Genomic DNA, 115343 nt, shown 5'->3' with positions numbered 1-115343 from the left:
AGCCGCAAAGCGCTTTCACAAAATCCAGGGAGAACAGAATGCGTTCCGTTGTCATTAGCGCGATCGTTGCCGTTGTGGGCGGCATCGCTGGGGCAGCTCTGACCCAGAGTGATATGCTGCGGCCTGCAAAGCCGGCACTGTCGTCGTCGGTTGATCCGGATCTGGGCTGGACAGCGCCCGCGGTAAGCGGCTATGGCAAAATCCACTACGAAGCGGACGCCGCGTTTCAGCCCAGCGCCGCGCTCAGCAACAAAGTGGTTTTTAAGGTAAGCCGCGGCGCGGAAAACCGGGGCCAGGTTAACCCGGCGCTGGAGCAGGTTGCGCAAGTGGTGAATACCTACGTGGCGGCGGGCGTACCGGTGCAGCAGCTGAAATTTGTGGTGGCGGTAAACGGCGAGGCGACGTCGGCGATGCTGGATAACGCTCATTTTAAAGAGCGCTTTGGTATGGATAACCCCAACCTCCCGCTTATCTCGGAACTGAAAAAACAGGGCGTTCAAGTTACCGTATGCGACCAGGCGCTGGCCTGGCACCGCTATGATCCGCGCTGGATTGCCAAGCCTGTGATCCATACTCTTTCGGCGCTCACGACGGTTACCACCCTGCAAAACCAGGGCTACGCGCTGCTGAGCATGTAATTACCTCCAGGTTAACGGAACGGCTGGCTGGCACGCGCTCTGTCAGATGCGTGCTGGCTTAGTTCTCTTCTTAGCTAAAATGCTCTCTTTAACTCTATTCAGTTAAACGACCTTATTCCCGTTACGTAATGGCGGGTTTAAATAACCTGCGGCGTAAGCAGCTATGTTTTCCAGGCGCAATTATCCTGCTGCGAAATAAATGCGCGCCTCCCTGTTGACGATGAATTAAGCAAATAACGTAAGTAAAACCACGGCTCATCATTAACCGCTGTAATAATGGAAAAATTAATGCCGGGTTGCGCAGATAGAGCGCAGAAAGCCATTATCAGAATCAATGAACTGTGTTATCTAAACAGGGTTAAATTTAGAAAAAGGTAACATCTATGTTGTCGCACAACCTGGCCCACAGAGTTAAACATCTGCAATCATCTGCAATACGCGAGCTGCTGAAGCACAGCAAAATGGAAGGCGTTATATCCCTTGGCGGCGGTATCCCGAACCCTGATCTGTTCGATACCGAGGGGCTACAGATAGCGATGGACCGCCTGATGACAACAGATCGGCGCGACGCGTTTCAGTATGGACTCAGTGAAGGCGATCCGAAATTAAGAGAGGCGATCGCTCAGATTATGTCTGAACGCGGCATCGACTCGACACCGGATGACATCGTCGTGACATCTGGCTCTCAGCAGTCGCTGGATCTACTGGCGAGAGCGTTAATCAACCCCGGCGATACCATTGTCGTTGAGCGCCCAACCTATCTGGCCGCGCTTCAGGTCTTCCAGCTGGCGGAAGCCCGTCTGGCCTCTGTCGGCACCGATGGCGAAGGGATGATCGTTGACGAACTCGAAGAGCTGGTGAAACGGCAAAAGATCAAAGCCGTCTATATTGTGCCTACCTTTGGCAATCCCAGCGGCGTGACCCTTTCCGCCTCTCGCCGTCAGAAGCTGGTGGCGTTAGCGCAAGAGCACGATTTTATTATCTTCGAAGACGATCCCTACAGCGAAATTAACTTCACCAACGAAACGTTCAGGCCTCTCAAATCATTTGCGCAAGAGATAAAGGCAAGCGATCGCGTTATTTATACCTCGACCTTCTCAAAGATCCTGGCACCTGGCGCACGCGTAGGCTGGATTTCACTGCCCGACTGGCTGAAACAACAGGTGGTCATCCTTAAACAGGCGACAGACTTGCATACCAGCTCTTTGTCACAGTCCCTGACGCGTCACTATTTAGAAACCGGCAGATTAGCGTCGCAGATAGATTTAATCCGTACGGAATATAAAAAGAAATGCGATGCGCTTTGCGCGGCGCTTCAGTCTGAGATGGGCGAGCGTATTCGCTTCCATCGTCCGCTTGGTGGAATGTTTCTGTGGGCCACCTTTAACGATGAATTTAATACCACCGAATGGTTAAAATCGACCCTGCAAAACGGTGTGGTATACGTGCCTGGTGAATTCTTCTACTGTGATAATCCTGATAAATCAACGTTACGTTTATCGTATGTCACCGTTTCTGAAGATAATCTGCTAAAAGCAGCCCAGAGACTTAAAGCCTCGCTGCCCTAACCTAATGGTTAGCCGAAGCCCTAATTTTTAATAAGGGTTTCTCTCCCCGCCCGCTCTTTTCTGTATCCGCGCTGCTCTGTTAGATACACTGGGGGCACAGGCACCCTGCTTCGGTTAACCATGGCAACTGATACCCCGATTGAATTAAAGCATCTGCACACGCTGCTGGCCCTTAAGCGTACCGGCAGCCTGACGCGCGCCGCGATGGCGTTGCACGTTACGCAGTCCGCACTCTCACAGCAGATAAAATTTCTGGAAGATCACTACGGCATTACGCTGTTTTTAAGAAAAACATCGCCGGTTATCTTCACACCTGCCGGTAAACGCCTGCTGCAGCTGGCGGAAAACGTTGTCCCTGCCTTGCAGGCGGCCGATCGCGATCTTTATCAGTTTGCAGACGGCCAGCGCGGTGTGCTGCGCGTCACGCTGGAGTGCCACACCTGCTACGAATGGCTGATGCCGGTGATGGATGCGTTCCGAAAAAAATGGGATGACGTTGAAGTTGAGATAGTTTCAGGGTTTCAGTCCGATCCGGTGGGGCTGCTGCTGCAAGACCGGGCCGATGTCGCCATCGTGGACGAGGTTGAAGAGACTGATAATCTGGTTCACCACCATCTGTTTGAATATCAAATGCTCGGCGTTTTGCCGGTAAACCATCCCCTGGCCGCCCGGCCCTGGCTTGAGGCGGAAGACTTTGCTGATAAGACGTTGATCACCTATGCGGTGCCAGAGGAGCGTATTGATGTCATCAGAAAACTGCTTAAGCCGGCCGGCATTGCTGTTCGCCGTAAAACAACGGAGCTGACGATGGCCATCGTTCAGCAGGTTGCCAGCGAGCGCGGAATCGCAACTCTGCCTGTCTGGGCCGTGGCGAACTATGCGCAAAAAGGCTATGTAACAACCCTGCCGATCACCGAGTACGGGCTGTTTTCCGATATATGGCTGGCGGCGCTGCCTGAAAAGTCCGGTATCGACTATGTGAATGATTTTGTTGCCCTGGTAAGAGAACATCACGCAGCCATGCTTTCCCATTAGTCCGCTTCGTCTCTGGCTCGGTTGCAGGAAAGCCCTTCCCTCAGCCCAGGATACTGTCAATTGCGGGATAACCAGGATATAAATGAAACGCTGTTTTACTTTTATTTGATCCGTTCCAGATGACAGTTGCAAGGAGAGAGGATGTCAAAGAAAGCTGCACTCTTACTGGCGCCCGGCTTTGAAGAAGCCGAGGCCTTTATTACCCTCGATATACTTAGCCGCCTGGGGATTGAGGTGAAGACCATCGCCTGCCATCCCGAGCGTCAGGTGGTCAGCTATCACGGTGTAGTCACGCTTGCCGATCTGCTGCTTGAAGAAAAGCAGCTCCCGCTGTTCGATGCGGTGATTATTCCCGGCGGCCCGGAAGGTACCACCAGCCTTGCCGCGAATCCGGCAGTCAGCACGTTTATCCAGCGCCACGACGAGGCGGGCAAGCTCATCGCGCCCATCTGTTCCGCAGCAGCGCGCGTGCTGGCGGGCAACGGACTGTTGAAGGGACGTCGCTACACCTGCTCCGGCGAGCTCTGGATGCACTATGAGGATGGCGAGTATGTGATGGCGGACGTGGTTGAGGATGGCAACCTGCTCAGCGGCAGAGGGCTGGGCGTCGCCTTTGATTTTGCTTTTACCCTGGCCGTTCGTCTGACCGGCAAAGCGGGCGCTGCGGATTTCCAGGCGGAGCATATCTACTATGACCGCTGGCGCAGCGCGCGAATGACTGGCGGGTAAAAGCGGCATCCCTGCTCGCTTCTTCTGCGCGCCTTAGCGCGACGTTTACCCTGTGGCCTGTAGCGCCAGCCGGAGCGTTACAGGCTGGGGAACGTTACGCTGTTGCCCGGCGCTTCACGATGAAGATGGATAAAGTTCAGGTGACGCTCGTACTGATCGAGAATATTGATAATCACCTGCTCTTTGCTGTAGTCCATCAGATCGTTGCCCTGGCTCCCTTCCAGCAGGAAGGTTTCCAGCCGGTAATAGGTCGATTTACCGCTGCGCGCGCGGTAGGTAAAGCCCGGCACCGAATATTGCTGCGGCCACACCTGATAAACGAAATCCTGCTCTTCGCCCAGGTTTACGCGCAAATCGATATAGCCCAGCGCGTTATCTTCTGCTTCATGGCGATCGAGCGTGACGCGACCACCACGCAGCTCCAGCTCTTTCGCAACCTCCTGCATCGCGGGAAAGATCACGCTGTCCATCATCTGCTGGGTATAGCGCGAGCCAGGGTAGTTCATCAGACGCGACAGGCGCTTTTTCCAGCTCAGGCGATCGCTGCTGGCCGCCAGATAGGGCGCCGTATCGCGGCTGGCGCTGGCGCGGCGATAATCTTCCACCTTCAGCGATTTATAAAGACCGGCCATAACAAAGAAGATCACGAAGCTGAACGGCAGCCCCATAATCACCGTGGTGTTTTGCAGCGCGGAGATGCCGTTGGTCATCAGCATGCTCAGCGTCAGCACGCCAATGGCGACAGACCAGAAGATACGCAGCCAGTTCGGCGCATCGCTGTTGATATCCTTCAGCTTCGAGGTGAAGTTGCCGAGCACCAGCGAGCCTGAATCCGCCGACGTGACGTAAAACAGCATCCCGGTGATGGTCGCCACCGAAGCGCTCAGCTTAAAGGCGGGATACTGCTCCAGCAGCAGATAGAAGCCGCGTTCCGCATGCGCCATCACTTCCTGCGCAAATCCGGCGTTGCCGTGAATGATCTCATAGAGCGCGGCATTACCGAATACCGACAGCCACAGCAGCGTGAAGGTAAAAGGAATAATCAGCGTGCCCAGCACGAACTCGCGAATGGTGCGCCCGCGTGAAATGCGCGCCAGAAACAGGCCGACGAACGGCGACCAGGCGACCCACCACGCCCAGAAGAAGAGCGTCCAGCTGTTCATCCACTGCGTGGGGCGATCGAAAGCGAACGTATTAAGCGTCATGCCCATAAAACGGTTGATATAGTCGCCGACGTTGAGCACCAGCGCGTTAAGCAGGAAATCGGTTTTGCCGAAAAAGAGCACGAACAGGATCAGGCCGAGCGCCAGCGCCACGTTCAGTTCAGAGAGAATGCGAATGCCCTTATCGACGCCGGACGTGACCGAAATCGTAGCGATAACGACCGACAGCACGATCAACGCGGTCTGCGCCGCCAGCCCCTCGGGAATATTGAACAGAACGTTCAGGCCGTAATTGAGCTGTACGACGCCGATGCCGAGCGTAGTGGCGATGCCGAAAATCGTACCGACCACCGCTGCGATATCGACGGTATGTCCGATGGGGCCGTTAATACGTTTGCCGAAGATGGGATAGAGCGCCGAGCGGATGGTAAGCGGCAGGTTGTAGCGATAGCTGAAGTAGCCCAGCGCGATGCCCATTAGCGCATACATCGACCAGCCAGTCAGACCGTAGTGGAAAAGCGTCCAGATCATTGCCTGACGCGCGGCTTCAAGCGTTTGCCCCGCCCCTTCCGGGGGCTGCATATACTGCGTCACCGGTTCAGCCACCGAGAAAAACATCAGGTCGATACCGATGCCCGCGGCAAACAGCATGGCGGACCAGCTCAGCAGGCTAAACTCCGGCTTTGACTGTTCCGGGCCGAGCTTAATTGCGCCAAAGCGCGAACAGGCCATAAACAACACGAATACGATGTAAAGCGTAGCGGCCAGCATGTAATACCAGCCGAACGTAGACGATACCCAGTTCACTGCCGCCTGGATCCATGCGCCGGCCTGTTCGCTGTAGAGTATCGTCACCAGTGAAAATGTCAGAATCAGCCCGGCCGAAAAATAGAACACTACGGGATTGATTCTGTCCTTTTCACTTGCAGGTGGATTAGTCATCAGTTACCTCTGGTTTATAATAAATTCAACAGGTTATATTGTCCTCCGCGTGTCAACGCGTCTCCTTTATTTTTCTCCTCCTGACAATTAAGCGTAGCGGTAAAGCCTGAAGCGATACGTTGCGCTTTGCAACAATCAAGGCACAGTATCCTAACAACTTTCTTTTTTATATTGAACGTTCAATCAATAAAAGTTCTAATAGTGCACTTGTGTTAGGGCGGAGCGCTTGTCATGCCAAAGGTGGGAATGCAGCCGATACGACGTCGGCAACTGATTGATGCAACCCTGGAGACGATTAATGAAGTCGGAATTAACGACGCCACTATCGCGCAGATTGCGCGGCGTGCAGGCGTATCGACCGGCATCATCAGTCACTACTTCAAAGACAAAAACGGCCTGCTGGAAGCCACCATGCGTGACGTCACGCGCCAGCTGCGCGACGCGGTGGCGAGCAGGCTGAAGCCGCTGGCTGGCGCCAGCACCGAAGCGCGCCTCTGCGCCATCGTCGAGGGCAACTTCGATGAAAGCCAGCTGCATAAGGCGGCGATGAAGGCCTGGCTCGATTTCTGGTCGAGCAGCATGCATCAACCCCAGCTTAACCGGCTGGAGCGCGTCAGCAGCAGCCGACTCTTCTCATCGCTGGCCGCGGAGTTTCGCCGCGAGCTGCCGCGCGAGGCGGCGCGGACTGCCGCTTATGGCCTGGCGGCCCTGATAGACGGCCTCTGGCTGCGCGCGGCGCTGGGCGGCAAGCCGTTCGATTTACAGCTTGCGCTTTCGCTCACTACCCAGTTCATTCGTCAGCAGTTAGCTGGCAACACTCATTCCTGATAAGGAGGAACCATGTCCCGATTCGCAGAGCAGCACCTCTATATTGATGGCGCTTATGTCCCCGCAGCGGCTGGCGACACCTTTGACACGATCAACCCCGCCAACGGCGAAGTGCTGGCGAAGGTTCATGAAGCAGGCCGCGCTGACGTTGATCGCGCCGTTGCAGCCGCGCGTAAAGGCCAGAAAGTCTGGGCGGCGATGACCGCCATGCAGCGCTCGCGCATTCTCCGCCGCGCGGTGGATATTCTGCGCGCGCGCAACGACGAGCTGGCCGCGCTGGAAACCCTGGATACCGGCAAGCCGCTGAGCGAAACCGCCAGCGTCGATATCGTCACCGGCGCAGACGTGCTGGAGTACTACGCGGGCCTGATCCCGTCGCTGGAGGGGCAGCAGATCCCGCTGCGCGACACCTCTTTCGTTTATACGCGCCGCGAGCCGCTCGGTGTGGTCGCGGGCATCGGCGCGTGGAACTACCCGATTCAGATTGCGCTGTGGAAATCCGCGCCAGCGCTGGCAGCGGGCAACGCGATGATCTTTAAGCCGAGCGAAGTAACGCCGCTTACCGCCTTGAAGCTGGCGGAGATCTACAGCGAAGCTGGCGTGCCCGACGGCGTTTTCAACGTCCTGCCGGGCAGCGGCGCGGTCACCGGCCAGCTGCTGACTGAGCATCCCGGCATCGATAAAGTCTCTTTTACCGGCGGCGTCGCTAGCGGTAAAAAAGTGATGGCCAACGCGGCAGGATCGACCCTGAAAGAGGTCACCATGGAGCTGGGCGGGAAGTCGCCGCTGATTATTTTCGACGATGCCGATCTCGATCTGGCCGCCGATATCGCCATGATGGCCAATTTTTACAGCTCCGGCCAGGTCTGCACCAACGGCACGCGCGTCTTTGTACCGGCCAGCCTTCAGGCGGCGTTTGAAGAGAAAATCCTGGCGCGCGTCGCGCGCATCCGCGCTGGCGATCTGAACGATCCAGAGACTAACTTTGGCCCGCTGGTGAGCTTCAGCCATCGCGATAACGTTATGCGCTACATCGAGAGCGGCGTTGCGGAAGGCGCGCGCCTGCTGTGCGGCGGCAAACGCATGCAGGGCGCGGACTTCGACAACGGTGCCTGGGTCGAGCCCACCGTCTTTACCGACTGCCGCGATGAGATGACTATCGTGCGCGAAGAGATCTTCGGGCCGGTGATGTCGATTCTGACTTACCAGAGCGAAGAGGAAGTGGTGCGCCGCGCCAACGCGACGGAGTATGGCCTGGCGGCTGGCCTGGTCACTCAGGATCTCAACCGCGCGCACCGCGTTATCCACCAGATTGAAGCGGGTATCTGCTGGATCAATACCTGGGGCGAATCGGCCGCAGAGATGCCGGTTGGCGGCTACAAGCACTCCGGCGTTGGCCGGGAAAACGGGCTGATGACCCTGCAGAACTACACCCAGGTGAAGTCTGTGCAGGTCGAGCTGAGCCGTTTTCAGTCTGTATTTTGATTAATGATTAAACCTGAGGAGCGACTAATGGAATTTGATTACATCATTATCGGAGCCGGATCCGCAGGAAATGTTTTGGCTACCCGACTGACCGAAGAGAGCGATGTCACTGTTCTGCTGCTGGAAGCGGGTGGCCCTGATTACCGTATGGATTTTCGCACGCAGATGCCTGCGGCGCTCGCCTACCCTTTACAGGGAAAACGTTACAACTGGGCTTACGAGACCGAGCCGGAACCCTATATGAACAACCGCCGCATGGAGTGCGGCCGCGGCAAAGGACTGGGTGGCTCATCGCTGATCAACGGCATGTGCTATATCCGCGCCAATGCGATGGATCTCGACGGCTGGGCGGAGGCGCCGGGCCTGGAGTCCTGGCGTTATCTCAACTGCCTGCCCTACTACCGCAAAGCGGAAACGCGCGATATCGGGCCGAATGACTATCATGGCGGCGATGGCCCCGTCTGCGTGGCGACGCCGAAGGCTGGCAACAATCCGCTGTTCGCCGCTATGGTTGAAGCGGGCGTCCAGGCGGGCTATCCGCGCACCGAAGACCTTAACGGCTACCAGCAAGAGGGCTTCGGCCCGATGGATCGCACCGTCACGCCGCAGGGCCGCCGCTCCAGCACCGCGCGCGGCTATCTCGACCAGGCGAAAAACCGGCCGAACCTGAAAATCATTACCCATGCCACCACCGATCGCATTCTGTTCGACGGCAAGCGCGCCGTCGGCGTGCAGTATCTGCTGGGCGCGAGCAACACGTCGCATCAGGCGCATGCGCGGCGTGAGGTGCTGCTCTGCGCTGGTGCTATCGCATCCCCGCAAATCCTGCAGCGTTCCGGCGTTGGCGCTGCCGACCTGCTGAACTCCTTTGACATTCCCGTGGTGCACGACCTGCCCGGCGTGGGCGAAAATCTTCAGGATCACCTGGAGATGTATCTGCAGTACGAGTGTAAAGAGCCGGTTTCGCTCTACCCCGCGCTGAAGTGGTGGAACCAGCCGAAGATCGGCGCAGAGTGGATGTTTAACGGCACCGGCATCGGCGCCAGCAACCACTTTGAGGCGGGCGGCTTTATCCGCAGCCGCGAAGAGTTCGCCTGGCCGAATATTCAGTATCACTTCCTGCCGGTCGCCATTAACTACAACGGCTCGAACGCGGTTAACGCCCACGGTTTCCAGTGTCACGTCGGCTCGATGCGCTCGCCGAGCCGCGGCCATGTGCGTATTAAATCGCGCGATCCGCGTCGTCATCCGGCCATTCTGTTCAACTACATGTCCAGCGAGCAGGACTGGCACGAATTCCGCGATGCGATCCGCATTACGCGCGAGATTATCAATCAGCCTGCGCTGGATAGATTCCGCGGCCGCGAGATCAGCCCCGGCGTGGCGTGCGAAACCGACGAGCAGCTGGATGAGTTTGTGCGTAACCATGCGGAAACTGCCTACCATCCGTGTGGCACCTGCAAAATGGGCAGCGACGAAATGGCGGTAGTGGATGCGGAAGGACGCGTGCATGGCATGGAAGGACTGCGCGTTGTCGATGCGTCGATTATGCCGCTGATCATCACCGGCAACCTGAATGCGACGACCATTATGATCGGCGAGAAAATCGCGGATAATATTCGCGGTCGCCAGCCGCTTCCCGCCTCGACGGCAAGCTACTTTGTCGCTGGCGAGACGCCGGTGCGTGGCGAACCGCTGCGTCAGTAGTCCGCTTTAGCCCGCTACGGCGGGCTTTTGCATTTACATCATCTGCGGCTCGCGGATCGCATTACCTCTGGCGAAGCGCCCCAGGCGATAGGGCGTAATATCCGTAAAGAGCTGATGGTTAGTCATTAGCTGCGCGCACAGCAGGCCCGCGCCAGGGCCGATGCCAAAACCGTGTCCGCTAAAGCCTGACGCGATAAACAGACCGGGCACGCTCTGCATTTCGTCGATAACCGGCACCAGATCCGGCGTGGTATCAATCCAGCCGCCCCAGGCGTGATCGATTTTTATTCCCTCCAGCGCAGGAAAAGCCTTAACCAGCGTGCGCAGCGCTTCGTCCAGAATGTGCCGATCGGGTTTGGGATCGAGTACGCGGATCTTCTCGAACGGCGATACCGCGTCGTTCGACCAGGAGCCTGCTGCCTCCGGCCCGTTAAAAAAGGAGCCGTTGAGACGAAGCTTGAGCTTTTTGGCGATCTTGCTGCGGTACATCGGATAGAACTTTGTCGCGTAGCGGATATTTTGCGGCGCGAGATCGAGCTGGCCGCGGCCGGGAATAGCCACGGTATAGCTGCCGTCCAGCCGACGACGGATACAGAGCTCCGGCATGCTCAGACAGCCCTGAATCACCTCCGGCGCCGCCGTGGTTTTAAACGCGGTGCCGAGGATATTGGCGCTGGGCAGCTCTATGCCATACTGCTTGCAGAAGCGAGAACTCCACGCGCCGCCGCAGCAGATCACCTGGCTGGCGCGCACGCGGCCGCGCTCGGTCCAGACCCCGGAAATGCGCCCGGCGCTGATATCCAGCCCGCGCACCGCGCAGCGCTGATGAACAGAGGCGCCTAGCTTTTGCGCGCCGACAGCGATAGCGGGCGCGGCCAGCGAAGGCTCGGCGCGCCCGTCGGTCGGCGACCAGATGCCGCCTGCCCAGCGCGCCCGATCGCCCAGCCGTTCACGCACCTCTCCCGGCGAAAGCAGCTGGCTGACGAAACCGATCTGCTTCGCCTGCTTGCCCCACTTTTCCCAGCGCGCGACATCCGCTTCGTTCTGCGTGCCGTAAAGAATGCCGCTGCGGCGAAAGCCGAGATCCAGCCCGATTTCGCCGCCCAGCTCCTCCCAGCGTTGCAGACTGCGCATCGCCAGCGGCAGTTCGTAAAGGTCGCGGTTCTGTTGTCTTACCCAGCCCCAGTTGCGTCCGGACTGCTCCCCGCCGATCGCGCCCTTTTCAAACAGCGCCACGGAAACGCCCTGCTTCGCCAGTTCATAAGCGACGGAGGTGCCGATAATGCCGCCGCCGATAACGATAGCGTCAACCTGCTCAGGAAAGGTTGGGCTGTCCGTAACGGCATTTATTTTTATGCGCATAGAAGAACCTTTATATTCAGGGCGTTCAGAGATGCTGCTCAGGCGGAATATGCATAATCCACAACACTCTGGCGTCGCTGTCCGTATGGTTGAAAATGTTATGCGGCAGGTGGCTTTTAAACTGAAAGCTGTCGCCGGTCAGCAGGCGCGCGGTGTCGCCATTGATTTCCAGCGTCAGTTCTCCTTCCAGCACAATGCCCGCCTTCTCGCCTTGCCCAATAAGTATCTCGTCGGAGCGAACGCCCGCAGGGATATGGATCACCATAAACTGCATATCGTGATCGCCCGACGGCGACAGCATCTCTTTGGCAATGCCGCGTTTGCCGACGTTAAAGTGCGGCCGTTCCGTGCAGCGGCGGACGTAATGCTCCGCGCCGCGCAGCGATACGTCGCTCTCTTCCAGAAAGGCCGTCAGCGGCACTTTCAGCACCTGTCGAAGCTGCTCCAGCACCCGAACGGTGGGATTCGTCAGGTTGCGTTCAATCTGACTGATCGCGCCAGCGGAAACGTTCGCCAGCAGCGCCAGTTCGGTAATGGTCAGATTGCGCGCCTTGCGCAGGGTTTTCAGCCGCGACCCGATATCCGTTTCGGCGGCACCAGGTTCCGCCTGATGTTGCGTTGCATTCTTCATCTGATGATCTTCCTTTGCCGTCACGCCTGGCTACCGCCCTGCGCTTAATTAAGGCATGCCCCACTTCTGTTTGATGGTCTGAAGCGAGCCGTCCTGCTTCATTGCGGTTAAGGCGCTGTCAATTTCCGCCAGCAGCTTATCGTTTCCTTTTTTCACACCGAACGCCATGGGAGAGACATGCTCAGGCTTATAACCCTCCACGACGTGCATCCCTTTTAGTCCGCCCGCTTTCGCCTGCGCTTTCAGAATGGGATAGTCGTTCATGCCCGCCGCGATGCGGCCCAGTGAGAGATCGCGCGTCATATCTGCCGGGCTATCATAAACCTTCACCTCTTTGGCGATACTGCTCTGCATCAGGCTCTGCGTATAGTCTGTACCCGCCATGGTGCCTACGACTTCGCCTTTCAGATCCTGCATCGAAGCATATTGTTTGCTGTTGTCGTCACGCACCACCAGCCCTGCGCCGAAAGCGGTAACCGGCTGTGAAAAGCCGATGCGTTTTGCCCGCTCAGGCGTGGGCGTCATACCGGCCACGATCATATCGATCTTTCCCGCGATAACTGACTGGATCAGCGTGGGGAACGGTACGGCGGTAAAATTCATCTCCAGATGCTGGCGCCTGGCCACCTCCGCCGCGACATCGGGCATAAAGCCTTCAATTTTGCCGTTCTGCGTATTCAGAAAAGTGGTCGGCGCGCTGGAGGGGGGCGAACCCGCCGTCAGCGTGGCCGCCTGAGCGCTCACGCTGACTACGGCAGCCAGACTCATCGTCATAAAAAGATTCAGCAGGCTTTTTTTAGGGGCAACAGACATAACTCACTCCTGTATCAATATGAAAAGGGCGAACGTCTTTTTCACTATAATGAAATTTATGTTGCCGCTGTCAACGTTTTATTTTGTGAAAATGCCATATCTCACATATTGCGGCTAAAGCCGTTGCTTTAACCCTTTTGCCCATCTATAGCTGTTCCTTATAGGGGTAATAAGTAATAGCTATCTCCTTTGCCCGGGTATTTATTGACAGCGGTTTGCCAACAGCGATATTCATTATAATGAAATAGCGCTACCCCGACACGCATTGTGCGGAACGATCAGGAGCTAAAGATGGACTGGAGCAGCCTCCACACCTACCTGCCCTTTTTATTGAAAGGTGCCGAAATGACGATCGCCATCACAATATTGTCGCTGGTGATCAGTACGCCGCTGGGCCTGATATTTGCGGCCGCAAAGATGTGTCCATGGAAAATTATTTCCTGGCCGGTTGCGACGATAATTAATATTACGCGTGGCCTGCCGATGATAGTGGTGCTGTTTTATATCTACTTTGTCTTTCCTGATATCGGAATAACCCTGACCTCATTTCAGGCCAGCGTCACTGGCATCGCCTTTTGCTTTTCGACCTATATCGCTGAGATATTTCGCGCCGGTATTGAGTCTGTCGATCGCGGGCAGCTGGAAGCCGCGCGCTCAATGGGCATGAGCTTTGCTAAAGCGATGCGCCGCGTGATTTTGCCGCAGGCGTTTCACGTTGCGCTGCCGCCCTACAGCAACACGCTGGTGATGATGCTGAAAGACTCCGCGCTCGCTTCCACTATCGCCGTCACGGAAATGACCCGCCAGGGGCAGCTGATCGCCGCTTCTACTTTCGACAACACCACCGTTTATACGCTAGTGGCGGTGCTCTATCTGCTGCTGTGTATGCCGCTGATGGCCCTGACCAAACGGCTGGAAAAACGTCAGATGAAAGGAGCCTGAGATGATTGAAATCGACGAGGTACATAAAAAGTTCGGCCGCGTAGAAGTGCTGAAAGGCGTGAGCTTTACCGTTAACGCCGGCGAGGTGGTTTGCCTTATTGGCCCCTCCGGCTCCGGCAAGTCAACCATTCTGCGCTGCATCAACGGGCTGGAAACCTATGAAGGCGGCGAGATCCGCGTGCTGGGACAGCGCGTCGACAGTCGGCATAAAAGCATTAACGATCTGCGCCGTCAGATCGGCATGGTATTTCAGCGCTTTAACCTTTTCCCGCACCGCAGCGTGCTGGAAAACGTGATGGAAGGCCCGATTCATGTGAACGGCGAATCGCGCTCGCAGGCGGAAAAGCGCGCCAAATCTCTGCTGGCGCTGGTGGGGCTGGCGGACAAGATCAATGCCTGGCCTGCCCAGCTTTCCGGCGGGCAGCAGCAGCGCGTGGCGATTGCGCGCACGCTGGCGCTGCAGCCAAAAGCGATTCTTTTTGATGAGCCTACTTCAGCGCTCGATCCTGAACTGGTCGGCGAGGTGCTACAGGTCATGCGCACCCTGGCGCAGGAAGGTATGACGATGATCGTCGTCACGCACGAAATGCAGTTCGCGCGTGAGGTTGCCGATCGCGTCTGTTTTCTGCATAGCGGGCAGATTGTGGAGCAAGGGCCCGCGCAGCAAATTCTGCTGCAGCCCCAGGAAATGCGTACCCAGGAGTTCCTGCGGCGCGTGCTGGGCGACAGCGAGAGCCACTTTTGTCGCCACTGCCGCGAGGCGGTTTAGCGCCGCCAGGCTCTGTGATTCGGTGGCGCTAAATGGTACAGGCTAACGCCGATCCAGCGCGGCGGCGGCGCGTAAACGCAGGGCCTTTATTCTCAGAAAGTTATACAGGTTTTCTCAGGTGATTGATTGCTCAGGTTGCCGCTTTGCTTTTTTCTTTTTCCTTCAATTACTTGTGAGAAAACCGCTCGCGGTTATACTTCGATCAGCAGTGATTGCTCACTGAAAATAACAACCTCCAGTTTCATTTCTCTGCGTGCGGGATAACGCTTTTACTGCGGCCAGGCCTGGCCAGCCGCGACGGCTTTATTTTCCAGACACGGAATTCACAACAGCAACGTTGATCTCATTAGCTGTTCCATCCTGATTGCCATGCCGGGGATCACCCTGCCTGCGCGACGGTATGGACTCTTTTTATCCTGAATTTTAAACAGGAGGATACGATGTTGCCTTTTTCTAGCTTCTGGCAGGCCGGGTACGAAGGCGCCGACCATATTAATACGGCAGGCCAGCGACTGGTCATGGATGCTCTGACCGACCATCAAACGCAATTCCGCAGCGACTATGCCGCTTTACAGCAGTTTGGCATTTATACCGTACGCGAGAGTATAGGCTGGCGTCAGGCGGAAGAGGATCCTGAACAGACTTATGCACTCGTACGGGCCAAAATGCAGGCGGCGCATGAGCTGGGCATACAGATCAACTGGACGTTTTGCCACTACGGCTGGCCGGATGACCTTGATCTCTTTTCTGACGATTTTATTCCGCGTTTTGCAGGTTTTTGCCAGCGCTTCGCCGCCTTCCTGGCACCCTGGTATACCTCTGCGCCGGTCTATTCGCCGATGAATGAGATCTCTTTTCTCAGCTGGGGTCTCTCGGTCGGGCTGTTCGGCCATCATCGCGATGCGGATCCAGACGCCATTAAGCGCCAGCTGGTGCGGGCGACGTTAGCGGGCTGCGATGCGATCTGGCTGGCCGATCCGCGGGCGCGCTTTCTTCATTGCGATCCCATTATCTATCTGGTTCCCGATGAAGAGAGCGAAGCCTGTTATCAGCGCACCGCCGATCTTAACGCCTCACAATTTCAGGCCTGGGATATGTTAGTCGGCAAGCGTGAGCCGGAACTGGGAGGCGCGCCTCGCTATCTCGATATCGTCGGCGCTAACTACTATCACGCTAACCAGTGGGAAACAAACTCCAATCAGCGGCTGGCGTGGCATCTGGGCGATAGCCGAAGAATGCCGCTGCATAAGATGCTGACAAATTTAGCGCAGCGCTATCAGCGCCCGGTATTGCTGGCGGAGACCAGCCATGTCGGCAGCGGGCGTCCCGCCTGGATGACATATATTGCCGCGCAGATCGCTCAGGCGCAGCTTGCTGGCTGCGATATCCTTGGCGTCTGCATCTACCCCATTATTGAAAGTCCTCTCTGGGAAGACCCCAGTCACTGGCCGCGCAGCGGACTCTGGGACGTCGCCCCTGATTTTACGCGTCTGTTACACCAGCCTACCGCCGCAGCATTGCGGCAATCACAACGTTCGCTACACCGGTTTCATGCCCTTTTGTCACCGGACAGCGCGCCACAGGAGTTCCATATGAAACAGTCCGTTTTGGTGGTATTTAGTCATCTTCGCTGGGGTTTCGTCTTTCAACGTCCACAGCATTTACTGTCGCGCCTTGCACAGCACCACCGCGTGCTGTTTATCGAGGAGCCGGTTTACCGACCTGGCGAGGCGGGCCTGCAGCTCAGCTCTCCTGCGCCTAACGTCACCGTGATTGAACCGCATACCGACGTCAACGCGCCAGGCTTTCACGACAGCCAAATCGCCGTATTGCAGCCTCTGCTCGCCACGCTTTTAGATGAAGATGAACAGCCGCTGGTGTGGTTTTACACGCCGATGGCGCTGCCGCTGCTGGCCTGTTTCAATCCCAGCGCCATTATCTATGACTGCATGGATGAGCTTTCTGCCTTCCAGATGGCACCGCGCCAGCTGCAGCAGCGCGAGTCCGCGCTGCTGAGCCGCGCCGACGTGGTCTTTACCGGCGGCACCAGTCTCTATGAAGCGAAAAAGCATCGCCACCAGAACGTTTACTGTTTCCCCAGCAGCGTTGACGCTGCGCATTTCGAGCAGGCGCTCGATCGCAGCAACGGCCATCCGCTACAGGATAATCTGCCCAGACCGCGACTCGGCTACTACGGCGTGATTGATGAGCGTATGGATGTCGCGCTGATTGGCGCGCTCGCCGATGCCCATCCTGAATGGCAAATCGCGATGGTTGGCCCGGTGGTGAAGATCGATCCTGCCAGCCTGCCGCAGCGTCCTAATCTGCACTGGTTCGGTCAGCAACCTTATGAAGCGCTGCCCCATTTCCTGGCCGGATGGGACGTCTGCCTGATGCCTTTTGCGCTGAATGCCTCTACCCGCTTTATCAGCCCGACCAAAGTGCTGGAATATATGGCTGCGCAGCTGCCGATTGTGAGTACGGCGGTGCCGGATGTGGTGCGCCATTATAGTGATGTGGTCAGCATTGCCGATACCACTCAGGGTTTTATTCAGGCGTGCGAAAAGGCCTTACAGCTGAGCGAGCAACAGCGTCGCGAGCAGGCTGCGCAGATGGCGGCGATTATCGCCGATACGTCGTGGGATCATACGGCTGAGCAGATGCAGATGCAGATCGCGGCGTTGCGCGACAGATTTGTCCAGCCCGCCGCCACCGCTAAGGTGCCTGAGGTTGCTGATGGTGTACGTGCGGTAACGCTGCGTCCGGTGGAGTGCCTGATCCTTGGTGCTGGGCCGACCGGTCTGAGCGCCGGTTATCACTATGGCGAAGGCGCGGTCGTGCTGGAGAAAAATGAAAAGCCTGGCGGCTGGTGCCGTTCGATTGAGGATAAAGGTTTTACCTTCGATTACGCCGGGCACATTATGTTCTCTAACGATCCTTATGTGCTTCAGCTCTATGACAAACTGCTTGGCGACAACCTGCACTGGCAGACGCGCGAAGCCTGGGTTTACAGCCACGATGTGTTTACGCGCTATCCCTTCCAGTCAGCGCTACATGGCTTGCCAGCAGAGGTGATCGGCGAGTGCGTGCTGGGCGCGATTGAAGCGCGTTACGGTGTCACGGGAACCCAGGAGGCGGCGCCGCTGAGCGCGGTGCGCCAGGCGGCCAATACGGAGTGTCGCGACTGCTGTGCCGATGGCGTGCTCGGCGCTGAAGCAACAGAACCTGCTGGCGCAGATGAAACGGGAGAAGATTTTGAGAACTTTATCTTCCGTACCTGGGGAAGAGGCATCGCTCACCATTTTGCCGTTCCCTACAACCGCAAACTTTGGAAAACGCCGCTCGCCGATATGGAGACCTCCTGGCTTGGCGGCCGCGTTCCGTTACCCGATCTTCAGCAGATCATCTCCGGCGCGCTGGCGCCGCTCGATAAGCCAGTCGGCCCCAATGCCCGTTTTGGCTATCCTAAACGCGGCGGTTTTCAGGCGCTGATGAATGGTTTCCTGCCGCATCTCTCCTGTGCGCTCGAGACGCACTCAGAGATTGCTGAAATCCAGCCGCAAACCCGCAGCGTGATCCTGAAAGATGGCCGCCATTACCATTACGATCAGATGATCAGCACCCTGCCGCTGCCTGAGCTGGTACGTCTGATAGGCAATCGCGCGCCGGAAGCGGTACAGAAAGCCGCCTCGCTGCTGCGCCACGTTTCAGTACGCTGCGTCAATCTGGGCGTTGGCCGCGCAAATCTGAGCGATAAACACTGGATCTACTACCCTGGCGATACCCTGTTTCACCGTATTTTCCTGCAGGGCAACGCCAGTCCAGAGTGCAATCCGCCAGGCGGTTTCGGCCTGACGTGCGAAATTACCTATCGCGCCGATCAGCCTCTGCCTTATGAGGGCGACGCGCTGATTCAGCGCTGCATCGACGACTGTATTCGCGTCGGCATCATTCGCGAAGATGATGTGATTGTCACTGCCAATGAGGTCGATATGCCTTACGCCTATGTGGTGTACGATCATCATCGCAAAGCGAACGTGGCGCTGATCCGTAACTGGCTGGCGGCGCAGGGTATCCACCTTTCTGGTCGCTACAGCGAGTGGGAATATTACAACTCTGACCACGCTTTCCTCGCGGGCAAGCGCGCCGCCGAGACGGTGAAATCGCTACTGACGAACCGGAAAACCACGGCGTAATATCAGGCGGACGCCAGACTTGTTTGTCTGGCGTCCCTTTGTCTCCGCATTCACCCCTGTTTTAACTTCCTGACTTTATATAATAGACATTATATAAAGCTAAATAGCGGGCAGTGGTTATTTTGCGTACGATGAAATGGCAACGCTACGCTAATTCTGCAGCACTCTCCCCCTGCTTTTTCTCCAGAATTCACGTAGCGCGATCGATTTATCTTTTGATTAATTATCGCTCTACAGAGGTTAATTAATGATCATTTAGCCTTCTTTCCTACTGTCGCACCCTGCACTCAGCCACAAATGTAAACTTTCGCGCTCCGCCTTTATGCTATTTTTTTGCATTAAGCTAATGCTCTGCCAGTAGTCGATTACACTTTCTGATTCGGGGCAGTTATTACATGGAAATGAGGTATTCATGAGTCAACTCTTTAGCGCAACGCACATTGGTAAGCTGGCACTGGAAAACCGCATTGTTATCGCGCCCATGTGTCAGTACTCCGCGAGTGAAGGTAAAGCTACCGCATGGCATCGCATTCATCTTGGGCAGCTGGCGCTTTCTGGCGCGGGCCTGCTGATTATTGAGGCCACCGCAGTTGAGGCGATTGGCCGCATCACGCCGGGCGACCTTGGCCTGTGGGACGACGACACAGAGGCGGCTTTACGTAGCGTTCTTGAAGATGTCCGCGCCTATTCGCCGGTCCCGGTTGGTATCCAGCTGGGCCACGCCGGCCGCAAGGCTTCGTGCGCCGCGCCATGGCAAGGCGGTCATCAGCTTGCGCTTGATCAGGGCGGCTGGGAAACCGTAGCGCCTTCTGCGGAAGCCTTTCATGATGGCGAACGCCCGCCGGTGTCGCTGAATCGCGACGACCTGGCGCGCATTAAACAGAAGTTTGTCGAGAGCGCTAAGCGCGCTGAAAAGCTGGGTATTGAGCTTATCGAGCTGCACGCCGCACATGGCTACTTGCTGCATCAGTTCCTGTCGCCGCTGAGCAACCATCGTGAAGATCACTATGGCGGCTCGCTGGAAAACCGTATGCGTTTCCCGCTGGAAGTTTTCCGCGCGGTGCGTGAAGCGGTCTCTGATTCCATTGCGGTCGGCGTGCGCATCTCCGCTACTGACTGGGTAGAAGGCGGCTGGGATAATAATCAGTCGATTGAATTTAGTAAGCAGATTGAGGCAGCAGGCGGCGACTACGTTCACGTCTCAAGCGGCGGCCTGGCACCTCAGCAGTCAATTACGGTTGGCCCGGGTTATCAGCTGCCGTTTGCGCACGATATCCGTAAAGAGGTCAACATCCCGGTCATCGCCGTCGGCCTGATTACCGAACCGAAACAGGCAGAAGCGGTGTTACAGGAAGGCACCGCCGATCTGGTAGCGCTGGCGCGCGCGGTACTTTACGACCCGCGCTGGCCGTGGCATGCGGCTGCCGAGCTGGGTGACCAGGCGAGCGCGCCGCCGCAATATCTGCGTTCAGAGCCGCATGGCTTAAAAGGTACGTTAAAAGCGAACCGCTAAGCACGCAGCCGGCCCTGTTTTCAGGGCCGGTTTATTGCTGTTTTTCTCTGACGCCCCAGGTCAAGAACAGAAACTCTTAAGGTTTCACTAAGCTGTAAAGTGTAAAACTCTACTCAGTTACTGAGGAGAGTGAAATGAAATCTGTTTTATCTTTTAATCGCGACGAATACCTTGCGCTGCTGATTACTTTTTTAAGCGTAATAAGTTTTTTAGCTATCTGGTTCAGAAGCTAATCTTTTTCGTGACGTTGTCACGCGAATCCCGCAATTAGCTATATTTTTCTGGCAGGCTCTGCCATACGCATTATCCATTAAGCGATACGACGTTTGATGAACCTGTATGAATTGCCGGTTAAAGCCGCTTGCTGCCTGCCCAAGCCCGAACATCCTTTTCTGTTTTTTCTCTAATAACTTCTTCCACCAGTTTTATCGCTTCCCTTAATCAATATTACCTCTGGCGATAAAATCAAATAACGCCTATTGCCTGCAGGAAAGCAGAGGCAATAGCGTAGCCGCGAGTAACCCTCAGCGAGGACAAAGCCTGACATATTCAGATCGGGTGCGCTGGCAGCCAATCTCCCGGCTAAATTGAAATAGTCCGTTTTAATTGGCTATTCATGTAAAAAGGAAGTAAAAGCCGCGTCCCGCCCGATCGTTCAAAATAAGAATTCATGTTAATGAATTAAGTAATTAAATAAGCCTTCCCCGCGTCAGAATAAGATTTAATGCGGTTTTTATTGAGCAATATCACACTTATCGCTCCCGCTTGCGCTGGACTCGATTATCCCTGGCTGTTAATTTCGTAGGGTTTCGGGGTTGTTACTGACAACAGGCAAAACCTGAGAGGCTTGTGACAGCAACGCTGTAATAAGTTCTCTCAGGTTTTTTTTGCGCTTTATTAAATCTTGAACCATTGAAGGTATAAATATGAAATATCAGGCGCTGGCGCAGGACATACTCAGGCATGTCGGCGGCAAAGAGAATATTAACAGTCTGATTCACTGCGCCACCCGACTGCGCTTTAAACTGAATGACAGCAGTAAGGCGGACGCTGAAAAATTAAAAGCCAATCCAGGCGTAATTATGGTAGTCGAAAGCGGCGGACAGTTTCAGGTAGTGGTTGGCAGTCATGTTCACGATGTCTACGTAGCGCTCTGCCAGGAGGCGGGCCTGAATGAGGAAAAACAGACAGCGCCGTCGCCGGGCAAGGAAAAGCAGACGCTGCTGGCAGCCTTTATTGATGTGGTTTCCGGGATATTCACCCCCTTTCTCGGCGTCATGGCGGCCTGCGGTATTCTGAAAGGCTTGCTCGCCCTCTGCCAGGCGGCAGGATGGCTGACCAACAGCAGCGGCACCTGGCAAATATTATTCGCTACGGCCGACGCGCTGTTTTTCTTTTTACCGCTGGTGCTCGGCTATACCGCCGGTAAAAAGTTCGGCGGCAATCCCTTTGTCACCCTGCTTATTGGCGGCGCGCTGGTTCACCCTAATATCCAGGCCGCTTTCCAGGCCGCAGAAACAGGAGAAACCACTTCCTTCCTTGGGGTACCGATTGTTTTTATTAACTACGCCTCTTCAGTTATTCCGATCATCTGCTCCGCCTGGTTTTGCTGCTGGCTGGAGCGTCAGTGCAACAAGATCATGCCCGCGTCGGTGAAAAGCTTCTTTACGCCGTTAATCTGCCTTGTCGTTACCGTTCCCCTGACCTTTCTGGCTATCGGGCCGCTGGCGACCGCGCTGAGCGAACTGCTGGCTGACGGCTTCCAGCTTGTCTATCACTCCGCACCCTGGCTCGCAGGCGGCATTCTCGGCGCGGTGTGGCAGGTCTGCGTCATATTCGGCGTGCACTGGGGGCTGGTCCCGCTAATGATGAACAATATGGCGGTGATGGGCCAGGATCCCATGATGGTGATCCTGCTGCCTGCTGTTTTCGGACAGGTCGGCGCAGCCCTGGGCGTCTTCCTTAAAACCCGCGATGCGCGCCTGAAAACGCTGGCGGGTTCCAGCGCTATTTCAGGCGTGTTCGGCATTACCGAGCCTGCTGTTTATGGCGTTACGCTGCCTAACCGTCGCCCCTTTATTTTCGGCTGCATCGGCGGCGCGCTTGGCGGCGTTATCGTCGCGTTGAGCCATAGCCAGGTTTATTCATTCGGACTGGCGAGTATTTTTACCCTTGCGCAGATCATCCCCTCAACCGGAATTGATAACTCTGTCTGGGGCGCCATCGCCGGTACCGCTCTTTCCCTGATTTTAGCCTGCCTGCTGACCGTCATAGCGGGCTTACCACAGCCACAGCGCGCCGACTAAGCGCTGCGACAAAAGGAGACGTCAATGAAGACTCAGTTCCCGGATGATTTTTTATGGGGAGGCGCGCTGGCAGCCAATCAGGTTGAAGGCGCCTGGATGGAAGATGGCAAAGGGTTGTCAACTTCCGACATGTTGCCTGAGGGTATTTTCGGCCAGGTTGTAGAACGCAAGCCTGGCGACTTTTCTATTAAAGATGTCGCTATCGACTTTTATCATCGCTATCCCCACGACATCTCGCTGTTTCGCGAAATGGGCTTTACCTGCCTGCGCGTCTCTATCGCCTGGACGCGCATCTTCCCGCAGGGCGATGAGCTGGAGCCGAACGAGGCGGGACTGGCCTGGTACGATAAGCTGTTTGACGAACTGGCGCGTCACGGCATCCAGCCTCTCGTGACACTGTCACACTATGAAATGCCGTGGGGGCTGGTGCAGAACTATGGCGGCTGGGGTAATCGTAAGCTTATCGCCTTTTTTGAGCGCTATGCGCGTACCGTTTTTACGCGCTATCGCAGCAAGGTGAAACTGTGGCTGACCTTCAATGAAATCAATATGTCGCTGCATGCGCCGTTAACAGGCGTGGGCCTACAAGGCGACTGCACGAAGGGAGAAATTTATCAGGCTATTCATCATCAGCTGGTTGCCAGCGGTCTGGCGGTTAAGGCGTGTCACGAGCTTATTCCAGATGCGCGCATCGGCAATATGCTGCTTGGCGGCTTAATTTATCCGCTGACCTGTAAACCTGAAGATGTGTTCGCTGCCCTGCAGGAGAATCGACGCTGGCAGTTTTTCGGCGACGTGCAGTGCCGCGGCCGCTATCCCGACTATATAAAGCGCGACTTTCACGAACAGGGCATTGAGCTGCAGACCGAGCCGGCGGACTTTGACGCGCTGCGCCATACGGTCGATTTCATCTCATTCAGCTATTACATGTCTGGATGCGCGACGGCCGACGTGAGTCAGGCAGAGAAGCTGCGCGGCAATATCCTTGATATGGTGCCTAATCCGCATCTTGAGAGTTCGGAATGGGGCTGGCAGATCGATCCGGTCGGATTGCGCACGCTGCTCAATATGCTGTGGGACCGCTATCAGAAACCGCTGTTTATTGTGGAGAACGGACTGGGCGCGCAGGATAAGCCCGACGCCGATGGCCAGATTAACGACGACTATCGTATTCGCTATATCAACGATCACCTGGTGCAGGTCTGGGAAGCGATTAATGATGGCGTAGAGGTGATGGGTTATACCTACTGGGGCCCTATCGATCTGATTAGCGCTTCAAAGGCGGAGGTTTCTAAGCGATACGGATTTATCTATGTGGATCTCAATCAGGATGGCTCAGGCACGCTGAAGCGCAGCCGTAAAAAAAGTTTCTACTGGTATCGCGACGTCATTAACAGCCGCGGCGCGACGTTAAAACGCTAACCAGAAAAAAGCCCTGCATTTGCAGGGCTTTCGCGTTTAGCTTTTACGACAGGAAGTGAGAATATCATCTTCCGCTTTATAGACTTTTGTCGCTGTGCCGGTCAGCCCCAGCATGGTGGAGAAGAGATTATCCTGCGAGAAATTATCCTCTGCCGCCAGCTTATCGAGGCAGCCCTTATTCACCCCATAGCGCTGCTGGTAGTCCGGCGACAGCCAGATCAGCATGGGGACATGCTTCTGTACCTCCGGCGCGATGGCGTAAGGCATACCGTGTAAATAGGTGCCGTTCTCGCCCAGCGATTCGCCATGGTCGGAAAGATAAACCAGACTGGTGGTGAATTTGTCCTGATGCGACTGCAACAGCTTGATCGCCTTATCGACAATATAATCGACATACAGCAGGGTATTATCGTAAGTATTCACCAGCTGCTGTTGCGAACAGTCCTGAATCTGGTTTGTGTCGCAGGTTGGCGTAAAGCGGCGGAACTGCGGCGGATAACGATTGTAGTAAGTGGGGCCGTGGCTGCCGATAGTATGCAGAACAATAACGCCATTGCCCTGTAGCTGATCGATATAATCCTCCAGCCCGTGAAACAGCACGTCGTCGTAACATTCGCCTTTAATACACATCCCCGCCAGGTTCAGGCTGGAGACATCCTGATGCGGCACGCGATCGCAGGCGCCCTTACAGCCGCCGTCGTTATCGTTCCACAGCACTTTGATACCGGCACGCTGGATCACATCCAGCAAACCTTCCTGATGACCAGCCAGCGCGTCATCGTAATGCGCGCGCGGCATACCGGAAAACATGCAGGGAACCGAGACCGCCGTTGCCGTACCGCAGGATGCGGTATGCGGGAAGTAGGTTATGTCATCTTTCTTCAACAGCGGGTTGGTTTCACGCTGGTAGCCTGACAGGGAGAAATCCGCCGCCCGCGACGTTTCGCCGACGATTAAAATAGTCAGGTTCTTTTTGCCGTTTTGCATCGCTGGTGACAGGTGCGCATCTTCGCCGATTTTAACCAGCGGCAGATTGAGATCCCGGTTGTGCTTATACCAGGAGATCGTCGCGACAACGGAGTTTGACGGGCTGAGCGATTTCACCAGCTCTTTCTGATTGCGGAACAGCGAGGCGTAATCCTTATAGAACAATGACGCCACCAGCAGGATAAAAATAACCGACGCCGCCACGCTAATCAGGCGATAAACCGCGCTTTTCCAGAAAGGCTTAGTGGGACGCACGCGAACCCAGAAAACCACGCCCGCCATTACTACGCCGGAGAGCAGAAGCGTAATCACCAGCTGCGGCGTCATCAGGGCGAAGCTTTCCGACGGGGTGGTGTCGAGAATATTAACCAGCATTGACCGGTCAATAATCACCCCATAATTCCAGATGAAATATTGCGCGGCTGCGGAGACCAGAATAAATAGCACAAGGAGCGGCCGGTCGAGCCACAAAAAAGAGGCGATGGTCACCACAATATTAATGACCGAAATCGCCACCAGCGGCATAGAAAGAAATACCAGCCAGTTGCGTACGCTATCAAGCGGCAAAGCAGCGATAACCTGGTGATAAAAGGCCAGGTTAAGAAATACGGCGATATAAAACGAAAAGAGCAACAGAAAAGAGAGCCGATTTAGCGTCGGTCTTTTATTGAGCGGGTAAAACATGCTTGCAGTCCATCTGTTAACAGGAGAGTACAGCATGCCCTGTTAACTTTAGGGAAACCTTAAGCCGCCTTAATCAGAGCACGCGCTATCATTTTACCGGCCGCAAAGCGCGTTAAGATTGGCAGCCGCTTTGCTCAACGCCTCAGGAGAAGAGATGACCACGCTGCGTTTACTGCTTTCGGAATCAAACGATCCCTGGTTTAACCTCGCCGTAGAGGAGTGCATTTACCGGCAGATGCCCGCCACGCAGAAGGTATTATTTCTCTGGCGTAATGCTGAAACCGTTGTTATCGGCCGGGCGCAAAATCCCTGGAAAGAGTGCAACACGCGACGCATGGCGCAGGACGGCATTAAGCTGGCGCGGCGCAGCAGCGGTGGCGGCGCGGTGTTTCACGATTTAGGCAACGCCTGTTTTACCTTTATGGCGGGCAAGCCGGAGTACGACAAAAGCGTCTCGACCGGCATTATTCTACGTGCGCTGAGCACGCTGGGAATCGAAGCGGAGGCCTCGGGACGTAACGATATCGTCGTGACGCGCGGCGGCGAGGTGCGGAAAATCTCCGGTTCCGCCTATCATGAAACGCCCGACCGCGGCTTTCACCACGGCACTTTTTTGATCGATGCCGATTTATCGCGGCTGGCGAATTATCTCAACCCGGACATCAAAAAGCTGCAAACCAAAGGCATTACCTCGGTGCGCTCGCGCGTGGCGAACCTGACCGAACTTTCGCCGGAGATTAATTACGCCGCCATTTGTGACGCTGTCACCGAAGCTTTCTTCGACTATTATCAGGCACGCTGTCAGCCAGAGCGCATATCGCCGGATGCGCTGCCCGATCTGCCTGGCTTTGCCGAACAGTTTGCGCGGCAGAGCAGCTGGGAGTGGAACTTTGGCCAGTCGCCCGACTTTACTCACCTGCTTGATACGCGTTTTGCCTGGGGCGGCGTAGAGATCCACTTTGATGTCGAACGCGGCGTAATAAGCCGCTGCCAGATCTTTACAGACAGCCTTAACCCGACACCGCTGGAAGCGCTGGAGACCCAGCTTCAGGGTGTCGCCTATCGCCCGGATGCGCTGGCCGCCGCGGTCGCGCAACTGCAAACAGCATTTCCCGCTCAGTATGACGAGCTGGCGCAGCTGGAAAAGTGGTTAGCCGCCAGCGTCAGCTAGCGTGCATAAGGGCCTGGCGTCACCGACTCCCGCAGCGACAGGCTGGCGGCAAAAGCTTCCGCCTCCTGCCACGAGCCGCCATCCAGCATGGCTAACAGTCGGGCAATCGCCTCCTGAATCATGTCGGTAACGGGGATACGGACGCTGGAAAGCGCAGGAACGATATAGGGTGCGAGGGGAATATCATCAAAGCCCAGCACCGACACCTGCCCCGGCACCGCAATATTCGCCGTCGTCAGATGCCTGATGGCGCCGATCGCCATCTCATCGTTGCTGGCGACCAGCGCGCTAAAGGCGCAGCCGCTGGCGATTAGGGCGGCTGTCGCCTGCGCGCCGCTTTGCGCATGCCATTTCCCTTCTGCGATCAGCGCCTCGCGCAGCGGTATGCCGCTCTCGTTCAGCGCCGCTTTATACCCGGCCAGGCGCTCTGCCCCGGTTGGGGAATCGAGCGAGCCGGTAATAAAGCCGATATCGCGATGGCCCAGCTCGATTAGCGCTTTTACCGCCATCGCGCTGATCTGCTTTTGGTCGGCATAAATACAGTAGCTGTGATGCTGTCGTAAGCGACGGTTTACTACCAGCACCGGCTGTTTGCGCTGCGCGATAATCTCGTCCATCTCATCGACGGTAAGAAAACGCGGATAGATAATAATGCCGTCGCAGCGGAGATCGAGCAGAAAGTCGATCGCCGCGCGCTCCTGCGCCGCGCTGTGTTTGCCGTCGGCCAGGATCAGCTGACGGCCCTGCTGCTCCAGCATGCGGGCGGAATGGGACATCAGCTCGGAGAAGTAGTTGCCGCTGTAGAGCGTATTCGTCACCACCAGGCCAATGGTCTGGGTCGATTTTACCGACAGATTGCGCGCCAGCAAGTTAGGCCGGAAATCGGTTTCGGCCACCGCCTGCATCACCTTTTCCCGCGTCTCATGGCTGACATAGCCGTTGCCCGACAGCACCCTGGAAACCGTCGCCTTAGAGACGCCCGCCCTTTTCGCGACCTCAAGTATGGTGGCCATAAATTTTCCCTTCTCCCTCAATCAGCTGTGCAGTCTACTCAACCTCAGACGCGCCTTGATAAGCATAAACCTGGAAAGTGACGCCAGTCACGGTTTGAAAAATAACCGCCTTCGCCATCTTGTTATCAATTTTGCAACTGTTCATGATTTTGTGAAACCGGTTTCCTATGGCACATCATAGCGCCCTCTGTCCCTACAACAGCAGGCCGCCGGTCAATCACTCTACCCATAACAACAGAGACGCAAAACCATGCCTAATCCCTACGCAGAAGTCTCTCGCGCCATCGTGCAGTCGCTGGGCGGAATGCAGAATATTGAGTCCGTCACCCACTGCATGACCCGTTTACGTTTTGTTATAAAAGATCGCGCGCGGGTCAACAGCGCCGCGCTCAAAGCGCTGCCCGGCGTGATGGGCGTGGTCGATAACGATACGCAGTGTCAGGTCATTATCGGCAACAACGTCGGCAAAGCCTATCAGGCTATCCTGGCGCTCGGCACGCCTGAAGCCTCTGGCGGCGCGGCGGTGAAACGCAAAATTACCCTGAGAAGCATCGGCGCGGGCATTCTCGACGCGCTGGTCGGCACCATGTCGCCGCTGATTCCGGCGATTATCGGCGGATCGATGGTGAAGCTGCTGGCGATGGTGCTGGAGATGAGCGGCGTTCTGCCGAAAGGCTCCTCTACGCTGACTATCCTGACGGTCATTGGCGACGGCGCGTTTTTCTTCCTGCCGGTCATGGTCGCCGCGTCGGCCTCTATCAAGTTTAAAACCAATATGTCGCTGGCGATCGCGATCGCGGGGGTACTGCTGCATCCTGGCTTTATCGATCTGATGGCGAAAGCGGCGCAGGGTCAGGCGGTTGACTTCGCCTCGATTCCCGTCACGCCGGTGAAATACACCTACACGGTGATCCCGGCGCTGGTAATGACCTGGATACTTTCCCATATTGAGCGAATCGTCGATCGCATTACGCCAGCGGTAACGAAAAACTTCCTGAAACCGATGCTGATTGTGCTGATCGCCGCGCCGATTGCCATCCTGCTGATTGGCCCGCTGGGCATCTGGATCGGCAGCGGCATTTCGGCCGTGGTCTATACCGTACACGGCTATCTTGGCTGGCTTTCGGTGGCGATTATGGGCGCCATCTGGCCGCTGCTGGTAATGACCGGCATGCACCGCGTTTTTACGCCGACCATTATTCAGACCATCGCCGAAAGCGGCAAAGAGGGTATGGTGATGCCGTCGGAAATCGGCGCCAACCTGTCGCTGGGCGGCTCCTCGCTGGCGGTCGCCTTTAAAACCAAAAACCGCGAGCTGCGCCAGACCGCCCTCGCCGCCGCCGCCTCCGCTATCGTCGCCGGCATCTCCGAACCGGCGCTTTACGGCGTGGCGGTACGCCTGAAGCGTCCGCTGGTCGCCTGCCTGATTAGCGGCTTTATCTGCGGCGCGGTGGCGGGCGTCGGCGGGCTGGCCAGCCACTCGATGGCGTCGCCGGGACTCTTTACCAGCGTGCAGTTCTTCGATCCCGCTAACCCCATGAGTATCGTCTGGGTGGTGGCGGTGATGGCGCTCTCCGTAGTGCTCTCATTTATTCTGACTCTGATTTTAGGCTTTGAAGATATCCCGGAAAGCGCGCCCGAGGCCAGCGCCTCGCCCGCAAAGGCGGAATCGATCGAGCCGGTTAAGGCAGCAGTTCATCATTGAGGTAATTTATGTCGGAACTGACATTTCCAGCAGGTTTTTTATGGGGTGGCGCATTAGCCGCGAATCAGTCTGAAGGCGGCTATCTGGAAGGGGGTAAGGGCCTGACTACGGTAGATATGATCCCACACGGCGCCGCGCGCATGCCGGTAAAGCTGGGGTTAGAGAAGCGCTTTAGCCTGCGCGACGATGAATACTATCCCAGTCATGAGGCAATCGACTTTTATCATCGCTATAAAGAAGATATCGCCCTGATGGCGGAGATGGGGTTCGGTGTTTTCCGTACCTCTATCGCCTGGAGCCGCCTCTATCCGCGCGGCGATGAACCAGAGCCGAATCAGGAAGGTATCGCCTTTTATCGCAGCCTGTTCGAAGAGTGTAAAAAACATGGCATCGAGCCGCTGGTCACGCTTTGCCATTTTGATGTGCCGATGCACCTTGTGGTGGAGTACGGCTCGTGGCGCAACCGCAAAATGGTTGATTTCTTTGCTCGCTATGCGCGCACCTGCTTCGAAGCATTCGACGGTCTGGTTAAATACTGGCTGACCTTTAATGAGATAAACATCCTGCTCCACAGCCCCTTCTCCGGCGCCGGCCTGGTGTTTGAAGAGGGAGAGAATCAGGATCAGGTGAAGTATCAGGCCGCGCATCATGAGCTGGTCGCCAGCGCCCTCGCGACCCGCATCGCTCACGAGGTCAACCCGGCTAACCAGGTTGGCTGTATGCTGGCGGGCGGCAATTTTTACCCCTGGTCCTGCAAACCGGAAGATGTCTGGGCAGCGCTGGAAAAGGATCGCGAGAATCTTTTCTTTATTGATGTGCAGGCGAGAGGCGCCTACCCGACGTATGCCGCCCGCCTGTTCCGGGAAAAAGGCGTCACCCTTGAGATGGCGAGCGAAGACGCCGACATCCTGAAAAACAGCGTCGATTTTGTCTCGTTCAGCTATTACGCGTCACGCTGCGCCTCGGCGGAGATGAACGAGCGCAACAGCAGCGCCGCCAACGTGGTGAAGTCTCTGACCAACCCGCATATAAAACGCAGCGACTGGGGCTGGGGCATCGATCCGCTGGGGCTGCGCATCACCATGAATATGATGTATGACCGCTATCAAAAGCCGCTGTTTCTGGTGGAGAACGGGCTGGGCGCGCAGGACAAGGTGGAAGCAGACGGCAGCATTAACGACGACTACCGCATCAGCTATCTGCGCGAGCACATCCGGGCGATGGCGCAGGCGATCGACGACGGCGTGCCGGTGATGGGTTACACCACCTGGGGCTGCATCGATCTGGTTGCCGCCTCAACCGGTGAAATGAGCAAACGCTACGGCTTTGTCTATGTCGATAAAGATGATTTGGGGCGCGGCACCCTGGCGCGCACGCGCAAAAAATCGTTCTGGTGGTATAAAAAAGTGATCGCCAGCAACGGGCGCGATCTTCTCTAACGCAGTGCCGGAGAGGCAGCAAAATTCACGCGCGGCAGTTCATTTTTTCCCGCTTATGCCACACTTAACGGACCTGCATTCTGTTAAGGATATCTGATGAATTTTCGCTGCCTCTTTCTGGGCCTGAGTCTGGCGGTATGGAGTCATTCTCTGCTGGCTATCCCGCTTCCTCAGCGCCCACCCGACACCCTGCCGCCGGATCAATACACCAGCCAGGTCAATGATAACAGCACCATAACCTGGCGGTTATGGGCGCCGGCCGCCAAAGCGGTCGAGGTGGTGACCGGCCCTACGCCCGATCGTTACGTCTCGCATCCTCTGACCAAAGACGATCGCGGCATCTGGTCTTTTACCAGCGAAGCCATGCAGCCTGGCTTATATGAATATTTTTTTAACGTGGACGGCTTTCGCAGCATCGACACGGGCAACGCGCTGGCGAAACCACAGCGTCAGGTGAATACCAGCCTGATTCTGGTGCCCGGCAGCCTGCTGGATGAGCGCAACGTGCTGCATGGCGAGATCCATACCCTGACCTGGCACTCGCCATCGCTGAACCGCGAACGCCGTATCTCCGTCTGGGTGCCGCCCGGCACGCGCGCCGACTCTCCTCCGCTGCCGGTGCTCTATTACTACCACGGTTTTGGCGATACCGGACTCTCGGTGCTGACCCAGGGACGCGTGCCGCAAATTATGGATAACCTGCTCGCCGAGGGGAAAATCGTGCCGATGCTGGTCGTGATGCCGGATACCGAAACCGACGCCGCGGGGGCGATACCTGAAAGCTTCGCCCCCGCCACCCGTCGCGAAACCTTCTATCCGCGCAATGCACAGGCGGCGGACAAAGAGCTGATTGAGGAGATTATGCCGCTCGTCGCCGACCGATATCCGGTGCGGAAAGAGGCTGAAAGTCAGGCGCTGGCGGGGCTGTCGCAGGGCGGCTATCAGGCGCTGGTCAGCGGCATGCGGCATCTCGATAAGTTCGCCTGGCTGGGGATTTTCAGCGGCGTGACCACCGAATCCGTACCCGATTTTCGCGTCGCGGCGCAGCTGAAAAAGCCTGCCGCTATCAACCGTCAGCTAAAACTGCTGACGCTGGTTAGCGGCGAAGAGGACATCATTACCGGGCGCGATATGACCGGCCTCAAGGCGCAGCTGGACCAGCGCGGCATCCACAGCGACTGGCATACTTACCCCGCGCTGGGTCATGAGATGGATGTCTGGCGTCCGGCCTATATTGAGTTCGTACAGAAGCTGTTCCGCCCGGAGAACTAAGGCAGCGTTTTGATCAGGGTCAGCTGGTTCTCACCTTCGCCCTCGCGGTAGCTGACCCGATCAACACCTGAGAAGATAAGCTGCATACCGCGGCCGCCTTCGCTCAGGCTCTCCAGAGTCAACGGCGCGTCGGGATCGATTACCGGCGGCTGACGCTTCTCCTCCGGCACAGGCACGCCGCTGTCATAGAGCGTTACCGTCACCTCACGGCCGTCGTGACTAAAACAGACCCGGTAGTGCGCCGTCGCATCGTCATGGTAGCCATGACGAATAATATTGCTTGCCGCCTCGCATAGCGCCAGATCGAGCGGATAGATCCAGACTTCGGTCACCGGCAGCCCGGCGACGAACTGACGCAGCGCGATGCCGAGCGTCGTCAGACTATTAATAGTGGCAGGCAGCCGTAGCTCTTTCTGCTGGGTGTGTTCGGACATCGTTCATCCTCCGTTTAGCGCGGCGAGCGCCTCGCTTCGGTCGGCGCAGAGAGTGAATACCCGATCCATGCGGGTCAGCGAAAACATCGCTTTAATATTGCTGTTGAGCGCGCAGAGCACTAGCTGCCCTTTTCCACTCAGCAGTTTCAACAGCGAAATCAGCGCGCCCAGACAGCTACTGTCGATAAAGTCCACGCGTGAAAAGTCGAGAATCAGCGCGGTCTCGCCCTGCTGGATCACCGCCGCTACCGCCTCTTTAAAACGCAGCGCAACCGACGCGTCGAGTCGGCGCACCACCGGCGTGAATACAAAGGCGTTGTCGATCTTTTCAGTTTCAAATTTCATTTCGCTTCTCCCGTTAAGCCTTGCTGCCGCTCAATCACCAGCAAGGAGATATCATCCGCCGCGGAGGCGGCTTCGTCCGATGCCAGACCGCGCCACTGATTAAGTGACTGTTCCACCGCCGCCAGCAGATCCTCCAGCGAGTGGTTGTGAAGCGAAGCCAGCAATTTTCCCAGACGCGCTGCGCCAAACATCTGCTGCTCTGCATTTTCGCACTCGCTGATGCCATCGCTGTAGAGGCAGAGCCGCTCGCCCGGCGCAAGATGAAAGGCGCTCTCGTCCCAGTCAAGGTGCTCAAGCAGCCCGACCGGCGGCCCGCCCTCACCGACCTCACGCACCGCCCCCTCGCCGCTGACGATAAAAGGGGTTGGATGCCCCGCCTGACAGAGCCGCCCTTCGCCGCTGCGGCGATCGATCACCCCGTAAACCATGGTGAAATAGCTGGTGACCTCAGGGTGCTGGGCGCAAAAACGCGCATTGAGAATGCGCACCACCTGCGACGGCGGCGTAATGGCCGCGCCGTCGAACAAAAAGGGATCGACCGTACGGCCATGCAGAAACTGGCGCGCTACCGCCACCGACATCATCGCCGCCGTCACGCCATGTCCCGCCACATCAACGCAGTAAAACCCTACGGTATGGTCATTAAGGGGAAAGAGATGGAACAGATCGCCGGAAACCCATGCGGAGGGCATAAACAGCCAGTCGGCGAAGTAGTCGCCCTGGCGCAGATGATGCGGCGGCAGAATGCTGTGCTGGAGTCTTGCAGCCGCCTGCAAATCCTGTTCGATCTGCGTCAGCGCCTCGCTGAGGCGGCGATTTTTGCTCGCCAGCGTCGCTTCCAGCCGCAGGATACGCTCGCCCGCGTGCAGCCGCGCCTGTAGCTCAACCTGATTAACCGGCTTGCGCAAAAAGTCATCCGCGCCGGCGGCGAAACCGACGCGCAGATCCTCCACGCTGTCGCGTACGGTAAGAACGATAATGTAGATATAGCGATCCTGTAGCTGCTGGCGGATCTGACGGCAAAGCGTCAGGCCATCCATGACCGGCATCTCCCAGTCGCTAATCACCAGGCTCACCGTTTCCTGCGCCAGCAGCGCCAGCGCCTGCTCGCCATTCTCCGCTTCGAAAACCTGATAGCCCCACTGCTGCAGCAGTCCAGCCAGCAGCCTGCGGTAGAGCAGCGCATCATCGACGATTAATACGGATTGAGGCTGAAGCGCGTCCATAGAAAACCTCAGAAAGGAAGGAACCAGATAAGCGAGATTGTGCCCTCACGAAATTTGGCATTGGCGCTGCTCCGACCGGGAAAGCGCGTGCCGCTGTAGTTGCTGTACTGGATAGAGAAAGATCCCGGTTTATAGGTTGCATAGCCAAAGCTGTAGCTGTAGTCGCCGTTCCAGGGCTGCTGCTGTTCATGATGCGGAAACCAGAAGGCGGTGGCGCGGATAAAAAAGTGCTGCTTAAAGGTGTAACCGCAGCCGCCCAGCCCGACCTCTTTGTTCGAGCGCAGGTCGTTATCCGCCAGCGAGTAGTAGCGCGGCACCCAACTGACGCCAACCTGACAGGTCAGCGCGTCCCCTTTGTTGATGAGCAGATGCTTTTCCAGATCCTTGGGCAGCGAAAATTTATAGGCGAAGGTGAAAGCACCCTGCTCAAAATAGGTATGGCGCGCATTACCTGAGGTAAACAGGCGGTTGTCGCCATAGTTGCCGTAAACCAGGCTGAAGGTATTTGGATGCCAGTCGTCGTAGCCGAAGCTGTAGCGGAAATCGGTAGCGTATTTATCGAAATCGGTAACAGGCGCACGCAGCGTGACGTTAGCGAACCAGTAACTATAGGGCGAATATTGCAGACTGAGGTTAAGCAGCTGATTTATTTTCTTTTTCCGCTGCGCGCTTTCCGAACCGTTAGGGATCGACAGCCACTGATCTTTTAATCCGCTGGAAAAACTCAGCGCGCCGGAAAGCTTATTTTTATTGCCGGCAAAAAGGCGGCCCCAGCGGCTGGAGACGGCCGCCGCCGGTACCGACTCATCGTGCATTGCGGCCGCTCCGCTGTCGGACGAGGCGGCGCAGGCAGGCATCGCCGCGCTGGCGACGAAGGCGATCATCAGCAATCCTGCTCCTCTGGCCGGAAGCCCAGGGTGAATCATGCAGCGCTCCTCGCTTAATTAGGGATAAAACGACCGCCAATCTCTTTTTTTGCCATCCACCACAGCAGCCCAAGCGCCGCCATATGAATAAGCGTGTTGCGTATCCACGCCTGATGCCAGAGGTCGAAATGGACGAACTGGCTGACCGCCATCACGACAAAGACGTGCAAAATAAAGGTGTAAAGCGAGTGCTGCCCTAGCGGAATAAGAAACCAGCCGAAGGCGCGTTCAATGGGCCGCCAGCAGAAGGTCAGCACCAGATAAACCAGCAGCATCAGGCTGAAGTCATTCAGCACGCGGCAGGGTCCGAGCGCGTTTTTGCTGGCAAGATGGTAATAAAACCAGTTGAAATCGGCGGGCGGAATAACGTGCAGCAGCAGAAACGAAGGCATAAAGGGATTGGTATGGTTCTGCGCGATGAACATCATGACGAGCGCGTAGATCACCATCAGGCCCATCACAATATAGCCGCCCGGCGTGCGCGCCAGTGACATCAGCTCATCCTTGTACCAGCCGCAGCACATTCCCAGCACATAAATGAACTGCCAGGCGAGCAGCGGGAAGGCGAACTCGAACTCCGCGACGGTCAGCCGCGTCGGCCACAGGTGATAGCTGACGTAACCCGCAAGAGAGGCCAGCAGCAACCATCCCACGCGACGGCTTTGCAGCAGCGCCAGAAAAAGCGGGCTGGCCAGCAGCAGGCAGATATAAAGTCCGAGGATCTGCGTCTGATGCGGTCCGATTTGCAGGTAGAGGATGATATTGAACCAGGTCTCTTTAATCTGCGGCGTAGTGGGAAACAGCGACCAGACGGTGCCGGAATAGCGATCGACGAAATGGGTTACTTCAAAGGTGTTGATAAAAGGGAGGCGCGACAGCAGCAGCATAATGAAAATGATGGTCAGATTGACCAGATAGATTTTCCCGGCCCGCCGCCACAGGTTCCAGCTTACGGTTAACAGCACCTCTTTTTGCAGTCGCTGACGGTTGAGCATGCCGAGCATAAAGCCCGACAGAATAACGAAGCCTTCGGCGCCAGTGGTCAGCCCAAACCTCTCCCAGGTAAAGATATTAATCAGCGACAGCAGTTCGGTATGCGCCACCACCATCATTACCAGCGCAATGCCGCGCAACATATCCACACGCAGATCGCGCTTGCCGGGTACGGCATAGCGCCACGCGCGCCAGTCGACGCTTACCGTTTTAGGCTCAAACGCCACATCCGCCATAAATCATTACCGTAAGTGATGTAAGTATGTTTTTTAGTTAAATGAAACAGATCGGTGCTCTGTAAGGAGAAGTTTAGCGCTGTTGCCGTTTAAGTCACGCTGAAATGAAAAAATTCTTAACTTCCTTGTAAATAGCTGTAATTTAATACTATATAAATTGACAGAGGCTGTCTGACGGTAAAGCTGTTAATCTTCCAGCAGAAGCGGCAGAGTATAAGCATAAAAATAATTTAATTATTGTCATTTGCTAAGTTAATGAATTGATTATTACATCCAGGTGAAAAGATAACCAACAGACGCTTCCGCTATCGAAACGAGACGCCATGGATTATTACTTTTCACGCTTTGAACATCGCCGTCCGCCCGCCCCGCTTCAAACGCCGCTCTGGGTGATGAGGCTCTGGCAGGTGCTGGCCGTTGCTGGCCTGATACTAGGCGCAAACTACATCCGCTGGCGCTGGATGGAGTCGCTTAATATGGACGCGCTCTGGTATGCCGTTCCGCTGGCGCTGGCGGAGACGCTCGCCTGGATCGGCACGCTGCTCTTCACCATTAATATCTGGCAGGTAAAGGATCCGCCGTGTCCGGCGCCGCCCGAGGAGATCAATCAGTGCCTGCTTGAGCAGGACCGCACCGATCCGCGGCCGCCTAAGGTGGATCTCTTTATCGCTACCTACTCTGAAGATCCTGAGCTGGTGCGTCTCTCTATCCGCGATGCGCTTAAGCTGACCTACCCCACGCCGCTCGATCTCGCTATTCATGTGCTGGATGACGGCCGTCGACCAGAGATGCGCGCGGTCTGCGAGCAGGAAGGAGTGAATTACATTACCCGCGAAAACAATATCGGCTTTAAGGCGGGCAACATTCGCAACGGTATGGAACAGACCGACGGCGACTTCCTGGTGATTTGTGATGCGGATACCCGCGTTTTTCCCAGTCTTCTGGCCAATACGCTGGGCTACTTCCGCGATCCGGATGTCGCCTGGGTACAGACGCCGCAGTGGTTTTACGATCTGCCTGAAGGGGAGCGCCTCTCCGCCTGGCTGCGCCGCCGCGCCGGGCTGCCGGGCTACCTCTTCGGCCGTGTAACAGAAGGCCTGTTTGGCCGGCTGACTATCGGCAACGACCCCTTTTTTAACGATCCGCGCATGTTTTACGACGTTATCCTGCGCCGCCGCAACTGGGCGAACGCGGCGTTCTGCTGCGGCGCGGCTTCGGTTCACCGCCGCGAAGCGGTGATGCAGGCGGCGCTGCGCAGCTACGTTTTTAGCGTCGAAGAGGAGATATCGCGCCATACGCGCGATATCCGCGATGAGGAGATGCGCGCCACCCTGAGCCAGGCGATGCGCCCCCATGTTATTGCCGATACGGAGCTGACGCCTTACAAGTTCCACGTCTCGGAAGATATCTACACCTCTATCGTGCTACACGGCGACAGCGGACGCCGCTGGCGTTCCGTTATGCATCCCGGCATCGAGTCCAAAATGCTTTCGCCGCAGGATCTGCTGACCTGGATGATTCAGCGTTTTAAATATGCCGCGGGTTCGCTGGACATTCTGTTCCATGACAAGATATTCAGCCGCCGCCGCTTTAAGCTCAGCGTCGGCCAGACCCTGATGTACGGCACCACCTTCTGGTCTTATCTTGCCTGTATCTGGAACACCGTTTTCCTGATCTCGCCGCTTGTTTATCTTTTTACCGGCATTCCCCCCGTCTCCGCCTATTCGACCCCTTTTTACCTGCACTTTCTGCCCTTTTTTATCGTGTCGGAGCTGGCGTTTATGTTCGGTACCTGGGGCATTTCTGCCTGGGACGGGCGATCGTCCTATCTCGCCTTTTTCTCCGTTAACCTGCGCGCCCTGGGTACGGTGCTGCGCGGCGAGAAAATTAAGTTTCACGTCACGCCAAAAGAGCGTCAGTCAGGCCGGTTTCTCTATCTGGTGAAGCCGCAGCTGGCGATCGTGGCGCTGACGCTGATCGGCTTGATCTGGGGCGGCATTCAGGTGGCGCGCGGCAACGTCGACGACCCCTCTGGTTATGTCATCAATATCTTCTGGGGGGCGGTCAATATCGCCGCCATGATGCCCATGATTATGGCGGCGATGTGGACGCCGCCTGCCACGCAGGAGGCGGAAGCGGAATGAGCCTGAAATCGGGCATTTACAGCGCGCGCAGCTATCTCACTATTCTGATCGGCTTTTTGATCGGCTTCGCCATTGTCTTGTGGGTCGAGCGACAGATGCCGACGCGCGTCGAGACCACAGACGGCATCGTACTCAGCAAGTCGTTCCCGCCCCTGCCGCAGCAGCGCGAACTGACCTTTGATGAGGCGGTCTGGGCGCGCATCGCCTGGCAATATTTTATTAATAACACCCAGGCGAACGGGCTGGTCAATGCCGAAGCGGACAAACCCTGGCTCAGCCTGTGGAGTACCGGCAGCTACCTGCTGGCGGCTATTGCGGCGAAACAGCTCGCCATTATCCCCGACGCGGAGTTTGACGACCGTATCGCCTCGGCGCTCGACGCGCTGGGCCAGCTGCCGCTGAAGCCAGACGGCCTGCCCGCCGCCTTCTACGAAGCCGATTCGCTAAAGGCGCTGCCTTCGCCGGATGAAAACGCGGGATCGGCCATTGATATGGGACGCCTGCTGATGCCGCTACAGATCCTGCTGTGGCGCTATCCGCAGCACGCGGCCGCCGTCAATCAATTGCTGTCGCGCTGGCAGCTCGCCGGTCTGCTGCAAGGCAGCGGGCCGCAGGGCGCGAGTTTGCCGGTTAACCGCTGGGTGATCCGTACAGACGATCCGCGCGGTAGCTACGGCTACCGTCTCTATGCGGGCAGCGTGCTGCGGCTGATCAACGCCGCAGCCGGTCTGGCGGTCAGCCAGCCGCCGGATGGGCTGAAGCTGGTCGAAATTGACGGTCACGCGGTGCCCGATGAGGGGCTGCGCACGCCCTGGGGCAAGCAGCCTTCCCTGGTCAGTATACCCTATCTGCTGACCGGGCTGGAGCAGGGCTTCGACGCCCGCAGCGGCGAAATCACCTGGCGCATTATGCAAATCGTGCAGAACCGCACCGGCACCCCTTCCGACGCGGGCGTGATCAACAGCGACTACGCCGAGCAGGCGCCCGATTTCGTCGGCGCGCTGCCGGGTAGCCAGCCGCTGCCTATCCAGAATATCAATGCCAGCAGCAGCGAATCGCTCGCCAGCCGCGCCCTGACCTCGACCCGCTCCGCCTTTGCCTGGTATGCGCTGTTCCGCAACCGCTGGAGCGAGGCGCTGCGCAAAGAGATGCTGCCGATGATTGAACCCGGCAAGGGCTGGAAAGCGGGGTTCAACGCCGACGGCTCGGTCAACGCCGCTATTGATGCAGATACCAATGCGATGGTGCTGGAAAGCCTCTCCTATATCGCCCATGGCCAGCTGCTTTGCCTGGCCTGTCTCGCCGCCCCTTTACCCGCTAAGCAGCCGCAGCAACAAGGAGTAACATCGAAATGAGATTTTTATGGCTTCGTCGGTCCGGCTTCGCTGCCCTGCTGGCTGCGCTGATGCTTCTGTCGCCCGCCATAAAGGCAGCCATCAGCCTGCCTGCCTCAGACTACAAGGTGCGTCATGGCGAGCTGACCGAGCGCGAAATGGCGGTGGCGAAAACCGCCTGGTCCTATTTCGTGGCGAACTATCAGCCCACCACCGGACTGGTGAACGCGGTTAATAAATATCCTTCCACCACCATGTGGGACAGCGCCTCCTACCTGGCGGCGCTGACGGCGGCGCGCGAGCTTGGCATTATCGATAAGGCGGAATTCGACCGCCGTCTGCTGCAATTTCTGGCGACCCTGAACAAGCTGGTGCTGTTCCAGAACCAGGTGCCTAACAAGGCCTATAACACCATTACCGGCCAGAAAGTGGACTACCTGAACAAACCAGGGGAAATCGGCTTTTCCGCTATCGATATCGGCCGCATGCTGCTCTGGCTGAAAATTATCAAGGAGCGCTACCCGGAACATGGCAACAGTATCGACAACGTAGTGTTGGGCTGGGATTTTACGCACGTTGTGGATGACTGCGGCACGCTGTACGGCGCCTATCTCGACGGCAATAAACAGCCGCAGTACGTTCAGGAAGGGCGTCTTGGCTATGAAGAGTACGCGGCGGCAGGCTATCAGCTATGGGGATTCTCCACCTGTCAGGCGAGCCGCCCTGAGCCTTATGCGCTGGCCGATATCTACTGCGTGCTGGTGCCTTACGACACGCGCGATCCGCGCATGACCAGCCAGCATAACTATGTGGTGACGGAGTCCTACCTGCTACACGGCCTGGAAATGGGCTGGGACAACGCCGACGACCGCGATAACGACGCCACCGGCTTCAGCCATCCGTGGATGAAGAATTTCGCCGACCGCGTTTATCAGGCGCAGGAAAACCGCTACATGATCACCGGCGTGCTGACGGCGCGATCGGAGCATCAGCTCGATAAATCCCCTTACTTCGTTTACGACACGGTTTACAGCGACGGCTACAACTGGAACACCATTACCGACAAGGGACAGTATGTGCCTAACGTGGCGGCGGTATCGCTTAAGGCCGCGCTTGGCATGTGGGTGTTGTGGAACTCGCCCTATACCGACCGCCTGTTTGACGCCATCGAAAACGCCGACGAGAAAGATAAAGGCTATTACGAAGGGCTGTATGAAAATGGCGACGGGCCGATCAAAGAGTTCACCGCCAACAATAACGGCATCATGCTGGAAGCGCTGCTGTTCAAAAAAGAGGGCAAGCTGCTGCGCTTCAACAGTAACGATCCGCGTAAAGCCAGCTATGCGCCTTCAATGTGGGAGAAGCGGCTGGTCGATATTTTTGAGCCGAACAATACGCCGCGCAACCGCCCGTTCCTTAACGTAACGCCAGGCATTAAAAACTGGTGTGAGCAGAGCGGCACAGCCGTACGCACCGCCCCGTCGTGCCGGGCCTGTAAGTGCGCGCGCTGCGACAGCCAGGCGCCCGTTAAGTTACCGCCGGTGGCGACGACATGCCTAAAACAGTAATCCGCATAAGTTTCGCGCTGCTGCTGGCGATAGCGTTGGTTATCGGTCTGCTGGCCTGGAATCAGGCGGCAGCCTGGCGCTGGCTGGTGAACGGCGGCTGGCATACTACCGCGCGGCTCGGCACGCTGAACGATCAGGAGCGACGCTGGGCGACCATCGCCTGGCGCTATTTTGAGAATAACCTCCAGCCGCAAACCGGGCTGGTCAACGGCAGCGATAAACGGCCGGTGGTCAGCCTCTGGCAGATGGGTGATACCCTGATCGCGCTCACCGCGGCGCGCCAGCTCGACTTGATCGACGATGAAACTTTCGATCGTCGGCTGACGCAGATCCTCGGCACCCTGAACCGTTTGCCGCTCACGTCGGCCAACGTGCCTAACTTACTCTACAGCGCCACCAGCGTTGCCATGGTGGGCTACGCCAACACGCCGCAGGTTATTGGCTGGTCAGCGAAAGATATGGCGCGACTGATGATGGCGCTACGCATCGTGGCGGCGTTTCATCCTCAGTACAGCGAATACCTGGAGCGCGTGATTTTGCGCTGGGACTTTTGTCATGTCGTGGATGATAAAGGGCAGCTCTATGCCGGACAGATGCGCGATAAAAAACTGACGCCGCAGGCTGAAGGTCGTCTGGGCGACAGCGAATACAGCGCGGCAGGATTCGGTCTCTGGGGATTCGCCAATGACCAGTCGCTCCGCCCGCCTGCGCAGCATGTCATTATCGACGGGCTGGCGCTCGATATTGATGCGCGCGACCCGCGCACCACCTGGACGCCGGCGACAATCACCACCACGCCTTATGTGCTGAGCGGAATGGAGTACGCCTGGACGCTGCCCGGCGCCGATCGTGATATCGTCACGCTTCAGCGCCAGCGCGCCAGCAACGTCTATCACGTGCAGGAGATGCGCTGGCAGCAAAAAAACATCCTGACCGCCCGCAGCGATTTCAATATTTCCGCTCCGCCCTGGCACGTTAACGACACTATTTTCGCCAACGGCTACGCCTGGAACACGCTGGCTGACGACGGCAAATGGGTGCCGCGCCTGGCGCAGGTCTCGACCCGCGCGGTGTTCGGACTCTGGGCGCTGTGGCAGACCCCCTTTACCGACGCGCTGATGGCCATGACGCAGCGGCAAAACGATCCGCAGCGCGGCTGGTTTGAAGGACGCGTCGAGGCGACGGGCGACTACAACCGCGCCATTACGCTCTCCACCAACGCCATGGTGCTGGAGGCGCTGCTGTTTAAGGCGAATATGGGCGCGCTGCTGCGCGACAGCGAGCTGAGCGATCAGAGCTATTTCCGTCGCCAGCTGGGAGACCCTTTCACCGCGCCGAAACGCTGTTTTCCTCTTAACAACGCTGCTCTGAGCGGCAACCCGAATTAAGGAGGCGTGATGCCTGAAAGCCAGCTTCCTAAAGCGCTCGACTCGCTGCGCGCGGCGGTGCTGATGTATGACGACCAGGAGCGTCTGATCGCCTTTAACCATCAGGTGGTGCGCTTCTATCCCGGCATAGAGCAGCGCATTCGCCTTGGCATGACACTGTCGCAGCTGGCGGAGGAGTTCATCACCTCGGCCTATATGACGGAAAATCAGCAGGGCCGCCAGGCGATGATCGATAACCTGATCGGCCGCTGCCGTCTCGATAACCACAGCGAAATGCGCCGCATCGGCAACCGTCAGGTCTTTGTGCAGCACAACCGCACGCCGGAAGGCGGCATCGTCAGCCTGCATATTGATATGTCGGGATTCGAGCTAATTAACGAGTCCCGCCGTCAGCTGCACGCCGACTTTGTGCTGGCGGCGGAATCCACCCAGATAGGCATCTGGGACTGGCAGCAGGAAAACGATCTGCTGCAGGTCAACGACGCGCTGCTCAATATGCTGGGCTATCCGCGCGAGACCTGGCACTACAGCGCCAGCTTCCTGGATACGCTGCTGCACCCCGACGATCGCGAGCCGCTGCAGCAGCTCTTCTCCAGCGCCAGCAACCAGCAGCTGCCAGTATTTGAAAGCGAAATTCGTTTGTTACACCGTAACGGAAACTACCGCTGGATGCTGCTGTCGGGCCAGGTGGCGAGCGTCACCGTCAAAGGCGAAACCGCGCGCGTTATCGGTACGCTACAGGACATCACCAAACGCAAAGAGGCGGAGCAGCTTTCGCTTCAGGCGCTCGCCGCCGCGCGTGCCGCCAACGAGGCGAAGAGTATTTTCCTCGCCAATATGAGCCATGAGATACGCACGCCGATGAACGGCATCCTCGGCATGACGCAGCTCTGTCTTGATACCCAGCTGACGCCTGAGCAGCGCGAATATATGACGCTGGTCTACCACTCGGCGCACACGCTGCTGCGGGTTATCAACGATATTCTTGATTACTCTAAAATCGAGGCGGGGAAAATCGAGCTGGATGAGGAAGAGTTTCAGCTGCGGGCGTTTCTGCATGGGCTGATGCGGCCGCTGATGCCTGCCGCTTCGGAAAAAAATGTCGAGCTGCTGGTCAATGTCGCGCCGGATGTGCCCGATACGCTGACGGCGGACAGCGTGCGGCTGCGCCAGGTTCTGACGAATCTCGCCAGCAATGCGCTGAAATTCACCCCTTCCGGCGAAGTGGAGCTTTCCGTACGGCGCGACGCGCAGACCCACCGCCTGCGCTTTCAGGTGCGGGATACCGGCATCGGCATCCCTGCCGACAAGCAGAAGCTGATTTTTGAGTCATTCAGCCAGGCGGACACCTCGACAACGCGCAAATATGGGGGTACCGGCCTGGGGCTGACCATCTCCGCGCGGCTGGTGGAGATACTGGGCGGCGAGCTTACCGTAGAGAGCGAGCCGGGCAAAGGCAGCGTCTTTAGCTTTACCCTGCCTGCGCCACCGCAGCCCGTCAGCGAGGCGCTGAAAACCTCGCCGCGTTTCGGCAGCGTGCCGGTGCTGGTAGTGGACGATAACGCCACCAACCGCCTGATTATGAGCGATATGCTGCGCAATATGGGCTTATTGCCCAGCCTGGCGGCCAGCGCCGCTGACGCGCTGGCCATGCTGCAAACGCACGCCGGTTTTCCGCTGATCCTGCTTGACGCGCAGATGCCGGATAAAGATGGCATGACGCTGGCGCAGGAGATCAAATCCACGCCTGCGCTGGCCGACTGTCAGATCATTATGCTCAGCTCCATGAGCCGCTTTATGGATGCCGATCAGCTTGCCCGCATCGGCGTGAACTACTTCCTTGGCAAACCGGTCGACCAGCGCGAGCTGTACGACGTTCTGATACAGGCGCTTGCGCTGCAGCCCGCCAGCGACGCCGCGCCCGCCCCACGCACGCGCGATTTCGCCGCCAGCGCGGAGCGGCCTCTGCGCATTCTGCTGGCCGAAGATAACCTGGTGAATCAGAAGCTGGCCGCGCACTTTCTTACGCGGCTGGGCCATCAGTTCGCCATTGTCAGCAACGGCCTTGAGGCGCTTGAGCAGCTCGATAAGGGGAAATGGGATCTGATCCTGATGGATCTGCAAATGCCCGAACTGGATGGCGAGCAGGCGACGCGCCTGATCCGCGAGCGCGAAGCGGGCCGTCCTGACCGTCCGCCTCAGCGCATTATAGCCATGACCGCGCACGCTATGAAGGGCGACAAGGAGTTCTGCCTGCAACACGGCTTCGACGGCTACCTGGCGAAGCCGGTGAGTCTGGAGACGCTTAACGACGAGATACTGCGCGTCATTACCCTGCATCCGCCCACGCAGCCCACCGCACCCGCTTCGCCGCCCGATCGCCAGACGCTGGCGACGCGGCTCGGTCTGGATGACGCGCTGCTGAGCGAGCTGCTGGCCCTGTTTGCCGACGGGCTGCCGGAGATGATAACGCAGTTGAAAAGCGCCCTGAGCGAACAGGATATGACGCGCATTCGCCGCCTGGCGCACAAGCTGCGCGGCGAAGCCTCTACGTTCGGCTTCGACGCCTTCACCCGATTTTTACAGTCGCTGGAAGATTCGGCTCGCGAGGAAACGCAGCTGGAGAGCGCTGCCTTAATCACCCAGCTGGAGCAGCAGTCTGATCTGCTCTCCACCCAACTTCGCCAACTACAGGAGAAGTCCTGATGCGTTACGCCCTGTCGCTGAGCGTACTCTTTTGCGCGCCGCTGTTCGCGGCGCAACTTCCACCGCCTGACAGCTGGTCGCTGGCGGGAGAGTGGCGCGCCCACGACGCAAACGACGCCGATTTTGTTGGCTGGCGCGGCAGCGACCAGACGTGGCGCAAGCTGCGCGTGCCGGCTAACTGGTACAGCGCAGGCTGGGATCACCAGGGCGCGCTCTGGTATCGCACCGAGTTTTCATTGCCAAAGCAGGCAGACGATCGGCTGGCGACGCTGGAGTTTGACGGCGTTGACTACCTTGCCGACGTCTGGCTTAACGGGCAGAAGCTGGCGCAGCATGAAGGCTATTTCCAGCGTTTCGCGGTAGACATTACCGGTAATCTGACGCGCTATAACCGGCTGGCGGTTCGGGTTGACAGCCCGTTTGAAGATCCGCAGAAGAACTGGCCGCTGCGTAAAAATCTGATGAAAGGCATCCTTAACCAGCACGACTCCCGACCCGGAGGCGCCTGGTCGCCGCAGGGCCAGGACGCCAACTCCGGCGGCATCTGGTCGCCGGTCAGATTACGCCTGAGCCGCAGCGTAGCGATCGATAACGTTATTCTCCGGCCGGACTGGTCGCAGGGACTGACGCAGCCGCGCCTGCACGTTGAGTTCGTCTACCGCGCCCCGGCATCCAAAGCGGCCACGCTGGATCTGACCGCCCGGCCCGATAATTTCAGCGGGAACGCCTACCATCTGCAACAGAGCGTGACGCTTCAGCCGAGCGGCAACGAGCCGCAGCGCATCGCCGTCACCCTGCCGATGCCGAAGGCGCAGCTCTGGTGGCCGAAAGGTTACGGCAAGCCCGCGCTCTATCAGGTGCAGGTCAAGCTGCGCGACGAACAGGGCATCCTCGACCAGCGCAGCAGCCGTACAGGTTTACGCCAGATTGTCGAGCAGGCGCAAAATCAGGGCTGGCTGATTAACGGTCAGCGCCTGTTTATCCGCGGCACCAACTACATTGGCTCCCCCTGGCTCAGCACCATGAATAAGGCGCGCTACGGGCGCGATTTCGATCTGGTCGAGCGCATGAACGCCAACGCTATCCGCGTGCATGGTCATGTGGCAGGCCGCGCCCTCTATCAGGCGGCGGATGAGCGCGGGCTTCTGATCTGGCAGGATGTGCCGCTGCAGTGGGGCTATAACGACACGCCCGCCTTCGCCGATAACGCCGCCAGACAAACCCAGGAGATGGTTGAGCAGTTCGGCAATTCCCCCGCCATCGTGGTCTGGGGCGGTCAAAACGAGCCGCCGTTTAATTCGCCGTGGATGGGCAAACGCTTTCCCGACTGGAATAAAGATCTTAACCGCAACCTGATGCAGCGCGTGGCCGATACGCTGGCGAAAGATAACAGCCGTATCGTGCATCCTTTCTCCGCCGTTGAGGAGCACTACTGGGCTGGCTGGTACTTTGGCACCATGGCGAACCTGCTGGAGCCAGCGAAAACCGCCACCATTACCGAGTTCGGCGCGCAGGCGCTGCCGGAGCTTGCCACGCTGCGCACCTTTATCCCGCGCAGCGAGCTTTGGCCTGCCACCACCCAGCCGGGCGATCCTAAATGGACGCGCTGGAAGTACCATAATTTCCAGCCCATCCAGACCTTTCAGAATGCGAAAATCTCACGCGGCGAGAATATTCAGACCTTTATCGCCAATACCCAGCGCTATCAGGCGCAGCTGGTCGCCATCGCGGCGGAAAGCTATCGACGCCAGCGTTTTCAGCCGGTTACCGCCCTCTTTCAGTTTATGTTCGTTGAAACCTGGCCTTCCGCCAACTGGGGCGTGGTGGACTATTTGCGCCATCCCAAAACAGGCTATTACGCGCTGAAGCGCGCCTATCAGCCGCTGCTGCCCTCGATAGAGCCAAAGAGTCTGAACTGGAAGGTCGGACAGCCGGGACAGTTTAACCTGTGGACGATTAATGACCTGCCGGTAGCGCACAACGGTACCCGTCTGGAGTGGCGCATAGAACAAGGCGATAAGGTTCTGGCGCAGGGTAAACAGCAGGTGGACATCGCGGCCGACAGCGGTAAAAAAGTGGTGGAGCTTCCCGTGACACCGTCACAACCTGGGACGCTGCGCGTGTCGGTGAAAATCGTCAATGGCGAGAACCGTTTACTGGCGCGAAACCAGATGGAGTTTGAGGTCGCGCCATAGGCTCTGGGAGTCAGTCCGCTAATTGCGTAAGCCAGTTTATTAAGGCTTCGCTGCCCGGCTGGCTGCGCGAACGCTGCGGCCAGGCCAGAAAATAGGGTTTGCTGAGCGGCAGGCTTAGCGCATCAACTGTTACCAGGTCGCCACGCGCCAGTTCAGCGGCGATCAGCCGCCTCTGTCCCAGCAGTAACCCCGCGCCAGCTACGGCGGCGTCTATGGCCAGCGAGGTGAGATTAAAACGTAATGCCGGTTGCGGCGCCGCAACCGGCATTTCCTTAGCGAGAAACCAGCTACGCCAGTCAGGCAGAAAACGCCCTTCATTGCCCCAGTCAAGATGAATCAGCGGTGCCTGACTGAGCGCGCTTCCATGCGGATAACGCTGTAGCAGAGCCGGGCTGGCTACCGGCACGACCTCATCCAGAAACAGGCGTTGCTTATCCAGCTGCGGATAACGCTCCTCACCGAAACAGATGACGAAATCCGCCGGCGTGGCGTTAAAATCCACCTGCGCATGGGTACCGTACAGCGATAAATCGATATCCGGACAGCGTTCACGCCACTGCATGATATTGGGCAACAGCCACTTTGAAGCCAGCGCAGGCAGCGCGTAGAGCGTCAGCTTCGGCATTACGGCCGCGTGTCGCAGGTTCTGCTGCCCGAGATGCAGAATGTCAAAGGCTTCGGTCACATAGCGCAGATACTCTTTGCCTGTCTCGGTTAACCTTACTCCGCTCTGGGTACGCACAAACAGCGCGCTGCCGAGCTGCTCCTCCAGCTGACGGATTTGCTGGCTTACCGCCGCAGGCGTCAGCGCCAGCTGGGCGGCGGCCTTAGCCAGACTGCCCAGCTCCGCCGCGACCTTGAACGCCTGAATAACGCTGATTTTAGGTAAACGCGGTGACTGAGCAGGCATTAATCTTTCCTTAACAGGCCGTTAAATTTATATCGTTATGCAGCAACATATCAGCAAGTTACAGTTTTCAACTACCTTAAATGATGAGAACTGCCGCTATGTCTGCTCTGATCCGTTTCGATTTACATCCGCTTGCCGATGCCGACTGGCGGCGCGAGTGCCGCGAACAGCTCAACCAACACGGCGCGCTGGTGCTGCGTCAGTTTTTACAACCCGCCGCGCTAAGGAGCATCATTGCCGAAGGCGAAGCGCAGCGCCATCAGGCTTATCACACCGTTAGCAAGCACAACGTCTATTTAATGAAGGCTGATGAAGCCTACAGCGCCGATCATCCGCGCAATCGTGATGTGAGCAGCACCAAAGGCTGCATTACCGACGATCTTATCGCCGCCGATTCGCCGCTGCGCCAGCTCTATAATGATGCGCTGTTTAAAGGGTTTCTGTGCGATGTGCTGGGCGAAACCGCGCTCTATCCCTATGCCGATCCCCTCTCCTCTATAAACCTGCACTATGCGCCGGATGGGCAGGAACTGGGCTGGCATTTTGATAACTCCTCTTTTGCCATCACCCTGCTGGTGCAGAAGCCGCGCGCTGGCGGCGTATTCCAGTATGTGAAGGATCTGCGCAACGCCGATGCCGGGGAGATGAATTTTGACGGCGTCGCGGCCGTACTGGATCAGCAGCGGCCGGTTGACGCGCTGGAAATTGAGGCCGGGGATTTAGTGCTGTTTCGCGGGCGCAATTCATTGCACCGCGTTACGCCTACCGAAGGCGATATCACGCGGATGCTGGCCGTACTGGCTTATAATACGCAGCCGGGAATTGCGCTGTCAGAGACCGCGCGCATGACCTTTTATGGACGGTTGTGATCCAGGCTTAATAAACCCTCCCATCCCCGCCGGAAAATCTGCTGGGTGCGAAACGCCACCAGATCGCGCCAGTCGCGGTCTGCGGGCCAGAAGCCTTCCACCAGGCATTGTTTGATAGCGCGCCCCGCCTCGCTGGCCGGATCGCCCTGCAAATGCAGCCAGTGATCTTCGCGCACCCGCCGATGCATCTCCTCACCAGGAAAGGTGCCGCACTCCACCACCAGCGGCAAGATATGCGTATCGGGCAGCGCGTTAAGCAGAAACTGCGAGAGATAGCCCGTAGCGGTGGCGGTCACGCCGGTTTCACTCTCCCGTCCGGTACCGGTGAACAACAGCGTCAGCCATTCGCCATAGATCCTTTTTCCCCACTGATGGGCGTCGACAGGCTGTTCGGCAATAGAAAGCAGCATGGGATGCCCCCAGGCTCCGGCTCCGGTATGCAAATCAAAGCTGAGAAGGGTCGTCGCATGTGAGAGATGATGCTCAATGATGCTTTGCAGTGTGCGATAAGACCAGCTGGGCTGCTGGCCGCCATAGAATAAGCCGTCGGCAAACTGATATTGCCCCGCTTCCACAACGCGTTTAACTGCTGGCCAACCTGCACTGTTGAGGGTTTCCTGTAGCAGCTGGTCAGCTTTAGCCCGCTCGCCGTGGTAGATCCCATGCCACTCAGCGTAATCCGCGTTGGCGGGCGCAGCCTGAGTGAAATCGATAAAGTTACGGTTAAGATCGATGTTGTCTTCATTAACGCGCCGCAGATGGGCCGCACCCCAGGGGTTAAGCAGGTGCAGCAGCACTATCGCGGTATCATCGGGTAAAGCGGTGAGGCTGAACTCGTTGAGCCAGTTAATCTGACTGTCAGATCCGTAATAGCCTTCCACGCCGTGTGTACCGGAGATAATCAGCATCACTTTAGAGGCGTGGAGATTGCCCAGTACGGCGACATCGGTGTAAAGCGCTTCGCCCTGCGGGCCTGGCAGCGGATGTTTATATGAAGTCAGGGTGCCGTTTTGACGAGCAACGGCAGCGACAAAGCGGGCGCGTTGAGAAGTGTAATGCGGCAGTTCGGGCATGGATTCTCCTGCGGCTGGCTGCGTCCGCTATCCTTACCGCTGCCCTTCCAGCAGCGGCTACGGGCAAAAATGCGTAAGTCATTAAGGATAGACCTTAAATTTAAAATACTTCTTCGCCAGCCGATCGTAGGTTCCGTTAGCGTGCAGCGCCGCCAGCGCATCATTAATTAGCTTCAGGTTGGCCGCGTCACCCTTACGCAGACCAATGCCCACGCCGTTGCCCAGCAGCGCTTTATCGACCAGCGTTGCCTTGATAACGTAATTTTTGCCTTCTGGCGTATTCAGGAATCCTTGCGCCGCGGACACCGCGTTCGCCAGCGAGCCGTCAAGGCGGCCAGCCACCAGATCCGGGTAAATCTCCATCTGGTTTTGATAGGAAACGATATTGACCCCCTGCGGCGCCCACTTCGCTTTCGCATAGCTTTCCTGAATGGTGCCCTGCGCCACCCCGATATTTTTGCCGCGCAGCGTGCTGATATTCTCCGTCAGGGTGCTGCTCTTCGGCGTCAGCAACGCGCTCGGCGTGTTGTAGAGCATATCGCTGAAATCCACCTGCTCACGGCGTTTTTCCGTCATCGACATTGCCGAGAGAATGGCATCAAACTTCTTCGCCTGTAACGCCGGGATACTGCTATCGAAGCCTGTCTGCACCCACTGGCACTTTATCTTTGCCTGCGCGCAAATGGCATTGCCCAGATCAATATCAAATCCCTGAAGCGAGCCATCGCTGGCTTTGGATTCAAACGGCGGAAAGGTGGGATCAACGCCAAAACGCAGCGTTTGCTCAGCAGCAGAGAGTTGGCTAAAGGCACTGAGCGAAAGCAATAAAGCGAAGGGCAAACTTCTTTTCATTATTATCTCCAGCAGGCGGGACGTTAAATAACGGCATGCAGAACTAATAACATGGCGGAGGGATCTCCACCACAAAAACCAGAAGCTGACTGAGAGGAAATGCTTATATTTGTTAGTACGTTAGCAAAGGTTTATACGCTATTAAGCCTGGCTTAACGCTTGCGACCGTCCATTCGCTGGTGTCGTCGGCCCGGCAGTAAAAGGCGTTGCCGCTGCGCAATTAAGTGCCTTTCTCCCCTGGCGCTGATGGTCAGAACTTCAGCGTTGCGTTAGCCGGGGAACAGCCTTTTTCCTGATAACGCATCTTGATGTTTACTCAACATGAATTTTGTTCAAGTTCAGTGAATTTAAATCACTTTTACTCAATCCATGACTCAGGCATAAAAGATGCAGAGTTGTTAACTAATAGTAATATGAAGAGTCGTGGATGAGAAAACAAGCAAAGAAAATCGGGTTATCCTGAGACGCAAACGTTAAAAGAAAATTTCACAACATAAATTAGGATACCAGATTACGATGACTCACAATTTTAGCTTCACTATTAAAAGCCTTCGTTTCGACGAGAATTATAATCCTTCTGAAAATACGCGCATTACGACCAACTTTGCTAATTTAGCCAGAGGGGCGAAACGTCAGGAGAACCTGCGTAATGCGTTGGTGATGATAGACAACCGTTTCAATTCGCTGGCGCACTGGGATAATCCTAAAGCGGATCGCTACTCCGTCGAGCTGGATATCATTTCCGTGGAGATGATTATTAATGCTAACGGCGACAACGCCTCTTTTCCGGTGATCGAAATCCTGAAGCCCAATGTCGTTGACCGCAAAACCGGCGCGCGCACTGAAGGCATTGTGGGCAATAACTTTTCTTCTTACGTACGTGACTACGATTTTAGCGTATTGTTATCTGAGCATAATAAAAACAGAGCGGAATTTACTATCCCGGACGATTTTGGCGATTTACACGGCAAGATCTTCAGAAGTTTCGTTGCATCAGAGGCTTATAAAGCGCAGTTTAAAAAGGCGCCTGTAATATGCCTGAGCGTCTCCAGTAAAAATATCTATCACAGAACAAATAATCAGCATCCGGTGCTGGGCGTAGAGTATCAGCAGGATAACCCCTCTCTGACCGACCGCTATTTTGCAAAGATGGGCCTGCAGGTTCGCTATTTTATGCCGCACAATAGCGTTGCGCCGTTAGCGTTTTACTTTAGCGGTGACTTGCTGAGCGACTACTCTGCTCTTGAACTTATCAGCACCATCAGCACGATGGAGACTTTCCAGAAGATTTATCGCCCTGAAATATATAATGCGAACTCGGCCGCAGGAAAATGCTATCAGCCAGACCTGAACCACCAGGATTATTCACTAACCCGAATTGTTTATGATCGAGAAGAGCGTAGCCAGTTAGCTGTTGAGCAGGGGAAATTTACCGAGCAAAACTTTATTAAACCCTATCAGGCTATTCTTGAGCAGTGGGCTGCTAATTTCGTTCTTTGATTAAAATACATACAAGGTCACCTTTAATGAAAAAGTTATTACCTGTTTCAACTGCTGGCAGCTTACCTAAACCTTCCTGGCTCGCTCAGCCTGAGACGCTCTGGTCACCCTGGAAATTACAGGGCGATGAATTAGCTGACGGCAAAAGAGATGCCCTGCGTTTATCTCTGGCGGATCAACTCCAGGCAGGCGTTGATATTGTCAGCGATGGCGAACAAACGCGTCAGCATTTTGTCACGACCTTTATTGAGCATCTGAGCGGCGTCGATTTTGAGAAGCGCGAGATTGTTAAAATTCGCGATCGCTATGACGCCAGCGTCCCGACCGTCGTTGGCGAAGTGAGCCGCCAGAAGCCTGTCTTTGTTGATGATGCTAAATTCTTACGCCAGCAAACCAGTCAGCCGATTAAATGGGCGTTGCCTGGCCCAATGACGATGATCGACACGCTTTATGACAGCCACTATAAAAGCCGTGAAAAACTCGCATGGGAGTTCGCCAAAATTCTCAATCAGGAAGCCAAAGAACTTGAGGCGGCTGGCGTAGATATTATCCAGTTCGATGAGCCTGCGTTTAATGTCTTCTTTGATGAGGTGAATGACTGGGGTATCGCTACCCTCGAAAGAGCGATTGAAGGGCTGAAATGCGAAACTGCTGTCCATATTTGTTACGGTTACGGCATCAAAGCCAATACAGACTGGAAAAAGACGCTGGGTTCAGAATGGCGACAGTACGAAGAAATTTTCCCGAAACTGCAAAAATCCAGTATCGATATCGTTTCGCTGGAGTGCCAGAACTCTCGCGTCCCTATGGATCTTATTGAGCTGATCCGCGGCAAAAAAGTGATGGTCGGTGCCATTGATGTGGCAACCAATACCATCGAGACGCCAGAAGAAGTCGCCAACACCCTACGCAAGGCCCTGCAGTTTGTCGATGCCGATAAGCTCTATCCCTGCACTAACTGCGGCATGATCCCCCTACCGCGCCGCGTGGCGAATGGGAAGCTGCAAGCGTTAAGCGCAGGCGCAGAGATTGTCAGAAAAGAGATTTTGGCCAAATAACACAGAGAATTTGATAGATACTCAGTCCGGTTAGCGCGCAAATTACCCTGGCCGGGCTGAGCAGTAAGGCTTATCGCAATCATCGCGACCGCTGGCTTGCCAGCCACTTCCCCTCCCGTTCATCCGTTATTGCCTTCTGTCGGCTTTCAGCAACTGACAAACATTTATTAATCCGTTACTTCACTGAGCCGGACGCAGCGGAAGGGTTTCATACCATTGCATAGAAAAAAAATCCGGAAACGGCATCGCTTCCGGATTCCTGTACCGCTCAAGGCTAGTGTAACCGAGCCTTTACCGCTCGGCATAACGCCTTAAAAGCGCCGCTCTACATCAAAAGCTCTGCCACTCCGCTTCGTTAATCACCGCTACGCGCTGCGGCGCAGGGGTCCGACGCGACGGCTGAACCGCTGGCGTGCGCGGCGCGGCGACCTCCGCATCGTTGCCGACGCGGAACTTGCCAACCAGCTCAGTCAGCGCGCTGGCCTGCTCCTGCAACGACTGCGAAGCTGCCGAGGCCTCTTCGACCAGCGCGGCGTTCTGCTGGGTCACGTCGTCCATCTGGTTCACCGCCTGGTGCACCTGCGCGATGCCCTGGCTCTGCTCGACCGCAGCGGCGGCGATCTCGCCGACCAAATCACTGACCTGACGAATCGCGTCTTTCATCACGTCCATATTGCGGCCGACGTCGCTTGCCTGCGCCGCGCCCGCTTCCGTCAGCTGATGAGAGGCTTCAATCAGCGCTTTAATCTCATGAGCGGCGGCGGTTGAACGCTGCGACAGGTTTCTCACCTCACCCGCCACCACGGCGAAACCTTTACCGTGTTCCCCTGCGCGCGCCGCTTCTACCGCCGCGTTCAGCGCCAGAATATTGGTCTGGAACGCGATGCCTTCAATCATGGAAACGATCTCGTTTACCTTGCGCGAGCTGCCGCGGATGTTATCCATCGTCGCCAGCATCGTGGTCAGCGACTCGCCGCTCTTCTCAGAGAGGCTGCTGGCATTGGCCGCCAGCTGACTCGCCTGACGCGTATTATCCGCGGTCTGGCGCACAGTTTCGCTCAGTTCAGTCATGCTGGCCGCCGTCTGCTCCAGCGATGCCGCCTGCTGCTCGGTGCGCGAAGAGAGATCTTCATTGCCTGCAGAGATCTGCACCGAGGCGCTGCTGACCGACTGCGACGCCTGGTTGACCGAGACCAGCGCCGAGGAGACGCGCTGCATCAAATGGTTAAAGGCGCGCGCCATATTGCCAATTTCGTCGCGACGGCTCTCATCGGCGTTCAGCGTCAGGTCAAGGTTTTCGCTGGCGCTCGCCATCACCTTGCCCATTGCCGACAGGCTGCGGCGAATGCGCAAAATAGTGAAGGCCGAAAAGAGGCCGAACAGCACCACAGTGGCGATAACGCCGCCGATGGTCGCCCACAATACGGTTTTAAACAGGCTGCGGTTGGTATCGCGCAGCTGGTTACTGATGTCGATATTCAGCGTCAGCTGTTTCTGATAATCGGCAATCATCTCGCGGATAGCCGCGCCGACGCCATCGCTTCCCTCAATCAGCCCTACGCTTACCGCATTCTGATGCGCATGCGAGGCAGCGAGAAATGCAGGCAGACGATCGTTAATGGTACGAAGATGTTCATAGGCGAGATTAGTCAGCCGTTTATCTTCGTCGTTGGAAATGTCGTTCGTCATGTAGTAATCGATCTGCGATTTGAGCTGCGCCAGCTGTGCGCTAATCGTCTTTTCCACATCGGCAAACTTCCCATCGTCAGTCTGGATCTGATGCTTGTAGAGCGTCAGCGCAAGCTGGTTGCCCTCATCGATCATTTTCCCGACATCTTTAATTGAGGGAATAGCATTGGCCTGGACATATTCAAAGCGATCCTGAAAGCCGGACAGCAGAGAGATAGCCAGTATGGCCTGTAAAATAATCGCGCCAAACAGCAGCGAGAATGCCAACAGCAGGCGTTGGGTGATGTTCATCCTGGTCTCCATAAGGTAAGCGCCCCTGACCTTATGCGTTCAGGCAGGGTTTAGCTTCCTTATCATCGGCACCAGTCCGGCTTTAATTAATTAAATTACCCCGCCTCGCCCTGCGCCTCTGTAAGCATTTCGTAAGGATTTTCACAAAATAATTTAAGTTTTAAGTAAGCCTGTCGATAACGGATGTAAGCGACTATTACCAAAAGGAAGTGATATGGCAGGCGTCTCTACATTAGGCATTGGCTCAGGACTCAAGCTAAGCGATATACTGGACAAGCTTACTAGCGCGGAAAAACAAGTACTTGCCCCAGTTTCAAAGCAGCAATCCGCGGCTACCGCCAGGCTTTCCGCCTACGGCACGCTGAAAACCGCCGTACAGGCTTTTCAGACGGCTAACAGCAAACTACAGGAAGCGGGTCTTTACACTCAAACCACCACATCAAGCAGCTCGACCGCCTTTAGCGCCGACTCAAACGGCAGCGCGGTCGCCGGTAAGTACAGCATCAGCGTGACGCAGCTGGCGCAGGCGCAAACCCTGACCAGCGCGGCGAAAGGCGATATTAAATCGTCGGTGGGCAGCGATGCGGCAAGCCGCACGCTGAAGATCCTGTCGGAGGACGGGAAAGAGACAAGCATCACCCTGACGCAAGATCAAACCTCCCTGACTGCGCTGCGCGACACTATCAACAAGGCGAACGCCGGCGTCAGCGCCAGCATTATTCGCGTATCGGACGCCAGCTACCGCCTGTCAATTACCTCTACCCAGACCGGTACCGGCCATGCGGTGAAGGCGATTAGCGTTGAAGGCGACAATACGCTACAGGACTTTATCGGTTTTGGCCCGGCGGCGAGCGCCAGCGGCATGCAGCAGAATGTGGCGGCGCAAAACGCCAGCCTGACCATCAATAACGTCCATATTGAAAGCAGCAGCAACGTTATCAGCGACGCCGTTGAGGGACTGACCCTGAAGCTGCACGACATCACCAGCGGCAATCAGACCCTGAGCGTCGTCAGCGACACCTCAAAAGCCAAAACCGCCATCAGCGACTGGGTCACTGCTTACAACAGTTTGCAGGATACGATGTCGACCCTGACCAAATATACTCCGGTCGATGCAGGCAAAGATCAGGATACGAAAAACGGCGCGCTGCTGGGCGACGGCACGTTACGTCTTATTCAGACGCAGTTGAAAGGCATTCTCGCCAACGGTTCGGGTTCGGCGACCTATAAAACCCTGTCGCAGACAGGCATTACTTCTGACCCTACTACCGGCAAGCTTAAACTGGATGCCGACAAGCTGGGCAACATGCTGTCGGTGAAGCCGGAGGCGATGCGCGATATTTTCACCGGGGACGGTAAGAAAAGCGGTATCGCTACCGGTCTGGCAAACAGCATGACCGCCATTCTCAACAGCAAGGGGGCGTTGCAGAGCGCGACCGACAGCATCAGTAAGAAGCTGAATCAGCTGACCGATCAGTACAATCAGGCCAGCAAGAAAATCGACGCGACCATTGCGCGTTATAAAACGCAGTTCACCAATCTGGATAAGATGATGAGCGTGATGAACAATACCAGCTCCTATCTTACTCAACAGTTCGAAAACCTGTCTAAAAGCGATAAGTAACTTATGCTTGCGTCCGGCCCGCGCAGCGGCCGGACTCCTCTGTTGTCACAATTCATTCACGCCAGCGCTATAGTCCAGCGCCTGTGCTGCCGATAAGAGAGAGATGTAACTGGATACATTTTTTTCGACTTTCTCTGGCGTGGCGACAACTTATGACTTTTTATGCTCTTCACCCATCCTCTGACGGACGCGCTCGCGGTCTGGTCAGAACACCGATGATAATAATGCTGATTCTGCTCGGCCTCTCTTTTTTCGCCGCGCTGACCGCCCTGTTTTGGGTAGCGGACGACCTGAACGATAAAGCGGATTATCGTAGCGGTCTGCTGCTTGAGAAAGCATTCGCCAGTCGCGAAATGAGTATGCGCTTTCACCTGAGCGATAACGCTGACTGGGGCGAAGCCTATAACAACCTGCACCGTACCCTTAATCTCGACTGGGCCTGGCGCAACCAGAACCTGGGCAGTTCGCTGTTTCAGACTTTCGGCTATGAGGGGGTATTTGTGATTGCGCCCGATGACCAGACCCGTTACAGCGTGATCAACGGCGCGCTGCATCAAGAAGATTTTCAGGCGTGGCTGGGGCAGGATCCACTTAACGACCTGAAGCAGCGGCTACAGCAGAGCGACGGAAAGGCGATCGCCTGCCTGGTGCGCTCGCGCGGCCAGGTTGCGCTGCTCGGCGCTTCCTTGATCACCACCGGAGGCGATCGTAGCGTTGCGGAAGTCGCGGGGCCGCCTTCGGTGATGATTTTTGTCGATCGCCTGACGCCTGAAAAGTTGCAGAGCCTGGGCGCGGAGTATGGCATTGAAAAGCTCAGCTATGCCGACGCGTTTGCCAGCGCGGCAGCTGAGACTAACCGCTACCGCATCCCGGCGCTGGGCGGCGCAGTCACGCTAAAGTGGCAAAGCGATAACCCCGGCGGCGCGCTGCTCACCTGGCTGCTGCCGCTGCTGGTGCTGCTGATGTGCGCCACCTTTTTTACCGCCGCTATGCTCATGCGCAACGCGCTACGCAAGGCGCGCAACAGCGACGTCAGCACCTTTCTGCTGGAACAGAGCCAGCAGGCGCTTGCCGCCAGCGAACAGCGCTTTCGCGACGTGGCGGAGAGCACCACCGACTGGATCTGGGAAGCGGATGCGCAGCTGCGCTTTACCTGGATATCCGGACGCTTTCCCGCCGTAACCGGCTACCACAGCGAGGACTGGCTGCACCAGCCGCTGCACGCCTTTTTGCTTGACGATGAGGATCTGCTGCAACGGCTGACGCAGCGGGAGCAGCCCGGCGAGCCGCTGACGCTCCTACGCTGTCGTTACCGCTCCGCGCAGCAGCATATACGCTTCTGCAATCTGACGCTGCGGCCCGTAACGCTGGCACAGGGTAAAGAGGGCTATCGCGGCACCGCTACCGACGTCACGCTGGAGGTGGAGGCGGAAGCGCGCGTCCGCTACCTTTCGCAGTTTGATGAGCTAACCGGCTTGCCCAACCGCGCGCAGATGAACGCCTGCCTGGCGGGCAAACTCAACGGCGTGCTGCATAGCGACCGACCGCTGGCAGTGATTATGATCGACCTGGACAAATTTAAGCCGGTCAACGATCTCTACGGCCATGCCGCAGGCGACAGCGTGCTGCATGAGGTCTCCGCGCGCTTTAACGCCTGCCTGAAAGATGCAGGCATGACCGCCCGCCTTGGCGGCGATGAGTTTGTTATGCTGGTCTCTGACATTCATACCCGCGAAGAGATTAGCGAGCTTTGCAGCCACATCATTACCCAAATCAATCAGCCCTTCGCCATTCACGACGGCGAAGTCTTTATCGGTGCCAGTCTGGGCATCGCGCTGGCGCCGCAGGATGGCACCAACCCCGGCGATCTGCTGCGCTATGCGGATATCGCGCTCTATAAAGCGAAAAACACCGGACGCAATAACTGGGTCTTTTATCAGCGCGATATGGGAGAGAAGATTGTGCAGCGGCGCGAGATGGAGCGTGAGCTGCGCGAAGCGATCCACAGCGATCAGCTCCGGCTCGCCTGGCAGCCGCGCTACGATGTGCGCACCGCCCGCGTCAATGCCGTCGAGGCGCTGGTGCGCTGGCACCATAAGCAACACGGCGTGCTGATGCCCGATCAGTTTATTCCGCTGGCGGAGGAGACCGGCCTGATCAGCGCGCTGAGCGACTGGGTGCTGCTGCGGGCCTGCGAGGATACGCACCGCGAGCTGCCGGGACTGGCGGTATCGGTTAACCTCTCCGCAGTGGAATTCAGCGATAAAGGTTTGCCGAGGCGCATCCGCGCCGCGCTGGATGCGACGGGACTGCCGAGCAGCCGCCTGGAGATCGAGGTGACGGAGAGCGCCATGCTACAGGATCCGGAAACCACTCTGGAGATTATGCAGGCGATCAAGGCGCTGGGCGTGAAGTTTCTGATTGACGATTTCGGCACCGGCTATGCCTCGCTAAACTATCTGCGCACCTTCCCGTTTGACGGCATCAAGATTGATAAATCCTTTATCTTTCCGCTTAACGACTCCTCGCAGGCGCGAGAGATTGTCCAGAACATGGTGGGATTAGGCAAAGCCTACTCGCTGAGCATCACCGCAGAGGGCGTCGAAACCGCCTGCCAGATGGAACAGCTTAAGGAGATGGAGTGCGACGGCCTTCAGGGCTATTACATCGGGAAACCTCAGCCGCTGGCGCAGATTGCTGAAAGCTACTGCGCCGCGCCGACGGCTCCCTAGCAGTTATGCGCAGCGCCTCGCCTGGTTGCGTCCGCTGTGTTTCGCCAGATAGAGCGCCTCGTCCGCCTGCTCGATCAGCGCCTGCGGCTCCGGGCGATCTTTTTCCGGCAGAAAAGTGGCGCATCCTGCGCTCAGGGTGACATGGGCGGCGATGGAAGAGGAGTCATGCGGAATATTGCGCGCGCTGACCGCCTTTACCGCCGCGCTGGCGATATTCAGCGCATCCTGCCCCGTCGCGCCCGGCAGGATAATGGCAAACTCTTCGCCGCCATATCTTGCTACCTTGTCGGTGCTGCGCAGCGGCAGCGCTTTCAGGGCGCTGGCAACCGCCTTCAGGCAGGCATCGCCAGCGACATGGCCATAGGTGTCGTTGTAGCGCTTGAAATAGTCGATATCCATCAGGATCAGCGATACCTGCTGATTCTTTTCCGCCGCGTCGAGCAGGCTTTGCTGTAAGAACAGATCAAACTGGCGACGATTCGCCAGCCCGGTCAGGCCGTCGGCGTGCGCCAGATTTTCCAGCGACAGATTAGCCGCCGTCAGCTCATCGCGCAGGCGAGTCAGCTCCTGCTGATAGCGCAGGCTACGTCTCGCCTGGCCCAGAATATAGGCGCCGAGCAGCATTATCCCCGCCAGCAGCGCCAGATCGAACATCACATATTCAACCTGTCCTTTAAGCCACTTTTTCAGCAAATCGTGTTTATCGTAGCCTGCTGCCACCACCAGCCCATAGCGCTCGGAGCGGGCAAAACCGAAAATACGCGCCTTGCCGTCCAGCGCCGCCCGCCACTGGCCGCTTCCCTTATCCGAGCTGGCGAGCATCGCCTGAAAAAGATGGCTGGATGAGAGGTTTTTGCCGATAAAGCTGTCGGGCATCGGCCTCGCATAGAGCACCGTACTGTCCGCCAGCATCAGCACCAGCACATCCTGCGGGCCCAGCTCATAATAGCTGTAGTAGTGGCGAAAATAGTCGACCCGAATGGTGGCGAGTAGAACACCATTGAACCCGCCTGAAACATCGTTAACGCGCAGCGAAACCGGAATCACCAGCTCGCCGGTACTGCGGCTGCGAATTACCGGGCCAATATGCACGCTGTCGCGCGGATTAGTGCGGTGAAAGGCGAAATATTCGCGATCGGCGTTATTAATCCCCTTAGGGATTTGCCGCGCGGAGGTAGCGAGCCATTTGCCATCGGCGCTGTAATAAAAGAGACCGTGTAGCTGCGGCAGTCGGCTCGCCAGCTCCTGCATGGTATGACTGAGCGCAGCGTTGTCAACGCCGGTCGCCATCTCGCTCATCAGCTGATGCTGAACCTGACGCAAGGAGAGCTCCGTCTGTAATATGGTGTCATCCGCCTGACGCGCCTGGGATACAGAAAGGTTTACCGCCATCTGTTCAGCCTGAATAACGGTATCACGCCAGGCTTCACGCATTGTCCAGAGGTTAAGCCCCATTACCGCCAGCGTGAGCACCAGACCCGCCAGCGCGATGCTTCTGGGCAGCGAGCGATTTAACGATGTCGCCCGGTCGCTTCTCCTTTTAAGTTTCATGTCCCGCCTCTTTGAAATACGTCTGATAAGTTAAGCATACAGAAGCCGTAACGCGCAGTAAGCAGAGCGGGCTTCCGCGGGTTGGCGGTCAGGGCGCGGCGTATTGCTTCCGTAAGGTGAAAATCAGCGGCTTAAATAAAATATTCACATTTCACTCCATTAGCGGCTAAGTCGCTAATTCCAAAGGACACCACTGTCTCAAAAAGCCAAACGGTAAGTAAAACAATATTTTATGCTGTATTAATTTCGCGGCGAGAGGTTCAGACTGGATATTCATCCACTGTACGAAGCGGTGGCTATTCGCTCTCCGTTCAAGGACAGCATATGACCTATTCATCTGAAACTATCTGCGCAATATCGGGAGCCGCTCTTCTTAATCTGAAGCGCTGGTATCGTAGCGGATTCATCAATAAATACGCATCCGGTAACGAATGGTCTGAGGCGCAGCTTCAGGACGTGCTGGATATGACGCGACTTACCAGTCAGGGCGCCACCATCCGCGAGATCAGGGCCGCGAAGCAAAGCGAGCGCCCGCTGCGTACCGGCGGCTGGGCGGCGCGACGTGGCGATATGCTCTGGCAGCTGGAATATGGCAGCGAGCAGTCGCTGAACGTGTTACTGCGCAAGCTCTCCAGTAACTTTACCGGCGACGATTTCGTTTTACAGCTTCTGCTGCCGCTTAATCAGTGGCTGCGCGACGACACGCGCGCTGGCGCAGGCCGACGCAGAGAGCGCTTTCACCATCTAATTGTCGCCCATGCGCGTAGCGCAATACGTAACGCCATGCGCGCGTCCTCCGTCCCGCTGCTGCTGGAAAACGTGAGCGAACAAAATAAGACGGAGATCTGGCTGGAGGCGATCAGGCTGAGCAGCCAGGGCTTCTGCGTCGAAGTCCGTCCCTTTAGCGCCGTCCATCAGCCCGCCTCTTCTCACCAGCATCACCTTTTATGGTGCGGCGCCGGCCTGACGGAGGTGATGTATCAGCACTATATGACGCATCTGGACAAAGGCCATCCGGTCTTGCTCTGCGGCCCCGATCGCCGCGTTCACCATCTCTATCCGCAAGTGCCCGCGGTCGCCTGAGCGGCCGCCTTCCCTCTTTTACCCGCCGTTATCTTCAGACGCTGAATCAGGCTGTACCGATTACACTTACTGAGTCCCTTTCACCAGGAGGTTATTATGTCTCAGGTTTCCCTTCGCTATCGTCTTGGCGATGATGAGGTCGGCCGCGTGGGCTACGGCGCGATGCAGTTAGCGGGGCCAGGCGTTTTTGGCCCGCCCAAAGACGAGGCGCGTGCGATACAGGTGCTGCGCGATGCCATCGCGGCGGGCGTGCGTCACATCGACACCAGCGATTTTTACGGCCCGCATCTGACCAATCAGCTGATCAAAAAGGCGCTGCACCCCTATCCTGAAGATCTGATTATCGTCACCAAAGTTGGCGCACGACGCGATGACAAAGGGGGCTGGCTGCCCGCGTTTTCACCTGACGAACTGGTTAGCGCGGTGGAAGACAATCTGCGCAATCTCGATCTCGGCGTGCTTGAAGTGGTGAACCTGCGCAGCATGATCAACCCGCAGAAACCGGCAGAAGGCTCGCTGACGCCGCAGCTTAACGCGCTGATTGAATTAAAAGAGCAAGGAGTGATTCGGCATATCGGGCTGAGCAACGTCACCGCGCGTCAGGTGGAAGAGGCGCAGCAGCTGACTGAGATCGCCTGCGTGCAGAATCTCTATAATCTTGCTAATCGCGAGGATGATGCCCTTATCGACAGGCTCGCCGCGCAGGGCATTCCCTATGTGCCCTTCTTTCCGCTCGGCGGCTTCACGCCGTTGCAGTCCACTCAGCTTACCCAGGTGGCGCAGCAGCTTAACGCCACGCCGATGCAGGTGGCGCTTGCCTGGCTGCTGCAACGTTCGCCCAATATTCTGCTGATCCCCGGCACCTCGTCGCCTGAGCATTTGCGGGAGAATCTGGCGGCGGCGCAGCTGACGCTGCCCGACGATGCGCTGGAAATACTGAATGGTATAGGTAAAAAATAGGCCGCTTGCGCGGCCTTTTTATTGTTACCGGAGCGCGCCTGAGGTTTCGGCAGGCTCCTCACACAGCTCCAGCTCGACCGGAATGCTCTTATAAGCGGGAATACCGCTTTCGGTATCATGGCTGTCGAGCGGCACCATAACGTTGGCTTCCGGGTAGTAAGCCGCAACCGAGCCGGGGGCCATGTCATATACCACCACGGTAAGGTTATCGAGCCGACGCTCTGTGCGGTTGCCGTCAGGATCGAGCGCCACCATATTCACTTTATCACCGACGCGGAACTGACGTTTTTCCGCTTCGTCCGCCGCCATAAACAGCACATCGCGACGACCGGTCACGCCGCGATAGCGGTCGTTAAGGCCATAGAGGGTCGTGTTGTACTGATCGTGGCTGCGCAGCGTCGTCAGCACCAGATCGTGGCACTTCAGCGAGCGCGGATCTTCATTGATCCCCTGCATCACCTTAAACTGCGCCTTGCCGCTCGGCGTCAGCCATTTACGCTGCGAGGCCGCCACCGGCAGGCGGAAGCCACCCGGCGTCATCACGCGGTTGTTGAAGTCATCGAATCCAGGGATAACCGCCTCAATAGCGTCGCGGATAAAGCTGTAGTCGCCAATCATCTTATCCCAGTCAACGCGCGAATTGCGCAGCGTGGCTTTCGCCAGCGAGGCGACCAGCGCCGGTTCCGATTTCAGATAGGGCGAGGCGGGTTTCAGCGTGCCGCGCGAGGCGTGCACCATCGACATAGAATCCTCTACCGTCACGCTCTGCTCGCCTGACGCCTGGCGGTCGATTTCGGTGCGGCCCAGCACCGGGAACAAATAGTTATGCTTGCCGAGCAGCAGATGCGAACGATTAAGCTTGGTCGCCATATGCACCACCAGGTCGAGCTTGCGCATCGCCTCGAACGTCACCTGCGGATCGGAGATCGCCTCCGCCAGGTTGCCGCCCAGGCAGAGCAGCGCTTTGGCTTTGCCGTCGCGCATCGCCTGGATGGCGGCGACCGCGCCGTGTCCATGTTTCTGCGGCGGCTTGAATCCAAATACTTTTTCAATATTGTCCAGCATCCACTGCGGCGGGATTTCGGTGATGCCGACGGTACGATCTCCCTGAACGTTGGAGTGACCGCGTAACGGACAGATACCTGCGCCGCGCTTGCCGATATTGCCGCGCATCAGCAGCAGGTTGGCGATCTGCTGAACGTTCTGCGTGCCGTACTGGTGCTGGGTAATGCCCATGCCGTAACAGATGATGGTGTTTTCCGCCTCGGCGTAGAGATGCGCGATATTTTGGATCTCTTCAAGCTCCATGCCGGAGACTTTCAGGATATGCGACCAGTCGGTTGCCTCAAGATCCGCCTTCAGCGCCTCAAAGCCTTCGGTATGTTCGCTGATAAAGCTCTCATCCAGCACGCCCGGCTCGCCTGCCGCCAGCGCTTTTTCATGCATCGACAGCAGGCACTTCATAACGCCCTTCAGCATCGCGGCGTCGCCACCGACACGAACTTTGTAATAGGTGGACGCCAGCTGCGTCGATCCCATCGACAACATTTCGATCGGGCTTTGCGGCGAGGTAAAACGTTCAAGGCCGCGCTCGCGCAGCGGATTGATCGCTACAATCGTTTTGCCGCGTTTCGAGACGTCGCGCAGCGTCGCCAGCATGCGCGGGTGGTTGGTGCCTGGATTATGGCCAATACAGAGCACTAAATCACAGTGGTTGAAATCTTCCAGCTCGACGGTGCCTTTGCCCACGCCGATTGATTGCGGCAGCCCGACGCTGGTCGGTTCATGGCACATATTTGAGCAGTCGGGGAAGTTATTGGTGCCATATTCGCGAGCGAACAGCTGCCAGAGGAAGGCGGCTTCGTTGGATGCGCGACCTGAGGTATAAAATTCTACGCTGTCGGGATCTTCATAGCTTCGCAGCAGCGCGCCGATCTCGTTAAAGGCGGTTTCCCATTCGATGGGCTGGTAGGTATCGCTGGCTGGGTCATATTTCATCGGGTGCGTCAGTCGCCCCTCGCCTTCCAGCTCAAAGGCGTTGCGATGCCACAGCTCGCTAACGGTATGGGCGGCGAAAAATTCCGGCGTGGTGCGCTTGCTGGTCGCTTCCCAGGAGACCGCTTTGGCGCCGTTTTCGCAAAATTCAAATGAGGAGCGGTGCTGTGGGTCGGGCCAGGCGCAGCCCGGACAGTCGAATCCTTCCGGCTGGTTAACTTTAAAGAGCGCTATCACATCCTGCTTAACCGACATCTGACCGCGAATCGCATCCGCTACCGCTTTCAGCGCGCCCCAGCCACCTGCCGAACCGCCATAAGGCGCAATACCAATATTTCTGTTTTGATGTTTCATATGACGTTGCTCTCCAGTGCTAAACCTTTTTAGCGTAGGCGAGCAGGCTGCGACTGCGGCGGTGGCAAAGCTAAAGATGTTAAATTTTTTCTTTCAGGATGTTACCGCGTTTCGTATAACAGGGTCGCCACAGGCCAGGTAGCCGATACGATAGACGTCGCCCGGCACTACCGGCATCTCGCTGGCGAAATCGACCTGAAGCAATGACTGGCCCGAAATATCCCAGCCCACCAGCGCCGCATCCAGATCCAATGCGCTCAGGTCGCTATAGGGGGCCACCGGCACAGGCCGGAGCGCGGCAAAGCGCGCATCGCGCAGCGTTTCGATCGGTGGCGTTTTCACTCCCAGCTAGGTACGGATAGCTGGCCAGCCAAAATCCTGTGCCAGCCTGGCGAAACCGGCGCTTTGTAAAAACTGCGTTATTCCGGCGGTATCGCGCCAGAGATAGAGCGGCGCGTAACGGTTCTCCTTTGCGCCGAAGTCGCGCCGCGCATAGAGAAAAGCTTTAAATGCCAGATCGGGGAAGCCATCAAGCTTCGCGCCGTTTTCAGCGATGCGCCGCTCAATAATGTCCATGTCGTAGTCTGCCGGCAGCGTGAAACGTTATTGAATCAGAATCATAGCGCCTCCTGGGAAAGCATTTTGCCGTTGCTGAAACTCCAGTCGCTCGCGGTGTTGAACTGGATAATTACCATGATGTCGTCCGGAGCGATTTGCAGCTGCTGCGCCAGCCGCTGCGCCAGCGTCCGGCAGAAGTCGGCCTTCTGCGCCGCCGAACGCGGTCTGCCTGCCAGCAGCGTAAATAAGATGAAATCGTCACTGCGCGTGCCGCTCAGATAATGTCTGTCATAAATACGCTGCGCCGCGGGCAGCTTTTCCACAATCTGAAAGCGATCTTGCGCAGGAACATCGAAAGTCTCCACCAGGGTGTTATGCAGAATGTCTGAAATCAGCGCGATGCGGGATGCGCTGACGTCCTCATGAAGCGTGATACGAGTCAGCGGCATGGGCTTTCCTCCTCTGGCTGATCATCCTTTGACAAATGGTGCAGTGCGGTCACGGCGGCAGGCCAGCCGGCATAGAAAGCCAGATGGGTAAAGGCTTCACTCATTTCGCTACGGCTTACCCCGTTTTCTGCGGCGAAGCGGATATGCCAGGGAAGCTGCTTCTCCCGCCCCAGCGCAGCCAGACATGCCAGCGTTATCAGGCTGCGCTCGCGCGGCGTCAGAATGCCTCGCTGCCAGATATCGCCGAACAGCAGGTCTTGCGTGATTTCAGCCAGTTTGGGCGACGCCTGCGTAAGGGTCTCTCTATCAATGGTTTTATTCATTGCCGCTCCTTATTTATTGTTCAGTGTCAGTGTCGCCTTCTGCTACTATCCTGAAAATCGAATTATTCAAGACGGTTAATCCCGATTTTCAGGACGCTATGAACAAAATCCCGCTCTCTCTGGATATGGATGCGCTGCGCAGCTTCGTGGCGGGCATCGAATACGGCAGTTTCGCGTTGGCCGCCGAGCGGCTTTGTCGTTCTACCTCTGCCGTCAGCGCGCAGCTAAAAAAGCTGGAAATGCAGTGCGGCGCCGGGCTGGTGGTGAAGCAAGGCCGCAAGCTCGCGCTCACGCCCAGCGGCGAGATTTTGCTGAGCTATGCGCGCCGCCTGCTGGCGCTGAATGACGAAGCGCAACGCGCCGTTCGCGGTGAAATGCTGCAGGGTGAGCTGCGTATCGCTATGCAGGAGGATTTTGGAGAATCCTTAATGCCAGGGCTGTTAAGTCAGCTGACTCAGCAGCATCCGGGACTCAGCATCACCGCGCGCATTGACCGCAACCGCGCGCTGCGCCAGGCAGCGACGGAGAAACAGGTGGATATCGCGCTGCTGTGGCAACCTGAAGAGGCGCTCGATGAAAGTGAATTTTTAGGAGAGTGTCCGCTGGTATGGATCGCCTCGCCGCAGACAGAGGTAAAGGTGTTACTGGAGAGTGGCGAACCATTACCGCTGGTGATGTTTGATGCGCCCTGCCAGATGCGCACCCGCGCCATCGCCGCGCTGGATCGCGCCGGCATCGCGTGGCGCGTCGTCTTTACCAGCCCGAGCCTCAGCGGTATCTGGGCGGCCGTTCAGGCCGGTTTAGGCATTACGCTGCGATCGCCCATCGGCCTGCCGCCCAATCTGCGAATCGTCGAGGCGACTCTGCCTGCGGCGGGTCGTATCGGTATTACCCTGTGGCAAAACCGCAGCCTGAATCCTGAGGCGCAACGCGTGCTGCACGATTCCGTTTCCGCTGCGCTGGTTCCTTCACTGCTGCGTTAAAGTTTCCTCCTGCAAACAATTTGGTTTAAATATGTTTCCCGCACGTAAGGTTAAGCCTTTTATATAACTTAACCTTTGCGCAGCAGTTTAATTTACGTAGTGATAATTTTCAGCGGCTCTTTTGTTTATAACATCAACAAAAAAGGCATTTAATTGCCTGTTTCTTCTTCGGTTACGCTTTTTTACCGTCGTTGAAAAGCCGCTGGCCACTACGCCGTCACATCGCTTTAACACAGGCGTCATAAGGCTCGCGCATGCTTTCCCTGTCGGCAGCGCCCCCTTAAAGGATCGTTTTTAAATAAGCGAAAACAAATCTAAACAAAATAAAAGATTGAGCCCGAATCGCAAAAGCTCTATATTGGCCGCGCCTAAAATCAGGTAACCCGTTTTTTTACATTTATTCAACTGCGGCACACGCGATTGCCTCGGTTGTAGGAGAGATATGATGACGGATAAAGTCCGTATTGATTCTTTAGATGCCACTTCAAACGCAAACAATGAAACCTATTTGGCCCGTCAGGCTGAGTTCGAATCAAACGTCAGAAGTTATCCCCGCAAGTTACCGTTAGCGATTACCCAGGCTAAAGGCGTATGGATTACCGACGCCGACAATAAAGAGTACCTCGACTGCCTGGCAGGCGCGGGTACGCTGGCGCTGGGTCATAATCATCCTGACGTATTGCAGAGCATCCAAAATGTCATTACCAGCGGCTTGCCGTTACATACTCTCGATCTGACAACGCCGTTAAAAGATGCGTTCTCTGAATACCTGCTGTCTCTGCTGCCAGGTCAGGGTAAAGAGTACAAGCTGCAGTTTACCGGTCCGTCCGGCGCAGACGCCGTTGAAGCGGCGATCAAGCTGGCGAAAAAAGCGACCGGCCGTTCCGGCGTGATCGCTTTCTCTGGTGGCTACCACGGTATGACTCACGGCGCGCTCTCGGTAACGGGTAACCTGTCGCCGAAAGAAGCGGTAAACGGCATGATGCCGGAAGTACAGTTTATGCCTTATCCGCACCTCTACCGCTGCCCGCTGGGCATTGGCGGCGAAGCGGGCGTGAAAGCGCTGACCTACTACTTCGAAAACCTGATCAACGACGTGGAAAGCGGCGTGCGCAAACCTGCGGCGGTGATCCTGGAAGCCGTTCAGGGCGAAGGCGGCGTGAACCCGGCACCGGCCGAGTGGCTGCAGCGCATCCGTAAAGTGACCGAAGAACACGGCATTCTGCTGATCATCGATGAAGTGCAGGCGGGCTTTGCGCGTACCGGCAAGTTCTTCGCTTTCGAACATGCAGGCATTCAGCCCGATATCATCGTGATGTCTAAAGCCGTCGGCGGCGGCCTGCCGCTGGCCGTACTCGGCATTAAAAAGCAGTTCGACGCCTGGGCGCCGGGCCACCATACCGGTACGTTCCGCGGCAACCAGCTGGCGATGGCGACCGGCCTGACCACGCTGAAGATCCTTAAAGAGCAGAACATCGCTGATAAAGTGGCGCAGCAAGGCGAGTGGCTGAAAGGCAAACTGGCCGAAATGCAGAAGCGTTTCCCGGTTATCGGTCACGTACGCGGTCTGGGTCTGATGATCGGTATCGAAATCGTTAAGCCGAACGAAGCTAAAGATCAGCTGGGCTGCTATCCGGCGGACGGCGACCTCTCTGCGCTGCTGCAGAAGAAGTGCTTCGAATCTGGCCTGATCCTTGAGCGCGGTGGTCGTCACGGCTGCGTGCTGCGTCTGCTGCCTTCCCTGCTGATTACCAATCAGGAGCTGGAAGTGTTCCTCGACAAGTTCGAGCAGGCGCTGCTGGCCGCTGGCGTTAAGCCGGTTTAAGTGGAGCGGGATTAAAATGTCAGAATTAAATCCGATCCTCGCGGGTTCGGCGCAGAGCATCGAAGCCTATCAGCAGGTGATTGAGCAGAGCAGCAAAGCGGTTGTCGAGTGGCTGAAGCAGCCTGAGATGTATCAGGGTAAAACCGTCGCTGAACTGCGCGAGCGTATCGCGCTGGACTTCAACCCGACCGGCCTGGGCAACCAGGCCGCCATCGAGCGCGCGGTCGAGTTCTTCCTGAAAGACAGCCTGGCGGTACATCATCCGCAGTGCGTGGCGCACCTGCACTGCCCGAGCCTGGTGGTTAGCCAGGCGGCGGAAGTGCTGATTAACGCCACCAACCAGAGCATGGACTCCTGGGATCAGAGCCCGTCGGCCACCATCATCGAGATGAAGCTGATCGAGTGGCTGCGCGCCCAGGTTGGCTATGAAGCGGGCGATGCGGGCGTGTTTACCAGCGGCGGCACCCAGAGCAACCTGATGGGCCTGATGCTGGCGCGCGACGCCTTTTTCGCGCGTCAGGGCCACTCAGTGCAGCAGGATGGCCTGGTTGGCGACCTGCGTAAGCTGAAGGTGTTCTGTTCCGAAAACGCCCACTTCTCTGTGCAGAAGAATATGGCGCTGCTCGGCCTGGGTTACCAGTGCGTCACCCAGGTGAAAACCGACGAATACGCCCGTATGGACGTCACCGATCTGGCGGAAAAAATCGCCCAGGCGAAAGCCAACGGCGAGCAGATCCTGGCGATTGTCGCTACCGCAGGCACCACTGATGCCGGCGCGATCGATCCGCTGCGCGACATCGCCGCGCTGGCGGCCCAGAACAATATCTGGGTACACGTCGATGCGGCATGGGGCGGCGCGCTGCTGCTGTCGGAAAAATACCGCGACTATCTGGACGGCCTTGAGCTGGTGGACTCCGTTACGCTCGACTTCCACAAGCAGTATTTCCAGACTATCAGCTGCGGTGCGTTCCTGCTGAAAGATGCGGCGAACTATGAGCTGATGCGCTATCAGGCGGCCTACCTCAACTCTGAGTTCGACGAAGAGGCGGGCGTGCCGAATCTGGTTTCCAAATCTCTGCAGACCACGCGCCGTTTCGACGCGCTGAAACTGTGGATGGGTCTGGAAGCGCTGGGACAGAAGCAGTACGCGGCGATTATCGATCACGGCGTTACGCTGGCGCAGCAGGTCGCGAAATATATCAGCGCGCATCCGCTGCTGGAGCTGGTAATGAAGCCGCAGCTGGCGAGCGTGCTATTCCGCTTCCACCCGGAAACGGGCTGCCGCGATCTCGCCGAAACCGCACTGCTTAACCAGCGTATCGGCGACGCGCTGCTGGAATCGGGCCGCGCCAACGTAGGCGTGACCGAGCACAACGGCGTAACCTGCCTGAAGCTGACGCTGCTTAACCCGACCGTGACGCTGGAGGATATTAAAGTCCTGCTGGCGCTGGTGGAAAAAACCGCGAAGCCGCTGGTGGGCTAACCCCCCAGAGGCTGAAAGCGAAAGCCGGTAACGCTCGTTACCGGCTTTTTTATTGCCTCGGGATTATTGCTTACCGAACAGCTCCGGCGCCCACAGGCTGGGATCAACCTCTTTAAACTGCGCGCGGATAAAGTGCTCTTTCAGATGATAAGGCACAGTGCAGTCAAAGATAGTTTTGCTGGTAGTACCTTTTGCCGTCAGGCGCGGGTCGTAGAACGGCTGCTGCGACGGATCGAGAACATGGCCCGCGACGCCCGGCACAAACAGGGTATCGAGATCGCCGACATAGCGCGTTTGCATCGCCCAGAGCACGTCATCGGTGTCGAAGAGATCGACATCCTCATCCACCAGAATCACGTTTTTCAACTCCCGGTAGACCGCCAGCGCAATCAGCGCCGCCTGCCGCGTCATGCCGTCGTCCCCTGCGTTGCGTTTTTGCACCTGTAGCACCGCCAGGAACTTACCGCCGCCTGCGCTGTGCGCATAAACGTTTTTCACCAGTCCCGGCAGCGCGTCTTCGCATTCAATATGAATGCTCGCCTCGGTCGGGATCCCCGCCAGGCTGACGTGCTCTTCGCCCGGCCCTACCAGGGTTTGCAGGATGGGATTGCGCCGCGTGGTGATCGCCTTCACTTTGATAACCGGCAGCGCGGGATTAGCTTCACCGGTATAGCCAGGGAACTCCGGCATCGCCTTGCCGGTCTGGCTGTTTTGATCCTCTTTGACGCGCACGCCCGGCAGGATCTCCCCTTCTATCACCACCTCAGCGCGCGCAATCGCCCGCTGGTTAACGCTCAGGCACTCTACCAGCTCCACCGGCTTGCCGCGCAGACCGCCCGCTACGCACAGTTCGTTGAATCCGAACGGCGTGGTTGGCGCTTCAAACTCCGCGCCGATGTAGATAGCCGGGTCCAGCCCCATATTGATCGACACCGGCAGCGGTTTGCCTGCCGCTTCCGCTTTCTGACGGAAAGCGTCGATATGACGTCCCGGCGCGAAGAAGATAGAAAGCTCATCTTTGCTCTGTACGCAGAGACGATGAATGGTGACGTCTGCGTTATCGCGATCGTCAGGATCGCTGCCGAGCACCAGCCCCAGGCAGAAATAGGGGCCGGCATCTTCACTGGTGTTAGTCGGCGCGGGCAGGATCTTGCGCAGATCGAAACCCTCATCCTCGGCGCGATAAACCACCTCCTGACAGGGCGCCTGGGCCTTATCGACCATCACCGGCGGCGTCACGTTCTTGCGCGCTTCTGCCATCTGTATGCCCAGTTCGCGCACCGGCGCGCCCAGCAGCGCGCTGACGCGCTCGCGGCTCGCCATCAATCCCACCAGCACACGCGCGTCGGGAAAGCCTTTGATCTTATTGAAGGTCATCGCCGGGCCGATGCGCGTCGGGCGCATCACGGTGCCGCCTGCGCCGATATAGCGATAAACGCCCGCCAGTTCAGCGTTGGGGTCAACCTCGCGATCGGTTTCAATATAGTGGCCCGGCAGGGTTTTAAGCAGTTCAATAGCGGAACGCAGATCGTTAACCGGCGGCACTTTCCAGCCCTGCGGATGTGATTCACCGGGTTTGACCAGGCGCCAGGTGGTGGGTTTTTTCTGTGGCATAGCAGCTTCTCCTTAAGCGGTTTCCAGATACGTTTTTAGCTGAAACAGCACTTCTCCCCAGTAGGTGTTGCAAAACGGCAGGTGGGGATCGTCCGTGGCCCATTCGCCATGCGTAAGCGCAACCAGCGTGCGGCCATCTTCTAGATCGGAGAGCTGAAAAGAGAGGGTCTTTCCGGCGTGGCTGTCGGTTTCAATCAGCGAGGTCTGAACAATGTGTTTGTCTTGCTCAAGCGTCTCAGTACGCCAGCTAAAGTGGGTTTCTGGTTTTGGGCGCAGCGTCAGGATTTCACCTTCAGCAATTTTCCCTTTAATTTCGCCCGCATGCCAGGCGGCCATCTGTTCGATATCGGTCAGTGCAGCGTATACCGCCGGGCGCGGTGCGGCGATCTTAATCGCGTGATGAAGCGTGATCATAATAACCTCGCAGGAAGAGGCCCTGACGGGCCGGTAAGCAGGATGCGCAACTGATGAAAGTATAGGCAGGTCATCAGTTGCGTCCGTCAGAGTTACGTATTGATATGTAACAAAAATCCTGATGTATGCTTACCGGTTATTCGCCAGGAAGGTTCAGCGTCTTACAGCGAAAGCGGTTCTTCTTACTTTTATCAGGGTCAGCGCCATAGAGGAGAGCGCCAGCAGAATAAGCGTCGCGCCCAGCGCAGCCATGGCGTGAAAGCCCGCCAGTCGAAACAGCCACAGCCCGATGATGCCGCCGCCCAGAAATGAAAAAATGGTTGTCAGGTGCGTTTTTAACTGCTTCTTTTGCGCGTGCGCGTTTTTCGACGGATCGCGCCGCAGCATAGCGCTCAGCACCGACGCCAGCGAGATGCCCGCATCGGTCAGGGTGCCGGTAATGTGGGTGGCGCGCACGCGGCCGTTAGATAACTGCGTCGAAGTGGAATTGTGCACGCCCATCAGAAAACCCAGCAGCACCAGCACTTCACGGTTATTGCCGGAGGAGTAGAAAAAGATTTCGAACAGCGACAGACAGAGCAGCGCCACCCCTTCCACCGCCAGCACCTGGCAGAATATGGTGCGCAGATTGTGTTTAAGACCGGCGATAACCGCCAGCCGCGCCGTTACCGCACCCGCGACAAAGGCAAGCAGCAGGCAGCCGAGAAAAGTGAGATCGCGCAGATCGCTGTTATTCACTTCGCTGGAGAGCTGAGAGGTATTGCCCGACATATGAGAGGGAAAAAAACCAAATGCGCCTAACGCCATGGCATTCAGCACACCAGCCGCCGTCGCCAGCCAGACAGCAAGATAACGGTCTTCAGTATGCGATCGCTCTCGCTTCATTTTTATCAACATGCACGCTTCACCTTTTATTAATGCCTGAGATTAAGCGTAGGGAGGGAAGCGATCCTTGTCACAGTGTGAAACTAAAAGGAGTTAATAAAAATGTTAATTAAATTAAAAAAAGCGGCGTTATCTCAGTTACTGTAAAGACGCGACAGCGTTAAGAAAATGTCAATCAGCGGCGGGAGCAATAGTGCGCCAGCCGCAGAAATGGCTGGCGCTGAAGGTAACGCTTAGCGGCGGGCTCTTACCACCTGATACCGGCGCGTGAAGTATTCCACCGGCGCGCTCCAGACGTGAACCAGACGCGTGAAGGGAAACACCAGGAAGATCGTCATACCAAGGATCAGGTGCACGCGGTAAATCCACTCTACCCCATCCAGCCAGTGCGAGGCGTTGCCCTGGAAGGTCACAATCGCCTGCGCCCAGCCGACCAGCTTCATCATGCCCACGCCGTCGAGGTGCTGCATAGAGAAGAGGATCGAGGTCAGGCCCAGCGTACACTGCACCACCAGAATACCGATGATGACGATATCGGCGCGTGTTGAGGTGGCGCGGATGCGCGGGTTAAGCAGACGACGCTTCAGCAGCAGGAAGCCGCCCACCAGCGTCATAATGCCGAAAACGCCGCCCGCGCCCATGGCGATTTTCTGCTTGGTGGCGATGGCAAGGAACGGCTCATACATCCAGTGCGGCGTCAGCAGGCCAAACAGGTGGCCGAAGAAGATGCCGAGAATGCCGATATGAAACACGTTCGAGGCGAAGCGCATACCCTTTTTATCCAGCATCTGGCTGGATGAGGCGCGCCAGGTGTACTGACCGTAGTCATAACGCAGCCAGCTTCCGACAAGGAAGATGGTGCCGCACAGATAAGGGTAAATATCAAAGAACAACACGTTTAAATAGTGCATCAGGCTGTTCCTCCACCGGAGAGATCGAGATATTGCGGCGCGGTTTCGTCGCGAAAACGCCGCTGATGTTGCTGTTGCGCCGAGCCGTCGCAGGCGTTGTTATCCATAAACTTCACCTGCTCCTCTTCCCAGACCGCATCCATCGCGGCGGGCGTATCGTCACGCGTCTCGCTGGCGACCTGAGCCGCCACGCTTTCGCTGCTCAGCGGGCTGTTCGCCACCCTCAGCAGCGTATCGAATAAGGCGCTGAAGTCGCTGCCGCGCTCTTTCAGGCGCCCGCCGATCAGCGCCAGGATCGGCGCAACATCCAGCAGTCCCTGCTGCGCCTCAGCCTCCGGCTGCAGGCTGAGATACTCCAGATAGAGCGGCAGGTAATCCGGCAGTTCGCGGCAGTCCAGCTCCAGTCCGGCGCGCTCATACTGCGCCATCAGATCGACCATCGCCTGACCGCGATCGCGCGACTCCGCATGCACATGCTCAAACAGCAGCAGCGAGGTCGCGCGGCCGCGTTCGAACAGCGCGCACCATTCCTCCTGCATATCGAGCGGCGGCGTGGCGAAGTAGCGGTCAATAAAGGGCAGCAGCGCCGGATCCTGCGCGCTGACCGGTTCGCGAACGTCGTCCTGATGCTGCCAGAGCGCCTCGTCGGGATACTCCAGCAGCAGGGCGACAATTTTAATCAGCGCCATTATTCGCCTCCCGCTTTATCGCCGATATTGATCGCGTCAATACGGCGGCTGTTGAACAGGTTAAATTTGGTGTCGCTGCCGTGGCAGCCGTCGCCAAAGGTAAAGCCGCAGCCGTTGCGCTCCGGGAAGGCTTCGCGCGCCAGTTCGCGATGGCTGGTGGGGATCACGAAGCGGTCTTCGTAGTTAGCGATCGCCAGGTAGCGATACATCTCCTCTACCTGCGCCTCGCTCAGTCCCACCTCTGCAATGGCGCGCGTGTCGGTCACCCCTTCCACGCTCTGCGCGCGTTTGTAGTGACGCATCGCCATCATGCGCTTCAGGGCGCGCAGCACCGGCGCGGTATCGCCAGCAGTCAGCAGGTTGGCGAGATACTGCACCGGAATACGCAGGCTTTCGACGTCCGGCAGCACGCTGCTCTGCGATACCAGTCCGCCCGCATCCACCACTGACTGGATCGGCGACAACGGCGGCACATACCAGACCATCGGCAGCGTGCGATATTCAGGGTGCAGCGGCAGCGCCAGTTTCCAGTCCATCGCCAGCTTCCACACCGGGGATGCCTGCGCGGCATCAATAACGTTTTGCGGGATGCCCTGCTTCAGCGCCTCTTCGATCACCTGCGGATCGTTGGGATCGAGGAAGACGTCGCACTGACGTTCGTAAAGATCGGTTGCATGCTCGGTGCTGGCAGCTTCGGCGATCTTGTCGGCGTCATACAGCAGCACGCCGAGATAGCGAATGCGGCCAACGCAGGTTTCCGAGCAGACGGTCGGCATACCCGACTCAATGCGCGGATAGCAGAAGATGCATTTTTCCGACTTGCCGCTCTTCCAGTTGAAGTAGATCTTTTTATAGGGGCAGCCGCTGACGCACAGACGCCAGCCGCGGCATTTGTCCTGGTCGATCAGTACAATGCCGTCCTCTTCGCGCTTGTAGATCGCGCCGCTGGGACAGGTTGCCGCGCAGGCGGGATTCAGGCAGTGTTCGCACAGGCGCGGCAGATACATCATGAAGGTGTTTTCGAACTGTCCGTACATCTCCTTCTGCATCGCATCGAAGTTTTTATCCGCCGAACGCTTGCTGAACTCGCCGCCGAGGATCTCTTCCCAGTTCGGGCCGCCGTGGATTTTGTCCATGCGCTGCCCGCTAATCAGCGAGCGCGGGCGCGCTGTCGGCTGGCTTTTGCCCGCTTTGGCGGTGTGCAGATGCTGGTAGTCGAAGGTAAACGGCTCGTAGTAATCATCAATGCCCGGCACCACCGGGTTGGCGAAGATTTTCATCAGTACCGAGGAGCGGTTGCCGAGGCGCGGCTCCAGACGGCCCTTAATGTTGCGGATCCAGCCGCCGCGCCATTTTTCCTGATCTTCCCAGGCGTGGGGATAGCCGACGCCGGGTTTCGTTTCCACGTTATTGAACCAGGCGTATTCCATCCCTTCGCGGCTGGTCCAGACGTTTTTACAGGTGACGGAACAGGTATGACAGCCGATGCACTTATCGAGATTCAACACCATGCCGACCTGAGAGCGGATTTTCATTTTGTCGCCTCCTGTACCTGATCGCGGCCTTCGTCATCCAGCCAGTTCACCTTGTTCATCTTGCGCACCATAATAAATTCGTCGCGGTTGGAGCCGACGGTGCCGTAATAGTTGAAGCCGTAAGCCAGCTGGGCGTAGCCGCCGATCATATGGGTCGGTTTCGGGCAGACGCGCGTCACGGAGTTATGAATGCCGCCGCGCTGGCCAGTTACTTCCGAACCCGGAATATTCATCAGGCGCTCCTGGGCGTGATACATCATGGTCATGCCGGCCGGGACGCGCTGGCTGACCACTGCACGCGCCGTCAGCGCGCCGTTGGCGTTGAACACCTCGATCCAGTCGTTGTCCTCAATGCCCAGCTCTTTCGCATCCGTTTCACTCATCCAGACAATGGGGCCGCCGCGTGACAGGGTCAGCATCAGCAGGTTTTCGCTGTAGGTGGAGTGAATGCCCCATTTCTGGTGCGGCGTCAGGAAGTTAAGCGCCTTCTCCGGGAAACCGTTAGAGGGGATATGACCCAGGTTCTGCACGCTGCGCGTATCGACCGGCGGACGGTAGGCGCAGAACGCTTCGCCGAAGGCGCGCATCCACGGATGATCCTGATAAAGCTGCTGGCGGCCAGAGAGCGTGCGCCATGGGATCAGCTCATGCACGTTGGTGTAGCCGGCGTTGTAAGAGACATGCTCATCTTCCAGGCCAGACCAGGTTGGGCTGGAGATGATTTTGCGCGGCTGCGCCTGAATATCGCGGAAGCGGATCTTCTCTTCCTCTTTCGGCTGCGCCAGGTGGGTATGGTCGCGGCCGGTAAACTCGCCCAGCGCCTGCCAGGCTTTAACCGCAACCTGGCCGTTGGTTTCCGGCGCCAGGGTTAAAATCACCTCGGCGGCGTCGATGGCGCTGTTGATAATCGGCTGGCCTTTGGCGACGCCGTCCGCTTTGGTGTAGTTGAGGCGGCGTAGCAGATCGACTTCCTTATCGGTGTTCCAGCTGATGCCTTTGCCGCCGTTGCCCAGTTTTTCCAGCAGCGGCCCGACAGAGGTAAAGCGTTCGTAGACGGCGGGATAGTCGCGCTGCACGCTGATAATCTGCGGCGCGGTCTGGCCCGGGATCAAATCGCATTCGCCTTTTTTCCAGTCGCGCACCTCGCCTGCCGCCAGCTCGCCGGGGGAGTCGTGCTGCAGCGGCTGCAACACGACGTCGGTCTCTTCGCCGAGATGGCCGACGCAAAGTTCAGAGAAGGTTTTCGCGATGCCTTTATAGATTTCCCAGTCGCTTTTTGACTCCCAGGCAGGATCGACCGCCGCGGAAAGAGGATGAATAAACGGATGCATATCCGAGGTATTCATATCGTCTTTCTCGTACCAGGTGGCGGTAGGCAGCACGATATCGGAGAAGAGACAGGTGCTGGACATGCGGAAATCGAGGGTGACTAACAGATCGAGCTTGCCTTCCAGCGCGGCGCTGCGCCACTCCAGCTCTTCCGGGCGATCGTCTTCATCACTCAGCGGTTCGCCCTGAATGCCGCTCTCGGTGCCGAGCAGATAGCGCAGCATATATTCGTGGCCTTTACCCGAGGAGCCGAGCAGGTTAGAGCGCCAGATAAACATATTGCGCGGATGGTTGTTGCCGTTGTCGGGATCTTCGCACGCCATACGCAGCCTGCCGGACTTCAACGCCTCGACGGTCCACGCCTGCTCAGACTGCCCGGCGCGTTTCGCCTCTTCGGCGATACGCAGCGGGTTGATGCCAAGCTGCGGTGAGGATGGCAGCCAGCCCATACGTTCGGCGCGCACGTTGAAGTCAATCAGCTGGCCGCTGAACTGGCTGGCGTCGGCGAGCGGCGACAGCAGTTCGCTGACCTGCAGCTTCTCGAAGCGCCACTGGCTGGCGTGGTTATAGAAGAACGAGGTGCTGTTCATCTGGCGCGGCGGACGGTTCCAGTCAAGCGCGAACGCCAGCGGCGTCCAGCCGGTTTGCGGGCGCAGTTTCTCCTGGCCAACATAATGCGCCCAGCCGCCGCCGGTCTGACCGACGCAGCCGCAGAACACCAGCATGTTGATCAGCCCACGGTAGTTCATGTCCATGTGATACCAGTGGTTCATGCCCGCACCGACGATAATCATCGAGCGTCCGTGGGTTTTGTGCGCCGTTTCGCCGAACTCGCGCGCGATTTTCTCAATCTGGCTGCGCGGCACGCCGCAAATCTGCTCCGCCCAGGCGGGCGAATAGGCGCGCACGTCGCTGTAGTCGCGCGCGCAGTTAACGTCGTCAAGGCCGCGATCCAGGCCGTAATGAGCCAGCGTCAAATCATACACGGAGGCGACCGGCAGCTGGCGTCCATCGGCCAGCGTCAGAATTTTCACCGGCACTTTATGCAGCAGCACTTCATCCTGTTTTACATGGCGGAAATGCGGGTTTTCGATGCCGCCGAAGTAAGGGAAAGCGACGTCCATTACCGCATCGCGCCGATCGAGCAGCGAGAGGGTAAGCTCAATCGCCGTACCCGCCGCTTTCGGCTCAAGGTTCCATTTGCCCTTTTCGCCCCAGCGGAAACCGATCGAACCGTTCGGCACGACCAGATCGCCCTCCTGATTACAGGCCACGGTTTTCCACTGCGGATTGTTCTCTTCGCCGAGGTTGTCGGCGAGATCCGCCGCGCGCAGCTGGCGTCCAGGCACATAGCTGCCATCTTCGCGCGGTTCCAGCAGCACCAGCATCGGCATATCGGTGTAGCGACGCGCGTAGCTGAGGAAGTAGTCGCTGGGGTTTTTCAGGTGGAACTCGTTCAGGATAACGTGGCCCATCGCCATCGCCAGCGCGCTGTCGGTACCCTGCTTCGGCGCCAGCCACTGATCGCACAGCTTGGCGACTTCTGAATAGTCAGGCGTGATAGCAACCGTTTTGGTGCCTTTGTAACGCACCTCGGTAAAGAAGTGGGCGTCCGGCGTGCGCGTCTGCGGCACGTTGGAACCCCAGGCAATAATGTAGTTAGAGTTGTACCAGTCGGCGGATTCAGGCACGTCGGTCTGTTCGCCCCAGGTCATGGGCGACGCCGGCGGCAGATCGCAATACCAGTCGTAGAAGCTCAGGCAGGTGCCGCCAATCAGCGACAGATAGCGCGTCCCTGCCGCATAGGAGACCATCGACATGGCCGGTATCGGCGAGAAGCCCGCAATGCGGTCTGGCCCATAATGTTTGATGGTCCAGATATTGGCGGCGGCGATAAGCGGGTTCAGCTCTTTCCAGCTGGCGCGCACGAAACCGCCGCGGCCGCGCTGCGATTTATAGATTTTGCTCTTTTCGCTGTCCGCCATAATGGCGTTCCAGGCATCGACCGGGTCGCTGTGCTGCGCCAGCGACTCGCGCCACATCTCCAGCAGCACCTTGCGCACCAGCGGATATTTCAGCCGGTTGGCGCTGTAGAGGTACCAGGAGTAGCTGGCGCCGCGTGGGCAGCCGCGCGGCTCGTGGTTGGGCAGATCGGGGCGCGTACGCGGGTAGTCGGTCTGCTGCGTTTCCCAGGTGACTAAGCCATTTTTGACGTAGATTTTCCAGCTGCAGGAGCCGGTGCAGTTAACCCCATGCGTCGAGCGTACGATTTTGTCATATTGCCAGCGCTGCCGGTAACTGTCTTCCCAGTCACGGTTGGTGTTATAGACCTGACCGTGTCCCTCTGCGAAGCTGTCGCCTTTCTGTTTGAAATAGCGGAAGCGGTCGAGAAGTTTGCTCATTGCGCATCTCCAGTATGGTTAGTGCTCATTGCTCTGCTTAGTTGTTATTGGTTTTGCGACGGCCATACAGCAGCCAGGTCAACAGCAGACAAACGATGTAAAAGACCAGAAAAATTTTCATGGCGCCGACGGGCGAACCGGTCAGCGTGAGTGAGGTGCCGAACGCTTTCGGGATAAAGAACCCACCCACCGCGCCCAGGGCGGAAATAAAGCCCAATGCGGCCGCCGTATCGGTTACCGCAGCGTGCTGCGCTTCTTGCGCGCTGCGGCCCTGCGCAGTCATGCGGTCTATCGTGATTTGGCGGAAAATCACCGCGATCATCTGGAAGGTTGAGCCGCTGCCGAGACCGGCGGTAAGGAACAGCCCCATAAACACCACGTAGAAGCTCAGGAACGAGCCGCCGGAGGTGCCGGGCAGGGTAAGGAACAGCAGCGCGGAGAAGATCGTCATCAGCAGGAAATTGATGGCCGTTACGCGCACGCCGCCGAATTTGTCAGAGAGAAAACCGCCTGCCGAGCGCGCCAGCGCGCCGAGCAGCGGGCCGAAAAAGGCGAGATGAATAATGTCTACCTGCGGAAACTGCGTTTTCGCCAGCATAGCGAAGCCCGCTGAAAAGCCGATAAAGGAACCAAAGGTAGCCAGATAGAGCAGCCCCAGCGTCCAGAGGTGTCCCTGCTTCAGCACCGGCAGCTGTTCGCGCAGCGAGGCGCGCATGCCGGCGATATCGTTCATTCCGTTCCAGGCGGCGATAGCGGCGATGGCCAGCAGCGGCACCCAGATCCACGCCGCGTTCGCGAGCCACAGCTGGCTGCCATCCTCCAGCGTCGCGCCGCCTACGAAGAACGGCACCACGATAATCAGCGGCGCGATCAGCTGCATTACGCTGACGCCCAGGTTGCCCAGGCCGCCGTTAATACCGAGCGCCGAACCCTGTTTGCTTTTGGGATAAAAGAGGCTGATATTGCCCATGCTTGACGCGAAGTTAGCGCCTGCCAGACCGCAGAAAAGCGAAATGATGATAAACACGCCATAGGGCGTGCTGGGATTCTGAACGGCGAAACCCAGCCAGACGCAGGGAATGATCAACACGGCGGTGCTGATCACCGTCCAGAGACGACCGCCGACTACCGGCACGACAAAAGAGTAAGGCACGCGAAACAGCGCCCCGGAGAGAGAAGGCAGCGCCGTTAACAAGAAGAGCTGATCGACGGTGAAATTAAATCCCACCCGGTTAAGGTTGACCGCCACGGTGCTGAACAGCATCCAGACGCAGAACGCGAGCAGCAGCGCGCCAACGGAAATAATTAAATTACGCCGGGCAATATGTTTACCCTGACTTTCCCAGAATTGTTGATTTTCCGGCGCCCAGTTTTCAAGTGCGCTGTGCCTGGCGTGCGTGGAATGAGGTTTTACGCTCACATATCCTCCCAATAAGCAGCAGACGGATCTCTCCCGCTGTCTGCGAGTAGTTTTTAAAATTAATAAATGAGAAACTGAATAAATCCGTATTTATACGAATCTGAATGAGAATCAGATGACGACGCCAGAAACGTTTTGCCTGTAATAAAGGAATAGCGGTTAAATCAGGCGTCGTTATTCGGCGAATATTCCGTCCTGTAGAATAGGTAATAAGCCTATCGCAGCAGGCCGGAAAAACAAGAGGATTTGTAGGGGCTTTTATGATTCAGCGCAAGGTAACGCTGAGTTGTGGAATAAGAGTAATGGCTTAACTACCTAATTTTAGGTATATTTTAGCAGCCTAAAAATAGATGACCAGTTGCGCAGCGAGGCAATTTGATAAGCATCAAAGAAAACTGTAATAAAAATCAGAAATCGTTTTTAACTGCCCTTCCCTCAATCTCTTTCTTTTATAGCGTAAAAAAACGATAAAGCTTTTTCCGGAAATAAACATCTCTACGCATGGCCTGTCGTTATTCATAAAAATATATAGCGACTTAATGCGCTGCTATTTTTGAGCGATATCAATTATTCGCCTTCTCAGCGGGTAAAAGTCATATGAATTTAAAGAGAACAGGCTTTACCCAGGCACTTTTCAGCGTCATGTCCCGCTCGTCTCTTTTTGCTGTCAGGCTGTTTTATGCAATCTTGGGCACTTTGCTGACCGTATTGATTGACAGATAAAAAGTATGTTGTAACTACAATAGTGTCGTTATTTAGCGCGGCCTCTGTTGTTCAGATCAGACGCAGCCTTAGCCTTCTCCCCGCTGAAACAGCCGCGCGACCAGTTCGTGACAATAGTCAGACGTGGGGTCGCGATCTTCAAACAGGATGTGATAGATCACCGGCGCAACGACAACATCCACCGCCTCGTCAACCGAGAACCCCGCTTCGCCGCGCTTTATCGCGCGATTTTGCAGCGTTTCCAGGTGCTGATAAGTAAAGCCGCAGCACTTTACCGTCGCGCTGCCGCCGCCGCTGCCAATAATATCGGCGAGCATCTGCCGCCCGACTTTGGACGACATCTCTTCAGCGTACTGCTGGATAAACGCCGCCATGTCGCCCTGCATATCGCCTGTGTCTTCGGGTTCGCCGACAGGACGCATATGCGCAACCGCGACGTCGGCAAGCAGCTGCGACAGGTCGCCCCAGCGGCGATAAATTGTAGATGGCGTGACGCCAGCCGACTCCGCCACCATCGGTACCGTAAGTTCGCTGCGGTCATGCGTTTTCAGCAGCGCGTTAACCGCTTTGTGCACCTCTTCCTGAATGCGCGCGCTGCGTCCACCCTGCCGGATCATCTCCCTGGCCATCTTTTTCCTCTCAGCAAAGAACTAAAAGCGACTAAAATTGTTTAATGCAAAGATATTGCGTTAACGCAAAAAAGCAAGTATACCTCACTTAAAGCTAATATTTTGCTTTAAGGTGATTATCATGACTTCCACTTCGCCAGTACTGCCCGCAGCTGCCGCTGCACGTATTACGCTTTATAGCTTTGTCTGCGCTACGCTTATCTCCGCGACCAGCAGCGCGCCGACGCCGCTCTATCCGCTCTATCATACCCTCTACCATCTGTCGCCGGTCACCATTACGCTGATTTTCGCCAGCTATGCCTTTAGCCTGCTTATCGCATTGCTGACGTTTGGCCGCCTTTCCGACATTACCGGGCGGCGCGTGATGATCCTGGCGGCGCTCTTGTGCAACACCCTGGCGCTGGTGATGTTTATGCTGGCGAACTCGGCGGAAATGCTGATTGCCGCGCGCATTATTCAGGGCGTAGCGACCGGCATCGCGCTCCCAACTTTTGGCGCGACGATCCTCGACGGCGATAAGGTGCGCGGCCCGCTGCTGAATTCCATTACGGCCTTTCTCGGCATGCTGGCAGGGACAATGACAGGCGCGCTTCTGGTGACCTTCGCGCCTTTCCCCACCGTTGCGGTTTACGCCCTGCTGTTTATGCTGATGCTGCTGGCGCTGGCGCTGCTGCCCCTGATGCCCGAAACCGTATCCCCTGTGCCGGGCGCGCTACGCGCTTTAAAACCGAACGTCGCCATTCCGCCGCGTGCGCTTGGCCCACTACTGTGGCTGGCGCCGGTAAATGTGGCGACCTGGGCGCTGGGCGGATTTTATTTGTCGCTGATGCCCACGCTGGTCATCCTCACGACCGGGCTGACTTCGCCGTTTGTCGGCGGCTCCGTGGTGGCGACGCTGATGCTCAGCGCCACGGCATCGGTATTTATCTTCCGCCGCTGGCCGCCGCAGCGCGCGCTGTTTACCGGCACGCTCACCCTGATAACGGGCATTAGCCTGACCTTGATCGGTATTAATCATCATCTGACGACGCTGCTGTTTTTTGGCACTGCGGTAGCCGGACAGGGTTTCGGTTCAGTATTTTCAACCATTATAAAAATCGTGATGCCGCTGGCGGAGAGTCATGAGCGCGCCGGGCTGTTCGCTGCTTTTCTGGTAAAGAGCTATCTGGCCTTTGCGCTGCCAGCGCTGCTGGCCGGTTTCGCGGTGCCGCTGCTGGGCCTTGCCGCGACGGCTAACTACTATTGCTGGGGGATTATTTTGATGGCTGCGGTGTCATTGCTGGCGGGTCGAACTGCGGTGCGTCTGAAGGCGGAGAGAGGATGAAAAAAATGGCCGGTTCAACCGGCCATTTTCTTTTAGTTTGTCGCTTTATTTTTCAGGTCTTCAGCGCCCTGCTTGGTTTTATCCCAGGCTTTTTCGCTGCCCTGCTTGGTGCTGTGCCAGGCTTTCTGCGAACCTTCGCTGATTTTGCTGGTGGTCGCGTCGCTTTTGCCTTCGGCAGCATGTTCTGCCTTCAGCTTCTGCTCAGAACCGGTGTCCTGCACTTTGTGCAGTTTCTCTTTCGCAGTGTCTGCGCCTTTATGCGCTTCAGCCACGGTTTCATCGGTAGCGTGTGTAGTAGCCGCAAAAACCGGAGCAGCCAGCATCAGAGCAGAAAGTGCAATAATCGTCTTTTTCATGATTCCCTCACTAAAATTATCAAGTCCAGTTTCAGTATAGACAAATAATACAGTCGCACAGCAAAAGGCATGCAATTAGCCATGGATTCAGCATATTCCTGGATTTTTATCTGGCCTGCGGCTCTGACCCGGCGACGCCAGAGAGGAAGGGAGGCAGCGGCGGGCATCCCTCGCTACACTTCATCCAGTCTTTACTTATAAGGAATAGCGATGTTCTCTTTTTCCCCTGACGTTGAACTCACCGTTATTGCGCTGGCGCCGGGCTTTCGCGCAATCAGTATTCTCGTTGAAGCGAGCGAGGTGAAGCACCCGCAGATTGCGCGCGACGCGCTTAATGACGCCTGCCGCGCTGTCGTCTCAGAGGATGTGCCTTACGCTGAGGCGCATATATCCGCATGGCGCGAGGTGTTCAAAGCGTTCGGCGCAAAACCGGCCCGGACGCCGAGTTCGGTTGAAGCCTTACGTAAACGCGTGGCCCGTGATGGCTCACTGCCCACCATTGATCCGGTCGTCGATCTTTATAACGCCATCAGTATTAAATACGCCTTGCCGATCGGCGGTGAAAACGCCGCAGCCTATGTTGGCAATCCGCGTCTGGTGCGCGCCAACGGCAGCGAGCGTTTTGATACCCTGAACGCAGGCGAACCCTGTGAAGAGACGCCAGAGCCGGGCGAGGTAATCTGGCGCGACGATATCGGCGTGACCTGTCGCCGCTGGAACTGGCGTCAGGGCGTGCGTACCCGTCTGGACGCCAGCGCACAACAGATGTGGTTTATTCTGGAGAGCCTGCCGGAAATGCCAATTGATGCGCTGCATCAGGCCAGCGACGAGCTTATCGCGGGTCTGGAGGCGATGATGCCCGGCTGCCGTACTGAAAAACAGCTGCTGGGCGCTGGCTTTAGCTAAACCCTGGTTTGTATGGGAAAAGCCTCAGTGGGTTAACTGGGGCTTTTTTTGATGCTCCATCATGCTCCTGCCGTGGTTGCTGAGGGCGGCTCGCCCAGAACCAGACGGATAAAATCCGCTATATCTTCTGTGGCCGCGGTGTCTACTCTGATGCGCTCCTATCGCGTGCTGGCCAGGCTGCGCATCACCGTGGCGGACCGCGAGGCGCTCGGCTATCTCCCTGATGATGATCATGCATATGTCGATGTTTGCTATGAGCCTGGATGACGGCCCCCAGCGGCCAGAGGCGTATTCTCCGCTCAGGGAGATCGGCAAGCGAGTGAAAACCGGCAAGGTTTGAGCCGAACCGGGCAATCCCAGCCTGGATGCAGCCCCTGCCGTTTCAGCGCAAGACGCCAGATTCACCCCGCGTTTACCTGCACCTTTTCCTGAACCCACGATTTTATGTGACCCATCTTACATTTATCGCGCTCTCCGCTGGCAACGCAGCCGTTTACGCCCGCACAATGGAATATATAATCTTTAATGAATATATATTCACATATGGGTTGCGGCTGCAATCCGACCACGCTTCTGTCTGCATCCTGAACGGAGAAATCGGCAATGAGTAACTACAGTTATCCGAAGTTTGGCGCTGGCCTGTGGCATTTCGCAAATTACATCGATCGTTACGCGGTAGACGGCTACGGCCCGGCGCTCAGCACGCTGGATCAGATCAAGCTGGCCGCCGAAGTTGAAGATCTCTCTTATGTTGACGTGCCCTATCCTTTTACCCCCGGCGTCTCGGTTGGCGATGTGAAGCAGGCCTTACAGGAAGCAGGGCTGAAAGCGATTGGCGTCACGCCGGAAATTTATCTGCGCAAATTCTCACGCGGCGCCTTTACCCACCCAGACGCGGCGGTGCGCGCTGAGGCGCTGGCGCTGATGAACGAAGCGGCCGACGTAGTACGCGAACTGGGCGCGAACTACGTTAAGGTCTGGCCCGGTCAGGACGGCTGGGATTACCCATTCCAGGTCGATCATAAAAATCTCTGGAAGCTGGCGGTTGATGGCATGCGCGAACTGGCCGGCGCGAACCCGGATGTGAAGTTCGCTATTGAGTACAAGCCGCGCGAGCCGCGCGTAAAAATGACCTGGGATTCAGCGGCGAAATCGCTGCTGGGCATTGAAGAGATCGGTCTGGACAACGTGGGGATCCTGCTGGACTTCGGTCATGCGCTGTTCGCCGGGGAGTCACCGGCCGGTTCTGCGCAGCTGATTATCGATCGCGGCCGCCTGTTCGGTATGGATGTGAACGATAACCTGCGCGGCTGGGATGACGATCTGGTGGTCGGCACCGTACATATGACCGAAATTTTCGAATTCTTCTACGTGCTGAAGTGCAATAACTGGGACGGCGTGTGGCAACTCGACCAGTTCCCGTTCCGCGAAGATCATGTTGAAGCCGCCAATCTCTCAATCCGCTTTCTCAAGCACATTTACCGCGCGCTCGATAAACTGGATATGCCTGCCCTTCAGGCGGCGCAGCTGGAGCAGAATCCGCTGAAGGCGCAGCGCATTATTCAAAATGCGCTGCTGACCTCTATCGAAGAGTAAGCGGTTACGCCGCGGCGCGCAGCGCGTCGCGGCATGAGTATTATAGCCAGCCCGACTTGCGCAGGCGCAGCCAGAGCAGAAAGCAGCCGACAATGGTTCCGCCTAGCGCTAGCGGATAGCCCAGCGGCGAGTTCAGCTCCGGCATCTCTTTAAAGTTCATGCCATACATGCTGAAAATTACCGTAGGGATCACCAGAATCGCACCCCATCCCGCCAGCTTCTTCGTGACCTCGTTCTGCTGCACCGCCACCATCGCCAGGTTAACGTGCATGGCGCTGGTGAGCATTTCGCGCATGTCCTCCGCGTCGGTCACTACGTGGCGCGCATGATCCTGCACATCGCGCAGGTAGGCGCGTAATTCTTTCGGCACGATATCTTCATGCAGGCGAACCAGCTGCTGACAAATCTCTTCCAGCGGCTGCGCCGCATTGCGCAGGCTTAACAGCTCGCGACGCAGACGATAGACCTTCTTCACCGCGAGATTATCAAATTCAGATCGGAACAGCGCCGCCTCCATCTCATTAATTTTGTCGCCGAGCGAGGCGGTATATTCGCCATAGCGATCGACAATAAAATCGAGAATACAGTAGAGCGGATAGCCTGGCCCGTGATCGAGCAGATCGCTGTTTTGCGCCACGCGCTCGCGAATAGGGGAATAGCTGTCGGAAGCGCCGTGGCGCAGCGTTATCAGGAAATTTTTACCAATAAAGATATGCGTTTCACCGAAGTGAAGATGTTCGTTTTCCGAACTGACGGTCTTCACAACGATAAACATCGACTCGCCATACTGTTCGATTTTGGGCCGCTGGTGCGCGCATAACGCATCCTCTACCGCTAAGTCATGCAGCCCGAACTCGCGCTGAATTTTATACATAAATTCCGCTTCGGGCTGATACAACCCCATCCAGATAAAGGCATCCGGTTCGCTGATAACGTCGCTGATTTTTTCTACATCTAATGCCTGCCCGGTCTGGCCAGGGCGATATACCATGCAATTTACAATCATGATCCCTTCGCTACACGGTTGTCTGAAGTAGTAAGAGCATAACCGCTTTTATTGCATTTAAATGAAGAGGTTTGTAACAGAATGCCCGCCGAACAGCGTCCGGCGAGCGACAGGCAAAATAAGGCGCTTAACTGCGGGGATGGGTCGCCGGTATGGTCTGCACCCGAGCCGGTTTCAGACCGAACAGCAGCGCCATCAGCGGCAGCTGTTTGATGATCAGATAGAGCGCGGCGCTGCAAATCAGGCCAAGCAGCGTGACCACCGCGACATAGGCCACCGGCAGCGTATCTGGCAGGTAGCCGTCCAGCATCCAGGCGAAGGTGATCACCAGCGGGTAGTGCATGATATAAATCACCAGTGCTGAATCCACTACGCCCCTCACCAGGCGGCTCTCTTTCATGCGCAGCTTCTCAAAGGTGAATACCACCCAGTAAGAGAAGATCACCGAGAAGAGGCTGGCGCACAGCACCGGCAGATATTTCAGGCTGCTGGTGATGTTGTAGTGGAAGATGGCATAGAACACCAGCCAGCAGGCCACGCCCAGCGCCAGCACCACTTTGGTGTTGACCAGGATATTGCGCGCCTGACGGGGGATCTGATCGCTGTTGAGATAGAGCGCATACCCCGCCGCGTAGAACACCATAAAGCGCGCGGTAACCGGGATTAAATTGACCCATTCGCCAAAGTCTTTAACGAAGAACTTCACGACAAAGAACAGGTTCGCCGCGATAACCAGCGCCGCCACCAGCAGCGGGAAAGGCAGGCGTCGCATCAACGCCGCCGCGCGCTGATAGAGGCTCACCGGAATCAAAAACGACATCGCCGTGAGGGATACCAGGAACCAGAGATGGTGCAGCGAGGTATAGGCCCCCAGCGCGCCCTGCGTAGTTAAGGACTCACCGTCGATTAAGGCGTTAATAAGATACATCAGCCCCGGAATAAACAGGAAAGCGGAGATCAGCGGCACGACGACACGCATCTTGCGGTTACTGTAAAAAAAGTCGGTGCCTTTACGCAGGATGACCATCGCAGAGAACATTCCCGACAGGAAGAAAAAGGCTTCCATACGAAAGGTATGCACAAATTCGATCAGCGCGGTAAAGCCGTCCGCCTCATTTTTACCGGAAACATAGTACCAGTTATTTCCACCGGGAAGACTTCGCGCAGCATGATATAAAACCCCTTCCAGAATTAACAGCGCGCGCAGGAAATCCAGGCCGATATTTCGGCTTGAGAGAAACGCTTTATTTTCCACGTTATACCCTTCTCAAAAAGTCGTCAGAACGCAGCCCCTCTCTCGTCGCATTTAAACAACGAAACGTGAAAGAGAAATAATCCTGACCTGATGAAGTCAGCCAAGCAAAAATCGGAATATCCCTGAATGGCCTGTGTTGGCAAAGCGTATCATTACTTAACGTTAAAAATCATTCTGCTGACCGGACATTAGGAATATACCTGGAGATAACTTAATCAATTAGGAAAAACGCCACTCAAAAGCCACATGGCAATTAAATTATCCGCAAGAGAAAAATCATATTTACACCTTATATTACAGCAACTTAAGTTGGTGTGGGTTTTTGTTCCCTCTGCCTTTTGCGCAATGACTGGCCTGACTTTCTCAAACGAGGCGACAAATAAGACCAGGCAATATAAGAAACAGTGCTTAAGGATAAGAATTGGCTTAATTTATTCATCGAAAGTCGAAAATGAGATCTGCTCGCCTTGATTAAACTTGCAAAGAGAGCCAGCAAAAAGAACAAAGCAGCGATATAATTTCGTCGCTAACTATCGGCCATTTCAGGGTTGTTGGCTGCCAATTAAATTTGTTACCTTGATGAAAATCGTGTTTTATTCGCGATATTCATTTCAGGCAACGCGCTGAGAACGATATGCTGCAAAAACAATTCCATTTAAAAATGGCGCTATATATTGCGCTGATGATGAAAGTTTCATCCCCGGCCGTCGCGCAAACCACCCCGCCCGGCACCTTTATTATTGAAGCCTGGGGAGGGTCGAGTACGAAAGGGGTACTGGCAGTGCGGGAAGAGGGTCGGCTGCGCAATATCGTCAGCGAGCACAATGAGATTGCCGTACTGAATCAGCTATTACAGGCGAAGTACGGCAGCGGCGTGCGCGTCATTAATCACGGCGCGCCCTCGGCGCAGGCGATCGAACTGCTGAATGGCCGCTATAAATATGAGCATAACCCGCCGTGGCAGGAGGCGATGAAACGCTCAAACGCCCGTTTAATCCTGCTCAATTTTGCCACCAACGACGCACGACATTATCACTTCCACGATATAGAGAAGCCCTACCAGGTGAGTCCGCAACGCTACAGCGAAGTAATGACAGCCTTGATCGACAGCGCCAGAGCGAACGGCAAAGCGGTGGTGTTACAGGAGCCGCATCCGCTGTGCGGCAGAGCGGAAAAATGGGATGTCGCCCCTTATGCCGCGCAGCTCGCGGCCGTCGCCCGCGCGGAACAGGTACCGCTGGTGAGTCAGTACCAGCGTATTCAACAGATGCCTGGGTGGCGCGCCATGATGTCGCCCGACTGTATTCACCCTTCAGAACAGCTCTACCGCATCAAGGCGCTTGAGACGTTTAAGGTGATCGAGCAACATTTCGGCGCGCAGCTCTCTCAGCTTAACGTTACGTCTTAAAACAGCGACGCGCCGCCGCAGATCACCATCTCCTGGCCGGTAATCGCGGCGGCCTGCGGCGAGAGCAGAAAGGCGGTCAGCGCGGCCACTTCCTGCGGCTGGATAAGCCGACCAATCGGCGGCATGACCGGCTTTGACGCCTCGCGGCCCGGCTGCGAGAGCATCGGCGTTTCCGTCGCCCCCGGCGCGACCACGTTTACCGTAATGCCGCGCGGCGCCAGCTCAATCGCCCAGCTGCGGGCCATACCGACCAGGGCGGCTTTGGTCGCGACATACTGTGAGCGACTGGCCGCCCCGCGCGAGGTGCGGCTGCCAATCAGCACGATGCGGCCGCCCTCTCCCATTACAGGCGCGAAACGGCTGGCCAGAATTTCCGCCGCGCGGACGTGTAGCGACCAGAGACGCGAGCTAACGCCGAGATTAATCTCGCCTACCGGTGCGGCGGCCATCATACCGGCGGCATGCACCAGCGCATCCGGTGCGTGAAGGTCGGCAAGGGTACGGATAAGCGCAGGCTCATCCGTCATATCCACCTGAACGCTGCGGAAATGCGCGTTATCGCGCGACACCCGGCTGCGGCTCAGTCCCGTCACCTGCCATCCCTGGTCGAGCAGTGCAGTAACAATCGCCTCGCCAATGCCGGAGCTGGCTCCGGTCACAATTGCATGCGGCATCTACTCCTCCAGAAGCGAACGTGGAATTTTAAACACCGCCTTGCGCACCCTTTCTGGCTTCTGCGCTGCGCACAGCGCCTGATGCGGCTCGCCGGGCAAAAACACCGCAAAGTCTCCCACGCTTAAGCACATCGAGACCGGCAACGCCTGCACACTGGCGATAAAGAGATCCGCTTTGCGCTCTTCATCATCCGCCTGCGCCAGGCTCTGCTGACTGGCGTTGATGATTTCACTGCCCTCCAGCACCAGCTGGATATCGGCCCACTGACGGTGATATTCAGTATGCCGCTGCGCGGCTGGCTCGGTTTGCGCCGGACCGATATGGCAAAACCACTCTGCATCCTCCGGCTGAAAGCGGCCATCTTCGCGCTGCCGCAGCGCCTCAAGGCTGCAATCCTCGCGTTCAAGGATGGCGCGTAGCGCAGCGGGCAGGCCCGCCATCGCTAACGCCTGCACATGACCAATAATCATGGCGTCTCCTTAACCCAGTCCGGCGAAAGGCGCACATATTTGATCGCCTGCCGGTACCAGGTGTAGGCGATATGCAGATCGCCGTCTGCGCTCTGCTTGATGCTGGGGTAAGAAAACTCGCGATTGAGTTTCTGCTGTGAATTGTTAGTCATGCAGTAGCCATCGCCCTCGTCGAGGTTGCGCTGCCATGGCCAGCTTTTGCCGCCGTCCGGCGAGAGCGCCACCGTCATCGGCGCGCGCGGCGCTCCCCAGAAGGCGCTACGTCCTTCGCGCGCCTCCGGCTCTTTCCGGCTGTCGTCGCCGTCGTCAATTTCGTCATAGAGCGAGGCGCGTCGCTCCGTCGCGCCCGCCGCGCTCATATTGTTAAACACCAGCGCCAGCGTGCCGTCCTGCAAGGTAGTGGCCTGGATAGAGGAGTTGTTATTCGGCAGCGAAGTGGGTTCCGGCTGCGACCAGCTTTCACCGCAGTCCTCTGAGTGGCTGTAGTAAATATGATCCGCCCAGCGGCTGCGATAGAGCGCCAACAGCTTACCGCCCGGCAGCGTGGTGATATTCATATGCACGCAGCCGAGACTCTCAGGCACCTCGACATCGCGCCAGCTTTTGCCGTTGTCGCTGGAGATCTTCACGGCGCTGATATCATCATTGCCGACCCACTTCTCACCCGGCCGGGTACGGCAGTAGAACACAGGCAGGAGCCAGTTGCCGTTCTCCAGCACAGTGATCGGCTGGCGAATAAAGGTGCCGGGCTGGTCGAGCAGCGTGTCAATCGCTCCCCAGGTCACGCCCAGGTCGTGCGACTGGCGAAAGCGCACGATAGCCGTATCCTGATTGCCAGAGACCTGCGCCGTCCAGAGCAGCCACAGCACCTTGTCAGGCGCAAGAAACAGCACCGGGTTTTGCTCCGATCGGGCCGGATCGTCAGAGAGTTTCACCGCCTCGCTCCAGCGATCGGCACCGGGCGTCAGCCGTGAGCTGTAGACAGAGATATCCGCCACGCCTTCCTGGGTGCCGCCAAACCAGACGCACATCAGCGAGCCGTCCGGCAGCGGGAAGATATTGGCCGCATGGTTTTGCGGACAGGGCGATGGCAGCATCGCCGTGATGACGCGTGCGTCCTGTTCGGCCGGGCGCAGCACGCCATCACGGTTAACGGTTACAGACATATCAAACTCCCCTCTGTTCAACTCTCTGATGCGATTTATGTTCTTGTCGGTTTGGGATCAGGTGATCGATCGCCATAATGATGGCCGGCGTGACCAGCGCGATATACATGTTATTGATGCCGAACGGATCGCCCAGTAGATACCAGACTGACGTCGCCACGCAGGCGCCAATCAGACCGGCGTTAGCGCCGCGGGCGCTTTTGAAGAATGGCGCGTAAAAGGCGATGACCGCCACCACCGAGATTGACAGGCGAATCGCGCGGGTAAAGAACGAGAGCTTCAGCACTTCAGGCACCAGCAGCACGAAAATCAGCGGCAGGAAGCCAATAATCAGCGACAGCCAGCGCGTCGCCTTGAACTCCTGTTCCGGCGTCGGTTTACGGTACGGCACGTAGAAATCCTTCACCACCAGCGAGGCGATAGCCAGCGCGACGGTGCTGACGCTGACAAAGATTGACGCTACCAGTGACGTTGTCACCATTCCGGCCATCCAGGGATTCATATCCTGCAGGAAGATCGGCATGGCGTAGAGGCTGTTGATCTCCGGGTGCAGATATTTCGCCGCCACGCCGATAACCGCAATCGCCAGGCCGATCGGCAGACAGAAGAAGAAGGCAACCCAGGTGGCGCGCTTTGCCGAACGCACATCCTTCGTTGAGGAGATCGCCTGAATGACAAACTGGGTGCAGAAGATAGAGCCGATGGTGCCTATCAGCCAGGCAACGATGGTGCTGGCACCGATATGACCATCCCACGTCCAGTAGTAGCTGGGCATCTGCTCAATCATCGGCGTAAAGCCGCCTGTCTTATAAAGCGCGAAGCCCATAATGGCGATAATGCCCAGATACTTTAGCCCGCTGTGCAACATGGTGACCCAGGCTAGCCCTTTCATCCCGCCGAAGCTGAAATAGAAGGTGCTGACGATGGCGGTAATAAAGGCCGCTACCGGCAGATTGACCTTAAGGATGGTGGCAATCGCCGCCGCGCCGCTGACATAGTTGCCTACGTTAACCAGCAGCAGCGCATAGATCATAATCACCGAAATGATGTTTTTAGTGGTGTTGCCATACTTTTCCGCTATCGCGCCGGAAATAGTAATTTTGCCTGTGCTGTAGATGCGTTTGACCAGCAGGAAACCAAACAGAGGAAAGCCGATCGCCGCACCGATAACTGACCAGGAGGCGGCAAAACCATCTTCAAACGCAGCCTGCGCGGTACCGACGGTTGATTTGGCGCCGATATATTCCGACATCAGCAGGATGCCGACGACCAGCGCCGGCATAGCGCGCGAACCTTCCATAAAATCGCCGCTGCTTTTACTGCGCAGCCGCCATGTCAGCCAGGTGGTGAACAGGATATAAGCCGCCACGATGCCGACAATGATCAGGGTGTCTTCAGCGTTAAACGTATTCATCTGAGCCTCTCTTGAGGACGAGCGAAACCGTGGGGGCACTGACCCCCGTCTGTGTTCTGATGAGTGATGCAGCGTACCGGCGAGCTAACGCATCGCCATGTTCAAACCGAGAAGGCGCGCGCCGTAGGGTTTACTGCGGGGCGGCGGTGCAGCCTCAGAGCCTGGGCAGTGAGTGCTGCCGTTTTGATTTGCCACGTTGGTCTCCTGTAGGGAAGCAGATTGATTAAATTTAATCAGCGCACTTTCTTATTGAAGGCGTCACGGAAGAATTTATAGGATAACCAGCGGGAGAATAAATTGATCGTGCTCACATATGCTCAATTATGATTACATATAATCAATAAGAGCCTTAAAGCGTCGTAGTGCAGTCACGCAGACGGGATAGCGAGAGAGATTAAGCGAATGGGGGAAATGGTGAGGCCGGTCAGGCTGTGACCGGCCAGGTGGCACGCTTAGCCTTCGGCAGGCGGCGTCCATTCGGTAAAGGTGGGTTTGTTGCTTTTTACTTCATAGGCGACATGTTTCACTTCGCCCTTCGCGGTCGTAACTTCGACCGGATTGATGGTCACGCGTCCCAGACCAAACAGCGTAGCTACATAGCCGCCGATTTTATGTTTACCCGGCGTCAAAAAGAGATCTTTACTCTGCCCGCCGTTCAGGGTGCCGGCGTCTTTGCCGTCTACGGTAACATATACGGATGAACCGTCATCCGCACGCGTCATAACGTGTGAAACGCTGACCTGCGCCGGGCCGGCGGTAAAAGTGGGATCGTCCTGGTAAGAGTGTTTTTTCGCACATCCGCTGAGCGCGACAACGGCGAAAAGAGCTATCGGGGAAAAACGTGCAATCATTATCTTTGTCTGACCTCTGCTGCGGCTAAGTCGTTATTTTAGCGCTACGTCACACTTTCTCCCAGCAGGGAATGTGTCGGCATGTTCCGAATTCGCCCGTTTCGCTGCTTTTCACGCCAGCCGCCGCACGCTTTGTTCAGCGAGGCGGCTGGCGATTTCAGCCTGAAATCGGCGGCAAAGCGGCGAGTATCCGTTCTGCTTCATCAGCTCGCAGCGGGTAATCATAAAAGCGCTGATAAAAATCCCGGGTGGCGGCGACGATATCGAGCTGGCTAAAGAGCTGCGGATGCAGTTGCTTTGCCGCCCACTGGATCTGCAACGCCACTTCCGTTCCGTAGCGATCCCAGGGGAAAACGCCTGACGGATTTTGCAGCACGCGATGCTGCTGTACTGCCTTTAGGCCCCTGAACAGCGCGGCATACTGAGAATCCTCCAGCCTGCCCGCCCCCGCGCCGATAATAATGACGTCAGGATCCCAGGCGATGATCTGCTCTGGCGAGACCTCTTTCATATTACCTTTCACCTGCGCCGCCGCGTTTCTTCCTCCGGCGAGCCGAATCCAGGTATCAATCAGCGTCTGGCTACCGTCAATCTTTAGCGGATGCAGCGACTGAATGTGCAGCACGCGGGGTCGCTGTGCTTCTGTCAGCGATGCGGTTTTGGCGCTGACGGCGGCGATTTGCGCATCCAGATAGCGGTTATAGCGCTGCGCCCGACGCTGTGCCTCCGGCGTGCCGACGACCTGAGCGGTCGTCAGCAGGGAGCGCTTCATCGAGTCGAAGTCGTTAAACTGCATGCTGAAGGTCGGAATAGCGGCCTGACGATAGCCGATCGCATCGGGATCCTGCGCGGGAACGAAGATCGCATCGACGTGGCGCGCCACTAACGCCTCGCTGGAAAAAGTTTTGCCATGCGCCTGAAGGGCCTGACCAAGCGACGGCTGTACCTTAAACATCCACGGCCTGTCTGCCGGATGGTTGACGGTGGCGACGATAAGATCGCCCGCGCCCAGCGTCATTAACAGCGAGTGGTGCGCATACCAGGCGTCGGCGATGCGATGCGCCGGATGCGGCAGTTCGATCTTCTGCCCCAGATCGTCGGTAAGCGTGGCTGCAGACACCACGCCCGCCCACAGCCCCAGCGCCAGGGCGCTCCACAATACTCTCTTCATTACTCGGCTCCTTAAAAATCGAGCTGCATCGAAACCTGCACCTGGCGCGGCTCGCCGATCGACGCGCTGGCATAGCCCGCGCCGCTGTAGCCATTGAGGCCGCCCGGCACGATATTGGTCCAGTAGTGACGGTTGGTGAGGTTAGTCACGTCGAGGCGGAAAGTGGTGTCCGTATTCATCAGCCGGGTCTTATAGGCTGCGCCCGCGTCCAGCGTGGTATAGCCGCTCACCCATCCCTCATTCGCATTGTCAGTGGCACGACGCCCGACATAGCGCGCGCCGCCGTGTAGATCGGCGCCGCTGATGCCGGGCAGATCCCAGGCGGCGAACAGGCTGGCGGTATAGCGCGGCAACCCGACAATTTGCTTGCCCTGCGTCGCGCTGCTGGCGGTATCAAACAGGCGCGGGTCGAGCCAGGTCATACCGCCATAGAGATGCAGCGTCTCCGTTACGTCGCCATCCGCCATCAGCTCAACGCCGCGGTTACGCTGCTCACCGTCAACCGCGTAGTCGCCGCTGCTGTTGGTATAGGCGAACGGACGTTTGATTTCGAACAGCGCCGCCGTGAGTAGCAGCCGGTTTACCGCCAGCTTGGCGCCGGCTTCCACCTGCTTGCTGCGATAAGGGGCAAGAATATTGCCTGCGTTATTTGCGCCCGTCGGCGCGGTGTCGCCCTGTTGCAGGCTGTCTGCATAAGTGACATAGAGCGTCAGCGGATCCACCGGCTTGTACATCAGGCTGGCGGAGCCAGAGAAGCCGCTGCTGGAGGATTCGCTGCTGCGCGCGCCGCTTTTGGCGTAGTTGGCCGAGCTTAACAGGCTTTCGCTGCCCGCCAGCAGCAGGCTCCAATGCGGTGAAAACTGAAGATTATCGCTTAGCAGAAAGGCGTGCTGTGTCGCAGTGGCTGAGTGATAGCGATCGGTAAAGTCAGGATAGTCAGGTTCATTAAAGCGCGCGGGCTGTTCCAGCGAGGCGCTGCTCAGCGTTGAGGTGCCGCCATGTACCGGATTCAGGTTCTTCCAGACAAAGCCGCGAACGCCGGTGGCGATCTGGTGATGTATCCAGCCGGTATCCACTTCGCCGTTAAGGTTCGCCATATAGCTGTTGATGGTAAAGCGGCTGGCGGTGGAGGATGAGGTGGTAGTGGTGTAGTGCCCCGCCCGATCGGTAAAGGTATTGGTCACGCCGCTCGATTCGCGATCGGCGATCTGGCGCAGCACGCCAATCTCCCCCTGCCAGTTGCCGTCGAAATCATGTTTGAGGTGAAGCCCTGCGGTAAGGGTATGGTTATCGTCGCCTGCGTAATATTGTCCCAGGCCCGCCTTTTTCGGATCGGGCGCGGCCGGAAAAGTCAGCCCTTTGCCCAGCGCAAATTTGCCCGGCAGGCCTTTGTCATAGTAGTGGTAGTAGCTGAAATTAGTCTCCAGTACGGTGCTGTCGCTGAGGTTTGCGTCAAGCGCCAGGCTGAACAGCTGACGGCGTACCTTGCTGCCGCTGACATAGCCGCCGCCTTCGTCATCGAATACGTTGAGGCGATAACGCAGACGATCGTTTTGATCCAGCGGCCCGCTGAAATCCGCGGCAACCTTGTGATTACCTCCGGTGCCGCCGCCGACCGTCAGGCGATGTTGCGGCAGATCGGTAGCGCGCTTCGCGACAAAATTAAACAGCCCTGCCGGGTTAGCCGGGCCATAAAGCGAACCGGCCAGGCCGTTCAGCACTTCGATATGGTCAAACTGTTCCGCCGCGTAATCGGTAGTCGAGACAACGTTCAGGCCGTCGATCATGCTGTTCTGCACCACGCTGCCCTGCATGCCGCGCGTCTGGGGACGCGCGCCATCGCCCTGAACGGACGGCATATAGCGATAGAGCGCGCTGACGCTTTTCAGCTGCTGCTTCGTCATTAAGTCACGGGAAAGCGACTGAACAGAAAAAGGCGTGTTGCGAACCGCCTGCCTGCCCGCATTGCCCAGCATGGCGCTTTTTTGCGTGGCGTCTTCATGACCTGAGCCAGTCGTTGGCGCGGAGGAAACCACCAGCGTATCATCAGTTGAAGGCTCTGCGCCCTGCGCCTGCAAGGCTGCGAAAATAAGTAAACTGAGAAGACGGGGCTGGAAAAGCGCGCGGGATGTAAATTTCATTTTTTATTTTGCCAGTTTTTACAGGTGATATTAACGGCAGGAAATGGTGACGGGTAATAACCACTTTCGCTGTATTTACAATTATATAGCGAAAGAGTGCGTTATTAACAGCGGCAATAGGTTATCGCGCGATTATGATGCTCAATGGCAATAAGCCAGCTGGAAAAGCGAAATCGAATAATTATCACTTTACTGAACTATATTATTAACTGGCAGGAGTACAGATTTTCAGCGTTATTCCACTCTCGCGATACAAAAGGATTATGACCATGACTGCTATTGAAAGAATTAATTATCCCGCGCTGGGCGAGGTAAAAGCGCCTTATGTTCATGCGGTGAAACAGGGAAATATACTCTACGTCTCCGGCCTTACGGCATTTGGCAGCGTGGCGCAGAGCGGATCGATTGCTGAGCAGGCGGAAGTGATATTTCAACAGTTCCAGCATATCGCTGAGGCAGAAAAGACCACGCTCAGCGCGCTGCTGAAAGTCACTATTTTCATCACCTCTTTTGCGGATATTGATGCGCTGCGCAAGGTGCTGTTTCGTTATTATGGCGATCACTTGCCTGCCAGTTCGCTGGTAGAGGTGAGCCAACTCTTCTCACCCGATTTGAAAATTGAGATCGAAGCGATACTGGCGCTTTAATCCTGCTGTTACGCCTTCCGGTATTACTTAAAGTAATCATCCCATTAGTCTGGCTCATGCGGCTAATTTCCAGTGTTAAAGTCAATACGGAGCGAACGCAATTTGTTCAATTTATGAGATAACTCAAGGAACTGAAAAGTGGTAATAAATTTCATCTATGCAACCTTCATGCAACATTACGGCATCTTTATTCAGTGCAGTCGCGCTTAGCCGCAGTATTTATGCACTGTACTGCACCAAAACGAAGCAGAAGCGCTTTTTTCAGCGGCGTAAGAAAAATTATCTTTCTCCGGTAAGTGGTAAATTATCGGGGAGCGGTCAGATCCGCTATTCATCCACGGCAACACATAATAAACGACTTTAAAAAAGAAAGGTCTTTATGGAAAAGTTATCCTACGCGTCTGAAAACAGTACATCTGCCTGGTCCACCTACCTTCAGCAAATCGACCGCGTCGCGCCCTATCTGGGCGAACTGGCACGCTGGATCGATACGCTGCGTCATCCTAAACGCGCGCTGATTGTCGATATTCCTCTACAGATGGATGACGGCTCTATCCGCCACTTTGAAGGCTACCGTGTACAGCACAACCTGTCGCGCGGCCCGGGTAAAGGCGGGGTTCGCTACCATCCCAATGTGGATCTGAACGAAGTGATGGCGCTTTCCGCGTGGATGACCATCAAGTGCGCCGCGGTCAACCTGCCATACGGCGGCGCGAAAGGCGGCATCCGCTGCGATCCCTTTGCGCTGTCAGAAGGTGAACTGGAGCGTCTGACGCGCCGTTACACCAGCGAAATCGGCATCATTATCGGACCGCAGAAAGATATCCCCGCGCCGGACGTGGGAACTAACAGCAAAGTCATGGCGTGGATGATGGACACCTACTCCATGAACAGCGGCACCACCGTGACCGGCGTGGTCACCGGCAAGCCGGTTCATCTTGGCGGCTCACTGGGACGCGAGAAGGCGACCGGGCGTGGCGTCTTTATCACCGGCCGCGAAGTGGCGCGCCGCGCAGGCATTCCCGTTGAGGGCGCGCGCGTGGCGGTACAGGGCTTCGGCAACGTCGGCAGCGAGGCGGCGCGTCTCTTTGCTGAAGCAGGTGCATCTGTGGTGGCGATTCAGGATCACAGCGCGACCATCGCCAACTCTGACGGTATCGATATGGCTGAGCTTTCCCGCTGGCAGCTGGAGCACAAGCAGATCCTCGGCTTCCCTGGCGCGCAGAAGATCGATGAAGAGGCGTTCTGGCACACCGATATGGATATCCTTATTCCGGCGGCGCTCGAAGGCCAGATTACGCGCGCGCGCGCCGAGAAGCTGAGCTGTAAGCTGGTGCTGGAAGGCGCTAACGGCCCAACCTACCCTGAGGCGGACGACATGCTGGCCGAGCGCGGCATTATCGTGGTGCCGGACGTTATCTGTAACGCAGGCGGCGTAACCGTCAGCTACTTCGAATGGGTGCAGGATATGGCGAGCTTCTTCTGGAGCGAAGAGGAGATCAACGCGCGCATGGATAAAATCATGACCGACGCCATGGTGCACGTCTGGAACAAAGCCAATGAGAAGAGCTGTTCACTGCGTACCGCGGCCTATATCGTCGCCTGTGAACGCATCCTGATGGCGCGTAAAGAACGCGGTATCTATCCGGGATAATCCCTTAGCGGGCAGCCCAGGCTGCCCCTGTTTCAGTAGCGCACCAGTCCGCCATCAACCGCGTACTGGCTGCCGGTCACATAAGAGGCGTCGCTGGAGAGCAGAAACAGCGCCACCGCCGCCGCCTCTTCCGCCTTTCCTGCCCGCTTCAGCGGCACCTGACTGACAATAAAACTCTCAAACTGCTGGCGCGCCGTCTCCGGCATAAAATCGCGAAAGTGCGTCTCAATTGGCCCCGGGATCACCACATTTACCCGGATGCCCCGCGGTGCGAGCGCGGTTGCCCAGCTGCGCGCCATCGCCACGATAGCCCCTTTGGTGGCGGCGTACAGGCTGGTGGTCGCCGCGCCCTCATAGGTGGATGACGACGAGGTGACCACTACCGACGCGCCGGGGTTAAGCAGAGGCGAGAGCCTGGCAAGTTGCAGCATGGGGCCGCGCACGTTCGCGTTCATCATCGCGTTAAAGGCTTCCGCCGTAACCGACTCCAGCTCGCCCAGTTCGGCATAGCCTGCGTTGAGCCAGAGTCCATCCAGTTTGCCCCATTTTTCAATCGCCTCGCCCAGCGCATCGATATCCGCCTCCAGCGAGGCATCGTTGCGCAGCAGCAGGGCGTTGTCATGCAGCACGCTATTGGCGTGCTGAAGTCGGTTTGCATTGCGACCCGTTACCGCGACTCGGCCGCCTTCCGCCTGAATGCGCTGCGCACCAGCCAGCCCCATGCCGCTGGTGCCGCCGGTAATCAGGATACGCTTATCACTAAATCGGGCCATAACCCCTCCAGAAAGCGAGCCGTACGCCTGTACGGCGTCCGGTATGAATTGACGTCATCTCTGAATGTTAGCTGGCGGCGGCAATAACGCGTTATTTTGTCGGTGACAGAGTGATGACATAACCGACTGGCTTAAACCCGCATTTAGAACAAGGTTAATATTTTTAAGATGTATGGGAAATGACCCTTAGCTTATAACCTTAGTTACCATCGGGTTATTTCCGCTCTGTTTTACTTTTCCGTAGCGTCGGTACCAAATATTTTTCTTTTACGACAGTTTCTTTTCAGCTTAACCCGCTGAGATATAGCGTTTAAAACCAGCGCGGCATTTTTCGGTGGCAGTAATTGCCTGGTTAATCGGCTATGTCAGTCTAAAAATCTGCTAATTTGAAAGCGAGGCCGTTTTTATAGTAAGGTAAATTCGTGTAAACGAGCTGCCGTAATTTATTTTGACAGGCTGCTTATAGCTTTCTTTCCCTTGGTTCAATGGCAGTACGGCGACGAAAGCTATAAGAGCCTCATTATTTCAATGAGGATATTATGAGCACCGGGAATCAACCCACAGATAAAGCATTTCTGGCAGAAAAAGCCGAAAGAGCAAAAAGAACTGACGGTCGACGATATCACTATTGTCGACAATGACATGCTGAAGCGCGCGGTCGGCGCGGCGGCGCTGGGCAACGCGATGGAGTGGTTTGACTTCGGCGTTTATAGCTATCTCGCCGTCACCATCGGTAAGGTCTTTTTCGCTAATGCCAGCAACACCGCACAGCTGATCGCGGCGTTTGGCACCTTTGCCGCCGCCTTCCTTGTGCGCCCCATCGGCGGTCTGGTGTTTGGCCCGCTGGGCGATCGCATCGGTCGTCAGAAAGTGCTGGCGATGACCATGATCATGATGTCGATCGGCACCTTTTGTATCGGTCTGATCCCCTCTTACGCCAGCATTGGCATTCTTGCGCCGATACTGCTGCTGGTGGCGCGTCTGGTTCAGGGCTTTTCCACCGGCGGAGAATATGGCGGCGCGGCTACCTTTATCGCTGAGTATTCGACCGATAACCGCCGCGGCTTTATGGGCAGCTTTCTGGAGTTCGGGACGCTGGGCGGTTATCTGTTAGGGGCTGGCCTGGTCACGGCGCTGACTTCTGCTCTGCCTGAGCAAACCATGCTCGACTGGGGCTGGCGCATTCCCTTCTTTATCGCCGCCCCGCTCGGCCTGTTCGGCCTTTATGTCCGTCTGAAGCTGGAAGAGACACCTGCGTTTCAGCAGCATATGGAAAAGCAGGAGGCGCTTGAGCACAGCAAACCGGCGCTGACGGTTATGCAGATGTTGAAGAAGTATCGCAAGCCGATGCTCAAATGTATCGGTCTGGTGCTGCTGTTCAACGTCTCCAACTACATGCTGACTTCCTACATGCCAAGCTATCTGACCGGTATTCTCGGCATGGGCGAGCTGAGTAGCCTTTTGCTGATCATGGTAGTGATGTTTGTCATGATGCCGCTGACGCTGTTCTGGGGTCACTGGGCGGATCGACTGGGCCGTCGTCCGGTGATCGGCAGCGGCGCGGTCGGCCTGATTCTGCTGGCTATTCCCTGCATGATGCTGGTGACATCGGGCAATATGTGGCTGGTGTTTGTCGGGTTGATCGTGCTGGGCGTGCTTCATACCTGCTTTAGCGGCACCATGCCCGCTACGCTGCCGGCGCTTTTTGTTACCGACATTCGCTACAGCGCGCTGGCGATTGGCTTCAACCTCTCCGTGTCGCTGTTTGGCGGCACCACGCCGCTGATCACTGCCTGGCTGGTGGACACCACGCATAACCTGATGATGCCCGCCTACTATCTGATGGGCGCAGGCGTGATTGGTCTGCTGACCGTGTTGACGCTGCATGAATCGGCGCGTAAACCGCTGCGCGGCTCCTCGCCTGCGGTAGCCAGCGAAGCGGAGGCGCACCGTCTGGTGAAAAAGCTGCGCTCTCGCAGCAAACAGCGGGCGGCGCAGTAATCAGTTGCCCCGACTGACTGAATAAAAACCCGCCGACGGCGGGTTTTTTATTTCATCAGAAGCGATACTGCAGACCAACCGTCATCGTATAGTTCTTGTTGGAGATGCCTGCCGCGTCGCCGCCATAAGAGGCCGACTCGCCGGTTGGGTTATAGATCGCCTGCGTGCCGCCCTTACCTTCTTCGTATTTGTTCCAGCTAAACTCAGCGAATACTTTCGCGTGTTGGGTCAGGTAGTAGCCTGCATCGACCGCTGCGCCGTAGTAGCGTGAACCTGAGGTTTTCTCGCGGAAGGTCAGGTCGCGCATATAGTGTTCATCGTTGTCATGGGCGCGTACCCAGTCGCTAAATTTAAACAGCGCGTTGAACTCGAAATCGTTAATGCGATACTGGCCGACCAGGCCGACATAAGGCATAGAGAAGCGCTGGCTGTAACCAATACCGCGCTCGCGATCGGCAAAGCTGCCGATAAAGTTGCCGTTGTCGTAGTTAAACGTGCCGCCATAAGCTGTCCAGCTAAAGCGCGTCTCCTGATAGCCCGCAACCGCGCCGACTTTATAGTTATCATCCTGCAGGAACCAGCCTTTCGCGTTCAGATCGTATTCGTTGGCGTAGTTCACATCAGTGCTCGGATGTGACGAGTGATCGGTCCAGCTCGACTGGCGGGCATTTTGCCAGTCGTAGTCATCCATATGACCAGAACCGGATCCCAGCGACGTCCAGCCGCGCGCGTTCAACGTAAGAAAAGAGAAAGCATCCCAGGAGATATCGCCTTTGAGAATAGCGACGTTCCTGATTTTCCAGTCAAGCTGGCTGACTTTACGCGCATTACTGGCGTCGTACACCAGTTCCTTAGATTTTCCGCCCAGCATGCCTACAGATGTAGAAACGCTGAGACTGTCCGAAGAGAAGTTTGGCGTGAATGGAGAAGATGCGGCAAACGCGGTTCCAGAAAGCGCGGCCATCATCATTACCGCAACGGTGCTCTTTTTCATTTAATATCCTGAGTGAAAATGTCGTTATCCTTGAATAGCGCGCACAGAATAAAAGGCAGGATTTTGTCAGGCAAGCGTAAGTTTTTCGATAAAAAAGAGACTGCATAAGTTAAACAAAATTTATTAATGGTCGGCTGACGACTGACGATAATCTCTCACTGGTCAGCGTAAAAAAATGAATAGATTTTAGCCATGCGCCTGACGAATTTATTACCGCCCTTCCCCTTACTGCCCTCCTTTTTGGCTCGTTTAGCCCGCAATTAGCGTGATATCACGGCATAAAAACAAAGAAATTCGCTTTTGCGCTCGGACAGCCGTTTATTTGACTTAAGATTCCTACCGAACAATAAATGCGCTAAAACCACCTTCCCCGACAGAACCTGAAATATTTTCAAGGCAGTCACTAAGCCAAATTTTAACGGCAGGGAATATCAGTGCAGATGTGACTGACGCATAAAATTGCTATGTTAATGCCCCCTCCTGATAAAAGAGACATTAGCATGGTTTCAAAAGAGAATGCCGAACACTATTTATGGGGTTCCCTGTGTGATGGCTGGACGTTGCTTAAGCGACAGGATCTCAGCATTATTCATGAGCGTATGCCACCTAAAACGCAGGAAATACGCCACTATCACGAGCAGAGCAGACAGTTCTTTTTTGTTCTAAGCGGAACGCTGCGAATGGAACTTGAAGGGGAAGTTCATTCGCTCAGCGCGCATGAGGGGCTGGAAATCCCGCCGCAGGCGAAACATCAGGCACGCAATGAAAGCGACAGCGACGTCGAATTTCTGGTGATCTCCCACCCTACCACGCGCGGCGATCGCACCGACCTTCTCTGAATATCTTGCAGGCGTCCGCCGACGCGTAGCGGAAAATAATGTTTATTGCTATGTTAAATGGAATTTACATTCCATTTAACAGGACGTAGCTATGCCGCTAACCGCGCAGGATATCCAGCAACAGCAATCTGAAAGCCGCTTATCTCATTTTGATTTCCAGCTCGCCTGGCAGCTCGGACAGAGCCTCCAGCAGCGCGCCAGCGCAGAAAACTGGCCGGTCGCGATTGAAGTTTACGCCTTCGGCCAAACGCTTTTTCTCGCTGCCTTGCCCGGTTCCAGCCCGGATAACCTCGCCTGGATGACGCGCAAGCGCAACACCGTCCTGCGTTTTGGTCACGCCTCAATGTTAGTTGGCCTGAACAATCAGCAGAACGGCAAACCGATGGAGCAGCAGAACTGGATAGCGCAGAGCGACTATACCGATCACGGCGGCTCCTTCCCGTTAATCAATATGTCCGGCGTTGTGTTTGGCGCGGTCAGCGTCAGCGGACTGCCCTCAGAAGAGGATCATCTGCTCGCGCTGTGGGGTATCCAGCAGATCCAGCGTCACCTGAGCGAAGCTGGATAAAGGAGAGAGGATGAAGGGATACGGCTTACCTGCGTTGAGCGCGCTGCTTTTTGCGCTGCTGACCAACGTCGCCAGCGCCGCGTTGGATAAGACACTGTTAATCCGCGGCGGCTATGTGATGCCGATGACGTCCAACGGCGACGATCTGCCGCAGGGCGATATCCTTATCCGCAATAACAGTATCGTCGCCGTCGGCGAGCACCTCTCGGCGCCAGATGCTGAGGTCATTGAGGCAAAGGGCAGCTTTGTTCTGCCCGGTTTTGTCGATGCCCACTCTCATCTCTGGGTGACCACCATGCGCGGTCAGTTTCGCAACGGCGAGGGAAAATTTTTCCCGGTCAGCAACGCGCTGGGTAAAGCGATGCAGCCAGAGGATACCTATACCGCGATTTACACCGGCGCGCTGGAGCTATTAAATGGCGGCATCACCACCAGCGGCGACTTTTTCGATAACATTCACGGCCCGGCATGGGGCGATGCAGGTTTTAACGCGCTCAGGGACGCAGGCATTCGCGCCATCCTCTTTTACGGCGGCCCGGATAAAACAACGCGCTTTCCCATCGACACTGAGCACGCCGCCACGCTGGCCGCTCGCCAGGATCCACGCGTGAAAGTGGGTCTTGCGTGGCGCCTGCCGCGTGAGCTAAAGGATGAACAGAACTGGGCGGTGCGCGATCGCGAATACCAGTGGGCGAGAGAACATCATCTGCCTCTACAGGTACACATCAGCGGCGAGCCGGATGCCATGTTTAATGCGCTGATAGCGCGGCGCTACCTCGCTCCCTTTGTTACGCTGATACACGCCAACGATGCCCGCCCAGCGCAGCTTGAGGCGCTGGAAAGAGCCGGTGCGTCGCTGGCCGTTACGCCCTTAAGCGAGGAGCATGTTGGTTACGGCCTGACCAGGCTCGATCATTTCACCCCGGTCACGCGCGTCGGGCTTGGCATTGACGGCAATAGCCTGGCGGGCAGCGGCGATATGTTTGCGAATCTGCGCCTGGCGGCGCTGACGATGAGCGGCGCAGCCGCTGACGAAGCCCTGCCTAAACCACGCCAGCTACTAAGAATGGCGACGCTCGGCGGCGCTGAAGCGCTCGGTCTGGATAAAGAAACGGGATCGCTGAAGGTGGGTAAACGCGCCGATATTCAAATCATCACGCCCGATACGCTGAACATGAGCGGCTTTGGCGGTGGCGATCCGGCAGCCCTGCTGCTCTATTCAGCGCAGCCGCAAAATGTAACCACGGTAATCGTCGATGGCCGCGTGATAAAGCAGAACGGGAAGCTGAACGGCGTCAGCCTCGCCGAAGTGCTGGCCAGCGCCCAGCGTTCGGCGGAAAGAATAAAGCAGCGCGCGGCTGAAAAATGATTTATTGATCTGCGCCGTTTTGGCATTTCCCCGCTGTATGCCCCTTTTTTGATCCAGAACAATCCACGTCGGGACGCCTTCTGTCAATTTGTGTCAACGGTTAGTACAACCGCACAATTAACGGAGGCAGGCTTATGACAGGTAAAATGGGTTTGACGGTGGGTTTAGTGGTCTGGCTGTTCTATGTGGCGTGGATGGCGAGCTACTATTTTGGCACTTTCTCCCTGTTCGCTCACTGACTTTGCAAGACCTGCGGGTCTGACAGAGTTGTGATCCTGACGATAAATATCCTTCCTGTAAAATAAAAACGCGCCGCAAGCGAAAGCGCTGCGACGCGTTTTTTATCAGGAAATTAAGCAGCTTTAACGGCGCGCACTTTCTTTGCCTGCGCGGTTTCGCCTTCAACGCTCTCATCAGCATTCTCTGCCGCGCGAACCTTTTTCGTCGCGTCCGCAGAATCAGCGGCGTCTGGCAGCTTGCTGGTGCGCAGAATATGCTGAATCGCATCTTTCTGCTCGGCGAGCAGCAGGCCGAGGGTTTCTGCCTGAGACTCATCCATATCGGGTTGCTGCTGCGCTAACCAGTCGGTAAAGGCCTCCGCCATATCGAGCATCTTATCGTAGGCATCCGCCTCTTTTTTGCTGGCAAACGTCATTTTCTCTTCACCCTTCTTGACGACTACGTATTTAATTTCGACAGCCATTTTTGCCTCTCAGATACTGTTAATATATACAGTATATCTCTCCTGTGGCGAGATTGCATCCTTTTTTAAACCGCGTCGCCGTACTGAATGGATGAATATTTTTCTTTATGAAATCAAATCATTAAGAAACTCTGCCAGCGCTTTACGCGGGTCATCCTCTTCCGACACGATCATCTCGATCCCCCATTGTCCCAGCACTTCGCGCGCCACAGGATTGTTGCGGTTAGTAAAGAGATAGGATTTGGGACGCGCGGTAGCCAGCCCTGTTCTGCTCCACATTTTGGTCAGACGGTAGAACAACAGTCGAATATTAAAATCGCTGATGCTGTAGCCGACAAACAGGACCGAATTTCCCATCACGTCGTGCGTCAGTTTGATATCAAGCGGCGAGTCGAAGTAGAGGCGTTCAAAATAGCTGCTTTCATCCAGCACGATAGAGGTATCGTCATCAAAGTCGCCGTGAAGCTTGATGATATGCCGCTTGTCCTCGGTCAGCGCCACCAGATCGGCGGCGTTCGCGACTTTGCTGTAGGGCACGCCATGCGCCTCGTGCGCCGCTTCCAGCCAGCGATCGTAGTTGGTGGTGTAGATGCGGCTGAAGTTGCCCTGCGTAATCATCGTATGGATTTCCGACGATCGGACATCAATGTCCGGCCGGTGCCATTCACGATCCATCCAGCTGCGCAGCGGCCCCAGCGAGCCTTTTTTCTGTTTGTAGTATTCCGCCAGCGAAAGGTGCGTCCCGTATGTATTGAAGATTTTGGGATCGTAGCCCAGCTCGTTAGCCAGATGAGCAATAAGCTCATGCCACTCCGGCAGGCCAAGATTGCGTGATATTCCCGCGCCAGCGAACAGAATCAGTTTGCCGGAATCATAGGCGCGTTTCAGTTCAGGTTTCATGCCAGTCCTCGGGCGTTTTTTAAAAAGTCGGCGAAGCGATCAAGCGCCAGTTTACGCATGGAGATCTCATTTTTAAGCTCGCCCATTTCAGCAAAGGTCTGGTTATAGCCTTCCGGGATAAAAATACAGTCCCACTGAAACTCGCGCGGCCCGGCGGGTTTAGCCGCGATAGTGCCGCGTACTTCGCCATGAAACTGATACATTTTGCGTCCGTCGCAGTAGCCCAGCACAGTTTTCGCCGTCACCGCCTGGCTGTCCAGCCCCTGCACCAGCTTGGCGAAACGTTCAGCCTCCAGCCGGTTCCAGAAGATACGCGTCAGACCGGCGGGCAAACCGTTCAGCCCGTCAAGATATAGCCCGGTATGCTCGACAAAGAGCGGACGCCCGATAATGGAAAACGCCTTGGTCAGCTTGTCACGGACCAGTTCGAGTTCGTTTTCCGTCTGGATTTCTTCGATACGGCGCGCGATGGGCAGTACGTCGACGCCGACCGGTTCGAGGATTTTGCGTACCTCGGTCAGCTTAAGCTCATTGGCTGACAGAAAGCGGATTTTCATTGCAAGCCTATAGAATTATTATGATTTAGTCAGGATGCAGGGTGATTTTGTCCTGCTTGCTATCCTGTTTTTTGCTGCTTCACGTAAAAGACGTGGCTGATGGAGTAGAGTCTAGCTGACGCAAAGAAAGGACTAAAAGAATTAATCGCCTTGCACGCTCGTTGGTAAAGGTGGCGCAGGCCTTTATCGTCGGCCAGCAGGGAGAAGATGCCAGCCGCCCCCTCTTTTCGGGAGTTCAGCCGGGATTATCCCTGTAATCAATTCAAACTGAACCGTTACGGGTGGCGCGAGGCCAGCTTTCAGCCGCAGGTTATTTAATTTATAAAACGCACTGGTTAAAAAGGCTGTCACCGATACTTACCAAAAGCGACCAGATAAAGCAGACCGATAGCAACGTTATTTCTGACAGTTATTCGTATTTATTCCTCGCAACAGACTCTTTTATCATAAAGCGCGTTTTAAATTAACAAGTTCAACCATACTGCCAAACAAAAACAACACGTCGCCACAGTAAACAGCGCTAAAGGGGGATTCCCATTGAGATTATATTTAAGCTTATCTGGATATAATTTTTTGAAACAGGCTTATGTCTTACTGTCTGATTTCAATTTAAGGTCTCTTTGATGAAAAAGCTATTACTCCTTCTTCCACTTCTGCTTACCGCCTGTAGCGCAAATCAGCTGGATGCAAACGCGCAAAATGTCAGAGTAATGAATGGCGATCCCAAAGGGGACTGTACTTTCCTGGGCACAGTTACTGGCGATCAAGGTAATTTCCTTACCGGAGGATGGACATCGAATGCCAATCTGGAAACCGGCGCGTTAAACTCTCTACGTAACCAGACGGCAAAACTGGGCGGCAATACCGTTTCATTAATTACTAACCGCGCGGGCACCAGCGGCTATTATGACGGTTCAGGCGGCGGTTCTCAGGAGACGAATGTCGTGATTACCGGCGGAGCATGGCGCTGTCATTAATTTTAGCAAGGCGTCCCGATGGAATCAGGATAGAGTAGAAGAAAAGAAAAATATGCCAAGGCGGAAAGATGTCCTACAGGTGTTTTATCACGCTTCTCTCACTCATTGCCCTGATATCAGGCCTGCTAGTTATGCCAGGAGTGCTGAAAACCGTACGCAGCAACCCTGAAATGGAACGCATGATTAAGGCACCCGACGCCACCTTTAGCCTGTTTAGCGCATGTAAAAAGCAGGTAACGGATGCTGAGCAGTGCTATAACGCCTATAGCGCAGCCGTTTACCTGGCTAATCTTGATGATTGCTCCCCTGCCGGCATTGAACTTAAGCGAAAATTTAAAGGGCTGGTGGAGCACGCGAAGGCGCGCGACATTGAGGATGAAATTAATAAACAGTGTCGGTTATCGCAAGCCTCCGGCCGAACGTTTAATCATTAGCCCGTCGGCTGGCAGGCAACGCGCTATTATTGCTGGGGTTTCCTGATAATTCCGCTTTTTATGAATTCCAGCTAAGCGGATAAAATATATCGACAGGCGTTCATTGCCTGGTAATAGATCAAGGCATTCTATTGATATGGCTCAATGCAACACTCAGCACGCCATGTAAATTATGCCGCGCGTTAGCAACGTAGCGCCAGACTCTATGGTATGATGACTTTTTCCTTTTAATATTACCAGGACGCCATTTATGCTCAACGACGGTTCAGAAAATTCAACAGGAAAAAAGCCCTGCCTTTTCAGCCGTAACCGGTTGGGAATTAAAATGGGTATTCTCCTGATGGCTGTTTTCGGCATATTTTTTATCATGCAGCAGCGCCAGGTTGCCCAAGCTTTCGATACGGGAACCTGCGTGATAAACGCCAATGCGACTGGCATAGATATTTTCCTCAAACATATCCTTCATGTTATGTATCGTTTGATTTTCAAAGTCTGTGCGTAAAGGTCTAAATCAGAAGCGTTTATCACGCTCTGTTCGCAACGTTATGCCCTGATTATTAGGGTAACTGAAATTCACAACGGGTTCTGTCCCTGCCCCTTTTTCGACCTGAGCCATTGCGTCTTGCCTGTTCCTGCTGCGTTTCCTGCAGCAGGTGACTTAACAGAAATCGGCTCATCTGTTGCAGACAGAGTCAGTAAACAATTCCAGGTGGATTCACCTGCGACGATTCTATCGCCTCATTCTGCTCGCCCCAGCGCGTCAGCACCTGCTGATACTGACCGCCTTTAAGGGTGCCGTTCAACGCCGTCTGCAACGCCTCCGCCAGACCGTTGCCCTTTTTGGTTGTGACCGCCACCCAGGATCGCACCGGCCCATAGCCGACAATCTTCATATCGCCGCGTGAAGCGACCTTCCAGGCGGCCATCGACTGCGGCCCGAACAGGGCGTCGGCGCGTCCTGAGAGCAGCGTTAGCGTTGCCGCCGCCTCGTCAGCGAGATAAACCGGCGTCACCGGCTTTAATCCTTTTGCGCGGTTCTGCTCATCCCAGCCGAGCAAAATGCGCTCCTGATTCGTGCCGGAGCCGACAATAACCCGCAGCCCTGCGATATCCTCCGCTTTGTTAATGGCGCTGATGGCGCTATTTGCCTTTACCAGAAACGCGTGGCCGTCGGCGCGGTAGGTAGCGAAGTCAAACTTCTTCTTGCGCTCTTCCGTCACCGCGATATTAAACATCGCTATGTCATAGCGTCCGGCCGTTACGCCGAGCGGCCAGTCTTCCCACGAGGCGGGCACCAGACGCAGCTTCAGCCCAAGACTATCCGCCAGCAGCCGGGCAAAATCGGCGTCGCTGCCGATGCGCGTTTTATTGTCGCTCGCCAGCAGCCCAAGCGGCGGCGAGTTGTTGCTGGTGGTCGCCACGGTCAGATAGCCCGGCTCGATAAAATGGAAACCCTGCGGGATTTTGTTTATCGCCTCTGGGTTCATCGGCGCGTCAATCGGCGTCTCATTTTTCGTGGCGTCGAGCGGTTCCGCCAGCGCAGGCTGGCCCGCGCCGAGCAGCAGCGCGGCGAGTAAAAAACGTTTCATCTTGTTTGCCCTATAACACGCGCGCCAGGAAGCGGCGCGTGCGCTCATGGCGCGGATTATTCAGCACCTGCGTCGCGCTGCCCTGTTCGACGATTTTGCCATCCACCATAAACACGACGTTATCCGCCACTTCGCGCGCGAAGCCGATTTCATGCGTCACAATCACCAGCGTGGTGCCCGATTGCGCCAGCTTTTTAATCACGTCGAGCACTTCGCCCACCAGCTCTGGATCGAGCGCCGACGTGGGTTCGTCAAACAGCATGACGCGCGGGTTAAGCATCAGCGCCCGCGCAATAGCGATTCGCTGCTGCTGGCCGCCGGATAAATGACGCGGCCAGGCGTCGGCCTTATGGCGCAGCCCGACAATATCGAGCAGTTCGCCGGCGCGCGTAATGGCGTCGCGTTTCGAGAGCTGGCGATGCGCAATCGGCGCTTCAATAAGGTTTTGCAGCACCGTCAGATGCGGGAACAGATTGAAGTTCTGGAACACATAGCCGACGTTAACGCGCTGGCGCAAAATCGCCTTTTCCTTTAGCTCATAGAGTTTGTCGCCGCGCCGCTGGTAGCCGATATAGTCGCCGTCGATTTGGATAAATCCCTCATCGACGCGCTCCAGATGATTAAGCGTGCGCAGCAGCGTCGATTTGCCGGAGCCGGACGGGCCGACAATTACCGTTACCGAACCGGGATCCAGCTCAAGCGACACGTTGTCCAGCGCCTTATGACGGCCGTAACTTTTGCTGACGCCGGTGATGCTGATAGCGCCGGTGGTATGCGCCTTACGATAATCAATGGCTTCGGACATGGCTTATCTCCTCATTTACGGCAACGGGGTTCAGGCGGCTGCGCCACTGGCGCCAGCGTGAAGGTTGCGCATCGCGGGTCACGCTGCGCGCCAGCCAGCGCTCGACGCTGTGCTGAATAGCAGACAGCACTGTGGTGATAATCAGATACCAGGCGGCGCCCACCATCAGCAGCGGAATCACCTCCTGGTTGCGGTTGTAGATCATCTGGATGGTGTAAAAAAGCTCCGGCATCGCCAGCACGTAAACCATCGCCGTACCTTTAGCG

93 protein-coding genes and 1 pseudogene (1 of these 94 cut by a window edge) are annotated in these 115343 nt (G+C 56.6%); 46 read left to right on the top strand and 48 right to left on the bottom strand.

The window, feature by feature from the left end; all coding sequences use genetic code 11:
* The first annotated feature begins 38 nt into the window (after positions 1–38).
* From MHZ89_RS15050 to MHZ89_RS15035, 4 genes are all read left to right on the top strand, one after another.
* A complete protein-coding gene (locus MHZ89_RS15050; RefSeq protein ID WP_311783681.1) occupies positions 39–638 on the top strand; it encodes a DsrE family protein in 600 nt (199 codons plus the stop codon).
* A gap of 383 nt (positions 639–1021) precedes the next feature.
* Positions 1022–2206: a PLP-dependent aminotransferase family protein gene (locus MHZ89_RS15045; RefSeq protein ID WP_311783680.1), complete on the top strand. Its 1185-nt coding sequence runs from the start codon at positions 1022–1024 to the stop codon at positions 2204–2206.
* A gap of 120 nt (positions 2207–2326) precedes the next feature.
* A complete protein-coding gene (locus MHZ89_RS15040) occupies positions 2327–3241 on the top strand; it encodes a LysR family transcriptional regulator (RefSeq protein ID WP_311783679.1) in 915 nt (304 codons plus the stop codon).
* Between the two features lie 141 nt (positions 3242–3382).
* A complete protein-coding gene (locus MHZ89_RS15035; RefSeq protein WP_311783678.1) occupies positions 3383–3970 on the top strand; it encodes a DJ-1/PfpI family protein in 588 nt (195 codons plus the stop codon).
* 77 nt (positions 3971–4047) lie between these two features.
* Here the strand turns inward: MHZ89_RS15035 and MHZ89_RS15030 are convergent, their stop codons facing one another.
* Positions 4048–6075 carry a choline transporter gene (locus tag MHZ89_RS15030; RefSeq protein WP_311783677.1) on the bottom strand — a complete coding sequence of 676 codons (2028 nt, stop codon included), beginning with the start codon at positions 6073–6075 and terminating at the stop codon, positions 4048–4050.
* A 231-nt stretch (positions 6076–6306) separates the two neighbouring features.
* Here MHZ89_RS15030 and betI point away from each other — a divergent pair, with 231 nt between their 5' ends.
* The 3 genes from betI to betA are packed head-to-tail and all read left to right on the top strand — an operon-like array spanning position 6307 to position 10095.
* Positions 6307–6903: a transcriptional regulator BetI gene (betI, locus tag MHZ89_RS15025; RefSeq protein WP_311783676.1), complete on the top strand. Its 597-nt coding sequence runs from the start codon at positions 6307–6309 to the stop codon at positions 6901–6903.
* 12 nt (positions 6904–6915) lie between these two features.
* Entirely contained in the window at positions 6916–8388 is a 1473-nt protein-coding gene (gene betB, locus MHZ89_RS15020; RefSeq protein ID WP_311783675.1) for a betaine-aldehyde dehydrogenase, read from the top strand.
* A gap of 27 nt (positions 8389–8415) precedes the next feature.
* A complete protein-coding gene (gene betA / locus MHZ89_RS15015; protein ID WP_311783674.1) occupies positions 8416–10095 on the top strand; it encodes a choline dehydrogenase in 1680 nt (559 codons plus the stop codon).
* 33 nt (positions 10096–10128) lie between these two features.
* Here the strand turns inward: betA and MHZ89_RS15010 are convergent, their stop codons facing one another.
* From MHZ89_RS15010 to MHZ89_RS15000, 3 genes are read right to left on the bottom strand one after another with little or no spacing between them, the layout of a single operon-like run.
* The gene (locus MHZ89_RS15010) at positions 10129–11457 is read right to left on the bottom strand and encodes an FAD-binding oxidoreductase (protein ID WP_311783673.1); all 1329 of its coding nucleotides are present in this window, start codon (positions 11455–11457) and stop codon (positions 10129–10131) included.
* Positions 11458–11482: 25 nt separating this feature from the next.
* On the bottom strand, positions 11483–12088 hold the full coding sequence (locus MHZ89_RS15005; RefSeq protein WP_311783672.1) for a cupin domain-containing protein: 606 nt from the start codon (positions 12086–12088) through the stop codon (positions 11483–11485).
* 48 nt (positions 12089–12136) lie between these two features.
* Entirely contained in the window at positions 12137–12901 is a 765-nt protein-coding gene (locus tag MHZ89_RS15000) for an ABC transporter substrate-binding protein (protein WP_311783671.1), read from the bottom strand.
* A 291-nt stretch (positions 12902–13192) separates the two neighbouring features.
* Between MHZ89_RS15000 and MHZ89_RS14995 the strand changes: the two genes are divergently transcribed.
* The 6 genes and pseudogenes from MHZ89_RS14995 to MHZ89_RS14970 all read left to right on the top strand — a co-directional run bounded on the left by MHZ89_RS14995 (position 13193) and on the right by MHZ89_RS14970 (position 24049).
* Positions 13193–13843: an amino acid ABC transporter permease gene (locus tag MHZ89_RS14995; RefSeq protein WP_311783670.1), complete on the top strand. Its 651-nt coding sequence runs from the start codon at positions 13193–13195 to the stop codon at positions 13841–13843.
* Between the two features lies 1 nt (position 13844).
* Positions 13845–14612 (top strand): amino acid ABC transporter ATP-binding protein, encoded by a 768-nt coding sequence (locus MHZ89_RS14990; RefSeq protein ID WP_311783669.1) that lies wholly within the window; start codon positions 13845–13847, stop codon positions 14610–14612.
* A 440-nt stretch (positions 14613–15052) separates the two neighbouring features.
* The gene (locus MHZ89_RS14985; RefSeq protein ID WP_311783668.1) at positions 15053–18808 is read left to right on the top strand and encodes an NAD(P)-binding protein; all 3756 of its coding nucleotides are present in this window, start codon (positions 15053–15055) and stop codon (positions 18806–18808) included.
* A gap of 412 nt (positions 18809–19220) precedes the next feature.
* Positions 19221–20321: an NADH:flavin oxidoreductase/NADH oxidase gene (locus MHZ89_RS14980; protein WP_311783667.1), complete on the top strand. Its 1101-nt coding sequence runs from the start codon at positions 19221–19223 to the stop codon at positions 20319–20321.
* A gap of 926 nt (positions 20322–21247) precedes the next feature.
* Positions 21248–22609 (top strand): annotated as a pseudogene (locus tag MHZ89_RS14975) (PTS transporter subunit EIIC); the annotation flags it as partial.
* Between the two features lie 42 nt (positions 22610–22651).
* Positions 22652–24049, top strand: coding sequence for a 6-phospho-beta-glucosidase (locus MHZ89_RS14970; protein WP_311783666.1), 1398 nt, complete (start codon positions 22652–22654; stop codon positions 24047–24049).
* A 36-nt stretch (positions 24050–24085) separates the two neighbouring features.
* Here the strand turns inward: MHZ89_RS14970 and eptA are convergent, their stop codons facing one another.
* Positions 24086–25720 (bottom strand): phosphoethanolamine transferase EptA, encoded by a 1635-nt coding sequence (gene eptA / locus MHZ89_RS14965; RefSeq protein WP_311783665.1) that lies wholly within the window; start codon positions 25718–25720, stop codon positions 24086–24088.
* Positions 25721–25874: 154 nt separating this feature from the next.
* On the opposite strand from eptA, the gene MHZ89_RS14960 reads away from it, so the two are divergent.
* Complete coding sequence (locus MHZ89_RS14960; protein WP_311783664.1) at positions 25875–26891, top strand: lipoate--protein ligase A; 1017 nt, start codon at positions 25875–25877, stop codon at positions 26889–26891.
* Here the strand turns inward: MHZ89_RS14960 and MHZ89_RS14955 are convergent.
* On the bottom strand, positions 26888–27904 hold the full coding sequence (locus MHZ89_RS14955; protein ID WP_311783663.1) for a LacI family DNA-binding transcriptional regulator: 1017 nt from the start codon (positions 27902–27904) through the stop codon (positions 26888–26890). The genes MHZ89_RS14960 and MHZ89_RS14955 overlap by 4 nt on opposite strands.
* Before the next feature lie 250 nt (positions 27905–28154).
* On the opposite strand from MHZ89_RS14955, the gene ascF reads away from it, so the two are divergent.
* From ascF to MHZ89_RS14940, 3 genes are all read left to right on the top strand, one after another.
* On the top strand, positions 28155–29609 hold the full coding sequence (ascF, locus tag MHZ89_RS14950) for a PTS cellobiose/arbutin/salicin transporter subunit IIBC (protein WP_311783662.1): 1455 nt from the start codon (positions 28155–28157) through the stop codon (positions 29607–29609).
* An 8-nt stretch (positions 29610–29617) separates the two neighbouring features.
* Positions 29618–31048, top strand: a complete 1431-nt coding sequence (locus MHZ89_RS14945; RefSeq protein WP_311783661.1) for a 6-phospho-beta-glucosidase — start codon at positions 29618–29620, stop codon at positions 31046–31048.
* Positions 31049–31144: 96 nt separating this feature from the next.
* On the top strand, positions 31145–32320 hold the full coding sequence (locus MHZ89_RS14940) for an alpha/beta hydrolase-fold protein (protein ID WP_311783660.1): 1176 nt from the start codon (positions 31145–31147) through the stop codon (positions 32318–32320).
* Here the strand turns inward: MHZ89_RS14940 and MHZ89_RS14935 are convergent.
* The 5 genes from MHZ89_RS14935 to opgC are packed head-to-tail and all read right to left on the bottom strand — an operon-like array spanning position 32317 to position 36480.
* Positions 32317–32754: an ATP-binding protein gene (locus MHZ89_RS14935; protein ID WP_311783659.1), complete on the bottom strand. Its 438-nt coding sequence runs from the start codon at positions 32752–32754 to the stop codon at positions 32317–32319. The two genes, MHZ89_RS14940 and MHZ89_RS14935, sit on opposite strands and share 4 nt — an antisense overlap.
* Before the next feature lie 3 nt (positions 32755–32757).
* Complete coding sequence (locus MHZ89_RS14930) at positions 32758–33099, bottom strand: STAS domain-containing protein (RefSeq protein ID WP_311783658.1); 342 nt, start codon at positions 33097–33099, stop codon at positions 32758–32760.
* Positions 33096–34325, bottom strand: a complete 1230-nt coding sequence (locus MHZ89_RS14925) for a SpoIIE family protein phosphatase (protein ID WP_311783657.1) — start codon at positions 34323–34325, stop codon at positions 33096–33098. The genes MHZ89_RS14930 and MHZ89_RS14925 overlap by 4 nt, the downstream gene beginning before the upstream one ends.
* 8 nt (positions 34326–34333) lie before the next feature.
* Entirely contained in the window at positions 34334–35251 is a 918-nt protein-coding gene (locus MHZ89_RS14920) for a hypothetical protein (protein WP_409373285.1), read from the bottom strand.
* A gap of 14 nt (positions 35252–35265) precedes the next feature.
* On the bottom strand, positions 35266–36480 hold the full coding sequence (opgC, locus tag MHZ89_RS14915) for an OpgC domain-containing protein (RefSeq protein WP_311783656.1): 1215 nt from the start codon (positions 36478–36480) through the stop codon (positions 35266–35268).
* A gap of 323 nt (positions 36481–36803) precedes the next feature.
* Here opgC and MHZ89_RS14910 point away from each other — a divergent pair, with 323 nt between their 5' ends.
* The 6 genes from MHZ89_RS14910 to MHZ89_RS14885 are packed head-to-tail and all read left to right on the top strand — an operon-like array spanning position 36804 to position 47815.
* Positions 36804–38624 carry a glycosyltransferase gene (locus MHZ89_RS14910; protein WP_311783655.1) on the top strand — a complete coding sequence of 607 codons (1821 nt, stop codon included), beginning with the start codon at positions 36804–36806 and terminating at the stop codon, positions 38622–38624.
* Entirely contained in the window at positions 38621–39979 is a 1359-nt protein-coding gene (locus MHZ89_RS14905) for a DUF3131 domain-containing protein (protein WP_311783654.1), read from the top strand. The genes MHZ89_RS14910 and MHZ89_RS14905 overlap by 4 nt, the downstream gene beginning before the upstream one ends.
* A gap of 50 nt (positions 39980–40029) precedes the next feature.
* Entirely contained in the window at positions 40030–41526 is a 1497-nt protein-coding gene (locus MHZ89_RS14900; RefSeq protein WP_269950629.1) for a DUF3131 domain-containing protein, read from the top strand.
* On the top strand, positions 41511–42914 hold the full coding sequence (locus tag MHZ89_RS14895; RefSeq protein WP_311783653.1) for a DUF3131 domain-containing protein: 1404 nt from the start codon (positions 41511–41513) through the stop codon (positions 42912–42914). The genes MHZ89_RS14900 and MHZ89_RS14895 overlap by 16 nt, the downstream gene beginning before the upstream one ends.
* A 9-nt stretch (positions 42915–42923) precedes the next feature.
* Entirely contained in the window at positions 42924–45620 is a 2697-nt protein-coding gene (locus MHZ89_RS14890; RefSeq protein ID WP_311783652.1) for a response regulator, read from the top strand.
* Entirely contained in the window at positions 45620–47815 is a 2196-nt protein-coding gene (locus tag MHZ89_RS14885; protein WP_311783651.1) for a glycosyl hydrolase 2 galactose-binding domain-containing protein, read from the top strand. The genes MHZ89_RS14890 and MHZ89_RS14885 overlap by 1 nt, the downstream gene beginning before the upstream one ends.
* Before the next feature lie 10 nt (positions 47816–47825).
* Here MHZ89_RS14885 and MHZ89_RS14880 read toward each other — a convergent pair whose 3' ends face one another.
* A complete protein-coding gene (locus MHZ89_RS14880) occupies positions 47826–48725 on the bottom strand; it encodes a LysR substrate-binding domain-containing protein (RefSeq protein ID WP_311783650.1) in 900 nt (299 codons plus the stop codon).
* Positions 48726–48823: 98 nt separating this feature from the next.
* Here MHZ89_RS14880 and MHZ89_RS14875 point away from each other — a divergent pair, with 98 nt between their 5' ends.
* The gene (locus MHZ89_RS14875; RefSeq protein ID WP_311783649.1) at positions 48824–49594 is read left to right on the top strand and encodes a 2OG-Fe(II) oxygenase; all 771 of its coding nucleotides are present in this window, start codon (positions 48824–48826) and stop codon (positions 49592–49594) included.
* Here MHZ89_RS14875 and MHZ89_RS14870 read toward each other — a convergent pair.
* The gene (locus MHZ89_RS14870) at positions 49579–50667 is read right to left on the bottom strand and encodes a DUF2817 domain-containing protein (protein WP_311783648.1); all 1089 of its coding nucleotides are present in this window, start codon (positions 50665–50667) and stop codon (positions 49579–49581) included. The genes MHZ89_RS14875 and MHZ89_RS14870 overlap by 16 nt on opposite strands.
* 81 nt (positions 50668–50748) lie before the next feature.
* Positions 50749–51519 carry an ABC transporter substrate-binding protein gene (locus MHZ89_RS14865; RefSeq protein WP_311783647.1) on the bottom strand — a complete coding sequence of 257 codons (771 nt, stop codon included), beginning with the start codon at positions 51517–51519 and terminating at the stop codon, positions 50749–50751.
* Between the two features lie 516 nt (positions 51520–52035).
* On the opposite strand from MHZ89_RS14865, the gene MHZ89_RS14860 reads away from it, so the two are divergent.
* Both MHZ89_RS14860 and MHZ89_RS14855 read left to right on the top strand, forming a co-directional pair.
* Positions 52036–53019, top strand: coding sequence for a DUF1852 domain-containing protein (locus MHZ89_RS14860; RefSeq protein WP_311783646.1), 984 nt, complete (start codon positions 52036–52038; stop codon positions 53017–53019).
* 26 nt (positions 53020–53045) lie between these two features.
* Positions 53046–54077 carry a methionine synthase gene (locus MHZ89_RS14855; protein WP_311783645.1) on the top strand — a complete coding sequence of 344 codons (1032 nt, stop codon included), beginning with the start codon at positions 53046–53048 and terminating at the stop codon, positions 54075–54077.
* 330 nt (positions 54078–54407) lie between these two features.
* Here the strand turns inward: MHZ89_RS14855 and MHZ89_RS14850 are convergent, their stop codons facing one another.
* Positions 54408–56057, bottom strand: coding sequence for a methyl-accepting chemotaxis protein (locus tag MHZ89_RS14850; RefSeq protein WP_311783644.1), 1650 nt, complete (start codon positions 56055–56057; stop codon positions 54408–54410).
* 214 nt (positions 56058–56271) lie between these two features.
* On the opposite strand from MHZ89_RS14850, the gene fliD reads away from it, so the two are divergent.
* Together fliD and MHZ89_RS14840 are read left to right on the top strand one after the other, a co-directional pair.
* Positions 56272–57681, top strand: a complete 1410-nt coding sequence (gene fliD / locus MHZ89_RS14845; RefSeq protein ID WP_311783643.1) for a flagellar filament capping protein FliD — start codon at positions 56272–56274, stop codon at positions 57679–57681.
* A 224-nt stretch (positions 57682–57905) separates the two neighbouring features.
* Complete coding sequence (locus MHZ89_RS14840) at positions 57906–60413, top strand: EAL domain-containing protein (RefSeq protein WP_311783642.1); 2508 nt, start codon at positions 57906–57908, stop codon at positions 60411–60413.
* A gap of 3 nt (positions 60414–60416) precedes the next feature.
* Here MHZ89_RS14840 and MHZ89_RS14835 read toward each other — a convergent pair whose 3' ends face one another.
* Positions 60417–61964 carry a sensor domain-containing diguanylate cyclase gene (locus MHZ89_RS14835; protein ID WP_311783641.1) on the bottom strand — a complete coding sequence of 516 codons (1548 nt, stop codon included), beginning with the start codon at positions 61962–61964 and terminating at the stop codon, positions 60417–60419.
* Between the two features lie 324 nt (positions 61965–62288).
* Here MHZ89_RS14835 and MHZ89_RS14830 point away from each other — a divergent pair, with 324 nt between their 5' ends.
* Both MHZ89_RS14830 and MHZ89_RS14825 read left to right on the top strand, forming a co-directional pair.
* Positions 62289–63047, top strand: coding sequence for a hypothetical protein (locus MHZ89_RS14830; protein ID WP_311783640.1), 759 nt, complete (start codon positions 62289–62291; stop codon positions 63045–63047).
* Between the two features lie 96 nt (positions 63048–63143).
* A complete protein-coding gene (locus tag MHZ89_RS14825; protein ID WP_311783639.1) occupies positions 63144–64007 on the top strand; it encodes an aldo/keto reductase family oxidoreductase in 864 nt (287 codons plus the stop codon).
* Between the two features lie 24 nt (positions 64008–64031).
* Here MHZ89_RS14825 and MHZ89_RS14820 read toward each other — a convergent pair whose 3' ends face one another.
* The 5 genes from MHZ89_RS14820 to MHZ89_RS14800 form a co-directional block, all read right to left on the bottom strand.
* Positions 64032–66356: an FdhF/YdeP family oxidoreductase gene (locus MHZ89_RS14820; protein WP_311783638.1), complete on the bottom strand. Its 2325-nt coding sequence runs from the start codon at positions 66354–66356 to the stop codon at positions 64032–64034.
* A 93-nt stretch (positions 66357–66449) separates the two neighbouring features.
* Positions 66450–66698 carry a hypothetical protein gene (locus MHZ89_RS14815; RefSeq protein ID WP_311783637.1) on the bottom strand — a complete coding sequence of 83 codons (249 nt, stop codon included), beginning with the start codon at positions 66696–66698 and terminating at the stop codon, positions 66450–66452.
* A 6-nt stretch (positions 66699–66704) separates the two neighbouring features.
* Positions 66705–66950, bottom strand: coding sequence for a DUF4865 family protein (locus tag MHZ89_RS14810; protein ID WP_311783722.1), 246 nt, complete (start codon positions 66948–66950; stop codon positions 66705–66707).
* A gap of 23 nt (positions 66951–66973) precedes the next feature.
* Positions 66974–67363, bottom strand: coding sequence for a tautomerase family protein (locus MHZ89_RS14805; RefSeq protein ID WP_311783636.1), 390 nt, complete (start codon positions 67361–67363; stop codon positions 66974–66976).
* Positions 67354–67686, bottom strand: a complete 333-nt coding sequence (locus MHZ89_RS14800) for a carboxymuconolactone decarboxylase family protein (protein WP_311783635.1) — start codon at positions 67684–67686, stop codon at positions 67354–67356. Before MHZ89_RS14800 ends, MHZ89_RS14805 begins: the two co-directional genes overlap by 10 nt.
* A 98-nt stretch (positions 67687–67784) precedes the next feature.
* Between MHZ89_RS14800 and MHZ89_RS14795 the strand changes: the two genes are divergently transcribed.
* The 3 genes from MHZ89_RS14795 to MHZ89_RS14785 all read left to right on the top strand — a co-directional run bounded on the left by MHZ89_RS14795 (position 67785) and on the right by MHZ89_RS14785 (position 71977).
* A complete protein-coding gene (locus MHZ89_RS14795) occupies positions 67785–68669 on the top strand; it encodes a LysR substrate-binding domain-containing protein (protein ID WP_311783634.1) in 885 nt (294 codons plus the stop codon).
* A gap of 442 nt (positions 68670–69111) precedes the next feature.
* Positions 69112–70494: a diaminobutyrate--2-oxoglutarate transaminase gene (locus tag MHZ89_RS14790; protein WP_311783633.1), complete on the top strand. Its 1383-nt coding sequence runs from the start codon at positions 69112–69114 to the stop codon at positions 70492–70494.
* Between the two features lie 16 nt (positions 70495–70510).
* Entirely contained in the window at positions 70511–71977 is a 1467-nt protein-coding gene (locus MHZ89_RS14785; RefSeq protein ID WP_311783632.1) for an aspartate aminotransferase family protein, read from the top strand.
* 63 nt (positions 71978–72040) lie between these two features.
* On the opposite strand, the gene MHZ89_RS14780 is transcribed toward MHZ89_RS14785, so the two are convergent.
* From MHZ89_RS14780 to MHZ89_RS14740, 9 genes are all read right to left on the bottom strand, one after another.
* Positions 72041–73591: a UbiD family decarboxylase gene (locus MHZ89_RS14780; RefSeq protein WP_311783631.1), complete on the bottom strand. Its 1551-nt coding sequence runs from the start codon at positions 73589–73591 to the stop codon at positions 72041–72043.
* 12 nt (positions 73592–73603) lie between these two features.
* Positions 73604–74005, bottom strand: a complete 402-nt coding sequence (locus MHZ89_RS14775) for an SRPBCC domain-containing protein (RefSeq protein ID WP_311783630.1) — start codon at positions 74003–74005, stop codon at positions 73604–73606.
* Positions 74006–74158: 153 nt separating this feature from the next.
* On the bottom strand, positions 74159–74902 hold the full coding sequence (locus MHZ89_RS14770) for a YoaK family protein (protein ID WP_311783629.1): 744 nt from the start codon (positions 74900–74902) through the stop codon (positions 74159–74161).
* 221 nt (positions 74903–75123) lie between these two features.
* Entirely contained in the window at positions 75124–75804 is a 681-nt protein-coding gene (gene narI / locus MHZ89_RS14765) for a respiratory nitrate reductase subunit gamma (RefSeq protein ID WP_311783721.1), read from the bottom strand.
* Positions 75801–76490, bottom strand: coding sequence for a nitrate reductase molybdenum cofactor assembly chaperone (gene narJ, locus MHZ89_RS14760; RefSeq protein ID WP_311783628.1), 690 nt, complete (start codon positions 76488–76490; stop codon positions 75801–75803). Before narJ ends, narI begins: the two co-directional genes overlap by 4 nt.
* On the bottom strand, positions 76490–78025 hold the full coding sequence (narH, locus tag MHZ89_RS14755; protein ID WP_311783627.1) for a nitrate reductase subunit beta: 1536 nt from the start codon (positions 78023–78025) through the stop codon (positions 76490–76492). Before narH ends, narJ begins: the two co-directional genes overlap by 1 nt.
* Complete coding sequence (locus MHZ89_RS14750; protein ID WP_311783626.1) at positions 78022–81756, bottom strand: nitrate reductase subunit alpha; 3735 nt, start codon at positions 81754–81756, stop codon at positions 78022–78024. Before MHZ89_RS14750 ends, narH begins: the two co-directional genes overlap by 4 nt.
* Before the next feature lie 37 nt (positions 81757–81793).
* Positions 81794–83176, bottom strand: coding sequence for a NarK family nitrate/nitrite MFS transporter (locus tag MHZ89_RS14745; protein WP_311783625.1), 1383 nt, complete (start codon positions 83174–83176; stop codon positions 81794–81796).
* A 791-nt stretch (positions 83177–83967) separates the two neighbouring features.
* A complete protein-coding gene (locus MHZ89_RS14740; protein ID WP_311783624.1) occupies positions 83968–84528 on the bottom strand; it encodes a TetR/AcrR family transcriptional regulator in 561 nt (186 codons plus the stop codon).
* 121 nt (positions 84529–84649) lie between these two features.
* Here MHZ89_RS14740 and MHZ89_RS14735 point away from each other — a divergent pair, with 121 nt between their 5' ends.
* On the top strand, positions 84650–85852 hold the full coding sequence (locus MHZ89_RS14735; RefSeq protein WP_311783623.1) for an MFS transporter: 1203 nt from the start codon (positions 84650–84652) through the stop codon (positions 85850–85852).
* A gap of 32 nt (positions 85853–85884) precedes the next feature.
* Here MHZ89_RS14735 and MHZ89_RS14730 read toward each other — a convergent pair whose 3' ends face one another.
* Complete coding sequence (locus MHZ89_RS14730; protein ID WP_311783622.1) at positions 85885–86208, bottom strand: hypothetical protein; 324 nt, start codon at positions 86206–86208, stop codon at positions 85885–85887.
* Positions 86209–86418: 210 nt separating this feature from the next.
* Here MHZ89_RS14730 and MHZ89_RS14725 point away from each other — a divergent pair, with 210 nt between their 5' ends.
* Together MHZ89_RS14725 and MHZ89_RS14720 are read left to right on the top strand one after the other, a co-directional pair.
* Entirely contained in the window at positions 86419–87114 is a 696-nt protein-coding gene (locus tag MHZ89_RS14725) for a B3/4 domain-containing protein (protein WP_311783621.1), read from the top strand.
* Positions 87115–87717: 603 nt separating this feature from the next.
* Positions 87718–88710 carry a sugar phosphate isomerase/epimerase family protein gene (locus MHZ89_RS14720; RefSeq protein ID WP_311783620.1) on the top strand — a complete coding sequence of 331 codons (993 nt, stop codon included), beginning with the start codon at positions 87718–87720 and terminating at the stop codon, positions 88708–88710.
* 40 nt (positions 88711–88750) lie between these two features.
* Here the strand turns inward: MHZ89_RS14720 and corA are convergent, their stop codons facing one another.
* The gene (gene corA, locus MHZ89_RS14715) at positions 88751–89716 is read right to left on the bottom strand and encodes a magnesium/cobalt transporter CorA (protein ID WP_311783619.1); all 966 of its coding nucleotides are present in this window, start codon (positions 89714–89716) and stop codon (positions 88751–88753) included.
* Positions 89717–89843: 127 nt separating this feature from the next.
* Positions 89844–90971, bottom strand: a complete 1128-nt coding sequence (locus MHZ89_RS14710; RefSeq protein WP_311783618.1) for an acyltransferase family protein — start codon at positions 90969–90971, stop codon at positions 89844–89846.
* A gap of 634 nt (positions 90972–91605) precedes the next feature.
* On the opposite strand from MHZ89_RS14710, the gene MHZ89_RS14705 reads away from it, so the two are divergent.
* Complete coding sequence (locus MHZ89_RS14705) at positions 91606–92379, top strand: SGNH/GDSL hydrolase family protein (RefSeq protein ID WP_311783617.1); 774 nt, start codon at positions 91606–91608, stop codon at positions 92377–92379.
* On the opposite strand, the gene MHZ89_RS14700 is transcribed toward MHZ89_RS14705, so the two are convergent.
* From MHZ89_RS14700 to MHZ89_RS14670, 7 genes are all read right to left on the bottom strand, one after another.
* The gene (locus MHZ89_RS14700; RefSeq protein WP_311783616.1) at positions 92376–93053 is read right to left on the bottom strand and encodes an SDR family oxidoreductase; all 678 of its coding nucleotides are present in this window, start codon (positions 93051–93053) and stop codon (positions 92376–92378) included. The two genes, MHZ89_RS14705 and MHZ89_RS14700, sit on opposite strands and share 4 nt — an antisense overlap.
* Positions 93054–93524 carry a YhcH/YjgK/YiaL family protein gene (locus MHZ89_RS14695; RefSeq protein WP_311783615.1) on the bottom strand — a complete coding sequence of 157 codons (471 nt, stop codon included), beginning with the start codon at positions 93522–93524 and terminating at the stop codon, positions 93054–93056.
* Positions 93521–94690: an exo-alpha-sialidase gene (locus MHZ89_RS14690; protein ID WP_311783614.1), complete on the bottom strand. Its 1170-nt coding sequence runs from the start codon at positions 94688–94690 to the stop codon at positions 93521–93523. Before MHZ89_RS14690 ends, MHZ89_RS14695 begins: the two co-directional genes overlap by 4 nt.
* A gap of 1 nt (position 94691) precedes the next feature.
* Positions 94692–96104 carry a sodium:solute symporter family protein gene (locus MHZ89_RS14685; RefSeq protein WP_311783613.1) on the bottom strand — a complete coding sequence of 471 codons (1413 nt, stop codon included), beginning with the start codon at positions 96102–96104 and terminating at the stop codon, positions 94692–94694.
* 452 nt (positions 96105–96556) lie between these two features.
* Positions 96557–96955 carry a hypothetical protein gene (locus tag MHZ89_RS14680; RefSeq protein WP_311783612.1) on the bottom strand — a complete coding sequence of 133 codons (399 nt, stop codon included), beginning with the start codon at positions 96953–96955 and terminating at the stop codon, positions 96557–96559.
* Positions 96956–97112: 157 nt separating this feature from the next.
* Positions 97113–98126, bottom strand: a complete 1014-nt coding sequence (locus tag MHZ89_RS14675; RefSeq protein WP_311783611.1) for an ABC transporter substrate-binding protein — start codon at positions 98124–98126, stop codon at positions 97113–97115.
* A gap of 11 nt (positions 98127–98137) precedes the next feature.
* Complete coding sequence (locus MHZ89_RS14670) at positions 98138–100267, bottom strand: TonB-dependent siderophore receptor (protein WP_311783610.1); 2130 nt, start codon at positions 100265–100267, stop codon at positions 98138–98140.
* Between the two features lie 269 nt (positions 100268–100536).
* Here MHZ89_RS14670 and MHZ89_RS14665 point away from each other — a divergent pair, with 269 nt between their 5' ends.
* Both MHZ89_RS14665 and MHZ89_RS14660 read left to right on the top strand, forming a co-directional pair.
* The gene (locus tag MHZ89_RS14665; RefSeq protein ID WP_311783609.1) at positions 100537–100914 is read left to right on the top strand and encodes a RidA family protein; all 378 of its coding nucleotides are present in this window, start codon (positions 100537–100539) and stop codon (positions 100912–100914) included.
* Between the two features lie 379 nt (positions 100915–101293).
* A complete protein-coding gene (locus MHZ89_RS14660) occupies positions 101294–102568 on the top strand; it encodes a Glu/Leu/Phe/Val dehydrogenase (RefSeq protein WP_311783608.1) in 1275 nt (424 codons plus the stop codon).
* 32 nt (positions 102569–102600) lie between these two features.
* Here MHZ89_RS14660 and MHZ89_RS14655 read toward each other — a convergent pair whose 3' ends face one another.
* On the bottom strand, positions 102601–103341 hold the full coding sequence (locus MHZ89_RS14655) for an SDR family oxidoreductase (RefSeq protein WP_311783607.1): 741 nt from the start codon (positions 103339–103341) through the stop codon (positions 102601–102603).
* Between the two features lie 552 nt (positions 103342–103893).
* Here MHZ89_RS14655 and proP point away from each other — a divergent pair.
* Complete coding sequence (gene proP / locus MHZ89_RS14650) at positions 103894–105342, top strand: glycine betaine/L-proline transporter ProP (protein WP_311783720.1); 1449 nt, start codon at positions 103894–103896, stop codon at positions 105340–105342.
* A 55-nt stretch (positions 105343–105397) separates the two neighbouring features.
* On the opposite strand, the gene MHZ89_RS14645 is transcribed toward proP, so the two are convergent.
* Positions 105398–106336 carry an omptin family outer membrane protease gene (locus MHZ89_RS14645; protein ID WP_311783606.1) on the bottom strand — a complete coding sequence of 313 codons (939 nt, stop codon included), beginning with the start codon at positions 106334–106336 and terminating at the stop codon, positions 105398–105400.
* Between the two features lie 500 nt (positions 106337–106836).
* On the opposite strand from MHZ89_RS14645, the gene MHZ89_RS14640 reads away from it, so the two are divergent.
* The 3 genes from MHZ89_RS14640 (at position 106837) to MHZ89_RS14630 (ending at position 109112) form a co-directional block, all read left to right on the top strand.
* Entirely contained in the window at positions 106837–107175 is a 339-nt protein-coding gene (locus MHZ89_RS14640; protein ID WP_311783605.1) for a cupin domain-containing protein, read from the top strand.
* 91 nt (positions 107176–107266) lie between these two features.
* Complete coding sequence (locus MHZ89_RS14635; protein WP_311783604.1) at positions 107267–107743, top strand: heme-degrading domain-containing protein; 477 nt, start codon at positions 107267–107269, stop codon at positions 107741–107743.
* A gap of 10 nt (positions 107744–107753) precedes the next feature.
* Positions 107754–109112, top strand: a complete 1359-nt coding sequence (locus MHZ89_RS14630; protein WP_311783603.1) for an amidohydrolase family protein — start codon at positions 107754–107756, stop codon at positions 109110–109112.
* A gap of 352 nt (positions 109113–109464) precedes the next feature.
* On the opposite strand, the gene MHZ89_RS14625 is transcribed toward MHZ89_RS14630, so the two are convergent.
* From MHZ89_RS14625 to MHZ89_RS14615, 3 genes are all read right to left on the bottom strand, one after another.
* Positions 109465–109815 carry a YebG family protein gene (locus MHZ89_RS14625; protein ID WP_311783602.1) on the bottom strand — a complete coding sequence of 117 codons (351 nt, stop codon included), beginning with the start codon at positions 109813–109815 and terminating at the stop codon, positions 109465–109467.
* Between the two features lie 105 nt (positions 109816–109920).
* Positions 109921–110715, bottom strand: coding sequence for an SIR2 family protein (locus tag MHZ89_RS14620; protein WP_120456434.1), 795 nt, complete (start codon positions 110713–110715; stop codon positions 109921–109923).
* Complete coding sequence (locus tag MHZ89_RS14615; RefSeq protein ID WP_311783601.1) at positions 110712–111272, bottom strand: non-canonical purine NTP pyrophosphatase; 561 nt, start codon at positions 111270–111272, stop codon at positions 110712–110714. The genes MHZ89_RS14620 and MHZ89_RS14615 overlap by 4 nt, the downstream gene beginning before the upstream one ends.
* Before the next feature lie 623 nt (positions 111273–111895).
* Here MHZ89_RS14615 and MHZ89_RS14610 point away from each other — a divergent pair.
* The 3 genes from MHZ89_RS14610 (at position 111896) to MHZ89_RS14600 (ending at position 113185) form a co-directional block, all read left to right on the top strand.
* Positions 111896–112249, top strand: coding sequence for a DUF4156 domain-containing protein (locus MHZ89_RS14610; protein WP_311783600.1), 354 nt, complete (start codon positions 111896–111898; stop codon positions 112247–112249).
* Between the two features lie 131 nt (positions 112250–112380).
* On the top strand, positions 112381–112683 hold the full coding sequence (locus MHZ89_RS14605) for a hypothetical protein (protein ID WP_311783599.1): 303 nt from the start codon (positions 112381–112383) through the stop codon (positions 112681–112683).
* A 250-nt stretch (positions 112684–112933) separates the two neighbouring features.
* Positions 112934–113185, top strand: coding sequence for a hypothetical protein (locus tag MHZ89_RS14600; RefSeq protein WP_311783598.1), 252 nt, complete (start codon positions 112934–112936; stop codon positions 113183–113185).
* A 190-nt stretch (positions 113186–113375) separates the two neighbouring features.
* Here the strand turns inward: MHZ89_RS14600 and MHZ89_RS14595 are convergent, their stop codons facing one another.
* The 3 genes in view from MHZ89_RS14595 to MHZ89_RS14585 are tightly spaced (at most 10 nt apart) and all read right to left on the bottom strand, a layout consistent with a single transcriptional unit that may run on beyond the window.
* Positions 113376–114272, bottom strand: a complete 897-nt coding sequence (locus MHZ89_RS14595) for an ABC transporter substrate-binding protein (protein WP_311783597.1) — start codon at positions 114270–114272, stop codon at positions 113376–113378.
* A gap of 10 nt (positions 114273–114282) precedes the next feature.
* Positions 114283–115077, bottom strand: a complete 795-nt coding sequence (locus MHZ89_RS14590) for an amino acid ABC transporter ATP-binding protein (protein WP_311783596.1) — start codon at positions 115075–115077, stop codon at positions 114283–114285.
* On the bottom strand, positions 115061–115343 hold the end of the coding sequence (locus MHZ89_RS14585; protein ID WP_311783595.1) for an amino acid ABC transporter permease. The gene runs 647 nt beyond the window's last position; the window shows 283 of its 930 coding nt (coding positions 648–930); the start codon falls outside the window, past its right edge — the gene reads right to left on this strand; the stop codon is at positions 115061–115063. The genes MHZ89_RS14590 and MHZ89_RS14585 overlap by 17 nt, the downstream gene beginning before the upstream one ends.

Origin of the sequence: Pantoea sp. ACRSB (assembly GCF_022346905.1) — a bacterium.
In the GTDB taxonomy this organism is placed as follows: domain Bacteria; phylum Pseudomonadota; class Gammaproteobacteria; order Enterobacterales; family Enterobacteriaceae; genus Pantoea; species Pantoea piersonii.
Note: the sequence above shows the minus strand (reverse complement) of the source record. Positions and strands in the feature narration are given on the sequence as shown.

Coding starts and splice junctions, on each gene's coding strand:
- MHZ89_RS15050 (WP_311783681.1), top strand. CDS start 39: ATGCGTTCCGTTGTCATTAGCGCGATCGTTGCCGTTGTGGGCGGCATC.
- ascF (WP_311783662.1), top strand. CDS start 28,155: ATGCCTAATCCCTACGCAGAAGTCTCTCGCGCCATCGTGCAGTCGCTG.
- MHZ89_RS14955 (WP_311783663.1), bottom strand. CDS start 27,904: ATGGCCACCATACTTGAGGTCGCGAAAAGGGCGGGCGTCTCTAAGGCG.
- MHZ89_RS14855 (WP_311783645.1), top strand. CDS start 53,046: ATGAAAAAGTTATTACCTGTTTCAACTGCTGGCAGCTTACCTAAACCT.
- MHZ89_RS14705 (WP_311783617.1), top strand. CDS start 91,606: ATGCTGCAAAAACAATTCCATTTAAAAATGGCGCTATATATTGCGCTG.
- MHZ89_RS14800 (WP_311783635.1), bottom strand. CDS start 67,686: ATGAATAAAACCATTGATAGAGAGACCCTTACGCAGGCGTCGCCCAAA.
- MHZ89_RS15005 (WP_311783672.1), bottom strand. CDS start 12,088: ATGAAGAATGCAACGCAACATCAGGCGGAACCTGGTGCCGCCGAAACG.
- MHZ89_RS14735 (WP_311783623.1), top strand. CDS start 84,650: ATGACTTCCACTTCGCCAGTACTGCCCGCAGCTGCCGCTGCACGTATT.
- MHZ89_RS14620 (WP_120456434.1), bottom strand. CDS start 110,715: ATGAAACCTGAACTGAAACGCGCCTATGATTCCGGCAAACTGATTCTG.
- MHZ89_RS14770 (WP_311783629.1), bottom strand. CDS start 74,902: ATGTTGATAAAAATGAAGCGAGAGCGATCGCATACTGAAGACCGTTAT.
- MHZ89_RS15000 (WP_311783671.1), bottom strand. CDS start 12,901: ATGTCTGTTGCCCCTAAAAAAAGCCTGCTGAATCTTTTTATGACGATG.
- MHZ89_RS14635 (WP_311783604.1), top strand. CDS start 107,267: ATGCCGCTAACCGCGCAGGATATCCAGCAACAGCAATCTGAAAGCCGC.
- MHZ89_RS14600 (WP_311783598.1), top strand. CDS start 112,934: ATGCTCAACGACGGTTCAGAAAATTCAACAGGAAAAAAGCCCTGCCTT.
- MHZ89_RS14935 (WP_311783659.1), bottom strand. CDS start 32,754: ATGTCCGAACACACCCAGCAGAAAGAGCTACGGCTGCCTGCCACTATT.
- MHZ89_RS14730 (WP_311783622.1), bottom strand. CDS start 86,208: ATGAAAAAGACGATTATTGCACTTTCTGCTCTGATGCTGGCTGCTCCG.
- MHZ89_RS14595 (WP_311783597.1), bottom strand. CDS start 114,272: ATGAAACGTTTTTTACTCGCCGCGCTGCTGCTCGGCGCGGGCCAGCCT.
- MHZ89_RS14930 (WP_311783658.1), bottom strand. CDS start 33,099: ATGAAATTTGAAACTGAAAAGATCGACAACGCCTTTGTATTCACGCCG.
- MHZ89_RS14645 (WP_311783606.1), bottom strand. CDS start 106,336: ATGAAAAAGAGCACCGTTGCGGTAATGATGATGGCCGCGCTTTCTGGA.
- MHZ89_RS14980 (WP_311783667.1), top strand. CDS start 19,221: ATGAGTCAACTCTTTAGCGCAACGCACATTGGTAAGCTGGCACTGGAA.
- MHZ89_RS14895 (WP_311783653.1), top strand. CDS start 41,511: ATGCCTAAAACAGTAATCCGCATAAGTTTCGCGCTGCTGCTGGCGATA.
- MHZ89_RS14725 (WP_311783621.1), top strand. CDS start 86,419: ATGTTCTCTTTTTCCCCTGACGTTGAACTCACCGTTATTGCGCTGGCG.
- MHZ89_RS14790 (WP_311783633.1), top strand. CDS start 69,112: ATGATGACGGATAAAGTCCGTATTGATTCTTTAGATGCCACTTCAAAC.
- MHZ89_RS14680 (WP_311783612.1), bottom strand. CDS start 96,955: ATGATTGCACGTTTTTCCCCGATAGCTCTTTTCGCCGTTGTCGCGCTC.
- MHZ89_RS14605 (WP_311783599.1), top strand. CDS start 112,381: ATGCCAGGAGTGCTGAAAACCGTACGCAGCAACCCTGAAATGGAACGC.
- MHZ89_RS14830 (WP_311783640.1), top strand. CDS start 62,289: ATGACCTATTCATCTGAAACTATCTGCGCAATATCGGGAGCCGCTCTT.
- MHZ89_RS15040 (WP_311783679.1), top strand. CDS start 2,327: ATGGCAACTGATACCCCGATTGAATTAAAGCATCTGCACACGCTGCTG.
- MHZ89_RS14865 (WP_311783647.1), bottom strand. CDS start 51,519: ATGAAAAGAAGTTTGCCCTTCGCTTTATTGCTTTCGCTCAGTGCCTTT.
- MHZ89_RS14970 (WP_311783666.1), top strand. CDS start 22,652: ATGAAGACTCAGTTCCCGGATGATTTTTTATGGGGAGGCGCGCTGGCA.
- MHZ89_RS14795 (WP_311783634.1), top strand. CDS start 67,785: ATGAACAAAATCCCGCTCTCTCTGGATATGGATGCGCTGCGCAGCTTC.
- MHZ89_RS14835 (WP_311783641.1), bottom strand. CDS start 61,964: ATGAAACTTAAAAGGAGAAGCGACCGGGCGACATCGTTAAATCGCTCG.
- MHZ89_RS15035 (WP_311783678.1), top strand. CDS start 3,383: ATGTCAAAGAAAGCTGCACTCTTACTGGCGCCCGGCTTTGAAGAAGCC.
- MHZ89_RS14885 (WP_311783651.1), top strand. CDS start 45,620: ATGCGTTACGCCCTGTCGCTGAGCGTACTCTTTTGCGCGCCGCTGTTC.
- MHZ89_RS14625 (WP_311783602.1), bottom strand. CDS start 109,815: ATGGCTGTCGAAATTAAATACGTAGTCGTCAAGAAGGGTGAAGAGAAA.
- MHZ89_RS14880 (WP_311783650.1), bottom strand. CDS start 48,725: ATGCCTGCTCAGTCACCGCGTTTACCTAAAATCAGCGTTATTCAGGCG.
- MHZ89_RS14780 (WP_311783631.1), bottom strand. CDS start 73,591: ATGCCACAGAAAAAACCCACCACCTGGCGCCTGGTCAAACCCGGTGAA.
- MHZ89_RS14805 (WP_311783636.1), bottom strand. CDS start 67,363: ATGCCGCTGACTCGTATCACGCTTCATGAGGACGTCAGCGCATCCCGC.
- MHZ89_RS14590 (WP_311783596.1), bottom strand. CDS start 115,077: ATGTCCGAAGCCATTGATTATCGTAAGGCGCATACCACCGGCGCTATC.
- MHZ89_RS14825 (WP_311783639.1), top strand. CDS start 63,144: ATGTCTCAGGTTTCCCTTCGCTATCGTCTTGGCGATGATGAGGTCGGC.
- MHZ89_RS14700 (WP_311783616.1), bottom strand. CDS start 93,053: ATGCCGCATGCAATTGTGACCGGAGCCAGCTCCGGCATTGGCGAGGCG.
- MHZ89_RS14610 (WP_311783600.1), top strand. CDS start 111,896: ATGAAAAAGCTATTACTCCTTCTTCCACTTCTGCTTACCGCCTGTAGC.
- MHZ89_RS14875 (WP_311783649.1), top strand. CDS start 48,824: ATGTCTGCTCTGATCCGTTTCGATTTACATCCGCTTGCCGATGCCGAC.
- MHZ89_RS14960 (WP_311783664.1), top strand. CDS start 25,875: ATGACCACGCTGCGTTTACTGCTTTCGGAATCAAACGATCCCTGGTTT.
- MHZ89_RS14945 (WP_311783661.1), top strand. CDS start 29,618: ATGTCGGAACTGACATTTCCAGCAGGTTTTTTATGGGGTGGCGCATTA.
- MHZ89_RS14670 (WP_311783610.1), bottom strand. CDS start 100,267: ATGAAATTTACATCCCGCGCGCTTTTCCAGCCCCGTCTTCTCAGTTTA.
- MHZ89_RS14910 (WP_311783655.1), top strand. CDS start 36,804: ATGGATTATTACTTTTCACGCTTTGAACATCGCCGTCCGCCCGCCCCG.
- MHZ89_RS14685 (WP_311783613.1), bottom strand. CDS start 96,104: ATGAATACGTTTAACGCTGAAGACACCCTGATCATTGTCGGCATCGTG.
- corA (WP_311783619.1), bottom strand. CDS start 89,716: ATGATTGTAAATTGCATGGTATATCGCCCTGGCCAGACCGGGCAGGCA.
- MHZ89_RS14630 (WP_311783603.1), top strand. CDS start 107,754: ATGAAGGGATACGGCTTACCTGCGTTGAGCGCGCTGCTTTTTGCGCTG.
- MHZ89_RS14695 (WP_311783615.1), bottom strand. CDS start 93,524: ATGATTATTGGTCATGTGCAGGCGTTAGCGATGGCGGGCCTGCCCGCT.
- MHZ89_RS14820 (WP_311783638.1), bottom strand. CDS start 66,356: ATGAAACATCAAAACAGAAATATTGGTATTGCGCCTTATGGCGGTTCG.
- fliD (WP_311783643.1), top strand. CDS start 56,272: ATGGCAGGCGTCTCTACATTAGGCATTGGCTCAGGACTCAAGCTAAGC.
- MHZ89_RS14615 (WP_311783601.1), bottom strand. CDS start 111,272: ATGAAAATCCGCTTTCTGTCAGCCAATGAGCTTAAGCTGACCGAGGTA.
- opgC (WP_311783656.1), bottom strand. CDS start 36,480: ATGGCGGATGTGGCGTTTGAGCCTAAAACGGTAAGCGTCGACTGGCGC.
- MHZ89_RS15010 (WP_311783673.1), bottom strand. CDS start 11,457: ATGCGCATAAAAATAAATGCCGTTACGGACAGCCCAACCTTTCCTGAG.
- betB (WP_311783675.1), top strand. CDS start 6,916: ATGTCCCGATTCGCAGAGCAGCACCTCTATATTGATGGCGCTTATGTC.
- betI (WP_311783676.1), top strand. CDS start 6,307: ATGCCAAAGGTGGGAATGCAGCCGATACGACGTCGGCAACTGATTGAT.
- MHZ89_RS14905 (WP_311783654.1), top strand. CDS start 38,621: ATGAGCCTGAAATCGGGCATTTACAGCGCGCGCAGCTATCTCACTATT.
- MHZ89_RS14840 (WP_311783642.1), top strand. CDS start 57,906: ATGCTGATTCTGCTCGGCCTCTCTTTTTTCGCCGCGCTGACCGCCCTG.
- MHZ89_RS14995 (WP_311783670.1), top strand. CDS start 13,193: ATGGACTGGAGCAGCCTCCACACCTACCTGCCCTTTTTATTGAAAGGT.
- MHZ89_RS14775 (WP_311783630.1), bottom strand. CDS start 74,005: ATGATCACGCTTCATCACGCGATTAAGATCGCCGCACCGCGCCCGGCG.
- MHZ89_RS14900 (WP_269950629.1), top strand. CDS start 40,030: ATGCTTCTGTCGCCCGCCATAAAGGCAGCCATCAGCCTGCCTGCCTCA.
- MHZ89_RS14925 (WP_311783657.1), bottom strand. CDS start 34,325: ATGGACGCGCTTCAGCCTCAATCCGTATTAATCGTCGATGATGCGCTG.
- MHZ89_RS14660 (WP_311783608.1), top strand. CDS start 101,294: ATGGAAAAGTTATCCTACGCGTCTGAAAACAGTACATCTGCCTGGTCC.
- MHZ89_RS14750 (WP_311783626.1), bottom strand. CDS start 81,756: ATGAGCAAACTTCTCGACCGCTTCCGCTATTTCAAACAGAAAGGCGAC.
- MHZ89_RS14890 (WP_311783652.1), top strand. CDS start 42,924: ATGCCTGAAAGCCAGCTTCCTAAAGCGCTCGACTCGCTGCGCGCGGCG.
- narH (WP_311783627.1), bottom strand. CDS start 78,025: ATGAAAATCCGCTCTCAGGTCGGCATGGTGTTGAATCTCGATAAGTGC.
- MHZ89_RS14690 (WP_311783614.1), bottom strand. CDS start 94,690: ATGTCTGTAACCGTTAACCGTGATGGCGTGCTGCGCCCGGCCGAACAG.
- MHZ89_RS14990 (WP_311783669.1), top strand. CDS start 13,845: ATGATTGAAATCGACGAGGTACATAAAAAGTTCGGCCGCGTAGAAGTG.
- MHZ89_RS14860 (WP_311783646.1), top strand. CDS start 52,036: ATGACTCACAATTTTAGCTTCACTATTAAAAGCCTTCGTTTCGACGAG.
- MHZ89_RS15030 (WP_311783677.1), bottom strand. CDS start 6,075: ATGACTAATCCACCTGCAAGTGAAAAGGACAGAATCAATCCCGTAGTG.
- MHZ89_RS15045 (WP_311783680.1), top strand. CDS start 1,022: ATGTTGTCGCACAACCTGGCCCACAGAGTTAAACATCTGCAATCATCT.
- eptA (WP_311783665.1), bottom strand. CDS start 25,720: ATGTTTTACCCGCTCAATAAAAGACCGACGCTAAATCGGCTCTCTTTT.
- MHZ89_RS14870 (WP_311783648.1), bottom strand. CDS start 50,667: ATGCCCGAACTGCCGCATTACACTTCTCAACGCGCCCGCTTTGTCGCT.
- MHZ89_RS14920 (WP_409373285.1), bottom strand. CDS start 35,251: ATGATTCACCCTGGGCTTCCGGCCAGAGGAGCAGGATTGCTGATGATC.
- MHZ89_RS14665 (WP_311783609.1), top strand. CDS start 100,537: ATGACTGCTATTGAAAGAATTAATTATCCCGCGCTGGGCGAGGTAAAA.
- MHZ89_RS14740 (WP_311783624.1), bottom strand. CDS start 84,528: ATGGCCAGGGAGATGATCCGGCAGGGTGGACGCAGCGCGCGCATTCAG.
- MHZ89_RS14640 (WP_311783605.1), top strand. CDS start 106,837: ATGGTTTCAAAAGAGAATGCCGAACACTATTTATGGGGTTCCCTGTGT.
- MHZ89_RS14655 (WP_311783607.1), bottom strand. CDS start 103,341: ATGGCCCGATTTAGTGATAAGCGTATCCTGATTACCGGCGGCACCAGC.
- MHZ89_RS14940 (WP_311783660.1), top strand. CDS start 31,145: ATGAATTTTCGCTGCCTCTTTCTGGGCCTGAGTCTGGCGGTATGGAGT.
- narJ (WP_311783628.1), bottom strand. CDS start 76,490: ATGGCGCTGATTAAAATTGTCGCCCTGCTGCTGGAGTATCCCGACGAG.
- MHZ89_RS14675 (WP_311783611.1), bottom strand. CDS start 98,126: ATGAAGAGAGTATTGTGGAGCGCCCTGGCGCTGGGGCTGTGGGCGGGC.
- MHZ89_RS14985 (WP_311783668.1), top strand. CDS start 15,053: ATGTTGCCTTTTTCTAGCTTCTGGCAGGCCGGGTACGAAGGCGCCGAC.
- MHZ89_RS14850 (WP_311783644.1), bottom strand. CDS start 56,057: ATGAACATCACCCAACGCCTGCTGTTGGCATTCTCGCTGCTGTTTGGC.
- MHZ89_RS14785 (WP_311783632.1), top strand. CDS start 70,511: ATGTCAGAATTAAATCCGATCCTCGCGGGTTCGGCGCAGAGCATCGAA.
- betA (WP_311783674.1), top strand. CDS start 8,416: ATGGAATTTGATTACATCATTATCGGAGCCGGATCCGCAGGAAATGTT.
- MHZ89_RS14720 (WP_311783620.1), top strand. CDS start 87,718: ATGAGTAACTACAGTTATCCGAAGTTTGGCGCTGGCCTGTGGCATTTC.